At 66.7% G+C, this 107312-nt stretch carries 124 protein-coding genes, 1 tRNA gene, 1 other RNA gene and 3 pseudogenes (1 of these 129 running past the window's edge); 68 read left to right on the forward strand and 61 right to left on the reverse strand.

The window, feature by feature from the left end; genetic code table 11:
- Positions 1 to 70: 70 nt before the first annotated feature.
- From KBY65_RS00005 to KBY65_RS00025, 5 genes and pseudogenes are all read right to left on the reverse strand, one after another.
- On the reverse strand, positions 71 to 430 hold the full coding sequence (locus KBY65_RS00005; RefSeq protein WP_254999991.1) for an ArdC family protein: 360 nt from the start codon (positions 428 to 430) through the stop codon (positions 71 to 73).
- 271 nt (positions 431 to 701) lie between these two features.
- Positions 702 to 1070 carry an AbrB family transcriptional regulator gene (locus KBY65_RS00010; protein WP_254988819.1) on the reverse strand — a complete coding sequence of 123 codons (369 nt, stop codon included), beginning with the start codon at positions 1068 to 1070 and terminating at the stop codon, positions 702 to 704.
- Between the two features lie 150 nt (positions 1071 to 1220).
- Positions 1221 to 1508, reverse strand: a pseudogene (locus KBY65_RS00015) (hypothetical protein).
- A 19-nt stretch (positions 1509 to 1527) separates the two neighbouring features.
- Positions 1528 to 1746, reverse strand: a complete 219-nt coding sequence (locus KBY65_RS00020) for a DUF3721 domain-containing protein (protein ID WP_254999994.1) — start codon at positions 1744 to 1746, stop codon at positions 1528 to 1530.
- Positions 1747 to 1765: 19 nt separating this feature from the next.
- Entirely contained in the window at positions 1766 to 2512 is a 747-nt protein-coding gene (locus KBY65_RS00025; RefSeq protein ID WP_254999996.1) for a DUF305 domain-containing protein, read from the reverse strand.
- Between the two features lie 57 nt (positions 2513 to 2569).
- On the opposite strand from KBY65_RS00025, the gene KBY65_RS00030 reads away from it, so the two are divergent.
- Positions 2570 to 2956 (forward strand): MerR family transcriptional regulator, encoded by a 387-nt coding sequence (locus tag KBY65_RS00030; protein WP_254999997.1) that lies wholly within the window; start codon positions 2570 to 2572, stop codon positions 2954 to 2956.
- Between the two features lie 353 nt (positions 2957 to 3309).
- On the opposite strand, the gene KBY65_RS00035 is transcribed toward KBY65_RS00030, so the two are convergent.
- From KBY65_RS00035 to KBY65_RS00045, 3 genes are all read right to left on the reverse strand, one after another.
- A complete protein-coding gene (locus KBY65_RS00035) occupies positions 3310 to 3564 on the reverse strand; it encodes a hypothetical protein (RefSeq protein ID WP_094560361.1) in 255 nt (84 codons plus the stop codon).
- A gap of 72 nt (positions 3565 to 3636) precedes the next feature.
- Positions 3637 to 3879, reverse strand: a complete 243-nt coding sequence (locus tag KBY65_RS00040) for a hypothetical protein (RefSeq protein ID WP_094560359.1) — start codon at positions 3877 to 3879, stop codon at positions 3637 to 3639.
- Positions 3880 to 3961: 82 nt separating this feature from the next.
- The gene (locus tag KBY65_RS00045; protein ID WP_254999999.1) at positions 3962 to 4216 is read right to left on the reverse strand and encodes a hypothetical protein; all 255 of its coding nucleotides are present in this window, start codon (positions 4214 to 4216) and stop codon (positions 3962 to 3964) included.
- A gap of 698 nt (positions 4217 to 4914) precedes the next feature.
- Here KBY65_RS00045 and KBY65_RS00050 point away from each other — a divergent pair.
- The 3 genes from KBY65_RS00050 to KBY65_RS00060 all read left to right on the forward strand — a co-directional run bounded on the left by KBY65_RS00050 (position 4915) and on the right by KBY65_RS00060 (position 5809).
- Positions 4915 to 5181, forward strand: a complete 267-nt coding sequence (locus KBY65_RS00050) for an RNA-binding protein (RefSeq protein WP_315860015.1) — start codon at positions 4915 to 4917, stop codon at positions 5179 to 5181.
- 49 nt (positions 5182 to 5230) lie between these two features.
- On the forward strand, positions 5231 to 5374 hold the full coding sequence (locus KBY65_RS00055) for a high light inducible protein (RefSeq protein ID WP_094560353.1): 144 nt from the start codon (positions 5231 to 5233) through the stop codon (positions 5372 to 5374).
- A 177-nt stretch (positions 5375 to 5551) separates the two neighbouring features.
- Entirely contained in the window at positions 5552 to 5809 is a 258-nt protein-coding gene (locus KBY65_RS00060; protein ID WP_094560351.1) for a hypothetical protein, read from the forward strand.
- Positions 5810 to 5886: 77 nt separating this feature from the next.
- On the opposite strand, the gene KBY65_RS00065 is transcribed toward KBY65_RS00060, so the two are convergent.
- Both KBY65_RS00065 and KBY65_RS00070 read right to left on the reverse strand, forming a co-directional pair.
- On the reverse strand, positions 5887 to 6129 hold the full coding sequence (locus KBY65_RS00065; protein ID WP_255000001.1) for a galactose oxidase: 243 nt from the start codon (positions 6127 to 6129) through the stop codon (positions 5887 to 5889).
- Positions 6130 to 6219: 90 nt separating this feature from the next.
- Positions 6220 to 6399, reverse strand: coding sequence for a hypothetical protein (locus KBY65_RS00070; RefSeq protein ID WP_094560349.1), 180 nt, complete (start codon positions 6397 to 6399; stop codon positions 6220 to 6222).
- 166 nt (positions 6400 to 6565) lie between these two features.
- Between KBY65_RS00070 and KBY65_RS00075 the strand changes: the two genes are divergently transcribed.
- The 4 genes from KBY65_RS00075 (at position 6566) to KBY65_RS00090 (ending at position 8897) form a co-directional block, all read left to right on the forward strand.
- Positions 6566 to 6754 carry a hypothetical protein gene (locus KBY65_RS00075; protein ID WP_094560347.1) on the forward strand — a complete coding sequence of 63 codons (189 nt, stop codon included), beginning with the start codon at positions 6566 to 6568 and terminating at the stop codon, positions 6752 to 6754.
- Positions 6755 to 7211: 457 nt separating this feature from the next.
- Positions 7212 to 7454, forward strand: coding sequence for a hypothetical protein (locus KBY65_RS00080; protein ID WP_094560345.1), 243 nt, complete (start codon positions 7212 to 7214; stop codon positions 7452 to 7454).
- A gap of 109 nt (positions 7455 to 7563) precedes the next feature.
- Entirely contained in the window at positions 7564 to 8523 is a 960-nt protein-coding gene (locus KBY65_RS00085) for a transglutaminase family protein (RefSeq protein WP_255000003.1), read from the forward strand.
- Between the two features lie 89 nt (positions 8524 to 8612).
- A complete protein-coding gene (locus KBY65_RS00090) occupies positions 8613 to 8897 on the forward strand; it encodes a 2Fe-2S iron-sulfur cluster-binding protein (RefSeq protein ID WP_094560462.1) in 285 nt (94 codons plus the stop codon).
- Between the two features lie 132 nt (positions 8898 to 9029).
- Here the strand turns inward: KBY65_RS00090 and KBY65_RS00095 are convergent, their stop codons facing one another.
- Both KBY65_RS00095 and KBY65_RS00100 read right to left on the reverse strand, forming a co-directional pair.
- A complete protein-coding gene (locus KBY65_RS00095; RefSeq protein WP_233128580.1) occupies positions 9030 to 9251 on the reverse strand; it encodes a hypothetical protein in 222 nt (73 codons plus the stop codon).
- Positions 9252 to 9559: 308 nt separating this feature from the next.
- Positions 9560 to 11284: a protein adenylyltransferase SelO gene (locus tag KBY65_RS00100; RefSeq protein WP_254987180.1), complete on the reverse strand. Its 1725-nt coding sequence runs from the start codon at positions 11282 to 11284 to the stop codon at positions 9560 to 9562.
- Positions 11285 to 11362: 78 nt separating this feature from the next.
- Between KBY65_RS00100 and KBY65_RS00105 the strand changes: the two genes are divergently transcribed.
- From KBY65_RS00105 to KBY65_RS00120, 4 genes are all read left to right on the forward strand, one after another.
- A complete protein-coding gene (locus KBY65_RS00105) occupies positions 11363 to 12316 on the forward strand; it encodes a D-2-hydroxyacid dehydrogenase (protein WP_255000005.1) in 954 nt (317 codons plus the stop codon).
- 74 nt (positions 12317 to 12390) lie between these two features.
- A complete protein-coding gene (locus KBY65_RS00110; RefSeq protein ID WP_255000008.1) occupies positions 12391 to 12969 on the forward strand; it encodes a PCC domain-containing protein in 579 nt (192 codons plus the stop codon).
- A complete protein-coding gene (locus KBY65_RS00115; RefSeq protein WP_094560337.1) occupies positions 12966 to 13532 on the forward strand; it encodes a hypothetical protein in 567 nt (188 codons plus the stop codon). Before KBY65_RS00110 ends, KBY65_RS00115 begins: the two co-directional genes overlap by 4 nt.
- The gene (locus KBY65_RS00120; protein ID WP_255000010.1) at positions 13529 to 14101 is read left to right on the forward strand and encodes a rhomboid family intramembrane serine protease; all 573 of its coding nucleotides are present in this window, start codon (positions 13529 to 13531) and stop codon (positions 14099 to 14101) included. The genes KBY65_RS00115 and KBY65_RS00120 overlap by 4 nt, the downstream gene beginning before the upstream one ends.
- On the opposite strand, the gene KBY65_RS00125 is transcribed toward KBY65_RS00120, so the two are convergent.
- Entirely contained in the window at positions 14079 to 14561 is a 483-nt protein-coding gene (locus KBY65_RS00125; RefSeq protein WP_255000011.1) for a TspO/MBR family protein, read from the reverse strand. The genes KBY65_RS00120 and KBY65_RS00125 overlap by 23 nt on opposite strands.
- 61 nt (positions 14562 to 14622) lie before the next feature.
- Between KBY65_RS00125 and KBY65_RS00130 the strand changes: the two genes are divergently transcribed.
- Positions 14623 to 14967: a hypothetical protein gene (locus KBY65_RS00130; protein ID WP_094560335.1), complete on the forward strand. Its 345-nt coding sequence runs from the start codon at positions 14623 to 14625 to the stop codon at positions 14965 to 14967.
- On the opposite strand, the gene KBY65_RS00135 is transcribed toward KBY65_RS00130, so the two are convergent.
- The 4 genes from KBY65_RS00135 to KBY65_RS00150 form a co-directional block, all read right to left on the reverse strand.
- Positions 14937 to 15839, reverse strand: coding sequence for a GNAT family N-acetyltransferase (locus tag KBY65_RS00135; protein ID WP_255000012.1), 903 nt, complete (start codon positions 15837 to 15839; stop codon positions 14937 to 14939). The two genes, KBY65_RS00130 and KBY65_RS00135, sit on opposite strands and share 31 nt — an antisense overlap.
- 6 nt (positions 15840 to 15845) lie before the next feature.
- On the reverse strand, positions 15846 to 16010 hold the full coding sequence (locus tag KBY65_RS00140; protein WP_255000014.1) for a hypothetical protein: 165 nt from the start codon (positions 16008 to 16010) through the stop codon (positions 15846 to 15848).
- Between the two features lie 167 nt (positions 16011 to 16177).
- Positions 16178 to 16393, reverse strand: coding sequence for a Nif11-like leader peptide family natural product precursor (locus tag KBY65_RS00145; protein ID WP_254987175.1), 216 nt, complete (start codon positions 16391 to 16393; stop codon positions 16178 to 16180).
- Complete coding sequence (locus tag KBY65_RS00150; RefSeq protein WP_255000015.1) at positions 16375 to 16536, reverse strand: hypothetical protein; 162 nt, start codon at positions 16534 to 16536, stop codon at positions 16375 to 16377. The genes KBY65_RS00145 and KBY65_RS00150 overlap by 19 nt, the downstream gene beginning before the upstream one ends.
- A gap of 171 nt (positions 16537 to 16707) precedes the next feature.
- Here KBY65_RS00150 and KBY65_RS00155 point away from each other — a divergent pair, with 171 nt between their 5' ends.
- Positions 16708 to 17220: a TerB family tellurite resistance protein gene (locus KBY65_RS00155; RefSeq protein WP_094560325.1), complete on the forward strand. Its 513-nt coding sequence runs from the start codon at positions 16708 to 16710 to the stop codon at positions 17218 to 17220.
- Between the two features lie 37 nt (positions 17221 to 17257).
- On the opposite strand, the gene KBY65_RS14015 is transcribed toward KBY65_RS00155, so the two are convergent.
- Complete coding sequence (locus tag KBY65_RS14015) at positions 17258 to 17485, reverse strand: chlorophyll a/b-binding protein (protein WP_409996604.1); 228 nt, start codon at positions 17483 to 17485, stop codon at positions 17258 to 17260.
- Positions 17486 to 17575: 90 nt separating this feature from the next.
- On the opposite strand from KBY65_RS14015, the gene KBY65_RS00165 reads away from it, so the two are divergent.
- A complete protein-coding gene (locus tag KBY65_RS00165; protein ID WP_094560321.1) occupies positions 17576 to 17758 on the forward strand; it encodes a hypothetical protein in 183 nt (60 codons plus the stop codon).
- On the opposite strand, the gene recQ is transcribed toward KBY65_RS00165, so the two are convergent.
- Positions 17724 to 19589, reverse strand: coding sequence for a DNA helicase RecQ (gene recQ, locus KBY65_RS00170; protein WP_255000018.1), 1866 nt, complete (start codon positions 19587 to 19589; stop codon positions 17724 to 17726). The genes KBY65_RS00165 and recQ overlap by 35 nt on opposite strands.
- Before the next feature lie 14 nt (positions 19590 to 19603).
- Entirely contained in the window at positions 19604 to 21199 is a 1596-nt protein-coding gene (locus tag KBY65_RS00175) for a glucose-6-phosphate isomerase (RefSeq protein ID WP_094560456.1), read from the reverse strand.
- A 243-nt stretch (positions 21200 to 21442) separates the two neighbouring features.
- On the opposite strand from KBY65_RS00175, the gene KBY65_RS00180 reads away from it, so the two are divergent.
- On the forward strand, positions 21443 to 22192 hold the full coding sequence (locus tag KBY65_RS00180) for a helicase DnaB (protein ID WP_409996605.1): 750 nt from the start codon (positions 21443 to 21445) through the stop codon (positions 22190 to 22192).
- On the opposite strand, the gene KBY65_RS00185 is transcribed toward KBY65_RS00180, so the two are convergent.
- The 3 genes from KBY65_RS00185 to KBY65_RS00195 are packed head-to-tail and all read right to left on the reverse strand — an operon-like array spanning position 22178 to position 25197.
- The gene (locus KBY65_RS00185; protein ID WP_094560317.1) at positions 22178 to 23071 is read right to left on the reverse strand and encodes an N-acetylmuramoyl-L-alanine amidase; all 894 of its coding nucleotides are present in this window, start codon (positions 23069 to 23071) and stop codon (positions 22178 to 22180) included. The genes KBY65_RS00180 and KBY65_RS00185 overlap by 15 nt on opposite strands.
- Positions 23068 to 24816 carry a M61 family metallopeptidase gene (locus KBY65_RS00190; RefSeq protein ID WP_233128576.1) on the reverse strand — a complete coding sequence of 583 codons (1749 nt, stop codon included), beginning with the start codon at positions 24814 to 24816 and terminating at the stop codon, positions 23068 to 23070. Before KBY65_RS00190 ends, KBY65_RS00185 begins: the two co-directional genes overlap by 4 nt.
- 36 nt (positions 24817 to 24852) lie before the next feature.
- A complete protein-coding gene (locus tag KBY65_RS00195; RefSeq protein ID WP_094560313.1) occupies positions 24853 to 25197 on the reverse strand; it encodes a DUF1257 domain-containing protein in 345 nt (114 codons plus the stop codon).
- Positions 25198 to 25203: 6 nt separating this feature from the next.
- Between KBY65_RS00195 and purN the strand changes: the two genes are divergently transcribed.
- A complete protein-coding gene (purN, locus tag KBY65_RS00200; protein ID WP_409996599.1) occupies positions 25204 to 25890 on the forward strand; it encodes a phosphoribosylglycinamide formyltransferase in 687 nt (228 codons plus the stop codon).
- Between the two features lie 6 nt (positions 25891 to 25896).
- Here purN and argC read toward each other — a convergent pair whose 3' ends face one another.
- Positions 25897 to 26961, reverse strand: coding sequence for an N-acetyl-gamma-glutamyl-phosphate reductase (argC, locus tag KBY65_RS00205; RefSeq protein ID WP_255000019.1), 1065 nt, complete (start codon positions 26959 to 26961; stop codon positions 25897 to 25899).
- Between the two features lie 77 nt (positions 26962 to 27038).
- Here argC and ribBA point away from each other — a divergent pair, with 77 nt between their 5' ends.
- Positions 27039 to 28730 carry a bifunctional 3,4-dihydroxy-2-butanone-4-phosphate synthase/GTP cyclohydrolase II gene (gene ribBA / locus KBY65_RS00210; protein ID WP_261355860.1) on the forward strand — a complete coding sequence of 564 codons (1692 nt, stop codon included), beginning with the start codon at positions 27039 to 27041 and terminating at the stop codon, positions 28728 to 28730.
- Positions 28731 to 28752: 22 nt separating this feature from the next.
- Here the strand turns inward: ribBA and KBY65_RS00215 are convergent, their stop codons facing one another.
- Positions 28753 to 29193, reverse strand: coding sequence for a peptidylprolyl isomerase (locus KBY65_RS00215; RefSeq protein WP_094560308.1), 441 nt, complete (start codon positions 29191 to 29193; stop codon positions 28753 to 28755).
- 81 nt (positions 29194 to 29274) lie between these two features.
- On the opposite strand from KBY65_RS00215, the gene mtnP reads away from it, so the two are divergent.
- A complete protein-coding gene (gene mtnP / locus KBY65_RS00220) occupies positions 29275 to 30198 on the forward strand; it encodes an S-methyl-5'-thioadenosine phosphorylase (protein WP_255000020.1) in 924 nt (307 codons plus the stop codon).
- Here the strand turns inward: mtnP and murQ are convergent.
- The 4 genes from murQ to dnaK are packed head-to-tail and all read right to left on the reverse strand — an operon-like array spanning position 30177 to position 34612.
- Positions 30177 to 31136 (reverse strand): N-acetylmuramic acid 6-phosphate etherase, encoded by a 960-nt coding sequence (gene murQ / locus KBY65_RS00225; protein ID WP_255000021.1) that lies wholly within the window; start codon positions 31134 to 31136, stop codon positions 30177 to 30179. The two genes, mtnP and murQ, sit on opposite strands and share 22 nt — an antisense overlap.
- Positions 31133 to 31528: a DUF3110 domain-containing protein gene (locus tag KBY65_RS00230; protein WP_094560306.1), complete on the reverse strand. Its 396-nt coding sequence runs from the start codon at positions 31526 to 31528 to the stop codon at positions 31133 to 31135. The genes murQ and KBY65_RS00230 overlap by 4 nt, the downstream gene beginning before the upstream one ends.
- A 34-nt stretch (positions 31529 to 31562) precedes the next feature.
- Positions 31563 to 32540 (reverse strand): DnaJ domain-containing protein, encoded by a 978-nt coding sequence (locus tag KBY65_RS00235; RefSeq protein ID WP_254987165.1) that lies wholly within the window; start codon positions 32538 to 32540, stop codon positions 31563 to 31565.
- Positions 32537 to 34612, reverse strand: coding sequence for a molecular chaperone DnaK (gene dnaK, locus KBY65_RS00240; RefSeq protein WP_255000022.1), 2076 nt, complete (start codon positions 34610 to 34612; stop codon positions 32537 to 32539). The genes KBY65_RS00235 and dnaK overlap by 4 nt, the downstream gene beginning before the upstream one ends.
- 199 nt (positions 34613 to 34811) lie before the next feature.
- On the opposite strand from dnaK, the gene pstC reads away from it, so the two are divergent.
- The 3 genes from pstC to pstB are packed head-to-tail and all read left to right on the forward strand — an operon-like array spanning position 34812 to position 37567.
- A complete protein-coding gene (pstC, locus tag KBY65_RS00245; RefSeq protein ID WP_255000024.1) occupies positions 34812 to 35777 on the forward strand; it encodes a phosphate ABC transporter permease subunit PstC in 966 nt (321 codons plus the stop codon).
- Positions 35778 to 35785: 8 nt separating this feature from the next.
- Complete coding sequence (gene pstA / locus KBY65_RS00250) at positions 35786 to 36697, forward strand: phosphate ABC transporter permease PstA (protein ID WP_094560304.1); 912 nt, start codon at positions 35786 to 35788, stop codon at positions 36695 to 36697.
- 45 nt (positions 36698 to 36742) lie between these two features.
- The gene (gene pstB / locus KBY65_RS00255) at positions 36743 to 37567 is read left to right on the forward strand and encodes a phosphate ABC transporter ATP-binding protein PstB (RefSeq protein WP_255000025.1); all 825 of its coding nucleotides are present in this window, start codon (positions 36743 to 36745) and stop codon (positions 37565 to 37567) included.
- 91 nt (positions 37568 to 37658) lie between these two features.
- Here pstB and KBY65_RS00260 read toward each other — a convergent pair.
- A tRNA-Ser gene (locus tag KBY65_RS00260) sits at positions 37659 to 37745 on the reverse strand.
- A gap of 68 nt (positions 37746 to 37813) precedes the next feature.
- Between KBY65_RS00260 and KBY65_RS00265 the strand changes: the two genes are divergently transcribed.
- The 4 genes from KBY65_RS00265 to KBY65_RS00280 are packed head-to-tail and all read left to right on the forward strand — an operon-like array spanning position 37814 to position 40549.
- Positions 37814 to 38182 carry a 2Fe-2S iron-sulfur cluster-binding protein gene (locus KBY65_RS00265; RefSeq protein WP_094560302.1) on the forward strand — a complete coding sequence of 123 codons (369 nt, stop codon included), beginning with the start codon at positions 37814 to 37816 and terminating at the stop codon, positions 38180 to 38182.
- Positions 38179 to 39093 (forward strand): inositol monophosphatase family protein, encoded by a 915-nt coding sequence (locus KBY65_RS00270; protein WP_255000026.1) that lies wholly within the window; start codon positions 38179 to 38181, stop codon positions 39091 to 39093. The genes KBY65_RS00265 and KBY65_RS00270 overlap by 4 nt, the downstream gene beginning before the upstream one ends.
- 36 nt (positions 39094 to 39129) lie before the next feature.
- Entirely contained in the window at positions 39130 to 40299 is a 1170-nt protein-coding gene (locus KBY65_RS00275) for an ATP phosphoribosyltransferase regulatory subunit (protein WP_255000028.1), read from the forward strand.
- A gap of 25 nt (positions 40300 to 40324) precedes the next feature.
- Positions 40325 to 40549 (forward strand): indolepyruvate ferredoxin oxidoreductase subunit alpha, encoded by a 225-nt coding sequence (locus KBY65_RS00280; protein WP_094560299.1) that lies wholly within the window; start codon positions 40325 to 40327, stop codon positions 40547 to 40549.
- A 10-nt stretch (positions 40550 to 40559) separates the two neighbouring features.
- Here KBY65_RS00280 and KBY65_RS00285 read toward each other — a convergent pair whose 3' ends face one another.
- Positions 40560 to 41303 (reverse strand): DUF3598 family protein, encoded by a 744-nt coding sequence (locus KBY65_RS00285; RefSeq protein ID WP_255000030.1) that lies wholly within the window; start codon positions 41301 to 41303, stop codon positions 40560 to 40562.
- A 139-nt stretch (positions 41304 to 41442) separates the two neighbouring features.
- Between KBY65_RS00285 and htpG the strand changes: the two genes are divergently transcribed.
- On the forward strand, positions 41443 to 43350 hold the full coding sequence (htpG, locus tag KBY65_RS00290; protein WP_255000314.1) for a molecular chaperone HtpG: 1908 nt from the start codon (positions 41443 to 41445) through the stop codon (positions 43348 to 43350).
- 136 nt (positions 43351 to 43486) lie between these two features.
- On the opposite strand, the gene KBY65_RS00295 is transcribed toward htpG, so the two are convergent.
- On the reverse strand, positions 43487 to 44158 hold the full coding sequence (locus KBY65_RS00295) for a ParA family protein (RefSeq protein WP_094560297.1): 672 nt from the start codon (positions 44156 to 44158) through the stop codon (positions 43487 to 43489).
- A gap of 204 nt (positions 44159 to 44362) precedes the next feature.
- On the opposite strand from KBY65_RS00295, the gene rpmB reads away from it, so the two are divergent.
- On the forward strand, positions 44363 to 44599 hold the full coding sequence (gene rpmB / locus KBY65_RS00300; RefSeq protein WP_015108262.1) for a 50S ribosomal protein L28: 237 nt from the start codon (positions 44363 to 44365) through the stop codon (positions 44597 to 44599).
- Positions 44600 to 44606: 7 nt separating this feature from the next.
- Positions 44607 to 45188 carry a peroxiredoxin gene (locus KBY65_RS00305; protein WP_255000032.1) on the forward strand — a complete coding sequence of 194 codons (582 nt, stop codon included), beginning with the start codon at positions 44607 to 44609 and terminating at the stop codon, positions 45186 to 45188.
- Position 45189: 1 nt separating this feature from the next.
- Here KBY65_RS00305 and KBY65_RS00310 read toward each other — a convergent pair whose 3' ends face one another.
- Positions 45190 to 45516 (reverse strand): hypothetical protein, encoded by a 327-nt coding sequence (locus KBY65_RS00310; protein ID WP_255000034.1) that lies wholly within the window; start codon positions 45514 to 45516, stop codon positions 45190 to 45192.
- A gap of 8 nt (positions 45517 to 45524) precedes the next feature.
- Complete coding sequence (gene csaB / locus KBY65_RS00315) at positions 45525 to 46640, reverse strand: polysaccharide pyruvyl transferase CsaB (RefSeq protein WP_315860002.1); 1116 nt, start codon at positions 46638 to 46640, stop codon at positions 45525 to 45527.
- A gap of 73 nt (positions 46641 to 46713) precedes the next feature.
- On the opposite strand from csaB, the pseudogene KBY65_RS00320 reads away from it, so the two are divergent.
- The 5 genes and pseudogenes from KBY65_RS00320 to psaK all read left to right on the forward strand — a co-directional run bounded on the left by KBY65_RS00320 (position 46714) and on the right by psaK (position 49511).
- Positions 46714 to 47669, forward strand: a pseudogene (locus tag KBY65_RS00320) (sulfotransferase domain-containing protein).
- Positions 47670 to 47681: 12 nt separating this feature from the next.
- Positions 47682 to 48545, forward strand: coding sequence for a hypothetical protein (locus KBY65_RS00325; protein WP_255000035.1), 864 nt, complete (start codon positions 47682 to 47684; stop codon positions 48543 to 48545).
- Between the two features lie 4 nt (positions 48546 to 48549).
- Positions 48550 to 48855: a DUF2499 domain-containing protein gene (locus tag KBY65_RS00330; RefSeq protein ID WP_094560290.1), complete on the forward strand. Its 306-nt coding sequence runs from the start codon at positions 48550 to 48552 to the stop codon at positions 48853 to 48855.
- The gene (locus tag KBY65_RS00335) at positions 48852 to 49187 is read left to right on the forward strand and encodes a DUF3593 domain-containing protein (protein ID WP_094560289.1); all 336 of its coding nucleotides are present in this window, start codon (positions 48852 to 48854) and stop codon (positions 49185 to 49187) included. Before KBY65_RS00330 ends, KBY65_RS00335 begins: the two co-directional genes overlap by 4 nt.
- Positions 49188 to 49253: 66 nt before the next feature.
- On the forward strand, positions 49254 to 49511 hold the full coding sequence (gene psaK / locus KBY65_RS00340; protein ID WP_255000036.1) for a photosystem I reaction center subunit PsaK: 258 nt from the start codon (positions 49254 to 49256) through the stop codon (positions 49509 to 49511).
- Positions 49512 to 49539: 28 nt separating this feature from the next.
- Here psaK and KBY65_RS00345 read toward each other — a convergent pair whose 3' ends face one another.
- Positions 49540 to 50733, reverse strand: coding sequence for an NAD(P)/FAD-dependent oxidoreductase (locus KBY65_RS00345; RefSeq protein ID WP_254987153.1), 1194 nt, complete (start codon positions 50731 to 50733; stop codon positions 49540 to 49542).
- 44 nt (positions 50734 to 50777) lie between these two features.
- Positions 50778 to 52706 (reverse strand): 1-deoxy-D-xylulose-5-phosphate synthase, encoded by a 1929-nt coding sequence (gene dxs, locus KBY65_RS00350; RefSeq protein WP_255000037.1) that lies wholly within the window; start codon positions 52704 to 52706, stop codon positions 50778 to 50780.
- Positions 52707 to 52779: 73 nt separating this feature from the next.
- Between dxs and ilvA the strand changes: the two genes are divergently transcribed.
- Genes ilvA through KBY65_RS00365 form a run of 3 tightly spaced genes read left to right on the forward strand, consistent with a single transcriptional unit; the run spans position 52780 to position 55299 of the window.
- On the forward strand, positions 52780 to 54351 hold the full coding sequence (gene ilvA / locus KBY65_RS00355) for a threonine ammonia-lyase, biosynthetic (RefSeq protein ID WP_255000038.1): 1572 nt from the start codon (positions 52780 to 52782) through the stop codon (positions 54349 to 54351).
- Positions 54352 to 54379: 28 nt separating this feature from the next.
- On the forward strand, positions 54380 to 54973 hold the full coding sequence (gene scpB, locus KBY65_RS00360; protein ID WP_255000039.1) for an SMC-Scp complex subunit ScpB: 594 nt from the start codon (positions 54380 to 54382) through the stop codon (positions 54971 to 54973).
- A gap of 35 nt (positions 54974 to 55008) precedes the next feature.
- Positions 55009 to 55299, forward strand: coding sequence for a YggT family protein (locus KBY65_RS00365; RefSeq protein WP_255000041.1), 291 nt, complete (start codon positions 55009 to 55011; stop codon positions 55297 to 55299).
- Positions 55300 to 55305: 6 nt separating this feature from the next.
- On the opposite strand, the gene KBY65_RS00370 is transcribed toward KBY65_RS00365, so the two are convergent.
- Positions 55306 to 55773 (reverse strand): hypothetical protein, encoded by a 468-nt coding sequence (locus KBY65_RS00370; protein WP_409996600.1) that lies wholly within the window; start codon positions 55771 to 55773, stop codon positions 55306 to 55308.
- Complete coding sequence (locus KBY65_RS00375) at positions 55770 to 56099, reverse strand: nucleoside triphosphate pyrophosphohydrolase family protein (protein ID WP_255000043.1); 330 nt, start codon at positions 56097 to 56099, stop codon at positions 55770 to 55772. Before KBY65_RS00375 ends, KBY65_RS00370 begins: the two co-directional genes overlap by 4 nt.
- A gap of 57 nt (positions 56100 to 56156) precedes the next feature.
- Between KBY65_RS00375 and pyk the strand changes: the two genes are divergently transcribed.
- From pyk to ftsH, 4 genes are all read left to right on the forward strand, one after another.
- A complete protein-coding gene (gene pyk, locus KBY65_RS00380; protein WP_254987149.1) occupies positions 56157 to 57941 on the forward strand; it encodes a pyruvate kinase in 1785 nt (594 codons plus the stop codon).
- 17 nt (positions 57942 to 57958) lie between these two features.
- Positions 57959 to 59188 carry an ABC transporter permease gene (locus tag KBY65_RS00385; RefSeq protein WP_254987148.1) on the forward strand — a complete coding sequence of 410 codons (1230 nt, stop codon included), beginning with the start codon at positions 57959 to 57961 and terminating at the stop codon, positions 59186 to 59188.
- A gap of 143 nt (positions 59189 to 59331) precedes the next feature.
- Complete coding sequence (locus tag KBY65_RS00390; protein ID WP_198953860.1) at positions 59332 to 59625, forward strand: DUF1830 domain-containing protein; 294 nt, start codon at positions 59332 to 59334, stop codon at positions 59623 to 59625.
- A 123-nt stretch (positions 59626 to 59748) separates the two neighbouring features.
- Positions 59749 to 61704 (forward strand): ATP-dependent zinc metalloprotease FtsH, encoded by a 1956-nt coding sequence (gene ftsH, locus KBY65_RS00395; protein ID WP_255000044.1) that lies wholly within the window; start codon positions 59749 to 59751, stop codon positions 61702 to 61704.
- A gap of 87 nt (positions 61705 to 61791) precedes the next feature.
- Here the strand turns inward: ftsH and clpP are convergent, their stop codons facing one another.
- Complete coding sequence (clpP, locus tag KBY65_RS00400) at positions 61792 to 62409, reverse strand: ATP-dependent Clp endopeptidase proteolytic subunit ClpP (RefSeq protein ID WP_254987201.1); 618 nt, start codon at positions 62407 to 62409, stop codon at positions 61792 to 61794.
- A 49-nt stretch (positions 62410 to 62458) separates the two neighbouring features.
- On the opposite strand from clpP, the gene psb29 reads away from it, so the two are divergent.
- A complete protein-coding gene (psb29, locus tag KBY65_RS00405) occupies positions 62459 to 63205 on the forward strand; it encodes a photosystem II biogenesis protein Psp29 (protein ID WP_094560441.1) in 747 nt (248 codons plus the stop codon).
- Here psb29 and KBY65_RS00410 read toward each other — a convergent pair.
- From KBY65_RS00410 to petN, 4 genes are all read right to left on the reverse strand, one after another.
- Positions 63141 to 64529 (reverse strand): hypothetical protein, encoded by a 1389-nt coding sequence (locus KBY65_RS00410; protein ID WP_255000046.1) that lies wholly within the window; start codon positions 64527 to 64529, stop codon positions 63141 to 63143. The two genes, psb29 and KBY65_RS00410, sit on opposite strands and share 65 nt — an antisense overlap.
- A complete protein-coding gene (locus tag KBY65_RS00415) occupies positions 64526 to 65635 on the reverse strand; it encodes a CofH family radical SAM protein (RefSeq protein ID WP_369802037.1) in 1110 nt (369 codons plus the stop codon). Before KBY65_RS00415 ends, KBY65_RS00410 begins: the two co-directional genes overlap by 4 nt.
- A 143-nt stretch (positions 65636 to 65778) precedes the next feature.
- Entirely contained in the window at positions 65779 to 65931 is a 153-nt protein-coding gene (locus tag KBY65_RS00420; protein ID WP_158217050.1) for a hypothetical protein, read from the reverse strand.
- 20 nt (positions 65932 to 65951) lie between these two features.
- Positions 65952 to 66053, reverse strand: coding sequence for a cytochrome b6-f complex subunit PetN (gene petN, locus KBY65_RS00425; protein ID WP_094560276.1), 102 nt, complete (start codon positions 66051 to 66053; stop codon positions 65952 to 65954).
- A gap of 149 nt (positions 66054 to 66202) precedes the next feature.
- Between petN and clpS the strand changes: the two genes are divergently transcribed.
- Entirely contained in the window at positions 66203 to 66493 is a 291-nt protein-coding gene (gene clpS, locus KBY65_RS00430) for an ATP-dependent Clp protease adapter ClpS (protein ID WP_094560437.1), read from the forward strand.
- Positions 66493 to 66810, forward strand: coding sequence for a DUF2103 domain-containing protein (locus KBY65_RS00435; protein ID WP_094560275.1), 318 nt, complete (start codon positions 66493 to 66495; stop codon positions 66808 to 66810). Before clpS ends, KBY65_RS00435 begins: the two co-directional genes overlap by 1 nt.
- On the opposite strand, the gene KBY65_RS00440 is transcribed toward KBY65_RS00435, so the two are convergent.
- Complete coding sequence (locus tag KBY65_RS00440; protein ID WP_255000049.1) at positions 66765 to 67232, reverse strand: hypothetical protein; 468 nt, start codon at positions 67230 to 67232, stop codon at positions 66765 to 66767. The two genes, KBY65_RS00435 and KBY65_RS00440, sit on opposite strands and share 46 nt — an antisense overlap.
- A 42-nt stretch (positions 67233 to 67274) precedes the next feature.
- On the opposite strand from KBY65_RS00440, the gene KBY65_RS00445 reads away from it, so the two are divergent.
- Complete coding sequence (locus KBY65_RS00445) at positions 67275 to 67922, forward strand: NAD(P)H-dependent oxidoreductase (RefSeq protein WP_094560273.1); 648 nt, start codon at positions 67275 to 67277, stop codon at positions 67920 to 67922.
- Positions 67923 to 67950: 28 nt separating this feature from the next.
- Here KBY65_RS00445 and ssrS read toward each other — a convergent pair.
- The 3 genes from ssrS to KBY65_RS00460 all read right to left on the reverse strand — a co-directional run bounded on the left by ssrS (position 67951) and on the right by KBY65_RS00460 (position 70349).
- Positions 67951 to 68134: non-coding RNA, 6S RNA (ssrS, locus tag KBY65_RS00450), on the reverse strand.
- A 26-nt stretch (positions 68135 to 68160) separates the two neighbouring features.
- Positions 68161 to 69372: a 5-(carboxyamino)imidazole ribonucleotide synthase gene (locus KBY65_RS00455; protein ID WP_255000051.1), complete on the reverse strand. Its 1212-nt coding sequence runs from the start codon at positions 69370 to 69372 to the stop codon at positions 68161 to 68163.
- Between the two features lie 65 nt (positions 69373 to 69437).
- On the reverse strand, positions 69438 to 70349 hold the full coding sequence (locus KBY65_RS00460; RefSeq protein ID WP_094560272.1) for a carbohydrate ABC transporter permease: 912 nt from the start codon (positions 70347 to 70349) through the stop codon (positions 69438 to 69440).
- A 90-nt stretch (positions 70350 to 70439) separates the two neighbouring features.
- Between KBY65_RS00460 and aroB the strand changes: the two genes are divergently transcribed.
- Entirely contained in the window at positions 70440 to 71561 is a 1122-nt protein-coding gene (gene aroB, locus KBY65_RS00465) for a 3-dehydroquinate synthase (protein WP_094560271.1), read from the forward strand.
- On the opposite strand, the gene KBY65_RS00470 is transcribed toward aroB, so the two are convergent.
- Positions 71546 to 71953 carry a hypothetical protein gene (locus tag KBY65_RS00470; protein ID WP_255000055.1) on the reverse strand — a complete coding sequence of 136 codons (408 nt, stop codon included), beginning with the start codon at positions 71951 to 71953 and terminating at the stop codon, positions 71546 to 71548. The two genes, aroB and KBY65_RS00470, sit on opposite strands and share 16 nt — an antisense overlap.
- 138 nt (positions 71954 to 72091) lie before the next feature.
- Between KBY65_RS00470 and KBY65_RS00475 the strand changes: the two genes are divergently transcribed.
- A complete protein-coding gene (locus KBY65_RS00475; protein ID WP_315860005.1) occupies positions 72092 to 72319 on the forward strand; it encodes a Nif11 family protein in 228 nt (75 codons plus the stop codon).
- Here the strand turns inward: KBY65_RS00475 and KBY65_RS00480 are convergent, their stop codons facing one another.
- The 4 genes from KBY65_RS00480 to KBY65_RS00495 form a co-directional block, all read right to left on the reverse strand.
- Positions 72320 to 73699 (reverse strand): Rieske 2Fe-2S domain-containing protein, encoded by a 1380-nt coding sequence (locus tag KBY65_RS00480; protein ID WP_255000059.1) that lies wholly within the window; start codon positions 73697 to 73699, stop codon positions 72320 to 72322.
- A gap of 64 nt (positions 73700 to 73763) precedes the next feature.
- A complete protein-coding gene (locus tag KBY65_RS00485) occupies positions 73764 to 74567 on the reverse strand; it encodes an ABC transporter permease (RefSeq protein ID WP_255000061.1) in 804 nt (267 codons plus the stop codon).
- Between the two features lie 3 nt (positions 74568 to 74570).
- Positions 74571 to 75305, reverse strand: coding sequence for an ABC transporter permease (locus KBY65_RS00490; protein WP_094560431.1), 735 nt, complete (start codon positions 75303 to 75305; stop codon positions 74571 to 74573).
- A gap of 50 nt (positions 75306 to 75355) precedes the next feature.
- The gene (locus KBY65_RS00495; RefSeq protein ID WP_255000316.1) at positions 75356 to 76354 is read right to left on the reverse strand and encodes an ATP-binding cassette domain-containing protein; all 999 of its coding nucleotides are present in this window, start codon (positions 76352 to 76354) and stop codon (positions 75356 to 75358) included.
- Positions 76355 to 76449: 95 nt separating this feature from the next.
- On the opposite strand from KBY65_RS00495, the gene KBY65_RS00500 reads away from it, so the two are divergent.
- The 3 genes from KBY65_RS00500 to KBY65_RS00510 are packed head-to-tail and all read left to right on the forward strand — an operon-like array spanning position 76450 to position 79795.
- A complete protein-coding gene (locus tag KBY65_RS00500) occupies positions 76450 to 77145 on the forward strand; it encodes a DUF4079 domain-containing protein (protein ID WP_255000062.1) in 696 nt (231 codons plus the stop codon).
- The gene (locus tag KBY65_RS00505; RefSeq protein ID WP_255000063.1) at positions 77145 to 79100 is read left to right on the forward strand and encodes a glycosyltransferase; all 1956 of its coding nucleotides are present in this window, start codon (positions 77145 to 77147) and stop codon (positions 79098 to 79100) included. The genes KBY65_RS00500 and KBY65_RS00505 overlap by 1 nt, the downstream gene beginning before the upstream one ends.
- Positions 79097 to 79795, forward strand: a complete 699-nt coding sequence (locus tag KBY65_RS00510) for an SDR family oxidoreductase (RefSeq protein WP_094560265.1) — start codon at positions 79097 to 79099, stop codon at positions 79793 to 79795. Before KBY65_RS00505 ends, KBY65_RS00510 begins: the two co-directional genes overlap by 4 nt.
- Here the strand turns inward: KBY65_RS00510 and KBY65_RS00515 are convergent.
- Positions 79755 to 80933, reverse strand: coding sequence for a class I SAM-dependent methyltransferase (locus tag KBY65_RS00515; RefSeq protein ID WP_233128568.1), 1179 nt, complete (start codon positions 80931 to 80933; stop codon positions 79755 to 79757). The two genes, KBY65_RS00510 and KBY65_RS00515, sit on opposite strands and share 41 nt — an antisense overlap.
- A gap of 47 nt (positions 80934 to 80980) precedes the next feature.
- Here KBY65_RS00515 and KBY65_RS00520 point away from each other — a divergent pair, with 47 nt between their 5' ends.
- Positions 80981 to 81799 carry a TPM domain-containing protein gene (locus KBY65_RS00520; protein WP_255000065.1) on the forward strand — a complete coding sequence of 273 codons (819 nt, stop codon included), beginning with the start codon at positions 80981 to 80983 and terminating at the stop codon, positions 81797 to 81799.
- Positions 81800 to 81804: 5 nt separating this feature from the next.
- Here the strand turns inward: KBY65_RS00520 and KBY65_RS00525 are convergent, their stop codons facing one another.
- The 3 genes from KBY65_RS00525 to KBY65_RS00535 all read right to left on the reverse strand — a co-directional run bounded on the left by KBY65_RS00525 (position 81805) and on the right by KBY65_RS00535 (position 84792).
- On the reverse strand, positions 81805 to 82581 hold the full coding sequence (locus tag KBY65_RS00525) for a glycoside hydrolase family 104 protein (protein WP_255000068.1): 777 nt from the start codon (positions 82579 to 82581) through the stop codon (positions 81805 to 81807).
- 226 nt (positions 82582 to 82807) lie between these two features.
- Entirely contained in the window at positions 82808 to 83887 is a 1080-nt protein-coding gene (locus KBY65_RS00530; protein WP_255000070.1) for a hypothetical protein, read from the reverse strand.
- A 14-nt stretch (positions 83888 to 83901) separates the two neighbouring features.
- Positions 83902 to 84792: a TIGR04168 family protein gene (locus tag KBY65_RS00535; protein WP_094560261.1), complete on the reverse strand. Its 891-nt coding sequence runs from the start codon at positions 84790 to 84792 to the stop codon at positions 83902 to 83904.
- A 47-nt stretch (positions 84793 to 84839) separates the two neighbouring features.
- On the opposite strand from KBY65_RS00535, the gene nadA reads away from it, so the two are divergent.
- Positions 84840 to 85793 carry a quinolinate synthase NadA gene (nadA, locus tag KBY65_RS00540; RefSeq protein WP_094560260.1) on the forward strand — a complete coding sequence of 318 codons (954 nt, stop codon included), beginning with the start codon at positions 84840 to 84842 and terminating at the stop codon, positions 85791 to 85793.
- 16 nt (positions 85794 to 85809) lie between these two features.
- On the opposite strand, the gene KBY65_RS00545 is transcribed toward nadA, so the two are convergent.
- The gene (locus KBY65_RS00545; RefSeq protein WP_255000073.1) at positions 85810 to 86892 is read right to left on the reverse strand and encodes a class I fructose-bisphosphate aldolase; all 1083 of its coding nucleotides are present in this window, start codon (positions 86890 to 86892) and stop codon (positions 85810 to 85812) included.
- A gap of 159 nt (positions 86893 to 87051) precedes the next feature.
- Here KBY65_RS00545 and KBY65_RS00550 point away from each other — a divergent pair, with 159 nt between their 5' ends.
- From KBY65_RS00550 to KBY65_RS00605, 12 genes are all read left to right on the forward strand, one after another.
- Positions 87052 to 88008, forward strand: coding sequence for an aldo/keto reductase (locus KBY65_RS00550; RefSeq protein WP_255000074.1), 957 nt, complete (start codon positions 87052 to 87054; stop codon positions 88006 to 88008).
- Between the two features lie 34 nt (positions 88009 to 88042).
- Positions 88043 to 89068: a ligase-associated DNA damage response exonuclease gene (locus KBY65_RS00555; RefSeq protein WP_198953859.1), complete on the forward strand. Its 1026-nt coding sequence runs from the start codon at positions 88043 to 88045 to the stop codon at positions 89066 to 89068.
- Positions 89069 to 89070: 2 nt separating this feature from the next.
- The gene (locus tag KBY65_RS00560) at positions 89071 to 90705 is read left to right on the forward strand and encodes an ATP-dependent DNA ligase (protein ID WP_255000078.1); all 1635 of its coding nucleotides are present in this window, start codon (positions 89071 to 89073) and stop codon (positions 90703 to 90705) included.
- A 76-nt stretch (positions 90706 to 90781) separates the two neighbouring features.
- Entirely contained in the window at positions 90782 to 91531 is a 750-nt protein-coding gene (locus KBY65_RS00565) for a methyltransferase domain-containing protein (RefSeq protein ID WP_255000080.1), read from the forward strand.
- Positions 91524 to 92711, forward strand: a complete 1188-nt coding sequence (locus KBY65_RS00570) for an NAD(P)/FAD-dependent oxidoreductase (protein WP_255000082.1) — start codon at positions 91524 to 91526, stop codon at positions 92709 to 92711. Before KBY65_RS00565 ends, KBY65_RS00570 begins: the two co-directional genes overlap by 8 nt.
- The gene (locus KBY65_RS00575) at positions 92702 to 93808 is read left to right on the forward strand and encodes a type III polyketide synthase (protein ID WP_255000083.1); all 1107 of its coding nucleotides are present in this window, start codon (positions 92702 to 92704) and stop codon (positions 93806 to 93808) included. Before KBY65_RS00570 ends, KBY65_RS00575 begins: the two co-directional genes overlap by 10 nt.
- Positions 93805 to 96381 carry a ligase-associated DNA damage response DEXH box helicase gene (locus KBY65_RS00580; protein WP_255000085.1) on the forward strand — a complete coding sequence of 859 codons (2577 nt, stop codon included), beginning with the start codon at positions 93805 to 93807 and terminating at the stop codon, positions 96379 to 96381. Before KBY65_RS00575 ends, KBY65_RS00580 begins: the two co-directional genes overlap by 4 nt.
- Before the next feature lie 23 nt (positions 96382 to 96404).
- Positions 96405 to 98486, forward strand: a complete 2082-nt coding sequence (locus KBY65_RS00585; RefSeq protein ID WP_255000086.1) for a CHASE domain-containing protein — start codon at positions 96405 to 96407, stop codon at positions 98484 to 98486.
- A complete protein-coding gene (locus KBY65_RS00590) occupies positions 98479 to 98973 on the forward strand; it encodes a gamma-glutamylcyclotransferase (protein ID WP_255000087.1) in 495 nt (164 codons plus the stop codon). Before KBY65_RS00585 ends, KBY65_RS00590 begins: the two co-directional genes overlap by 8 nt.
- 111 nt (positions 98974 to 99084) lie before the next feature.
- Positions 99085 to 99699, forward strand: coding sequence for a glutathione S-transferase family protein (locus tag KBY65_RS00595; protein ID WP_255000088.1), 615 nt, complete (start codon positions 99085 to 99087; stop codon positions 99697 to 99699).
- 9 nt (positions 99700 to 99708) lie between these two features.
- A complete protein-coding gene (pdeM, locus tag KBY65_RS00600; RefSeq protein WP_255000090.1) occupies positions 99709 to 100377 on the forward strand; it encodes a ligase-associated DNA damage response endonuclease PdeM in 669 nt (222 codons plus the stop codon).
- On the forward strand, positions 100338 to 101825 hold the full coding sequence (locus KBY65_RS00605; RefSeq protein WP_409996601.1) for a hypothetical protein: 1488 nt from the start codon (positions 100338 to 100340) through the stop codon (positions 101823 to 101825). The genes pdeM and KBY65_RS00605 overlap by 40 nt, the downstream gene beginning before the upstream one ends.
- Here KBY65_RS00605 and KBY65_RS00610 read toward each other — a convergent pair whose 3' ends face one another.
- Positions 101826 to 102263 carry a CBS domain-containing protein gene (locus tag KBY65_RS00610; RefSeq protein WP_094559441.1) on the reverse strand — a complete coding sequence of 146 codons (438 nt, stop codon included), beginning with the start codon at positions 102261 to 102263 and terminating at the stop codon, positions 101826 to 101828.
- 78 nt (positions 102264 to 102341) lie between these two features.
- On the opposite strand from KBY65_RS00610, the gene KBY65_RS00615 reads away from it, so the two are divergent.
- Positions 102342 to 102881, forward strand: a complete 540-nt coding sequence (locus KBY65_RS00615) for a CDP-alcohol phosphatidyltransferase family protein (RefSeq protein ID WP_255000091.1) — start codon at positions 102342 to 102344, stop codon at positions 102879 to 102881.
- Here the strand turns inward: KBY65_RS00615 and ppk2 are convergent.
- Positions 102872 to 103801 (reverse strand): polyphosphate kinase 2, encoded by a 930-nt coding sequence (ppk2, locus tag KBY65_RS00620; RefSeq protein ID WP_255000318.1) that lies wholly within the window; start codon positions 103799 to 103801, stop codon positions 102872 to 102874. The genes KBY65_RS00615 and ppk2 overlap by 10 nt on opposite strands.
- Positions 103802 to 104047: 246 nt before the next feature.
- Between ppk2 and KBY65_RS00625 the strand changes: the two genes are divergently transcribed.
- Positions 104048 to 104713, forward strand: coding sequence for a carbonic anhydrase (locus KBY65_RS00625; protein ID WP_255000094.1), 666 nt, complete (start codon positions 104048 to 104050; stop codon positions 104711 to 104713).
- On the opposite strand, the gene KBY65_RS00630 is transcribed toward KBY65_RS00625, so the two are convergent.
- Both KBY65_RS00630 and KBY65_RS00635 read right to left on the reverse strand, forming a co-directional pair.
- On the reverse strand, positions 104679 to 105602 hold the full coding sequence (locus tag KBY65_RS00630) for an NAD-dependent epimerase/dehydratase family protein (protein ID WP_255000095.1): 924 nt from the start codon (positions 105600 to 105602) through the stop codon (positions 104679 to 104681). The two genes, KBY65_RS00625 and KBY65_RS00630, sit on opposite strands and share 35 nt — an antisense overlap.
- A gap of 67 nt (positions 105603 to 105669) precedes the next feature.
- Entirely contained in the window at positions 105670 to 106587 is a 918-nt protein-coding gene (locus tag KBY65_RS00635) for an AEC family transporter (RefSeq protein WP_255000096.1), read from the reverse strand.
- Between the two features lie 45 nt (positions 106588 to 106632).
- Here KBY65_RS00635 and KBY65_RS00640 point away from each other — a divergent pair.
- Positions 106633 to 106821, forward strand: a pseudogene (locus tag KBY65_RS00640) (TIGR02450 family Trp-rich protein); the annotation flags it as partial.
- A 33-nt stretch (positions 106822 to 106854) separates the two neighbouring features.
- Positions 106855 to 107312, forward strand: partial view of a 1-(5-phosphoribosyl)-5-[(5-phosphoribosylamino)methylideneamino]imidazole-4-carboxamide isomerase gene (gene hisA, locus KBY65_RS00645; RefSeq protein WP_255000319.1) — the 5' portion only. Its footprint extends 304 nt past the window's final position; 458 of the gene's 762 nt are visible here — the first part of the coding sequence; its start codon is at positions 106855 to 106857; its stop codon lies beyond the right edge, outside the window.

The following is a 107312-nucleotide window of genomic DNA, read 5'->3' on the forward strand; positions in this document are numbered from 1 at the left end:
TGCGTTGGTGACTGGTCAGTGGTGCCGGCATCCCCTGGTCCCTGCGCATCGGCACCAGGCTCTCCAGCACTCACCCCACCGGCCAACGAGCTTGTCGCCGACCGGCCAACTTCATTGTCGGCAGACACCCATCAGCAGAGCCGGGCTCCACCAGCCGGCCTTCTCCCAACTGATGCACCTGAGGCCGCAGCACGTGCACCGCCTTGCTGCCCTTGCGGGGAAAGATCCCCAACGCCTTGGCCTCGGCAAAGCCGCACCAGTAGGGCAGGGCTGATCCCCGCAGATGCAGCCCCAGGGTGAGCAGCGCTGGATTGCTCCCGCGGTAGCGGTGCCCCGAAAGCAGATTCACGTGGTGACCGCCGGCTGCGGCATCCCACTCCCGCCGCCAAGGAGTGGTGCCCGCTTCCAGCAGGGCGATCAGGGAGGCCACCAGCTTTTCTTCTGTGGTGACCTTGGCTGCGGCCGAGCCTTGGGATCGGACGGAGCGGGATGGGGAAGCAACAGCCACGGAGGGGCAAGCGCAGGACCGCAAGCGCCAGCGCGGTCAGCGTCAAGGGCCGGCCGCAGCACTCACCACAACCAGTGCCCATGGCGTCCCATCCCTGGTGGTGGGCCGGCTTGCGAAGCCCTTGCGCGGCCACGCACGCTGAGGAATCCTGCGCGTCGTGTTTCAGCTCTCAAACGCCCGAAGAAGCTGAGGATCACTCCTCTTCGTCGGAGCCACCCATGGGGATCAGCTTGATCTGCTTGCGGCCGAGCTTGATCTCGAACTCATCGCCAGGCTTCAGATCCAGCATGGCGGTGTAGGCCTTGCCCACCATCAGATTGCCGTTGAACTGCACCTTGGTGGAGTAGGCCAACTTGCGGCCACCCTTACCCGGCCCACGGCCACCATCAGTGCCAAGGCTGACACCTTTGGCAACGAGCAGGGCTTCGTAGAAGGCGGTGAAGTTGATCCGTTCGCCACCATCTTTTTTGGTGGTCACATAACCACATTCCCGCGCCAGGTCTGACTTGGAGACATCGCCGAGCTCCTTAACCTTGGCGAGCAGATCCGGACCAGTAAGCATCGCTCTACAACAGTGGTATCAATAACATAACAAGTTATAGCCCGTTGTCTACAGCTAGAGCGACACCCCGATGGATTTACAGCCGTTCTTTCAGTCGACGGCCCTCGGGATGATCCGTGTTGTGCTCAGGCACAGACCCGCACTGCCGAACTAGTTGGATGCGTGCCCCTTGGGCCTGCGTCGGGAAAGGAGCAAGCCAGCCCCGGAGATGATCACCACCAGGGTGGATAGGCCGAGCAGCACGGAGTAGTAGGGCTGCAGGTTCAGCGGGCCAAAGCGACCGGAATGGATCTTGAGCAGCCAGAAGGCATCGATGCCCTGCTCCAGCAACAAGCTGTAGAGCTAGCCGGTGGCCGCGGTGACCAACAGCGGTACCGCCGCAATCGGCACGACCCAACGATGCAGCTGGCGCCAGCGGGATTTCGTCAGCAAGACCATGGCAAGTACGGCGGATGAATCAGTGATGACGCAGGTGCTGGTGTAAGGCAGCCTCATTGCTGCAGGGCATCCACTTGCCGCTGTTGCGATGGGTGCCCTCACAACCCAGCTCCTTGGCCCGTTGCTCGGCCTGCTCCTGGCTGTCGTAGAGGCCCTTGGGGTGGGCATGACCGCCGACAGGCGCAGCCACCACGGCCAGGACCAAACCAGAGATGAGGGCCTTGATGAACTTGTTCATTGGGATTTTTGGTGCTGGATCAGAAGTTGAACAATGCGTCATATTGGCTGTACTCCGGCTTGCTCAATCCCTCAAGCCGCAGCATGCGCCGCAGCTCAATGATTTCGTTGCGCTGGGCCACGATGATCTCCCGTGACAACCTGCGCACAGTGGGATTGCTGCTCTTCTTGAGTGCATCGTGTGCCATCTCCAGGGCACCGCCATGGTGGGCGATCATCCCTTCCAGAAACCAGACCACGCGGTTGTCCTTGGTGGGGGTGGAGCCCATCATCTGCATCGCCTGGATCTGGGCGGCGCTCATGCGCTCCAGGCCGGCCATGCTGTTGGCATCCCCGCCGGGCTTGAGGGCCACGGGATACACAGGAGCCTCCGGATACCAGGGCTTGCGCCATTGCCCCATGGCCTTGATCTCGCGGGCTTGCTCGCGCCAGATGCCGTTGGCGAGGGCACCCACACCGGGAGAACCGATGTTGAACACGAACTCGCTCATCCGTAGAGCACCGGTGTGGTGCTGCACCATGGCGTCGAGCCAGCGCAGGTCGTAGGTGGCGCCGGCCGGGCCAACGTCATGACTGTGGCTGTTATGACTGTGGCTGTCATGGCTGCCCTGCCCGTGATGACCCTGACCAGCGGCCGGGGTCATTGGGACTGCGTTGTGGTGTTGATGGTGCTGGTGATGCTGATGGTGGTGGTGGGGATCGCCCTGGGCCAGAACCGGAGCAGCCCAGACCCCAGAGAGCAGCAGGGAGACGGCGAGCGAACGCATGGAAAAGGGCAAGCGATGGTTCTACGATGCAGTCTCCCCTTAGAGGAGAGTCAAGTGGTGGTTGCTGCACCCCTGAAGATCGGCGAGGTGGCTCAGCGCTCCGGCCTCACCATCAAGACGATCCGCTTCTACTGCGATCAAGACCTGATCCAGCCCAGCAGCCGCAGTGAGGGCGGCTACCGGTTGTTTGGCGACGAGGTGTTCGCGGAGCTGGCCCTGATCCGCACCCTCAAAGCCATGGACATCCCCCTCCAGAACGTGACGCAAATTCTGGAATCGCGCCGTTCGAGGATCTGCACGTGTGAATCGCTGAAAGCGACAATCCGCAGCAAAGCGGGCGAGATCGAACAGAAGATCGATGCCCTGCACAATCTGCGCCAAGAGCTCAATGGCCTGCTCAGCAGCTGGGAAGACTGCGGCGGCCGCAAACCCTCAGCGGCCTGAAGCGCCGTACCACTGGCGATACCCCGCTTGATCCGATCAGCAGTCCAGCAGCGAGGAGCGGAATCCAGCAGCAGCGCTGTCCCTGATTCTTGCCCGTGGCAATCCACGTTCTTTGGATGCACTATCAGGACGTTCTCGCGGCTTGAGCGCCAAGCGGGCTGATCCCGCAGCTGATCACCTGCCGAAAGGCTTCAATCCGCACCTGGCAGCATCACGCAGAAGCAGCTCGCGTCCCCCATGCGGATATCACCGTGATGGTGCTTCCTTGGTGCCGGGAGCGGGCTGGATCCAGTCGGGTAGTGCGATCAACGGCATCAGCACTGAACCGCTGCAGATCATCGATCAGCGGAAGATCAGAGGCCTTCACAGTGCTGCACCGCCTTGAGATAGATCAGTTTGCCGGGGCCGTCCTGGCCGGTGAGGTTGCTGGAATGTCTGAGCTTGATCTGCTCATCGATGCAGAGGTTGTAACGATGGTCTTTGACGGCCCCAGGAATCTGCAACAAGGCAAGGGTCAGCAGGCTGAGGCTGCTGATGGCAGCCAGAACCAGGTAGGCGTGCGCCCGCACCATCTCTCGGGCTGTGAGCTGTTGGCTGTGATCACTCATGGTTTGTCCTCACGTTCTCCAAGGATGCCTTGTGATCCTGGCGATGAAACAAAGCGATCCCCTGGCTGCCGATCAGGCCACCGCCGTCCGGCGTTGCTGTGTGGCGTAAAGAGCTGCCCCACCTGCCGCCAGAACCAAGCCACCGCTGATGGCGAAAAACACCAGCGTCTGCAGCAGCAACAGGAAGATTCCAATGGCCGAACCGGTGACGATCTGAACCCTGGCCTTGATCAGCAGGGTGAGCAGCAGGAGCAGGGTGGCCTTGAGGGCCAACACCTTGGCCGTGCTGAATGGCAAGAAGGGGTTCAGAAGCACGACAAGATCACGGGTGAGCCCATGCTGGCGGCAGGTCGTGCGCGGCGCGAGTCGACACCCAGGCCATGACCACCCAAGCGCCTCAGGTGGGCAGCACCAGAGCCTCGGGCTCCGGGTGATCCAGCCGGAACAACCGGTCATCTGCTGCCCGCCGGCAGGTGAGCAAGAACAGCGGCATGTCGATGCCAAAGGTTTGCTCAAACAGCGCCACAACACCGGCGGTGCCATCCAGACCGCAGGCTTGGATGGCGCGCCTCAGGCCTTGGCGCGGCTGATCGGTGAGGGCAGCAAACAACCCGTTGAGGCGCTGCTCCAGCAGGGCCTGGGCTGGTGTCATCCCCCGGACCTGCTCAAAGCTGACATCTAGGCAGTCTTGGCTGATGCCAAGAGCCTGGGGAACAGCCGTCATCTCGATCGACTCTTGCAGATGAAGACCGAAATACTGCCGTGCCTTGGCGACGGTTTGCATCGGGCAGCCGCAGGCTTCTGAAACTGCTTCAGAAGCCAGTTGAGCAACGCCTTTACTCACGAAGGACAGAACAGGCAATACCGCAATCTCATGACCGTTATGAATTCATGCTGCCAGTCAATAGCCAGGCGGGCGTTGGGTCAGCAGGCAAAGAAAACACATTGCAAGGTGCAGTGACCCTCTGAAATCTGTCGAATCAAATCAATACACAGGGTGTAATTCTGTATTGATTTAGAAGATGCCTTGCCTCACTTTCCCCTGATCGTGCAACTGAAATCAGTCGCTCCTGCCGGGCGATGAAGGGAGTTCCAAGCGTCGCCCTGGCGGCGCTTTTTTGATATGCGTTCGCCCGTCCGACGCAAGCCCCCAATCAGCAGTGGACGATTCTGCAGGCGTCCACTGTCGTGGTGTAGCGTGGAGCTGATTCAACGACCACTCTTCTGCGGGTTTCTTTTCCAGGCGGCGGGTTCCACGGGCTTTAGGCCCCTGCTGATCTCTACTCGGCCAGCGACTTTCTTCAGGGCTTTCATCGAATCTAATTCATAAGTTCGATTCCATTTATAACCATTTACGTAGGCAACCTCCCCTTCGATGCCGAAGTAGGGGACCTCGAGCACCTGTTTGCCGAATACGGCTCGGTGCGCAAGTGCAGCCTGCCGCTTGATCGCGACTCCGGCCGCAAGCGTGGCTTCGCCTTCATCGACATGGCAGACGCCAACGACGAGACCAAGGCCATCACAGCCCTCCAGGACGTGGAGTGGATGGGCCGGATGATCCGCGTCAACAAGGCAGAACCCCGCCCGACCGCATCAGCGGGCGGCGCCCGCTGGTGAGCTGACTCCAGCACATCACATCACAACTACAAAACAACCTTTAACTCTTATGGCTGATTCTTCTCCCCGCTTTGGTTTCGTCGCATTCGCCGAAACCTGGAACGGCCGCATGGCCATGCTCGGCTTCGTGATCGGTCTGGGCACTGAGCTGCTCACCGGCCAGAGCATCCTTGGCCAACTCGGCCTGGGCTGATCCATACCTGGTGGTGGTGCTCAGCCGGCCCAGCGACCTGGCCCTTCCCCCTTGGACTCAGTCCAGAGGGTTTTTTGTTGAGGCGTGAAGTTCGGGTAAGCGAACCCGAAAAACCCCTGATGGCGCCACGCCTTGCCTGCTCTCGCGACAACATATGAAGAAGTCGTTACAAAGCAAGTGACCCTTGGCGAAGTTTTCCTTGAGGCGATCACCACAGGGGTGATCACAGACAACGAGATCGCTTGGGTAGCCCGCAGCCAGGGCCGCTTTTCACGCGCCGAGGAAGCCACCGCCTTGCGCCTGGGCCGCCTCCTTGATGCTGGGGTGGTCAATCCCGGCTGCCGGATCCCATCGCGGCTGCTCCAGCACAAGCAAATCGCCAACGACTGGATCGAGCCCCTCGGCCGGCGTCGGGGCACCCTGGTCTCCGTCTAGGAGTTCAGGTGATGACGCGAGTGAGAGCAGGCGATGGTGGCGGCGTCCACTGCGGCGGACACGCCCGCCAGCCAGGGTCAGCTCCAGGCTCTGGCTCCAGCGATCGTAGCGGAGTGGCTTGAAGTCCAGCCCTGGCATCGGCTCGTGAGGTGCTCGCCATGGGCAATCAGGCCCTGGTGCAGCTGGCAGGTGAGCACCGGGATGCAGACCTTGCGGCTGCGAGCCCTGAGAAGCGTATCGGCTTCGAGGTAAGGCCACTCCTCGACTGGGGTTTCGAATCTGGCCGCCAGAGCCGCCGGCCGGGGAAGGGGAACGCCCATGAACACCTCTGATGCGTACACCTGTACTAGCACAGTTGAGCCGGGATCTGGGGTTGACGCAGGGCCTGTCAACAGCCTGTCAGCGGCCTGTCAGCCCCCGATCTTGCGATCCAACCACTGGGTCAGCACATAGACCCCGATAAACATCGGCAGATAGGCGATCCACATATTCGGCAGGTCGAGCTCTGCGTTGTTGATCAACACAAGGCCGCCATAGCTGATCGCGCCATAGACCAAGGCCCTGCGCAATGGTCCGGTGATCTTGTTCAAGCGAAACCTGGCGTGGAGCTCTGCTTCAGGCTAGGCCCGACTCTGCTGCTAGGCGCCATTCCACATGGCCCCGTAGATGGTGAGACACACAAAAACCAGTTGTCATGACATCAATAACCTGGCTTTCACGGCGAGTTGCGCCAATCTGGTTTTGCCTTACAAGCCCATGGGCCCCCGTATGGAGAAGCTCGGCCGCTTTCTGCTGCGCGGCCTGCGAATCGGTGCCAGCACAGTGTCGATCGTGGAGCTGCTACGCAACGACTGGACAGGCGGCATCACGGCAGGGGTGGCCTGGCTGGTTTTTCTACAGGTGGAGCAGCGGCTTCCCCCGACACCCAAGGCGCCCAAGGAGTGATCAGTTGCTCGCGGACAGTAGCGATGCTAATTCAACCCTAGGCATTCGGCACAAAGAATTGTTCATTTCTAAGGATTTACGAGGGGCTTCTCAAGCTTTTTCTTGACCTTCTTTATGACATCCTGATCGTTGGCACTTGTCTCAAAACGGCATCCAATCCGATGCATTCAAAACACGACTAATTCCTTGTTCTTTGCAGGTTGGCGCTGCTCTACCATTGCCAAGCAGCGGTGCATCATTAAGAGAGTCAAAGCTAGTGCCTTTGGATACAGACAGACACCAGGCACTCGTCACAAGATTGCCTGTAATTTAATTTTCAGCCTCAGGCATTCGCCAGACACTCCTCTGCTTAGCCAACGGAAAAGATACTTACTTGTTCGAGTCCATTTCCAATGGCTTTGCCTCCAAGATCTAATGAATACAGAGCATTCCCAAACAAACCTTCGCAACCCTATAAATGAATCCAGTTTATCTACCTCCCAAGATTGCAACCTTGAAACACACCTCTACGCCCTACAGGGGCGAGTGGATTATTTACCAATTCGCAAATCGTGAGTACAAGGCAATTCACGAAGTGCCTCAGCAAAACGGAGAGCGCAAGGCAGTTGAAAGCGTCTCTCTCGCCTCAATTGCCGAAGCCCAATCATTTTCAGGCTATCTCGGCTCCTACGGCTGGCAGCGGGTTTGGGATCTCAAATAAAAGTGTTCAAGCCAAGCATTCTGAGCCCTCACAACGACAATTCATAGATCCATTTAATGGACATCTGGGTCGCAGTGTGAGCTGCACAGCTAGATCGACGTAGGCTCTGATGGCCATGCTTTTTCACATTCGTCATGCTCTGCGCTACGTCTATGGGCAACCCGTATTTCTTGAGCCCACCACACTTCGCTTAGCTCCTCGCAACGACCCAGCCCAGCAGCTCCTGCATCACGAACTGAGGGTGCAGCCCCAACCAAGCGGCAGCAGCCGCGTGCTGGAGGCAGATGGTGGCGAAGCCCTTGTGCTTTGGTTTGACCCGTTGCAGCACGAGCTCAACATCGAGGTGGAGATGGTGGTGCGCACCACGCGCGCAAACCCCTTCGGTTGGATCGTGACCCATCCGCCGGCGTTGGTTCTGCCGGCTGCCTATCCGCCTGCCGAGGCGCGATCCCTCCTTGCCTGCCTGGCGGGGAGCACGCCTGTAGCCAGTCCGGTGCTGCAGTGGGCAGCGACACTGGCCACAGAGGTGGATGGCGCAACCACCGACTTCCTGATGCATCTGGCCGACACGATCCACCGTGGCTTTCAACACGTGGGACGGCCCGACGGTGAGCCGATGCCCCCTGTCGACACGCTCGCAACGCGGACCGGCGCCTGCCGTGACACCGCCATGCTGTTTGTGGCGGCCTGTCGCAGTCTCGGTCTTGCCGCTCGATTCGTCAGCGGCTACTCGATGCACCACCCCGCGGAAGTGAGCGAGCACGAACTACATGCCTGGGCGGAGGTTTACCTGCCCGGCGCAGGTTGGCGGGGCTATGACCCCAGCCTTGGCTTGGCCGTGGCAGACGGGCATGTGGCGCTCACCGCTGCCCCCGATCACCACCTGGCCGCTGCTGTCAGCGGCAGCTACCGCGGCACCGGCATTGGCTCGTTGATGCGCTACGCCGTGGAGGTGCGCACAGCCAGAAACCTGGACGAGCTGCAGGGCCTCGATCGCAACCAGCAACTCCAGCTGCCTCCGTTGGAGCAGTGGCTCAGCAGTGAGCAGCCTTCAGCTCTGTCTTGCTGAACAGATTCAAGTTCTCGCCAATAGGTAGTGCTCAGCACAGCCCATGCCGATCCAGGGAGCCCATGCTTGAGAAACCTACTTTGATCGCCATGCCCACTTTCACCATCACGCTTGAGAGCGGCAAATCCTTTCCCTGCGCAGACGACGCTTACATCCTCGATGCCGCCGAAGAGCAGGGCATTGATCTCCCCTATTCCTGCCGGGCAGGCGCCTGCAGCACCTGTGCCGGCCAGCTCATCGCGGGCAAGGTTGATCAATCCGATCAGTCCTATCTTGACGACGACCAGATCGAGAAGGGGTTTGCACTCCTCTGCGTCAGCTACCCGCTGAGCGATTGCACGATTCGCGCCAACGCAGAGGAAGACCTGGCGTAGTGCTCATTCCAGGCTGCCATGCAGCACATCCATCACCTGGAGGATCCATCACCTGGAGGATGTCGTCTGTGAGCGACTACTCCAGATTGAGAACCGCGGCAAGATTATTGAGAATATTTCGCTCATCCACCTTCAGCTCACCATCAGATGCTCGGCTCCCTGTGTGCGCAATTGCCCTAACAGGCTATCCAGCAATTGCGCCATCTCGCCATCGCTGTAGTCGCGAAAAGGCAGGCGGTAATCCAAAGCGTGGCGAAGGGAGCGAGCTCCCGCTGCGCTCATCACGCCATCCCAGCAGAGCGCTGCCAAAGCCACCGCCGCAAACCCATCCGCGGTACTGGGGGAGGTTGTCATTGTTGAGGTCTGCAGACGTTGAGAAATCACCAGTTGCGGAGAAGCAGCTCCTTGAATCTTTGGTGACAGTCATTCACTGCACAGCTTCCACTCGCCTGGCTGCTGTGGCCTGTGCAACAGGTTCTTGAAAAGTCACGCATTTAAAAAAGAAAAAATAACAAATCAGCAAGCTGTGACCTACCGCACAGCACAGGGACCAAGTCGGCATCTGCACTGGGGTGGTTTGCTGATTCCGGGTTCAGCCGCCACCACGCAGGGATCATGGCCAGCCCTGACAGCTGGCAGGGCCTGCGCCGATCCCGATCGGCCTAGGACGAACAGCTGTAATGCGACACGCCACCCGCATTGAAGAACTCCCTGGGCTTGAGCCGGTCGTAGGTCGCCGCCAGTTCGGCTGCTGGCGCGTCGTAGGGATGGCTGAACACCTCCTGAAGCTCCTGGATCAGGGTTGTATCTCCCTGTTCAGCCTGTTGATAGGCGGGCGCCACCAACCACTCGCGCCAGGTGATCGCGGGGTTGACCCCTTTCATGGCTGCGGAGGTTTCGCTGAGGTTGCCGTTGGCGTTGAGTTGATGCCGCCACCGTTGCAGCCAGCTCTCCCACTGCACCTTGAGCTCCTCGGAGCTGGGCAGATAGAAGCTCGCTTGTAGGGCTGAGAGCTGCTCGGGAATCTCGGAGAGCCGCCGAAAGAAGATCGTGTAATCCGCCTTGGACGCCACCATCAGCTCGAGCAGCTCGTTCACCAGCGCGGCATCGGGACTGCTCAAGCCCAGCTTCCTGGCCCACATCGCCTCGAGCTCCTGTTGCATCGCTGCGACGAAGCTGTCGCGGATCGCATCCAGCCGCTCCAGGGCCTCCGCATGGTCTGCGAGCAGCAGCCGGATGGCGGCCCAGAACATCTGGAAGTTGGCTTCGGCGGCCACCGGTTGATTCAAGAAGCAGAAATGCTCGCCGCCGCCGGTCCAGGGTTGGAAGCGGGGGTCGAACAGTTCGCAATAGCCGAAGGGGCCGTAGTCGAGGGTGTAGCCACCGGCAGCGCAGTTGTCGCTGTTGAAATTGCCCTGGCAGTAGCCCACGCGGATCCAATTCGCCACCAGTGCGGTGAGCCGCCCGCGAAACAAGCCCGCCAGTTCCACCACCTGATCCCTGAACTCCAGGCTCGGATCAATCTCCGCCCGGTAGTTGCGCTCGATCAGATGCGCCACGATCATCCGCAGCTCGAGTAGCGCATCCGGATGGGCCTGGCTGCGGGCGCGACGGGCAAACAGCTCCAGCTGACCCACCCGCAGAAACGAGGGCGCCACCCGGGTGGTGATTGCCACGGGATTGTCCACCAGGATGTCGGGATCGAACGAGCTGGAGTTCGGCGCATACCAGGGCCGCCGCACCGTTTCAGCGCGCGACACATAAAGCGTCAGCGAGCGGGAGGTGGGAACCCCGAGGGCATGCATGAACTCCTGGGCCAGAAACTCGCGCACGCTGGAGCGGAGCACCGCCCGTCCATCGGCGCCGCGGCAGTAGGGCGTTGGGCCGCCGCCTTTGAGTTGCAGTTCCCAGCGCTTGCCGTTGAACAAGCCTTCAAACACGGAAATGGCCCGGCCATCGCCGTAGCCGTTGCCGGTGCCAAACGGGCACTGCTGGATGTATTCGCTGCCGTAGATCGACAGGGCATAGCCGGTGGCCCAGCCATACGGGCGCATCGGCCCTGTGGCCACGCTGATGTCGCCGGAAAACAGACGGCGGAACTGGTCGTCGTGGGCCAGCCCATCGCTCAGGCCCAGTTCATCAAACAAGGCTTGGCTATGGGCCACATACTCCGGATCTGGCAGCGGCGTGGGCGTCACCGGCACAAAATGACCGGAGAACACCTGGCGGGGCCGGTGATCCTGGCCATCGCCGCTCGCCTGGGGATCGCCCTGCAGCGACTCCAGGAGCGAATAGTCGGCCCGTTGGACGAACTCCGGGAAGGTTGTGATCAGCACGGCTCTCTCAGGTTCTGGGCTTGCCGGGGCCAGCCCGGTCGCTGAGGTCATCATCTCTATGAAGCTGCTCATCGATGGCCTATCAAGAGCTGTACGGATCGCGACCGCAACCCCAGCCTCCGCCCCACCATGCAGATCGTGATCCTCGATGGCTACACGGCCAACCCCGGCGATCTGAGCTGGGCTGAACTCGAGGCCCTCGGCCCGTGCACCGTGTTTGACCACACGGAGGCGGAGGCGGTGATCTCCCGCATCGGGGCTGCGGAGATCGTGCTCACCAACAAAACTCCGCTGCCGGCGGATGTGCTCGCTGCCTTGCCCCATCTGAAGCTGATCAGCGTGCTGGGCACGGGCTTCAACGTGGTGGACGTTGCAGCGGCCAAGGATCGCGGCATCACGGTGTGCAATGTGCCGGCCTACAGCACGCCTGGAGTGGCTCAGGCGGTGTTCGCCCTGCTGCTGGAGCTCACCAACCGCACCGGCCACCACAACCGCACGGTGCACGAAGGGCGCTGGAGTGCCAGTAAGCAGTTCTGCTACTGGGATGGCACCCTGCAAGAGCTCGCCGGCCTCACCTTGGGAATCGTGGGCTACGGCGAGATCGGCGCGGCGGTGGCCCGCGTGGGCCGGGCCTTCGGCATGCACATCCTCGCCAACCGGCGCAGTGGCGCAGGCACCATCGCGGAGGGCGGCGCCTTCGTCGACCTCGATCGCCTGTTTGGCGAGAGTGATGTGGTGAGCCTGCACTGTCCGCTCACCGCCGACACCGCGCATCTGGTGAACGCCATCCGGCTTGCCCAGATGAAGCCGACGGCCTACCTGATCAACACAGCCCGGGGCGGCTTGGTGCAGGAAGCAGATCTGGCGGCTGGCTTCAACGCCGGCCACCTTGCCGGTGCCGGCCTCGATGTGCTCTCCGTGGAACCTCCCCCGGCCGACAATCCACTGCTCACGGCGAAGAATTGCGTGATCACCCCCCACATCGCCTGGGCCACCAGGGCCGCCCGCCGCCGGCTGCTCACCCTCTCGGCGGCCAACATTGCCGCGTTTCTCGCCGGCACGCCGCAACACGTGGTGACCTGATGCCATCCCTCCTCTGCAACGGCACCAGCATGCAACCGGCGTAATCTGCCCCCAACTCCCTCTCCGCTCGCACCATGCATGCCGTGCCGCTCCACCTTGAGGCCGGCAGCGACGTGCGCCGCAGCCTCGAGCAGCTGGCCCAGCAGCATCAGGCCGGTGGCTTTGTGCTGAGTGTGGTGGGCAACCTCTCCCAGGCGGCCTTCGCCTGCCCCGGCAAAACCGCCCCCACCGTGCTCCAGGGCGAACTCGAAATCATCACCTTGCAGGGCACCCTCTCGCCGGATGGTGTTCACCTGCACCTGAGCTTCTCCGATGCCGAATGCCAGGTGTGGGGCGGCCATCTCGAGCACGGCACCCTGGTGCTGCGCGGCGCCGACCTGCTGGTGGGGTTCCTCACCGAGCCGGCCCAGGAGCTGACCCACCCGCGGATGATCGCCAAACCGCGCGTTGAGATCGCCACGTTGCCGGGCTGTCCCTTCTCGCGGCGGGCCCTGCGCATGTTGCGCACCCTCGGCATTCCTTTCCTGGAAATCCAGCCCACTGCCGAAGGCAGCGTGCCCCAGATCGTCATCGATGGCGTGGCCATCGGCGGCTACGACGCCCTGGCCGAGCTGCACAGCCGCGGGGAACTGGAAGCCCTGCGCGGCCTGTGAGCGCCTGGCCGAGCAGCGGCCAGCTGCAGCTGAGCACCACAGCGGGCTGCGGCCTGGCGATCGCCGGCTATCCCCGCTTCCGCTACGACGCCCGTGGAGGCGGTGGCCTCGGACACCTCGATGCCGCCGATCACACTGGCCGCCAGGCGCTGGTGTTTGCGCCGGCGAGCCTGGTGATTCCGCCGCTCTGCTGGCGCACCACCCGGGTGCTGGGGCTGCCGCTGCCACCAGGGCTGGCCATCCACATCGAGCCCGAGGAGCTAGCGGGCCACTGGGATCCAGCCACTGCCAGCCTGACGCTGCGATTTCGCGCTCGCTTTCACCTCAACCTCGCAGGCCTCTACCAGCCCCCCGCTCTGCAGATCGACACGGAGCTCAGCAGCACCGCGGCCCAGGGCCTGCGCCACCGGGCCAGCGGACAACCCCTGGACGCGGATGGCCAAACCTTGCTGGTGGGCGTCGCCACGGTGCCACCCAGCGGAGACCCCTGGCTGGATCGCTTCCTCGGCCTTCCGGATGAAGCGCTTGCCATGCTGCGCTGCAGCGTCGTGCCTGTTCCGTGAGTGAATCGCTGCCCCAACGCCTGGATCGCTGGATCGCCCGAGCTGGTTTCAACCTGGTGATCCCCGTAGTGATCCTGCTGATCCCCTGGCTGCAGGAACTGGTGGATCAGCTGGTGTTTGGTGGGCGCTGGAATCTGCCGATGACGCCTGGTGGCTCATTTTTGGGCGTGCTGACGGCTCCCTTCAGCCACAGCGGTTTCGGCCACCTGCTGGCCAACTCCCTCACCTTTCTGCCCCTCTCCTGGCTGGTGCTGCTGCGCGGTCGCCGCGATTACCTGGCCGTTTGGCTGGGGGTGTACGCCACCGCCATCCCCGTGTGGCTGCTCTGGCCCAGCGGCAGCCATGGGCTCTCTAGTGTGGTTTATGGCCTGCTGGGTTACCTGCTGCTGATCGGCTGGATGGAGAAGCGCCCCCTGTCGCTGGCCCTGTCGGTGCTGGCCCTGGTCACCTACGCCGGGGTGCTGCCAAGCCTGCTGCCAATTTTTTCGCCACCCGGCGTCAGCTGGATCGGACACCTCAGTGGCTTCGCCGGCGGCTTGCTCGCAGCTACGGGCGTCGCCCGCGATTGAGCTGCCGCATCTGCCAGGTCACCAACGTGCCCACCGGACTCCAGAGCAAATAGGGCACCAGCAGGCCAGCGGCCAGGGAGCTCAGCGTTGACACTCCCAGGGTGAGGGCAATGCCCCACACCCAACCGGCAAAGCCGATCGCCGTGCCCGCTCCCAGGCTGCGGCTGCGGCAGATCGCCAGGGTGTAGCTCTGCACCAATACCAATTGCACCAGATACGCCACCATCCAGGATGCGCTCCAGGAGGCCTGCCAGGTGAGCCAGGCCGAAGCCGCGAAGCAGGCATAGATCAGCAGCCAGATCACCGGGATCCAGCCTTCAAACACCAACCAGCGGGGCCGGCGTAGCCGAATGAACCAGGCAAAGTCCTGACGACTGGGGTTCAGCACTCCCGCCACCCCCGTCATCACCAGCAGAATCATCAGGCCTGCCAGCACGGCGCGCGGCTCGTCAACCCCCACCCTGACGCAGCACCGGCGGCGCTGCGCTAAGCCAAGTCACAACGCACCACACGTCGCAGCCATGCAGCCAGCCAGCCAGGTCGATCGGCCCAGCCCACAAACCATCCTGGCTGCCTCTAGCCCCTGGGTAGCCGTGGTGCTCAACCTGGTGCCCGGCCTGGGCACTGGCTACATCTATCAACGTCGCTGGCGCGCCTACTGGATCACCTCCGCGGTGGCCACGGCCTGGTTTGTGGCTGGCGCCCTGCTGGGCCAGAAGGTGGATCCCGGGCTGATGCCCGACCTCGTGCAGCGCAACCAACTGATCGGTCTGGCCGGACTGTTGGCGCTCGCGGGCATCACCGCCACCGAAGCGGGCCTGGCGGCCCGCCGCGCTCAGCCCAGCTCCAGGCAGGCCAACCCATAAACGTCGTTGAGGGGCACCGCCGGCAGCACGCCTCGCACCATCCGCAGGCTCTCCCCCACCACGGCAAAGCCAAGCTGCTGCAGGAGCGGAGCAGCCTGGGGATTGGCCCCCGGGGCATCGATCAACACCACGCCGGGATGGCGCTCCATCAGGGCCTCCAGCAGGCGTACCGCCAGGGCTGGCGTGTCGGCCAGCAGGGGGCCAATCCGCCAACCCTCCCCCCGTTGCAGCAAGCAGGGGCGAATCCGCCCGAAGCCATGGCAGGCCCCGGCCGCATCGATCAACGCCAGCACCGTGCCAGCGGGATGGTGCAGCCAGTCGGCCAGGAAATGGGGGCGTGGGCTGGGCTCCCGCACGGCGTCGTAGGCCTGCACGGCCGCATCCGGAATCGCCGGCCCCTCCACCAGGCTGAGCCCCTCGGCCGCAGCACTGCGCTGGGACAGTGCACTGCCCTCAACGGGTGCTCGCTCCTCCACGATGCGCTGCCAGCGTCGGGTCGGAGAAGCCGCCACAAAGCCCCAACTGGCGTAATCGGCAATGCGATCCGTTGCCGCCTCGATGCCGATGCAGGGGATGCCCTCAAGATGCGCCAGGGCATGGCACCAGAGCTGGCGGCCATAGCCCTGGCCGCGGTACTCGGGCTGCACCAGAAACAGGCCGATGAAGCCGTATTCGGCGTTGTAGCGCACACCGGCGATGCACCCGATGGGACGGCCATCGAGACAGCCCACCCAGAACCCCTGGCGATCGGTATGGCGGTAGATGGCGAAATCCCCGCGGCCCGGCGCGAACTGTTCAGCCCGGGCCCAGGCGGTGACCAGGGGCAGGTCCGCCTTGTTGAGAGCCCTAATCTGCAGCCGTGAAGCGGTCACCCGCCCTCAGACCGAGCCGTAGGCGATCTGACAGCTGGCATTGAGCAGCTGCGCCTGGTCGGCCGTGGCAAGGCCGGTCACCCCCCAGGCCGGATTCCAGGCCGACGCCCTTGGCGCCCGAGTGAGCCCAACCCCTGGGGCACCCTCCATCACCGAGGAAGGCAGCGGCATGGGCTTGAGTCTGGCCATGGCGCCGCCATCACTTCACGCTGTCTAGCCAGCGGTTCAGAGCTTGGCGGGAAGAATCCAGAGAATGCTGTGCATCCACACAGAAGCTCGCCCCCCCACGGGCTCGGTGGGGCAGAGCTGCTGGTGCGCATTGAGGCGGCACGCTGGCTTCAGTTGTATTCGCCAGGTATGTCCTGTTTGGTCACGGTGACCCGGCCCACCTTCTGGCCTGAGATCCGCAGCAGTTCGTCCCCAGAAAACTCATAGCCCAGGCCTGCACCGATCTGGGCCACGTCGTCGGCCGTCGCAGCGGATTTGACCGCTTCTCTCAGGGCCGCGTCATCTTGAACCTTGGCTAGAAAGGCCTTCAACTCAGCGAGGGACATGGCAGGTCGTCGGCGAGGAGGCTCAGCAGATCGGTGGCATCCTGATCCACCAGCACCAAGCGCTGCAGCACGAGCTGCCGATCCAAAGCTGTCAGTTCACCATCGGCCTGCCACTTAAGGCAGGTGCGTCCCAAACAGGTCATGCCCCCTCCTTTGGTGTGTGTGTCGTTCTGCTTTCCATCGTCATCCCGGCGGAGCAGGCTGTCTGCCCCCATCAGGGGGTGATTACAGCGCACCAATGCGGCGCACGAAACCCCAGGCTGCAGACAGCGCTCGACGCAGCGCACAGTGGTGGATCTGTGTGTCTCCAGGCCATGGCCAGCGATCGCGAACGCCAGCTGGATCTGCTTCAGATCGTTTGTTGCGTGGCCTGGGTGGACGGAGATGTCTCGGCAGAAGAGAAACGCCTGCTTGAACAGTTGGTGGCGCGCTACTTCTCATCGGAAAACGGCGCCGATGCCAGCGAGGAAGCGGCTCGTCTGTTGGAAGCCTGGACCGTGGATGGAACGCTGCTGGACGAGCTGATGGCGCGGTTGACCGTGGCCGAGGACCGGCTTCTGGCCCTGAAACTCGCTTACATGATGGCCAGGGTGAGCCAACGCCCAAAGGACAGCGCCGCGATCAATCCCCAGGAAAAGGTGCTTTACCGCCAGCTGGTGGAAGGACTTCGCCTCACCGAGGCCGAGATTCAGGAAGCGGAGTGGGCTGCTGAGCAGGAGTTGTCCAGCGGCAAAGGGATCTGGGCCCTGCTGGGGGCGGCATTCTCAGGGCTTGGCGCTTGGCCCAGCCATGAGATGCTCGAAACCCCCGGGATGCAGTGGCTCTAGATGCAGTGGCTCTGAGCGAGGGGTGCGAAACCTGATCTCAGCCCAGGCCGATTTGGCGGAGGATGCCCTGGCCGGTGAGCAGCTCGGTCGCGAGGCCGATCACAAAACCCAGCATGGCCATGCGGCCATTCCAGGTTTCAGCAAAGGCGACGAAGCCAAAGCGGGAAGAGGAATCAGTCATAACCAAAAGTTTGTTACGAAACTTCGCGTCAACGTAACGGGGGGTGGGACTCCCGGATGTATCTCCGGATGCCAATCGGCGCATCTGCCGCACGTTCGCCTTGTTACGAAAGACTGAGGTCCGGTCACTCCAGGATCAACGGAGCAAACTTCTGCGAAGCCGCACCGCTCCACCATGTCTGTTGGAACCGTGTTTCTCGAAGCCCTCAGCACCGGGGTCATCGCCCCAGCCGAACTGAGCTGGCTCACCCAGCACCAGGACGACTTCAACCGCGTCGAAGAAGCCACCGCCTTGCGCCTGGGTCGCCTGCTCGACCAGGGCGTCATCCAGCTGGGCTGCCGCCTGCCTCGGCCCTGAGGCCCAGCTCCAGCGCCTCCAGCAACGCCGGCCCGTAGCGATCCAGCTTCGCCTGGCCAATGCCGCTGATCTCGGCCATCGCCTGGAGTGATCTGGGCCGGCGGGCCACCACCTCCACCAAGGTGCGGTCGTGGAACACCACATAGGGCGGCAGCCCCTGGCTACGGGCCTGCTCCCGTCGCCAGTCCTTGAGCGCCTGCAGCAACGGAGCGTCGTCGGGGCTGAGCTCCGCAGGCAGGGCTGCCGTGCCAGTAGACGGCTGGCGTCGACGCTCCCGCTTGGGGGGTGGCAGGCGCAGCAGCAGCTGTTGCTCGCCCCGCAGCAGAGGCTTCACCAGCGCCTCAGAGCCAAACCCCAGGGCGCCATAGCGCTCGGGGTCCGAATGCAGCAGGCCGCGGGCGACCAGTTGCCGAAACAAGCTGCGCCACTGGCCCCGGTCGAGCTCCTGGCCGATGCCATACACACTCAGGTTCTGGTGGCCGAGCTCACGCACCCGAGCGGTGTCCGCCCCCAGCAGCACATCCACCAGATGGGCCGCCCCGAAGCGACTGCCGCAGCGGTACACCGCTGAAAGGGCTTTGCGGGCCGGCTCGGTCACATCCACCGCCGTGTCCGGCTCCAGGCATAGATCGCAGTTGCCGCAGGGTTGAGCCAGCTCCTCAGCGAAGTGGGCCAGCAACACCTGACGGCGGCAACCACTGGCCTCAGTGAAGCTGATCAGGGCGTCGAGTTTGCCGTGCTCAATCCGCTTCTGAACGGGCTCGGCGTCGGAGTCGTCGATGAACCGGCGCAGCTGGGGCACATCCCCTGCTCCGTGCACCATCCAGGCGAGCGCCGGCAGACCATCGCGGCCCGCCCGGCCCGTCTCCTGGTAATAGGCCTCCAGGCTCTTGGGCAGATCCACGTGGGCCACAAAGCGCACATCGGGCTTGTCGATGCCCATGCCGAAGGCGATCGTGGCCACCACAATCACGCCGCTCTCCCGCCGAAAGCGCTCCAGGGCTGCGCTGCGCTGGGCCGCATCCAAACCGGCGTGGTAGGCCACAGCGTCGTAGCCGGCGGCCTGCAGGTCGCGGCAGAAACGGTCCACGCGGCTGCGGGAGCGGGCATACACAATCCCCGCCTCACCGCGGTGGTCGGCCAACAGCTCGAGCAGCTGACAGCGGGCATCATCCTTGTCGCGCAGCACATAACGGATGTTGGGCCGATCGAAGCTGGCCAGAAACACCCGGCCCTGCTCCAACTGCAGCCTGGTGCGGATCTCTTCGCGGGTGCGGGGATCGGCGGTGGCGGTGAGGGCCAGCCGCGGCACATCGCCAAAGCGCTGGGCCAACACCGCCAGCTGCAGATAGTCGGGGCGGAAATCGTGGCCCCACTGGGAGACGCAGTGGGCCTCATCAATGGCAAACAGAGCGATCGGCAGGACCGCCAAACGATCCAGGGTGCCCGGGGCCAACAGACGCTCGGGGGAGAGGTAGAGCAAGTCGAGCGCACCGGTCCGCAGGGCGCTCCAGGTGGCAGCGCTCTCCTCAGCGGAGCAACTCGAATGCAGCGCAGCTGCCCGCACCCCGGCCTGGCGCAAGCCTTCCACCTGGTCCTGCATCAGGGCAATCAGGGGCGAGATCACCACGCCGATACCGGGGCGGCAGAGGGCGGGGATCTGATAGCAGAGCGATTTGCCCCCACCCGTGGGCATCAGCACCAGCGCCGAACCGCCCGCCACCACGTGCTCGACGATCTCCTGCTGGGGGCCCCGGAAGGCGCCATAGCCGAACACCTCCTGCAGCACCTGCGCGGGAGAGGGCAGGCCCGCCATCACTCGGCTTGGCATCGCAGCGGCGCGGCTCAGGCCTTGGCGAAGCGCATCGCCGCGGGCTGTCCCCACGCACCGCTGGCCCGATAACCGCGGGGGTTGGCACAGAGATGGCGCAGGATCCAAAAGAGCGGCTCAGGGCTTTCGGCGCCGAGGGCCTGCTGCAGCTCCTGCAGGCTGCGCTCCTGGCCATCCGCCAGCAGCGCCTCAAGCCGCCCCTGCAGCGCCAGGATCTCGGCAGCCGCCTTCTTGCCGGCCTCGACACCGGGCTGGTCGTAGGCGTTGATGTTCACCAGTTCGGCATAGAGGCCTACGGCGCGCTCAAACAGGGCGATCAGGGCGCCGAGAGAGGTGGCATCAAAGCGGCGCAGGGTGATCGAGAGGCTCTGGCGGCCGCCCTCCATCAAGGCAGAGCGGGTGCCCTGCAGGAAGCCATCGAGGAAATCGCCGGGGATCTCATCGCCGATCGGGGGGATATCACTGGGTTCCTCCAGGGCCTCGATGAAGGTGACAAAGAAGTTGTCGATGCCATCGCGCAACTGCTGCACATAGGCGTGCTGGTCGGTGGAGCCCTTGTTGCCATACACCGCGATGCCCTGGTGCACCACCTGGCCATTGCGGTCGTGCTTCTTGCCCAGGCTTTCCATCACCAGCTGCTGCAGGTAGCGGCTGAACACCTCCAGGCGATCGCGGTAGGGGAGCACGACCATGTCGCGCTGGCCCCGGCCATGACCAGCCACATACCAGGAGGCCGCCATCAGGGCCGCCGGGTTGCGACGCAGGTCGGCCAGCCGGGTGAGCGCATCCATGCGGGAGGCCCCGGACAGAAAACCAGGGATGTCGGCAGCGATCAGAGCCGCGGGCAACAACCCCACCGCACTGGTGATGCTGGTGCGTCCGCCCACCCAATCGAACATGTCGAAACGGCGGAGCCACTGGCCCGCAACAGCCAGCTGATCGAGCTTGCTGCCCAGCATCGTGACGGCCACCGCCTGGCCGGCCCACTGGCCACCGCGGGCCTCCAACCGGGACTGGGCCTGCTCCATGCCGATGTGGGGCTCCGGCGTGCCGCCCGACTTGCTCACCACCACCACCAACGTGGTGGCCAGCCGACTGTCGAGGGCCGCCAGGGTGCGGCTCATGCCATTTGGATCGACGTTGTCGAAGAAATGGAAGGGGAGCCCCTGACCCGCGTCCTGCAGGGCACGCACCATCAACAGCGGCCCCAGCCCGGAACCACCGATGCCGATCCAGAGCACGTCGGTGAAGGCCTGGCCGTTGGGAGCCTTGAGGCTGCCGTTCAGCACCGCCTGGCCGAAGGCTGCGATCCGTTCCACCTCCGCGTCGATGTGGGCGGCAATGGCGGGTTCCGGAGCCAGGCTGGGCGTGCGCAACCAGTAATGACCCACCTGACGCTGTTCGTCAGGGTTGGCGATCGCCCCGGCCTCAAGGGCTGCCATGGCTGTGAAAGCCTGTTCGAAGCGAGGAGCCAGGCCGTCGAGGTCGCCCTGGCCGATCGCCATGCGGCTCACATCCAGCCAGATGCCGAGATCCTCCTCGTACCAGAGCAGCTCGCAGAAGCGCTGCCACTGGGATTCAGCACTGGAGCCATCGAAATTGGCAAGCATGGGCTTGCGGCTCAGGCCGCTCACGTCGACAGAACTTACGCCTGAACCCCGCCCTGCACCAGCGCAGGAGCAGGGGCCGGACGTCAGACCGTTCCCTGGGCCAAGAAAAACCCAGACAATTCCTTAAGATCAGTTTGGGAATTTAAGACTTGTGTGTCGAACCGTTTCAGCCACCGGAGCTGGCTTGCCTGGGGCAAGCGCCTGGTAGGGGTTCGGCGCCCCACTGGGCTGACGGCAGCCCTTCTGGCCGTGGCTACCCTGCCGTTCACCGGTGGCCCCAGCAAGCCCCTGCTGCTGCTTGACCCTGGTCTGAGCGGCAGCATCAGCAACGCCCAAGGCGCAAGCGACCAAGTCGACCCCCTGCAGTTCTCGGCAGCCGAGCTCAGCGAACTCAAGCGGCGGTTTGGCGTGCACGGGCCCCAGCCACGGCTGGCCCAGCTTTTCACCAGCGGCATCGACCAACTCGAGCCCCTGCGCTCCCACACCCTTGGGCGCATCGCCGATCTGAGGCCAGTGATCCTGGCCGAAAGCCAACGCCAACGCGTGAATCCAATGCTGGTGGCGGCGATTCTCTTCGACGAAATGCGCCACGCCAAGCCCGGCGAAGATCTGCCCCTGGCAGCCCACTCCGGGTTGTTCAGCACCCACGGCCCGGCCCAGCTCGGCCTGGGTGAAATGGTCCACCAGGGTCTGCTGAAGCCCGATGCCTCCGATGCCGAGATCAGCCAGGCCCGTGATGCCTTGCTCGACCCCGAGCAGAACGTGGTGCTGCTGGTGGGCAAATTCGCGCGCCTGAGCCGGGAGTTGAACTTGCCGAAGCGCCAGCTGCAGGCCAGCAAGAGCCAACGGGATGCCAAAGCGCTGGCCACCCTGGCCTATCTGCACAACGGCAAGCTCGACTACCCCCGCCGCATCCTGCGCGCCATGCAGGATGCCGAGCTGCACGCCCTGATGTACTCCAGGCGCAAAGCGGCGCCTTCACCCCTGATCTGATCGGCCAGAACACAGCATTCCCAGGTTCTGGAGGCGCTGTTGCAAGGCTGACCACTGAAAACTGCGGGGATCGGCCCGCTCGCCGCCCAGATCCACGGCTCGATGGGTGGTGATGTGGTCGGCCGGGATCCCGTAGCGCTGCATCCAGCCGGCCAGCAGGGCCGCCAAGGCGTCGTACTGGGCCGCGGAATAGCCGCTGTGGGTCGGATTCTGGCCCTCGCCATCAAGGGGCGTTTCCAGGCTGACGTGCAAGGCGAAGTTGTTGACAGAGCCGCTCGCCTTGGCGTTAGTCACCACCCAGCGGCCATTGAAGGCCGAATTGCCGGCGCCAAAGGCGCGCTTGGCGGGATCCAGCACCTGCACCACTGAGCCATCCCCACCAATGAGGGAGTGGTAGCTCACCTGGTCGTCATCGCGCGGATGGGGGGTGAGGAAGGTGTTGATCGCCGAGCCGATCCCGTACACCGTCTCGTGCAGCACCACCAGCTGGGGAGTGGGGTCGATGGGGTTGCCATAGGCATCCCGGATGAACCGCTCGCCGTAGTTGGTGGGGTGGATCTGGACCCGGGCCGGCGAGGTCTGCACCTCGCTCACCAGGGCCTGCAGCCGGGTGCGTTGGGCGGGATCGGTGATCGTGCAACTGCTGCGCAGAGGCGATTGCCAGCTGGCCTGTCTCGGCGGGCCCGGGGCCGCACGCCGGCCCGGCTCCGGAGCCGCGGGCGGCTGACGCACCTCCTCCAGCAGCTCCAGCAGGCTGGGGCGCTTGCGGCCGCCGCTGGCTTCTGCCGACAACTCCCGGGCCAACCAGCCCATTCCCCCCAGGGCGACCATGGCGCCTGCGGCCAGGGCCAACCACAGGGGGCGGGGGGAGGCGGTCATGGGACCTCCAGGGTCAGCCACCGCTGGCGCTGGGGTGCCGTCGCCTCGCCGGATGCGGGGTCCAGATCCAGAGTCCAGCGCTCCACGGCTGGCGCCTCGGGCAGGAGGGTGGTGGTACGCACCCGTCCGTCCCGGCAAAACAGCAACGCGTGGCCACTCAGAGGACGCTCCGGCCGAAGCAGATCCGCGATGTCGTCGACGTTGCGCACACGCATGCCATCGAGGGCGAGCCATTCATCGCCAACGGCCAGGCCCGCCCGCTCGGCTGGGCCATCGCGGACAACCCGCTGCAGCGTCAGGCCAGCGGCCCCAGGCTCCAGCCGGCAGCCCAACTCCTGGCTGGGGGCCAGCTGGGGTTCCAGCCGCAGGCCCACATCCGCCAGATAGGCCTGCAGCGGTGGATCGTCGCAACTGTTGAGCCACTGCGGCAGCAGCACGGCCAGATCGGCGGCATGGCGGGCAAACGCATCGATCAGATCCACGTCCCGGTAACCCCGGCCCCCAGCCCCATGGCTGGCCCACAACTCGCGCAGCACCTGGGGCAGGCAGGCCCCAACGCGACGCAGGTGCAGATCCAGCACCAGGGCCAGCACCGCTCCCTTGAGGTAGTAGCTGATCTGGCTGTTCGGCGAATAGGCATCGGGCCGGTAGAGCTTCACCCAGGCCTCCTCGCTGCTGGAGCGCAGGCTCTGCACCCGCCGGCCAGGGCTGAGCAGGTAACGGCTCAAGTCGGCGCCCAGATCCTCGAGCACCTCCTTCTCGGTGCTGCACCCGGCGCTGTGGGGCAACAGCTGATCGACATAGCTGGTCACGCCCTCGGCGAACCAAAGCGTGGGGACCACCACCGCCTGGTCGTAGCGATAGGGCGTGAGCTCGGCGGGGCGTAACCGCCGCACGTTCCACTGATGCAGGTATTCGTGGGCGGCGAGCTGCAGCAACTTGCGGCGCCCCTCCGGTCGGCCCAAAGACCGCCGACCGAACTGCAACACCGTGCTGAGATCGTGCTCCAGGCCGCCATAGCCGCTGTCGGTGAGGTGCAGCACAACCAGGTAGTGATCCGCCGCCGGCCGCTCCACCTCCATCAGGCGGCAACAGGCCAGGCAGACCTGCTCGAGATCCTTAAGCCAGCGCGGATCGGCGTCAACGGGATCACGTCCTTGCAGATCGGAGCCCCAGCTCACCCAGCGGTGGGGCACGCCGGCAACGCTGAAGGCGTGGGCGCGGTGGGGGCCGGCCTCGACCGGCGTGTCCAGCAGCTGATCGAAGTCGCGGGCCAGCCAGCCGCCGCCTTCAGCCCCGGTGGCATCGCCCTGCGGGGCCTCCGGCAGGGGCACGAAGGCCTGCCACCCAGTCGGGAGCGAAAGCTGCAGGCGGTGGGGCGTCCAGCGCTCCCCCTCCAGCTCCAGGGCCACCGCCGCCAAGGCCAGAAAGCCATGGTCGCCGTCGAGGTGGCAGGTGCGCACCGTGAGCTCGGTGGCCAGCACCGCGTAGTGGATCTCCAGCGGCTCGAGGCTGGGCAGCTCGAGCTGCCAACGGCTCGGGGTGAGTCGACGGGGCTCAAGGGTCCGCCCCCCCTGCCTGACTGTCAGCCCCTCAAGCTGACGGACATAGTCGCGGATCAGGTAGGAGCCCGGGGTCCAGGACGGCAGAGACAGGCGCAGACAGGAACGACTGGGGGTGTGGCTGAGGCGCACCCGCACCAGGTGCTGGTGGCAGGCCGTGAGATCCAGGTGAAACGCGGGCACGGGCTCTGGCACGGATCGCTCTGGCACAAGCAGGCGTCAGAGCACCACGCTCACCTGGGCCCCCGACAGCTGGCTGGCCGCTTCGCGCAGGGCCATCTCAGCGGCGTAGCGGCGGGTGATGGCGCCCAGCAGACGCTGCAGGGTCTGGGAGCGGCTCAGCCGCTGCAGATCGCCCACCAAGGCAAGGGATCCATCCGTGTGGCGCGTCCAGCCGAGCTGCACGCCACTTGAAAGGGTCACCTGCAAGTCGACAGGCTGGGTCTCGCCGGCGAAACCCTCCAGCTGGCCGCCCCACTCCGGGGAATGGCCCAGAGCCGCCAGGCTGGCTGCGAGTCCCTCGGCATCGCGAAGCACGGTTGGCAGGATGGAGAGGTGGGACACGGCAGAATGTCCGCTTTTTCAGACCCTAGCGATCAAGGGCCCTGCGTCCAGTGGCCGTTGCCACCGGATTGCCGAGAAGCCCATGCAACGGCCTGCGCACCGGAGCCCAGCCTCCTGCGGCTGGGGGTGATGGCCTCCGGTGCCGGCAGCAACTTCGAGGCCCTGGTGCAGGCCTGCCGGCAAGGCAACCTCCAGGCCGAAGTGGCCCTGCTGGTGGTGAACATTGGCGGCTGCGGTGCCCAGCAGCGGGCTGAGCGGCTGGGCATTCCCTGCCAGCTGCACGATCACCGGAACCATCCCAGCCGCGACCAGCTCGACCGGGCCCTGGTGGCCAGCTTTCAGGCAGCTGCCGTGGATCTGGTGGTGATGGCGGGGTGGATGCGGGTGGTCACCCCCACTCTGATCGGCGCCTTCCCAGACCGGCTGCTCAACATTCATCCCTCCCTGCTGCCCAGCTTCCGGGGCCTCGATGCGGTAGGTCAGGCCCTGGCGGCCGGGGTGACCCTGGCCGGCTGCACGGCCCACCTGGTGAGCGAGGAGGTGGATGCCGGCAGAATTTTGGTGCAGGCGGCCGTGCCCGTGCTGGCTGGCGACGACCACGCCAGCCTCACCCGCCGGATTCAGATGCAGGAGCACCGGATCCTGCCCCTGGCCGTAGCCCTCACCGCCCAGCAGCTTGGCAAGCCTGGCTGAGCGGGCTCAGGGATAGAAGGGCAATAACGGCAGACCCGTCGTGGACTCCAAGCCCGCCATCAAATTCAGGCACTGCACCCCCTGGCCCGCCTGACCCTTCACCAGGTTGTCGATCGCGCCCATCACGATCAGCTGGCCCGTGCGGGGATCAACCTGCACCGACAGCAGGGCCCGGTTGGTCTGGCGCACCCACTTGGTGGAGGGGTAGGTGCCCACCGGCAGCACCTCCACGCAGGGAGCCTGGCGGTAGGCCGAGGCCAGCAGGGTGGCGCAGTCTTCAGCGGTGAGGCCCGGATCCCGCAGGCGGCAATACACGGTGGCTAACAGACCCCGCACCATCGGCATCAGGTGGGGCGTGAACTGCAGCTGGATCTCGCGGCCGGCCACTCGACCCGCCAACTGCTCGATCTCGCTGGTGTGGCGGTGGCCCACCACGCCATAGGGCGCCACCGACTCGGAGCACTCGGCCAGCAGCAGGTGCTCCTTGGCGGCCCGTCCTCCGCCGGAGGTACCGGTCTTGGCGTCGATCACGATGCCGCCGGTGTCGATCAAGCCCTGCTTCAAAAAGGGGAGCAGCCCCAACAGGGATGCGGTGGGGAAGCATCCGGGGGCGGCCACCAGGCGGGCGCGACGGATCGCATCCGCCTCCCATTCCGGCAGCCCGTAGACAGCCTCACTGCACAGGTCGCCGTCGCTGCGGGGCACCTGGCGGGCCTCGGTGGCGTACACCTCTTGCCACTGGGCCAAAGAGCTGTAGCGGTAGTCGGCGGAGAGATCCACCACCCGCACGCCGCGCTCGAGCAGGAGAGGCACCAGCTGGGCCGCCACACCGTTGGGCAGGCTGAGCACTGCCAGATCCGCCGCCTCGGCGATGGCGTCGGGCTCCGGGGTCTGCACCACGGGGTCACCGGCCAGGGGCAGGAAGGGCACCAGTTCGCTCCAGCGCTTGCCGCTGCTGCGCTCGCCGCCCAGGAACGTGACGTCCAGGTTTGGGTGCTGGTGCAGCAGCCGCAAGGTTTGGAGCCCGCCGTAACCACTGGCCCCGATCACCGCAACGCGCTTGTTGGCCATGGCAGAGCCGCGGGGAAGGACGACCCGGGCTTTATAAAGGATGATTGCGCCAGGGCTCAGGCCCCACCCGCACTCCGTTGACCCTCCTGCGCGACCAGCCCCTCCCCTCCCACGACCCCGGCATCCGTTTCGACTCGATCGCCGATGCCCTGGCGGCGATCCGCAACGGCGAGTCGATCGTGGTGGTGGACGACGAAAACCGCGAAAACGAGGGCGACCTGATCTGCGCGGCCCAGTTCGCCACGCCCGAGCAGATCAACTTCATGGCCATCGAGGCTCGGGGCCTGATCTGTCTGGCGATGGAGGGCGAGCGGCTCGATGCCCTCGATCTGCCGCTGATGGTGGATCGCAACACCGACAGCAACCAGACCGCCTTCACCGTGAGCGTGGATGCGGGTGCTGAGAACGGGGTGAGCACCGGCATCTCCGCGGAGGATCGGGCCCGCACCATCCAGGTGGCGATCCATCCCCACACCCGTCCCAACGATCTGCGCCGGCCCGGCCACATCTTTCCGCTGCGGGCCAAGCAGGGCGGCGTGTTGAAGCGGGCTGGTCACACCGAAGCCGCCGTCGACCTGGCTCGCCTGGCCGGCCTCTACCCGGCCGGGGTGATCTGTGAAATCCAGAACAGCGACGGCTCCATGGCCCGGCTGGCCCAGCTGGCCGTGTACGCGAGGCGCCACGGATTAAGGCTGATCAGCATTGCCGACCTGATCCGCTACCGCCTCGACACCGAGCGTTTCGTACGCCGCCAGGCGGAAGCCACCTTGCCCAGCGCCTTTGGCGACTTCCGAGCCATCGGCTACCGCAACGAGCTCGATGGCAGCGAACATATCGCGATCGTGAAGGGGCAACCCGAGCGGGCTGAAGCCCCGGTGCTGGTGCGGGTGCACAGCGAATGTCTCACCGGCGATGCCTTCGGCTCCCTGCGCTGCGACTGCCGGCCCCAACTGGAAACCGCCCTGCGCATGATCGAAGCGGCCGGCGAAGGCGTGGTGGTGTATCTGCGCCAGGAGGGCCGCGGCATTGGCCTGATCAACAAACTCAAGGCCTATTCCCTCCAGGACACAGGCCTCGACACGGTGGAGGCCAACGAGCGCCTCGGCTTCCCCGCCGACCTGCGCAACTACGGCGTCGGTGCCCAGATCCTCAGCGATCTGGGGGTGAACCGCCTGCGCCTGATCACCAACAACCCGCGCAAGATCGCCGGTCTGGGCGGCTACGGCCTGAAGGTGGAAGACCGGGTGCCGCTGGTGATGGATCCCGGCAGCCACAACGCCGCCTACCTGCAAACCAAGCGCATCAAGCTGGGACACCTGATGGGTGATGGGCCGTCCTGCCCCATCGGTGGACCCACGGCGGTGCTGGCCTGGCACAGCACCGCCGAGCAGCACAGCACTGAGCTCAGCACGGAGCTCAGCACGGTGGCGATTGCCACCCAGCTGGACGCCCTCCAGCAGTGGGCGCAGGCGCAGGGGCTTCAGGTGGAGCGTGAGGAGCACCCGCGCCTGCTGGCCCTGCTCAACCAACCGGCGCTGGCGGTGGTGCTCAGCGGCCTCGACCAGACACGGGGTGGAGTGGGAGCCGTGGGGGCAGCCCTCAGCCAGATGGCGCACTGGAGCCACACCAGCGCCGTCAGCCTGCTGCTGGCTCCGGATGCCCAGCGGAGCAGTCACCCCAGCGCTGACCTGGAGCGCCAGCAGCGCTCCCTCAGCGAACTGGGCGCCGAGTTGAAGGTTCAACCCGGCGCCTTTCTGGTCTGGCGCTAACGCAGTCCTGGCTGGAGGATCTTCAATCCTGAACAGTCACCTTGGTGATGCGACTGCCGTTCTTGAGGGCGAGCACCACGTCCATGTTGCCGGTGTGGCCAAACACGGTGTGCACGCCATCGAGGTGGGGCTGGGCGCCGTGGCAGATATAAAACTGCGAACCACCGGTGTTCTTGCCGGCGTGGGCCATCGCCAGGGTGCCGGCCTGATGCTTCTGGCTGTTGATCTCACAATCGATCTGGTAGCCGGGGCCACCGGTGCCAGCCGTACCGCGGGAGCCTTCCCGGCTGTTGGGGCAGCCGCCCTGGGCCATGAAACCGGGGATCACACGATGGAAGGCCAGTCCGTCGTAGAAGCCCTCCTTGGCGAGCTTGGTGAAGTTGGCCACGGTGTTGGGCGCATCGCTCTCGAACAGGTCGAGTTCGATGGTTCCGGCCTCGGTCTCCATCACGGCTTTGGTCACGGTTGCTGTGCGTAAAAGCCGACTGTATGGGGTGGGGGAATGCGCGTGTTGAAAATGGAGAGCCATGCGGTCGCCTCGCCGATGAGCAGCCCCACGTCCGACTCGCCCAGCGGTCTCGATCTGAGCCGTGCCCGGCTTGGAATCCTGGGAGGCAGTGGCCTTTACGCGATGGAGGGCCTGGAGGATGTACAGGAGCTGACGATCGACACGCCCTACGGGCCTCCCTCCGATTCCCTGCGACTGGGCAAGATCGGCGATCTGGAGGTTGTGTTCCTGGCCCGCCACGGCCGGCACCACAGCCACACCCCCACGGAGGTGCCCTATCGCGCCAACCTCTGGGCCCTGCGCTCCCTGGGCGTGCGCTGGATCCTGTCCTTGTCGGCAGTGGGATCCCTGCAGGAGCAGTTTCGGCCGCTCGACATGGTGGTGCCGGATCAATTCATCGATCGCACCCACCAGCGCCCGCTCACCCTGTTTGGCGACGGGCTGGTGGCCCACGTGGGCTTCGCCGATCCCTTCTGTCCGGTGCTCAGCCGGCTGCTGGCCGATGTGGGCGAAAGCCTGATGCCCACCGGCCGCCAACTGCACCGCGGCGGCACCTACCTCTGCATGGAGGGTCCGGCCTTCTCCACCCGCGCCGAATCGGAGCTCTACCGCTCCTGGGGCTGTGCCGTGATCGGCATGACCAACCACACCGAAGCGCGCCTGGCCCGGGAAGCTGAGATCGCCTACGCCACCCTGGCGATGGTGACCGACTACGACTGCTGGCACCAGGAACACGCCTCGGTGACGGTGGAGATGGTGATTGCCAACCTGCACGCGAACGCCAGCCTGGCCCAACAGATCGTGCGGGTGGCGGCCGAACGGGTAGCGGCCCAGCGCCCCACCAGCAGCGCCCACCAGGCCCTGCGCCACGCCCTGATGACCCCCAAAGAGCAGGTGCCGGCCAGCACCCGCCGCCAGGTCGACCTGTTCACCGCGCCCTACTGGGGCTCGTTCAACTGAGCCAGACCGTTCAACTGAGCACCGCAGGCCTGCAGAGCCGCCCGCAGGCTGGGGCCATGCTGGGCCATATGGGCGGCGGCTGAGCCAGGATCCATGCCTGAGGCCGCCATCAGCAGCGCGAGCTTCACCGAACCACCCGCCTGCTCCAGCAGCTGAGCGCCCTGCTCGCGGCGCAGCCCGGCCAGGTCCTGCAGGATGCGCAGGGCCCGATCTTCGAGCTTGGTGTTGGTCACGGCCACATCCACCATGCGGTTGCCGTGCACCTTGCCCAGCCGCACCATCACGCCGGTGGACAACAGGTTGAGGGCCATCTTGGTGGCGGTGCCGGCCTTAAGCCGGGTGGAGCCAGCCAGCAGCTCAGGGCCCGTCAGCAGGCGGATGTCGATGTCACAGGGCATGGGGGCCTGGTTGGCGGGCACGCAGGCCATGGCAATCGCCAGGGCACCGGTTGCCTGGGCGTGGCGCAAGGCGCCGAGCACGTAGGGCGTGGTGCCGCCGGCGGCGATGCCCACCAGGCAATCGCCAGGGCCGAAGCCCCGCTCTTCCAGATCGTGCTGGCCGGCCTCGGCCAGATCCTCCAGCCCCTCCGAGCTGCGCAACAGGGCGGGCGCCCCGCCAGCTAGCACGCCCTGCACCAACTCCGGCGACGTGCAGAAGGTGGGCGGGCATTCGGCCGCATCGAGCACCCCCAGCCGGCCGGATGTGCCGGCGCCCAGATAAAACAGCCGCCCGCCGATCGCAAGCCGCGTCGCAATGGCATCCACGGCGGCCGTAAGCGCCGGAGCCGCCGCCTCTAGGGCCCGTTGGGGCTCCCGGTCGTTGGCGCAGAACAGAGCCACCAACGCGTCGGTGGGCAGCTGGTCGAGCCGCTCGCTGAGGGGATTGGCCTGTTCGGTGAGCAGGTGGCCGCGGTCTGCGCCGGCCGCGGCCCCGCTCACAACAGGCCCTCGAGCTGGCGGCGAAAGGCCTCCAGGCTGGGGTCGCCAGAACTCTCAGCAGTCTCGGCCGCCTGCTGCTCCTGCCATTTGGCGACGTCCATGTTGCGCTCGGGCGGCGCAATCAGCAGGCGATCTTCGGCGCTCTGGGGCAGAAACCCCGCCGGCACGAAACGGGCCTCGTACCCCGCCTGGCTGCAAAACAACTCCATCTCCTCCCGGTCGAGCGGCTCCACGGTGGGCACGGGAAAGTCCTGGGCCTCCAACAGTCCGGCATAGCGCTCCGCGTCATCGCGGTCCTCAAACAGCAGCACCACGGTGCGGCCATTGAGCTCCAGCGAATGGATGCCTTCCTGGTCACTTCCGGCATCGAACAGCATCACGTGCACCGGCATGGATCGCGGCAAAGGGCAGAGGACCCTCAGTGTGTCACCGGTGCAGACCGTCGGGATCGTCGGCCAGTTCCTGCAGGCGGCGATACAGGGCGGCTTCGGCGTCGCCCAACTCCTCGGGCACCACGATGCGCACCTCCACCAGCTGGTCGCCGCGCTGCTCCCCCCACTCCTGGCCACGGCCCCGCAGGCGCAGCAGCCGGCCGCTCGAGGAGCCCGGCGGCACCCGCAGCTTCACCGGCCCCCGCAAAGTTGGCACCACCACCTCGGCGCCCAGGGCGGCTTCCGCTGGGCTGAGCTCCAGCGGGTAGAGCACACGCAGGCCATCGATGCGCAGCCCCTCCTCCGTGCGCACCCGCAATTGCAGGAAGTGGTCGCCGCCGCCGGGGGTCACCCCCGCGAGCCGCAGCCGCCAGCCATCGCCCGCCAGGGGTGGGGTCCACACCTCCACCGCCGTGCCATCGGCAAGCTCCAACTCCACCCGCTCCCCCTGCAGGGCCTGCTCGGGGCTGAGCTCCACCAGGCTCTCTTGGTCGCTGGAGGCCTGCACCGGCAGCGGCGGCGGCGGCGAGGCCGTCACCGAGCCCGGAGCCTCTCGCTCGTGTCCCTCTGGCTCGGCGTCGGGCTCCGGGGCAGCCTCGTCGTCGCGTCCAGGGGGCCCAAAATCAGCGCTGGAGGGCCGACGGGAACGGCGCCGCTCACCGAACAGAGCGTCGAGGTACTCCTCGAAGTCGGGAAAGCCGGTGGCGAAGGGATCCTGCGGCTCGCGGCCAGGAGCGTCACCACCAGGATCGCCGGCCTCCCAGGCCTGGCGGCGGCGCGGGTCGGACAGCACCGCATAGGCCTCGTTGACCAGCTTGAAGCGCTCCTCTGCCAGCGGGTCATTGCCGTTGAGGTCGGGATGCCAGCGGCGGGCCTGGGCGCGAAAGGCCCGCTTGAGGCTGCTGGCGTCGGCGCCGGGCTCAAGGCCCAGCACCGACCAGTAGTCGGACGGGGCGGCGGGGCTACGCGTCACCGGTAGGACCCATCCCCCCAAGGGTCGTCATCCACCCGGGGCGGGCGTTCACGCACCAAAGCTTCGGGTTCGCGATAGGGAGGTTCCCGATAGCTGGGCTCGCGATAGCTGGGCTCGCGGTCATAACGCGACGGTGGCATGGCCCAGGGGTCGCTGCCGGGGCGGTTCCAGTCGTCCCAGTCGTCGTCGGCAAACAACTCATCCTTGAGGGAGCCCAGGGTGTTTTTGAGGCCCTGCAGGGGCCCCTGTTCGGCCTTGCGCTCACTCAACAGACGCCGGTTGAGCCCAAACAGGGCCTCCTGCAGCTGGCTCACCGCCAGTTCCAGCTCCACCAGGTCGTCGGCAGCGAGCAGGTCCTGCACGTCGCGCAGGGCCATCTCCACCGAGCGCTGCTGCCGCTCGGCGCCATAGGGCCCCAGCTCCAGGGCGGCATCCCTGAGCCGGCGCTCCGCCTGGGCCACCAGGGTCTGGGCCCGATTGCGACGATCGATCTCAGACCGCTTGCGGCGATCTTCGCTGGCCTTCTGCTCCGCCTCTTCGATCAGCTTGGTGATCTCCTCCTCGCTGAGGTTGGAGCCGCCCTGAATGCTGACGCTCTGCTGCCGGCCGGTGGTGCGGTCGGTGGCCGACACCTGCAGCAAGCCATTGGCATCAATGTCAAACGAGACCTGCACCTGGGGCACGCCCCGGGGCGCCGGCGGGATGCCAGACAGGCGGAAGCGGCCCAGACTCTTGTTGTCGTCCGCCATCTGCCGCTCCCCCTGCAGCACATGGATCTCCACCGAGCTCTGATTGGCTTCGGAGGTGCTGAACAGGTCGCTCTTGCGCACCGGAATGGACGTGTTGCGAGGGATCAGCACCTTCATCACGCCGCCGATGGTCTCCAGACCCAGCGACAGGGGGGTGACGTCGTTGAGCATCAGATCGCGCAGCTCGCCGGTGAGGATGCCGGCCTGCACCGCCGCGCCGATCGCCACCACCTCATCGGGATTCACCGACTGGCAGGGCTCCAGGGGGATGAGGGTGCGCACCATCTCCTGCACCATCGGCATGCGGGTGGAGCCGCCCACCAGCACCACGTCGTCGATGTCCTCGGCTGCGAGGCCGGAATCGCGCAGGGCCCGCTGCACCGGCCGCAACAGCCGATCGAGCAGGTCGGGGCAGAGCCCCTCAAACACCCGGCGCTCCAGGGTGGTTTCGATGTGCAGCGGCCCGTCGGGTCCGGTGGCGATGAAAGGCAGCGAGATGGGCGTGCTCTGCACGCCGCTCAGCTCGATCTTGGCCTTCTCCGACGCCTCAGTGAGGCGCTGCAGGGCCTGGCGGTCACGGCGCAGGTCGATGCCGTGCTCCGCCTGGAAGGCATCAGCCAGCCAGTCGACGATGCGGCGATCCCAGTCGTTGCCGCCGAGCTGGGTGTCGCCGCTGGTGGCCTTCACATCGAACACCCCCTGGGCGATGCGCAGCACCGACACATCGAAGGTGCCGCCGCCCAGGTCGAACACCAGCACCCGCTTCACCGTGCTGCGGTCGAAGCCGTAGGCGAGGGCCGCTGCCGTGGGCTCGTTGAGGATGCGCTCGACGCTGATGCCCGCCAGCCGGCCGGCATCCCGGGTGGCCTGGCGCTGGGCGTCGTTGAAATAAGCCGGCACGGTGATCACCGCCGCCTCAACGGGTTCCCCCAGGTAGGTGGCGGCGTCGTCGCAGAGCTTGCGCAGCACACTCGCAACCAGCTCTTCCGGGGCGTATTCCCGCTCGGTAGCCGGACAAACCACCCGCACATTGCCCTGCTCGTTGGCCCGCACCGAGTAGGGCACCGACAGGCTGCCCTCCTCCAGTTCGTCCCATTGGCGCCCCACGAAGCGCTTGAGATTGGCGAAGGTGTTGCGGGGGTTGAGCACCAGCTGGCGGCGCGCCAATTGGCCCACCAGCAGCTCCTGGTCGCGGCTGAAGCCCACCACCGACGGCGTCGTGCGGCCGCCCTCGGCGCTGGCGATCACCGCGGGGCGGCCACCCTCCAACACCGCCACCACCGAGTTGGTGGTGCCCAGGTCGATGCCGACTATCCGTGACATGCCACCCCGCGAGATGCAAACCCGTGCCAGGAAACCCGTCGACCCATGAAACCGGCTGTTGCAGCCCCGCGCGGTGGAGCCCAAAACTACCGGGCCCTCAGACGTTAATCACCACTTAAACGACCTGGTGTGGGGCTCTTCGTAGATTTGGCCCGGATCGGCCACCCCTGCGCTGACCGATGCAAAGCCTTCTTCCCCCATGCTGACGGACCCAAGCCCCGCCCTGGACGCCGACGCCTTCACCCTGCGTCGGCGTCCACCGACCGAAAAACTGGTGGACCTGGGCTTTCGCCAGCTGACCCTGGTGCTGGCTTCGATGGTGGCCATCGTGCTGCTGGGCATCTTTCTCACCGTGTTCCAGGGGGCACGGGAGGCCATCGCCACCTTCGGACTGGACTTTCTCACCACCTCTGCCTGGGACCCCGTCAACGAGCAGTACGGGGCCTTCATCGCCATCTACGGCACCTTGGTCACGTCCTTCTTGTCGCTGCTGATTGCGGTGCCCCTGGGAGTGGGTACGGCCATCTTCATCACCGAAGACCTGATTCCCACGGTGGTGCGGGATGCCATCGGTCTGATGGTGGAGCTGCTGGCAGCGATTCCCTCGGTGGTGCTGGGCCTCTGGGCGATCTTCGTGATGGAGCCAGCACTCCGCCCGGTCCTCAACCTGCTCCACAGCCTGCTCGGCTGGAGTCCGTTTTTTAACACCATGCCCCAGGGCCCTGGCATGACCCCGGCCATCCTGATCCTGGTGGTGATGGTGCTGCCGATCATCACGGCGATTTCTCGGGATGCGCTCAACCAGGTGCCGATTGAGTTGCGGCAGGGGGCCTATGGGGTTGGCACCACCCGCTGGGGCGCGATCTTCAGTGTGATCCTGCCGGCAGCGATCTCGGCCATTACTGGGGGCGTGATGTTGGCGTTGGGTCGAGCCATGGGTGAAACCATGGCGGTGACGATGATCATCGGCAACGCTCTCAATTTCAACCTGTCGCTGCTGGCACCGGGCAACACCATCGCCTCCATGCTGGCCAATCAGTTCGGTGAAGCCGATGGCATTCAGGTGTCTGCCTTGATGTATGCCGCTCTGATCCTGATGTTCCTCACGTTCGCCGTGAATGTGACAGCCAAATGGATCGTGCGTCGCCTCAGCCTGCGCTACTGAGATCCCCCATGGCGAACCAACCCATCACCTATTCCAGCAGCGCCCTCTTCGACAGAAGGCCACTGCACTTTGATCCCAACCTGCGGCGCAACCGCCTCAACCAACTGTTTACCGGAATCGCTGGCTTGTTTGCTGTGATTGCCGTTCTGCCCCTGCTGCTCGTCCTGTTTCACGTGCTGGTGCAGGGCGGCAGACTGATCTCCGTGGGCATGTTTAGCGAACTGCCACCGGCACCAGGGCTCGATGGGGGTGGTATTGGCAATGCCATTCTCGGCACCCTTTTGGTAACCCTGATTGCCTCCCTGATCGCCATCCCGGTCGGCGTAGGAGGGGGCATCTACCTCAGCGAATACTCCCAGCGCGGTTGGTTTGCTCAGTTTGTGAGCTTCGGCAACGACATCCTGGCCGGCGTTCCATCGATCATCAGTGGAGTGTTCGTCTACGGGATTGTGGTGGCGACGCGGGTGTTTTTTGATCAGAGCTACAGCGCCATGGCTGGCGGTATCGCCCTGGCGGTGCTGATGCTTCCCACGGTGATCAAAACCACCGATGAAGGCCTCAAGCTGGTGCCCCAGGAACTGCGCTGGGGAGCCTATGGCGTGGGGGCTTCGAAGTTTGTGACGGTGATGCGAATCACCCTGCCCTCAGCCTTCACCCCCATCGCCACGGGGGTGGTGTTGGCGATCGCCCGAGCCGCCGGCGAAACCGCACCACTGATCTTCACCGCGCTGTTCTCCCCCTTTTGGCCCGAAGGGGTGTTCAACCCGATCGCCACCATGTCGGTGCTGATCTTCAACTTCGCGATCATGCCTTATGAGGCCCAGAACGCACTGGCCTGGGCGGCCTCCTTCGTGTTGGTGATGATGATCCTGGGCGCCAATCTCCTGGCTCGCTGGATTAGTCGGATGGCCAAAGTCTGATCACGACCTCATCCCGTTTCCTTAACACCTCCCTGCTCTCGAGCCATGACCAGCAGCTTCCACACCAGCCCAGCCGTTGAAGCCAGCAAGGAGGACGTCTGCGTGTCGCTGCAGAACGTCACCATTTCCTACGGGAAGTTCGAGGCCGTCAAAAATGTCTTCATGGACATTCCCCGCGGACGGGTCACCGCGTTCATCGGTCCATCCGGCTGCGGCAAGTCGACCGTGCTGCGGGGGTTGAACCGGATGAACGATTTAATTCCGGGCTGCAGACTCAAAGGCCGTGTGGTGTTCGATGGCTACGACCTCTACGACCCCAAGGTGGATCCGGTGGAGGTGAGGCGTCGCATTGGCATGGTGTTTCAGAAACCCAATCCGTTTCCCAAATCCATTTACGAAAACATCGCCTTCGGTGCCCGCATCAACGGCTTCAAAGGCGACATGGATGAGCTGGTGGAGCGATCCCTGCGCAAGGCTGCCGTGTGGGATGAGTGCAAGGACAAACTGCGCGAGAGCGGCTTTGCCCTCTCGGGCGGTCAGCAGCAGCGCCTCTGCATCGCCCGAGCCATCGCCACCGAGCCGGAGGTGATCCTGATGGACGAGCCATGCTCAGCTCTCGATCCGATCTCCACCCTCAAGATCGAAGAAACGATGCACGAGCTCAAACGGAGCTACACCATCATCATCGTGACCCACAACATGCAACAGGCGGTGCGGGTGGCTGATCACACGGCCTTCTTTAATGCGGAAGCGGTGGAAGGAGGCACCGGCAAGGTGGGGTATCTGGTGGAGTTCAACGACACGGAACGCATCTTCAATGCACCCGCCCAGCAGGCCACCCAGGACTACGTCAGCGGCCGCTTCGGTTGAGGATTAAACCGCGGGATTCTGGCCATCGACGACACCCTTCGCCGACGAAGAAATTGCCATGAAAAAGCCGGCTGCAAAGCCGGCTTTTGAACGGAGAGGGAGGGATTCGAACCCTCGATAGAGTTGCCCCTATACAGCATTTCCAGTGCTGCGCCTTCGACCACTCGGCCACCTCTCCAGGGGCAAAATGGGGCAACCAGATGGCAATGTAGCAGTTCGACTCTGGCTTCCCAGTCGCTTCGCACCATGACCCGCAGCCACCCGATCACGATCCACTGGCGCCAGACCGGCCGCGTGATCCGCCACGAGGTGCCGGAGGGGGACTACATCCTGCGCAGCTTTGAACAGCAGGGCGATGCCCTGCCCTTCAGCTGCCGCAATGGCTGCTGCACAGCCTGCGCCGTGCGGGTGATCTCCGGGGAGATCGACCAGCGGGAAGCGCTGGGGCTGTCGCGCGAATTGCGCGGCCGCGGCTACGGCCTTCTCTGCGTCGCGCGTGCCACCGGTCCGCTGGAGGTGGAAACCCAGGACGAAGACGAGGTGTACGAGCTGCAGTTCGGTCGCCACTTCGGCCGCGGCAAGGTGCGCCCTGGCCTGCCCCTCGACGACGAATGACTGACTTCCCCACCCATCCGGCCAGCCTTTCAAACCAGGCCTGGGAAGCCTCGGAGCTGCCTGCCGTTGAACTCGAGCGGCTCGCCGCCGTAGCCCGCCGGGCGGCGGAGGCCGGCGCCGAGCAGCTGCGCCATCACTTCGGCCACCTGGAGCGGATCCGCGAGAAGGGCCGGGCCGGCGACCTGGTGACCGAAGCCGATGTGGCGGCGGAGCAGGCCGTGCTGGCGGTGCTCGAGCAGGATACGCCCGAACTGGGGGTGCTGGCGGAGGAGAGTGGTCGGCGCCAGGGCCAAGGTTCACCGCTGGAGTGGTGCGTGGACCCACTCGATGGCACCACCAACTACGCCCATCGGTTTCCGTTCTTCGGCACCTCGGTGGGCCTCACCTGGAATGGCCAGCCGCTGCTGGGGGCCCTGGCAGTGCCAGCGCTGGAGCAGCTCTACTGGGCGGCGCCGGGGTTGGGGGCCTGGGCCAACAACAGCCCGATCCGGGTGAGCGACTGCAGCGAACTCAGCCAGTCGCTGCTGGTCACCGGCTTCGCCTACGACCGTCACACCCGCGTCGACAACAACTACGCCGAATTCGCCTGGTTCACCCATCGCACCCGGGGGGTGCGGCGGGCCGGTGCCGCTGCGGTGGATCTGGCCTTTGTGGCCGACGGCCGGTTGGATGGCTACTGGGAGCGGGGGCTCTCGCCCTGGGATCTTGCCGCCGGCGTGGTGCTCGTGGAGCAAGCCGGCGGGGTGGTGTGCGCCTACGACGGCGGTCCGGCGGAGCTGGCCAGCGGCAAGCTGATCGCCTGCACACCGGGGCTGCGCCAGGCGCTGATCGAAGGGCTGGGCGCCTGCAAGCCCCTGGCAGGCGGCAGCTACGGCGCTCCCGAGCTCGATGCCCCCAACCTGGATCCATAGGATCAGCCCAGTCCCTTTCGCCAGCTCGACGCCGCAATGGCCCTGCAACCCGCCGCCGGCGCCCGGGATCTCAATCCCCGCGAGGTGGAAGGCAACCGCCGCATCGCCGAGCAACTGGCTGCGGTCTACCGGCTCTGGGGCTACCAGGAGGTGGCGCCGCCGAGTTTTGAACGGCTGGACACCCTCGAGGCCGGTGGTGGCATCGATGGCCGTGAGCTGGTGCGGTTGGCCACCGATGAACCTCTGGGCTTGCGCCCCGAGCTGACCGCCTCGATCGCCCGAGCCGCGAGCACCCGCCTGGCGGAGCGGCCCCGCCCCCTGCGCCTGTGGGCGATGGGCAGCACCTTCCGCAGCTCCACCGGCGATGGCGGCGGCCAGCGGATCCTTGAACAGCTCCAGAGCGGTGTCGAGCTGCTGGGAGTGCGCTCCGCCGCCGCCGACGTGGAACTGATGCGACTGCTGCTCGCGGCCGCCGGACGACTGGGCCTGGAGGAACGCCATCAACCCCGACTGCTGGTGGGGCACCACGGCGTGCTCAGCGTCCTACTGAGCCAGCTCCCCGACGGACAGCGCAGCGCTGCCCGCCGCGCCCTCACCAACTTCGATCCCCTGGCACTGGCCCAGCTGCCCCTGCCGGAGTCCGATCGCCAGCGGCTAGCCACCTTGATGCGCCTGCGGGGCGAGCCGGCCCGGGTGCTGTATCAATTCGAGCAATGGCTGGGCCCCGTGCCGCTGCTGGCCGAGCTGGGCGCCACCCTGGCCGCGGTGGCCCCGGCTGCCGAGCGGCTGGGGGTGGCGCTGCAGCTCGATCCCAGCTTCCAGCCCCACTTCGCCCTCTACGACGGCCTGGTGCTGAAGCTGGTGTGCCAGGGCCAGGAAGCGCCAGTGGAGATCGCCAGCGGTGGCCGCTACGACGCCCTGGTGGGGCGGTTCTGCCAAGACCCTGCCCAGGCCGCAGGCGTGGGCTTCGGCTTTGACATCGAGGCGGTGCGCGAGCTGGTGGCACCAACGCTGGACGCCTCTTCGCCGGTGCTGGTGGCCTACGGCCGGCCGGAGGATCTGGCCCCGGCCCTCGATCACCTCGAAGCCCTGCACCAGGCCGGCACCTGTGCGGAACTGCTCAGCGGTGCCACCGCCAGCCAGGCCGAAGCCCAGGCCATCGGCGAGGCCCGAGGCTGCAGCCGCACCCTCTGGATCGCTCCCTAGGATCCGGCCAGCACCCGCGCGAGCCATGGCCCACACAATCGTCACCAACGTCTGTGAGGGCGTCGCCGATTGCGTCGATGCCTGCCCCGTGGCCTGCATCCATCCAGGCCAGGGCGCCAACACCAAGGGCACGGCCTTCTACTGGATCGACTTCGACACCTGCATCGACTGCGGCATCTGCCTGCAGGTGTGCCCGGTGGCCGGGGCGATCCTGCCGGAGGAAAAGCCCGAGCTGCAGCAGGCCGGCTGAAGCACCGCCCCTAACGCTCCAACACCTCGTGAGTGGCTGAGACCCAGGCGCCGCTGCCGTCGTAGCAGCGGATCAGGCGCTCGAGCCGATCGGGAGCGGTGAGCCAACCGGCCTCCACGCTGAAGGCTTCCCGGTGGCTCACCTGCTGGGGCCAGCGGCAATAGCCGCCATCGGCGAGCCACTGCAACTCAGCCATCTCGGCAGCCGAGAAGCTCACCCGGGCCTCCGATCGATCGGGCTCGGGCCAGTCGGCGGCAATGGTGGCCCGGCTGCCCTGCCACGAACCCTGCAACTGCTCCGGCGTCAGCGGCGGACACTCCTGGGCGCCCGAGCCGACGCGGTATTCCCGGATCAGCACCAGCTGGTCGGCATCGCCGGCTTCGGTGTAGAGCAGCACCAACCGGTGGCGACGATCGCCATGCACAAAGCCAAACTCCCCGCCGAACACCGTGCCCGGTGCCAGCTGCAGCGACCCCTTGCAGAACGTGCCGGTGTCAAAAAACACCACCTGGCGGCCGAGGCTGCGGTACTCCTGGCTCAGGTCGCTGCTGGGCGGAGCGCCGCGGTCGCCCCCTTCAAAGCGCTGCAGGCGGAAGCGCACCATCGAGATCGCACCCTCTGCGTTCTGCTCGCCGGCTTCGAGGCTGAGCAGCGAAAGGGTGGTCTTGAGCTCCGTGCCCGTGGGGCTGATGCCGGTGAAGGAGCCCTGCCAAGCCCCCAGATTGGCCAGGAAGTTCTGCCACTGGCTGGCCATCGGCTGGGGATCAGGAGACTGCAACTGATCCTATGGAGCCCCCACCGGCAGAGGCCTTGGACGGTTTCCTGCCCATGGCGCCCCCTTGGCGGGCGGCCCCACCCCGGGGGAATGTGGGCCCAGCGTGATTTTGAAAACTGTGGTGCTGCAGGCGGAACAGGGCCAGATTCAGATCCATACCGAGAACATCTTTCCGATCATCAAAAAGGCCGTCTACAGCGGCCATGAGGTGTTCCTGCGGGAGCTGGTGAGCAATGGCGTCGATGCCATCAGCAAGCGCCGCATGGCCGCCATGGCCGGCGACTGCAGCGAAGGCCCCGAAGGCAAGATCTCCATCCGCATCGACCGCGAAGCCAAAACGCTCACCATTTCCGACAACGGCATCGGCATGGGCGCCGACGAGGTGAAGCGCTACATCAACCAGGTGGCGTTCTCCAGCGCCGAAGACTTCCTCGAGAAGTACAAGCAGGAGAACGACGCGATCATCGGCCACTTCGGCCTGGGCTTCTACTCCAGCTTCATGGTGGCCAAGCAGGTGGAGCTGGTGAGCCTCTCGGCCCGCGAGGGGGCTGAGGCGGTGCGCTGGAGCTGCGACGGCTCGCCCAACTTCTCGCTGGAGGCGGCTGAGCGCAGCGAGCCGGGCACCGATGTTGTCCTGCACCTGATGGAGGAGGAGCTCGAGTACATCGAGCCAGCCCGCATCCGCACATTAATAACCACCTACTGCGACTTCCTGCCGGTGGAGGTGCAGCTGGAGGGCGAAACCGTCAACAAGCGCGAATCCCCCTGGCGCAAGAGCCCGCGCGACTTGAGCGACAACGACTACATCGAGCTCTACCGCTACCTCTACCCCTTCCAGGGCGACCCGCTGCTGTGGGTGCACCTCAACACCGACTACCCCTACAACCTGCAGGGGATCCTCTATTTCCCCAAATCCACTGGCCGGGCCGACTGGGAGAAGGGTGAGATCAAGCTTTACTGCAACAACGTTTTTGTAAGCGACTCGATCAAGGAGGTGGTGCCCCGCTACCTGCTGCCCCTGCGCGGCGTGATCGATTCGCCCGACATCCCCCTGAACGTAAGCCGTTCAGCCCTGCAGACCGACCGGCGGGTGCGCTCGATCGGTGGCTTCGTGGCCAAGAAAGTGGGCGACCGGCTCAAGGAGCTGCATCGCGACGATCCGAAGCGCTACGCCGAGATCTGGGAGTCGCTGGCTCCGTTCATCAAGATCGGCGCCATGGAGGACGACAAATTCGCCGAACAGGTGGCCGACCTGGTGCTGTTTGGCTCGACAGCTGCTGCGGGTGAAGGCGACAGCCCCGATCCCATCCCCGGCGAGGGTGGCAAGGCTTACACCACCCTCGCTGGCTACCGCTCACGCCTGGCCGCCGACAATGACAAGCGGATCCTCTATTGCACCGATGAGGCCGGCCAGGCCGGAGCGCTGGCCCTGTGGAAGAGCCAGGGCGCCGAGGTGCTGCTGGCCGACACCTTCATTGATACCCAGTTCATCCCCTGGCTGGAATACCGCCACGAGGAGCTGAAGTTCCAGCGGGTGGACAGCGAACTCGACGACTCCCTGCAGGAGAAGGAGAGCGAGCTGAGCGATGCCGAGGGCAAGGACTCCAGTGAAAAGGTGCGGGAGCTGTTCAAAGGCGCCCTGGCCAACGACAAGATCACCATCCAGGTGCAGGCCCTCAAGGGCGACAACGCCCCCGCCGCCCTGATCCTGCTGCCGGAGCAGATGCGCCGCATCAACGACATGGGCGCCCTGATGGAGCAGCGCCTGCCGGGCCTGCCCGATCACCACGTGCTGCTGGTGAACCGCAAGCACCCCCTGGTGGAGGGCCTGCTCAAGCTCTCGGCCGGTTCGGTGATCACCGGTGCCGGCGGCAACTCCCCCAGCCAGCAGCTCGCCGACGACCTCAGCCGCCATGTCTACGAGCTGGCCCGCCTGGCGGTGGGCGGCCTGGAGCCCAACGAACTGGCCGGCTTCCAACAGCGCAGCGCCACCCTGATGGGGCAACTGATGGCGCGGGGGCTCTAAAACCGCAACCAGCCCTGGGCCAAGGCGATCTGAAAGCCAACGGTGCCGAGCAAGGAACCCAGCAGCCCACCAGCAAAGGCCAACCAGGCGATCGGTGCTCCCACCGCCTGGCTTACCGAGGTGGGCTGAACGAGGCTCAGGCGCTCAGCGGCAGTGGACTGATGGTCCTGCTGGCGACGGATGAGGGCTTCGAAATCAGGCATTCAATTTCCTGGGCAACGGACTGATAGGCCGACCAACCGGCCATGCGGCGAGGGTCAGCCCGGCCGCGGTCGTCGATGGCGGCAAACACGGGCAATCCCTGGGTTTCGGCCTTATCGAAGGCTGCCAGCAGGGGGATTTCGGCCCTGAGCACCTGCAGCCCAAAGGTTTCGAGGGCTTTGCGGGCTTCGTGGGCCGCCCGCTGCTGGCGCAGATCCACCTTTACCAACAGCACGGCATGGGGCACCTGCACGCGCTGCAACAGCTGGGCCAGCTCTACGGTGAGCTCAACGGCACGGGCCTTGGGGGCAGTGGGCAGCAGCACGAGGTCGGAACCGTCGGCCAGGTGACGCAGCTCCTCCTCATCGCTGCTCGCCTGGCCATCGGTGATCACCACATCGGCAAAGCGGCTGGCCTTGGCGGCGGCCTCCACCGGCACCACCTGGAAGGGCAATTCGCCGCGGATGCGATAGGCCAGGGCCGAGCGGTTGCGGTCGGCATCCACCACGCACACCGAGCGGCCGAGCTCCGCCCAGACACTGGCGAGGTGGATGCTGGTGCAGGTTTTGGCGACCCCACCCTTTTGGCCGGAAACGGTGATGAACACCGCAGCTCAACAACTGGTTCAAAAATAGAGGTGTTATTCGAATCGATCAATCAAATCCGCGACCTGGGGAGGCGTTGTGAGCAAAAGCCGACGCAAGCCCAGGCCCAGGCGCCATCCCTTGCCGGGGCCGACACCCCCCTGCAGACCAGTTGATACAGTGGTGGCTTGGGCATTGTGCCCTGCACGTCGTTTCGGAAATCGGTCATGTCCCGGGTCTGCCAGCTCACCGGCAAGCGCGCCAACAACGGCATGGCCGTCTCGCACTCCCACGTGCGCACCAAGAAGCTGCAACAGGTGAACCTGCAGGAGCGGCGCCTGTGGTGGGCCGAAGGCAACCGCTTTGTCAAGTTGCGCGTCTCCACCCGCGCCCTGAAAACCATTCAAAAGAAGGGCCTGGGCGCCTATGCCAAAGAGCTCGGCGTCAACCTGGCCAAGATCTGAGGGCACCATGCAACGCCGGGCAGTTCTGCGCAGCCTGGCCGCCCTGGTGCCTGCCACTCTCGGGGCAACAAGCCTGCTGGCCTTCGGTCGGCAGGCTTTTGCTTTGGGAGGCACGCTTCCGGCCCTGAATCAGCCCGCTCCGGATTTCGCCCTGCCGGGCATCGCTCCCGCGGCCGATGGTGAGGCCGTCGAAACCCAGTTGCAGCTTGCTGATTTCCGAGGACGCTGGCTGGTGCTGTATTTCTATCCGCGTGATTTCACCGGCGGTTGCACCCTGGAGGCACGCGGCTTTCAGAAGGATCTGGCTGCCTTTGAAGCCGCAAACGCCGCTGTGGTGGGGGTGAGCGCCGATGACGCCGAATCCCACGCCGACTTCTGCAGCAGTGAAGGGCTTGCTTTTCCGCTGCTCTCCGATCCAGCGGGCAGCGTCAGCCGCGCCTACGGCAGCTGGATCGTACCGTTTTCGCAACGCCACACCTTCCTGATCGATCCCGTTGGTGTGTTGCGATCCACCTGGGTGGCCGTGCGTCCAAGCGGCCACAGCGCCGAAGTGCTGGCCACCCTGCAGGAGCTTCAGATCAGCCGCTAGGTCAGGCCAGCCGATAGGTCATGAACCATCCCGAGCCGGGGCCTTCCACCTCCCAGCGCGGCAGCCAGTGCCGCCAGCTGTAACGCACGCCGTGGCCTCCCCGGCCTACCTGCACGTACCCGCCACCTGGGTTGTCGAGTTCGCCATAGGCCGTCGGCGAGATGGTGTCATCGGCATTGATCCCCAGCAATGCCCCAGGGCGCAGGTATTTGATGGCCATGGCGCAGGTGCTGGAAAAGCACATGCGATGGGCCTGGCCCGGCACGGCACTGTCGGTTTGCACGTAGTACTGACGCACCGGCAGGACGGTGCCAGCGGAAACGCTCATGCCCCCTGCTAGCAAGAGCCGCTGCAGGTGTCCAGGCTCTCCAGCAGTTGGCGATGCACCGCCGTCTGCTGGCGGAGCTCCGCTAGCCGGGCGCTGGGCGGCGGGCTGTCGAGCACGGTCGTCCAGGCGGCCACCAGCTCGGCCGGCGCTGCTGCCGCATCCAGGCTGTGGCAGGGGCAGCCCAGGGCAGAGGCGGCGGCGGCCACTTTCGGGTCGTAGCTGAGGGCGGCGCAGGGCGCTCCGGAGAGGGCCGCCAGGATCAGGCCATGCAGGCGCATCGCCACCACCAGTCCGGCACCACTGCCCATCGCCATTGCTTCGCTGGGCCGCTCCGCCAGCACCTCCCGGCTGCGGGCCGCCAGGCCTGCTGGCAGCAGCTGCTCCTGGCGCAAGTGCTCCAACAGGCCCCGGTCCTGCGTGGCGTGGAAGGGCAACCAGATCACCTCGCGGTCGTGCTCGCGGGCCAGTTGCTCCAGGGCCTCGAGATAGGGGCGCCAGGTTGCTCCCTGCAGCTGACCGGTTGGCCGAAAACAGAGCACCAAGGGGCCACCACGCCCGCGCCAGGGCTGGGCCGGCAGGGCCCACACCGGATCACTGCCCACCGGGCCCTCGCGCCCGAGGCGCTTGGCCAGAGCCGCCGATTCCGGATCCCGCCAGCTCACCGCCGTGGCCAAGCGCAACAGGCGGCCCACCAGCAACCGGCTGCGACGGCGCCGTAGCGGACCCAAACCCTGGCCCCAGAGCAGCACCGGCTTGCCTTCCAGCCGGGCCGCCGCAATCAGAGCGCCGTAGTAGAGCAGGCTGCGGAAACTGGTGGAATCCTGCAACAGGCTGCCGCCGCCGAGCACCAGGGCATCGCAGCGCCGCAGCGCCTTAAGCACCAGCGGCAGGCTGCGGCGCGGCACCGTCTCCACTCCAAAGCGCTCCTGCACCAAAGCAGCGTCATGGGCTGTCACCACCGCCTGGCATCCCGCAGGCAGTTGGCTTATCAGCACCTCCAGCAGGGCGTCATCGCCGAGGTTGTGCTCCCCGTAGTAACCGCACAGCAAAACCCTGCGAGGCGCCAGGGTCTTGCGCACCAGGCCCATCGGAGCCGGGTCAGTCTTCTGTCTGGTCTCGCGCACGAGCCGGGCCTCACCGCCCAATCAGCATGGCACCAAAACAGATTGGTGCAGATCGCTGCATCGATGCAGATTGATGGCCATCAGCCCTGGAAGCGGAGATCCGCAGCGCACCCGCCGCATTCACAACCACCACTTCGACAGCCGTCGCTGGGATCATGTCGCGCTCCGCGATGACGACATCGTCATCGCCAGCCCCTACAAGAGCGGCACCACCTGGTTGCAAGCCATCGTGGCCCACCTGGTGTTTGACGGTGAACTGGCGGCCCCTCTGGCCGACCTCTCGCCCTGGCTGGAAGCCAATTACCACGATCTCGACGCTTTGGTGCTGACGCTGGAGCAGCAACGCCACCGCCGTTTCATCAAAAGCCACCTACCCTCGACGCCCTGCCATGGGATCCCCGGCGGCGTTTTCTCTACATCGCCCGCGATGGAAGGGATGTGGCGATGTCGCTCTGGAATCACTACCTGAACTGGAGCGATCAGGCCCATGCCCTGGTCAACCAGGTGCCCAACGAACGGGGCGAGACCTTCCCCCTTCCCCCGGCAGACGTGCAGACCTTCTTTGATCGCTGGTTGCACAACGGTTGGCTGGACTGGGAGAAGGATGGCTGGCCTTTCTGGTCGTTCTTTCACAACGTGCAGTCGTGGTGGGATCACCACCATCAAGCCAACATGCTGCTGCTGCACTACAGCGACCTCAAGGCCGATCTGCCGGCCCAGATCGCCAGGATTGCCAGCTTTCTCGGCATGGAGATCGATGCTCCGCGGCTCGAAACTGTGGCGGCCGCGGTTGCCTTTGATGCCATGCGACTCCACAGCGATCGCTACGTGCCCTGCGGGGGACGTCTCTGGAAAGGCGGCGCCACCACATTCCTCTACCGCGGCAGCAACGGCCGCTGGCGGGGCGTCCTGCGTCCGGAACAGCTCGAGGCCTACGACCGGGTCAGCCGGGAAGCCCTCAGCCCGGCCTGTCACAGCTGGCTGCATGGCGTCGACAGGGAATCGTCGCTAGCACTTGAGTGGTGCTAACAGACCACAATGGTGACGCAGGAAGCCCTTGAGGCCCTCGATCTGCTGATCTGGCTTGGGAATGGCACCCATGCCAGTGAGCTCGCTCATTGCAACCAGAGAACCGTGTCGCGTCGGGTGCAGCAGACCCTGGCCACCTTCAACCTCAAACTGCGCCGCGTCTCAGAAGCCTGGCAAGCGACGGGCGACCCACTGCTGCTCCGCCTAGAGCGGCAGCTGCACCAACGCGGCCGGTTTCTGGGACGGCAAGCCCTGCGCCTGCAGGCTCCTTACTGGAGCTCCGATGCCCTGTTCAACAACCTGCCTCCCCACTGGATCAGCAACCCCTTCAGCTCCTTGGGCTCCGCCCACCACTGCCTGGACCTGCTCGAGCAACGGGTGGTTGACGCCTGCCTGGCCACCCTGCCAGAACGGCCGGCCAGCGATGACACCCGATTTGCCTGCTTTGACCTGTTCCACTCTCCGATCCATCTGGTCACGCGCCCTTCAGCACGGGTGAGCCGAATCACCCAGCCCAGCAGGGCTGAGATCGGCACCCATTGCCACATCGACACCTTCCCCTTCAACCCTCGCCCCCAGAAGCAGTTCATCCGCGGCTTCTATGACCACCATTTCCGGCCTGCTCGCACCCGCAGAGGCACGCGACACCCCGACACGGATCCTGTTTATTTCGCCAACAGCCTCATGCTCAAAGCCCTGGCCGACAAAATTGACGTCGTCCGCGTCAAGGTGGCCGTACCGTCTCACTACGTGGAAAGCCTGGTGGTGTTGCACGAACACCGGGATGAGCCGGCTGTTGCCCAACTGGTTGAGCTGCTCCGCCGGCAGATCCTCGAACTGTCACGCTCCGAATCACAGCTCATCGCCATCCACTGACCCCATGCACGCCCTGTCCCTGCCCACCTGGTGGATCCATGTCACCTCGGTGCTCGAGTGGGTGGTGGCGATGGTGGCGATCCAACGGCTGGGCGTTGCCCGCCGGGAAGAGGGGTGGCGCTGGCTGAGCCTGGGCATGCTGCCGGCCCTGGTGAGTGCCATGGCCGCCTGCACATGGCACCTGTTCGACAACAGCCCCGAGCTGCAAGGCCTGGTGGTGCTGCAGGCCGGGCTCACCACCCTCGGCAACGGCACCCTGGCCCTGGCCGCCTGGAACCTGCTGCGTCAACAGCGGCAGGCAGCGCCATGAGCGGCCCGCTCAGCTGGCTGGCCGGGATCGATCCCACGCCGCTGTTTGTGCTGTCGCTGCTGCCTTATTTGGCCTTTCTGTGGTGGGCGGGGCGGATCGAAGGCTTCCCAAAGCTGGCCCTGCGCGGCTTCCAGTTCACCCTGGTGTTTGTGGCGGTCACCATCGGTGCCGCCGTGATCGCCCAGCTGCGCTATGGCGCCCTGCTCGCCAACGTGGATCCTCTCCACGGGGGCGCCGAATCCCTGCTCACCGTTTCCAACCTGCTGGTGGTGCTCGGCTTTAGCGGTGTGGGCGCCGCGGTCACCACACGGCCCCAGAAGAGAGGGGAATGAACAAGTCTTAAGCAGGGGGATGCAAGGCCAACGGTGCCCGGAAGATGGGGCGTCGGCACTTGCTCCATGATCACTCCGCTTCTGGCCCTGGCCCCCGCCACGATCACCTGGTCGCCCAAGGTGGCGCTGGTGATGATCGTCTGCAATGTGATCGCCATTGCCATCGGCAAGGCCACGATCAAGCACCCCAACGTGGGCCTGCAGCTGCCCAGCCCCAGCCTGTTTGGCGGCTTCGGCCATGGCGCCATGCTCGGCACCCTGAGCCTGGGTCACCTCCTCGGCATGGGCGCCATCCTCGGCCTGGCCTCCCGCGGCGTGGTTTGAATCGGCAGCCCGGTTTGAAGTCTGGCGTTCAACGCCAGCCCAGCAGATAGGGCAAGGCTTTGAGCCCGTAGCGCTCAAAGCGGTAGTCGAACAGCAGGGCGGAGAGATCCTCCGCCCGTTTGGTCTGCAATCCCGCCAGCAGTCTCTCCAGGCGTTGGTCCGCTTGCTGATCGGCCAGGCCCAGCCAGGTGCGCCGGGCCAACCGTCCGCTCAGGCTCCAGCGCCAACCCAGCTCCCGCCGCAGCAGCAGCGGATAGCGATCGAGCGGCGTGGCTGTATCACCGCGCTGGCCGCCACCATCGCCCCACACCTGCAGCAGCAGCGGTGCCAATACCCGGGCACTGGCCAGGGCGTGGCGGATCCCTTCACCGCCAAGCAAGTTGGCGGTGCTCACAGCGTCGCCCAGGCCGATCAGCGGCCCCTGGCGGTGCGCTTCCCGGCGCCGCAGCGTGCTGCGGATGCGGCCGCCATGGCGGTCGAGCACCACCGCTCCCGCCAGGCCGCTGCGCTGCAGCAACTCCTGCAACTCCTGCCCAAGCGGCGGTTGGGGCCGTTGGGCATCGTGCAAGCGGCACACCCCCACCTTGAGCTGGCCGGGGCCCATCGGAAACACCCAGCCATACCCCTGCTGCACCCAGTCGCTACCCAGGAAAAAACTGAGCCGATCCGCCCAGGCGGCGTAGGCATCGGAACTCACCTGCAGCAACCACTCCACACCCAGCCCCGCCACCAGCGGATCGCCCGGGCAGCTGCTGGGCTCGCCAATCAGGGCGCGGCTCTCACCACTGGCATCCACCAGCCAACGGCTGCGGATGGCGCGGCGGCCACCACGGCCATCCCGCACCCAGGTGCAGGCCCCCTCCCCATCGGGCTGCCAGCCCAGCGCCGTGACCCCGAGCTGCAGCCGGGCGCCCCAGCCCTGGGCCTGATCCGCCAGCCATTGGCGCAGGGCGCCGAAATCCAGCACGGCCCCCAGCGGCTGATCGGAACTCCACTGACGCCCCTGCGCTCCGGGGCCCACCAATTGCCAGCCGCTCCAGCGGGCCGCCACCACCGCAGACGGCAAGCCGTAGCGCTCCACCGCCGCCAAGGGCAGGGCCGCGCTGCTGAAGGCCGCCTGGCGGAGGTCGGCCAAGCGATCCACCAGCAACACATCCACCCCCGCCAGGGCCAGCAACCGGGCCAGCTCAGCTCCCGCCGGGCCGGCACCCACCACCAGCACCTCGCAGCGGTCGGGCTCAGCCGTGGTGGAACGCTCGCTGAGGCTCAGACGGCAACGGGCTGACCGGCGGCCGCCAGATTGGTGGGGCGGGGAGAGCCGAAGCGCTCCAGGATGCGGTCGGCCATCTGGGGAGGGGTGAGGCCGAGGCTCTGCTTGCTCTGGTCGGGGCTGGCGTGGTCGACGAGCAGATCGGGAATGCCAATGCGCAGCACGGGCACAAGCACGTCGTGATCGACGAGGGTTTCCACCACCGCGGCACCGAAGCCACCCGCCAGGGCGCCCTCTTCGATGGTCACCACCTTGCCAATGCGCTGGGCCATCGGCAGGATCAGCGCCTCATCGAGGGGCCGCAGGAAGCGGGCGTTGATCACCGCAGCGCGGATGCCCTTCTCCTGCAGCAACCCAGCGGTGGCCATCGCCGGGGCCACCATGGCGCCGTAGGCCACGATCAGCAGGTCGTCGCCATCGGTGAGCAGCTCACCGCGGCCGATCTCCAGGGGTTCAAAGCCCTCTTCCGCAAGAGGCACGCCCTCGCCTTCGCCGCGGGGGATGCGCAAAGCGCAGGGGCCGCTGTGATGAATTGAGGTCACGAGCATGCGCTGCAACTCAGCCTCATCCTTGGGAGCCATCACGGTGAAGTTGGGGATGGCACGGAAGTAGCTGATGTCGTACTGGCCCTGGTGGGTGGGGCCGTCGGCACCCACGATCCCGGCCCGGTCCAGCACGAAGGTGACCGGCAGCTTCTGGATGCCCACGTCGTGGATGAGTTGGTCGAAGGCGCGTTGCAGGAAGGTGCTGTAAATCGCCACCACCGGCTTGAGGCCCTCGCAGGCCATGCCCGCAGCCATGGTGACGGCATGCTGCTCGGCGATGCCCACATCAAAATATTGATCGGGCAGGGCCTTCTCCAGCAGATCCAGACCGGTGCCCGTGGCCATGGCGGCGGTGATGCCCACCACGGTGGGGTCCTGTTCGCAGAGCTTCACCAGCGTTTGGCCGAACACCTTGCTGTAGCTCGGCGGTTTCGGCTTGCTGGAGGGATAGGCCTTGCCGGTGGCCAGATCAAAGGCGCTCTGGGCGTGGTAGCCCACCTGGTCGGCCTCGGCGTAGGCATAACCCTTGCCCTTGGTGGTGGCCACGTGCACCAGCACGGGACCCTCGGTGCGATGCGCCTGCTCGAAGGTGCGCACCATCCCGGCAATGTCGTGGCCATCGATCGGGCCGATGTAGGTGAAGCCCAGCTCCTCAAACACGGCACCCACCTTGGGCACCGCCAGGCGCTTCATGCTCTCCTTGAGCGTCTTGAGCTCGGTGGGGAGCTCGCCGTGCAGGAAGGGCAGGTGCTTGATCGCCTCCTCGGCGTTGCCCTGCAGAAACTGCAGCGGCGGGCTCAGCCGCATGCGGTTGAGGTAGGTGGAGAGGGCTCCCACCGGTGGACTGATCGACATGTCGTTGTCGTTCAGCACCACCAGCAGCTTGGTTTTGGGCAGGTGGCCGGCATGGTTGATGGCCTCGAGGGCCATGCCGCCGGTGAGGGCACCATCGCCGATCACGGCGACGCATTTGAAGTCTTCGCCGCGGCGATCCCGTGCCAGGGCCATGCCCAGGGCGGCTGAAATCGAGGTGCTGGCGTGGCCGGCACCGAAGTGGTCGAAGCGACTTTCACAGCGCTTCAGATAGCCCGCCACGCCGCCCTTTTGGCGCAGGCTGTCGAAATTCTTGTAGCGGCCCGTCAACAACTTGTGGGGGTAGGCCTGGTGGCCCACATCCCACACCACCTTGTCGTGATCGAGATCGAGGGTTTGATACAGGGCCAGGGTGAGCTCCACCACCCCCAACCCTGGCCCCAGGTGACCACCGCTGGTGCTGACCACCTCCAGGTGGCGCTCCCGGACCTGGCGGCCAATGGCTTCAAGCTCAGCCGTGCTCAGGCCGTGCAGCTGATTCGGGTGATTCAGCTCGCTGAGATGCATGCACAACCCTGGAGGTGGAGTGCAATCTAGGCCTTGGATCCCGCCCAGCGGTGCGGATTGCGACACTGGTGCCATGAGCGAGGCTCCCCACAGCTATCTCCAGCGAATCCTGCGGGCGCGGGTGTACGACGTGGCGATCGAGTCGCCGCTCGATCCCGCACCCAATCTCTCGGCGCGCCTGCACAACCGGGTGCTGCTGAAGCGCGAAGACCTGCAGCCCGTGTTCAGCTTCAAGCTGCGGGGGGCCTACAACAAGATGGCGGGCCTCTCGCCGGCGATGCTGGAGCGCGGCGTGATCGCCGCCAGCGCCGGCAACCACGCCCAGGGGGTGGCGCTGGGGGCCCAGAAGCTGGGCTGCAGGGCGGTGATTGTGATGCCGGTGACCACACCGGAGATGAAGGTCAAAGCGGTGGCCGCCCGCGGCGCCGAAGTGGTGCTGCACGGCGACAACTACGACGCAGCCTGCACCGAAGCCACCCGACTGGCCGCAGAGCGGGGGCTCACCTTCATCCACCCCTTCGACGATCCGGATGTGATCGCCGGGCAGGGCACGATCGGGCTGGAGATCCTGCGCCAGTGCTCCGCGCCACCGGATGTGATTTACGTGGCGGTGGGCGGTGGCGGCCTGATCGCCGGCATCGGCGCCTACGTCAAAACCCTGTGGCCCCAGGTGCAGATCGTGGGCGCCGAGCCAGTGGATGCCGATGCCATGACCCGCTCGCTGGCCGCCGGCGAGCGGGTGCAGCTCGACCAGGTGGGTCTGTTTGCCGATGGGGTGGCCGTGCGCCAGGTGGGAAAGCTGACCTTCGATCTGGCCCGCCAGACGGTGGATCGCATGGTGACCGTCGACACCGACGCCATCTGCGCCGCCATCAAGGACGTGTTCGAGGACACCCGCTCGATCCTGGAGCCGGCCGGCGCCCTGGCGGTGGCGGGCATGAAGCGGGATGTGCTGCAGCAGGGCCTGCATGGTCAGACGCTGGTGGCGGTGGCCTGCGGCGCCAACATGAACTTCGATCGGCTGCGCTTCGTGGCCGAACGCACCGAAATCGGCGAAGACCGCGAGGCGATGCTGGCGGTGGAGATCCCCGAGCAAACCGGCAGCCTGCGGCGCTTCTGTGGGGTGCTGGGCCAGCGCAGCCTCACCGAATTCAGCTACCGGCTGGCCGATCCCCGCGTCGCCCACATCTTCGTGGGGGTGCAGACCAGCGGCAGCGACGACGAGCAGCAACTGATCCACGACGTGCAGGCCGCCGGATTCCCCTGCCTCGACCTCTCCAACAACGAATTGGCCAAGCTGCACCTACGCCACATGGTGGGCGGACGCCTGCCCGCCAGCGCCGGCCCCGCCCTGGAGCAGGGGGAGGAGTTGCTCTACCGCTTCGAGTTTCCCGAAAAACCCGGGGCCCTGATGGCGTTCGTCAACGCCTTGCACGCCAACTGGAACATCAGCATCTTTCACTACCGCAACCACGGCGCCGACGTGGGGCGGATCGTGGTGGGGGTGCAAGTGCCCCGCGGCGAACGGTCGCAGTGGCAGGCCTTCCTCAATGGCCTGGGCTACCAGCACTGGGATGAAAGCGACAACCCCGCCTACCGGCTGTTTCTCGGCCCCAGCAGCGCTCCCCTGCCAGCCCTGGCCTGAGCCCGAACACCTGCGGTACCGTGCCGCCATGCACACAGGCGCAGCGGCCACTGAGGCGATCCAGGGTCTGTCGCTGCCGGCCCGGATGGAGGCGATTCTCTATCTCAAGGGCCGACCCCTGAGCCTCGCTGAGCTGGCCGAGATTGCCGCCGTTGGTCGGGAAGAGGCGGAGCTGGGGCTGATCACCCTGATCACCGACTACGCCCACCGCGACACCGCGCTGGAAGTGCGCCAGGAGGGCAACCGCTACAGCCTGCAGCTGCGCGACGGCCTGGGCGACCTGGTGCAGAACCTGCTGCCGGTGGACCTCTCCACCGCTGCCCTGCGCACCCTGGCCACGATCGCGCTGAAGAAACGGATCCTGCAGTCGGATCTGGTGGAGCTGCGGGGTTCGGGTGCTTACGAGCACATCAAGGAGCTCCTGGCCCAGAACTTCATCGAGCGCAAGCGCCAGAGCGAGGGTCGCTCCTACTGGCTCACCCTGAGCGAGAAATTTCACCGCACCTTCGCCGTCAAGGCCGACGACCTGCAACCCCGTCCGAGGGCGGCCAAGGCCAAGGCCAACAACGTGGAACCTGAGCCCGCAGCGGCCGGGGATGAAGCATGGCAAGAGGCTGCCTAGAGTTCTCCGAACAACAGTCTTCTGACGAGCGCCTCATGGACGACCCCCTGATTTTTTTGATAAGGGTCCTAACCAAGACACTCGGCATCTACATCGTGGTGCTATTGGTGCGGGTGCTGCTCAGCTGGTTCCCCAACCTCGACTGGGGCAATCCGCTGCTCTCCACAGTGAGTTCGATCACCGATCCCTACCTGAACGCCTTCCGCGGCCTGATCCCGCCCCTGGGTGGACTTGACCTCTCCGCGATCCTGGCCTTCCTGGCCTTGCAACTTGTGCAAAGTCTGCTTCAGAACGCCAGTGTCTCACTGGGGGGCGCGGCTTACTGAGCGCCGCTACTCATCCGCCAGGGCCTGCTCAAGCGGCAGCAATTCGTCGTCGATACCGGCGCGGGTGCGCACCGGGGCACTGAAACCACGCGCCTTGACGCTGCGGAAGCTGAGGGGCCCTGGGGTGCCCGCCGGCACCGACAGGCGCAGGGCAAAGCTGGAGCTGCCGGGGGGCACGTCGCCGATCGACCCCACGCGGGTGCGGTTCTGGAGCACCGGCTCGCCGCTGGAATCGACGATCAGAGCAAACACATCGGTGTCCACCACAGGTTTGCGGCCCGGATTCAGCACAGTGCCACGCAGGGCGTAGCAGCTGGCGCCGGAAGGGCGCCGCAACTCGGGTTGGGCGCCAACATCTTCGGCGGGACAGGGCTCGAGACTCACCTGCGAAACCTGCAGCTCGGCCGCCCAGGCAGGACCAGGCACAAGCAGCAACAACGCCACCAGAAAAGGAGCTAGCACGACTCTGATCACCGCGTATCCCCACTACCTGCAATCACGTTACGGGCGGCGCGGCTGGCCAGCTTGTCGAGATTGGCCTGGGCGATCTGATCGAGCTCCAGGCCCAGTTCGGTGGCGAGTTGCGCCACGTACCAGAGCACATCCCCCAGCTCCAGCTGCAGGGCGGCGATCACCTCGGGGGTGAACACGCCGTTCTGGTCGCGCATCACCTTCTTGACCTTGTCGGCCACCTCACCGGCCTCACCGCACAGCCCCAGGGTGGGATAGATGGGGTTGTCGCCGGCCTCGGGATAGCGGGCGGTGGCGCGGGAGCGCTGTTGGTAAGCCTGCAAGTCCAACTGCGGCAGCTCGTTGCAGGCCTGGATGGTAGTTTCCAGCTGTCTGATGGCGTGTTGATGCCCCAGCCCGATCTCATGCGTCGCACCAAGATCGTGGCCACGATCGGGCCCGCCACGGAATCTCCGGAACGCCTGCGCGAGTTGATTGCCGCCGGGGCTACCACCTTTCGCCTCAATTTCTCCCACGGGGACCACAGCGAGCACGCCGCGCGGATCGCCACGATCCGCCAGGTCTCCACCGAGCTGGGCATCGAGATCGGCATCCTCCAGGACCTGCAGGGTCCCAAGATCCGGCTGGGCCGCTTCGCCGACGGGCCCATCACCCTGGCCAAGGGTGATCCCTTCACGCTCACCTCGAGGGATGTGGCTTGCAATCAATCGATTGCCACAGTCACCTACGACAATCTCGCCGACGAGGTCGTGCCCGGCAGCCGAATCCTGCTGGATGACGGCCGGGTCGAAATGCTGGTCGAGCGCGTCGACAAGCCCGAGCAAACCCTGTTCTGCAGCGTCACCGTCGGTGGCGTGCTCTCCAACAACAAGGGCGTCAACTTTCCAGACGTGCAGCTCTCGATCCGGGCGCTTACCGAAAAAGACCGGATCGACCTGGCCTTTGGCCTGCAACACGGTGTCGATTGGGTGGCGCTCAGCTTCGTGCGCAACCCCTCGGACATGCGCGAGATCCGCGAGCTGATCCGCAGCCACGGACACAGCACGCCGGTGGTCGCCAAGATTGAAAAATTTGAGGCGATCGACCAGATCGACGACATCCTGCCCCTTTGCGACGGGGTAATGGTGGCCCGCGGTGATTTGGGCGTCGAGATGCCTGCCGAAGAGGTGCCGCTGCTGCAGAAGGAGCTGATCCGCAAAGCCAACAGCCTCGGCATCCCGGTGATCACCGCCACCCAGATGCTCGATTCGATGGTGAGCTGCCCCCGCCCCACCCGGGCCGAGGTGAGCGACGTCGCCAATGCCATCCTCGATGGCACCGACGCCGTGATGCTGTCCAACGAGAGCGCTGTGGGTGATTTCCCGGTGGAAGCGGTGGCCACCATGGCCACGATCGCCCGGCGCATCGAGCGTGATTACCCCCAGCGGGTGCTCGACAGCCACATGGCCACCACCATTCCCAACGCCATCTGCCAGGCGGTGAGCAGCATTGCCCGCCAGCTCAATGCCGCGGCAATCCTGCCCCTCACCAAGGGTGGCTCAACCGCCCGCAACGTCAGCAAGTTTCGGCCCAGCACCCCCATCCTGGCGATCACCAGCGAGGTGAAGGTGGCCCGCCAGCTGCAGCTCTGCTGGGGAGTGAATCCCCTGCTGGTGGCGGAACAAAGCTCCTCCACGAGCACCTTCAGCCTGGCCATGGGCATGGCCCGGGAGCTGGGCTTTCTGCAGGACGGCGACCTGGTGGTGCAAACCGCTGGCACCCTGTCTGGGGTGAGCGGCTCCACCGACTTCATCAAGGTCGGCATCGTGTCGGCCGTGCTGTCGAAGGGCACCGGCATCGGCAACGGCTCGGTGAGCGGGCGGGTTCGCCTCGTGGATAGCCCCGAGGCAGCAGCGGCGATCCAGTCGGGGGAGATCCTGGTGGTACGTGAAACCTCGGCTGATTACATCGAGGCGATTCGCAAAGCCAAGGCCGTGATTGCCGAAGCCGACGGCATGGAGAGCCACGCGGCCGTGATCGCCCAGCGCACCGGCATTCCGGCGATTGTGGGCGTCGACAACGCCTTTGCCAGCCTGCGTCAGGGCGAGATCGTGACCCTGGATCTGCTCCGCGGGGAAGTGCATCGCGGCGCCCGCAGCCACAACGCGGACAGCGGAACCGCCATCGTTTAGGGCCCCAGCACGTGCCCATGGCTTCGAAATTGCCCGTCGGTGAAACCGTAGGCATGGCTCTGACCACCCTGCGGGCCAACCGGCTGCGCAGCCTGCTCACGATGCTCGGCATCGTGATCGGCAATGCCTCGGTGATCACCTTGGTGGGCGTGGGACGGGGAGCCCAGAACCTGGCCGAAGGCCAGCTCAGCAACCTCGGGGCCAATGTGTTGTTTGTGGTGCCGGGCAACAACGACACCCGGCGCCAGGGCATCGACTTCCCCAAAACCCTCGTGCTCGAAGACGCCGAGGCGATCGCCGAGCAAGTGCCCAGCGTCAAACGGGTGGCGCCCCAGATCACCCTGAGCGAGGTGATTCAAGCCGGCGGCATCAGCAGCACCGCCTCGGTATCGGGAGTGACACCCGAGTTTCTGCCGGTGCGTCAGTTTGAGGTGGCCCAGGGCCGTTTCTTCTCCGCCAGCGACCTCAGCAGCGCCCGCAACGTCACTGTGGTGGGGCCCGATCTGGGCGCCAAGATGTTTCCCGGCAAGGCGCCGGTGGGGCGCCAACTGCGCATCCGCAACCAGCTGTTCGAGGTGATCGGCGTGCTGGAGCCCAAGGGGGCGGTGTTTGGCCAAAACCAGGACGAAAACGCCTACGTGCCGCTCACGACGATGGTGAGCAAGCTCTCCGGCCGCGATCCCACCTACGGCGTCAACCTCAACTTCATCAGCGTCGAGGCCCGCGACGAACAGAGCACCGGAGCCGCGAGCTTTCAGATCACCAACCTGCTGCGCCAACGGCACCGGATCCTGCGGGAGGACGACTTCGCCGTGCGCTCCCAGAAGGACGCCCTGACAATCGTGAGCACGATCACCGGTGGACTCACCTTGATGCTGGCAGCCATCGGCGCCGTGTCGCTGCTGGTGGGCGGCATCGGCATCATGAACATCATGTTGGTGTCGGTGAGCGAGCGCACCGAGGAGATCGGTCTGCGCAAGGCCCTCGGCGCCCGCAGCGGCGACGTGCTGCTGCAGTTTCTGGTGGAGTCGCTGGTGCTGGCCAGCCTCGGCGGCGTGATCGGCAGCGCCGTGGGCATCGGCACGGTGGTCATGGTGGCCGCCGTTACGCCGTTGCCCGCCACGATCGGAGCCGCCACGGTGCTGGCCACGGTGGGGCTGTCGGGCTCGATCGGCCTGTTCTTCGGCGTGGTGCCGGCCCGCCGCGCCGCCCGGTTGGATCCAATCGTGGCCCTGCGCAGCCTCTGAGCCAGCCGGGCCAGACCCTCTTTGCTCCAGCCCAACCGGCCCGCAAAACCGAAGAAACTATTAAAAACCTAAAAACGTGGCGTTCGTCACCAAATCCGCACGTGAGGCGATGGCTTCATGGTGTGCCCTCACCAGAACTGGCCTTGACTCTGCTCTCGTGCGGCTACCGCAACACCAGGGATCGCATGGTGATCCTGCGCTGCGTCGGACCCGAGCAGTTTTTCCTCGAACGGGTGGTGTTTCCGTTTGAGCTCCTCAGCTTTCAATGCCCGCCACTAAGCGTGATCAAGATCTGGACCCATGGCCTCGGCGGTCCTGAACTGGTCGAAACAATCCAGGCCCAGGAGTTGCTGGTTGAGCCACCCAGCAGTCCTGCCCAGCTCGAAGCCCTCGCCGGTGCCAGCTTCAACGAGCTGCCCTGGGCGCAAGCAGGCTGAAGAAGGGTTCGATGGTGCACAGAGCGCCAGCCTGCCTCTGTTGAATTCGGCGTGAACAAGCACATCCAGGGAAGCTACAGCGGTCCGCAGCGCCGTTACACTTGTTAAGAATGTGTCTCAGCTATGAACCAGCGCTGGCGTCTGATTGCCCTCTGGCTGCTGCCCCTGGCGGTGGTTGCCTTTCTCGGATGGCAGTTGCTGAGCAGCGGAGGCACGGCCCGCTTCAATCCCAATAATTCCGCCAGTTCCACCGTTGCGCCCCGCAATGCGGCGGTAGCCCGGATGAGCTATGGCCGCTTCCTTGACTACGTCGACGCCGGACGCGTGACGGCCGTAGACATCTTTGATGGTGGCCGTAGCGCCGTGATCGAAGCGGTGGATCCCGACCTCGACAACCGGGTGCAGCGGCTGCGGGTGGATCTTCCAGGAGTGGCGCCGGAGCTGGTGAACAAGCTCAAGGATCAGGGCATCAGCTTCGACATCCATCCACCCAAAACCGCCCCTCCGGCTCTGGGACTGCTGGGCAATCTGCTATTCCCGCTGCTGCTGATCGGTTCGCTGGTGTTCCTGGCCCGTCGCGGTAACGGCATGCCTGGCGGCCCCGGCCAAGCGATGCAGTTCGGCAAGACCAAGGCCCGCTTTGCGATGGAGGCCGAAACCGGCGTCAAATTTGACGACGTGGCCGGCGTGGAAGAAGCCAAGCAAGACCTACAAGAGGTAGTGACCTTCCTGAAAACGCCGGACCGCTTCACCTCCGTGGGCGCCAAGATTCCCAAAGGCGTGCTGCTGGTTGGGCCTCCAGGCACCGGCAAAACCCTTCTGGCCAAGGCCATTGCCGGCGAGGCCGGCGTGCCCTTTTTCTCCCTTTCCGGTTCGGAATTTGTGGAGATGTTCGTGGGCGTGGGTGCCAGCCGGGTGCGCGACCTTTTCAAGCGGGCCAAGGAAAACAGCCCCTGCTTGATCTTCATCGACGAAATCGATGCGGTAGGCCGCCAGCGTGGCGCCGGCGTGGGAGGTGGCAACGACGAACGGGAGCAGACCCTCAACCAGCTCCTGACGGAGATGGACGGCTTCGAGGGCAACAGTGGCATCATCATCATTGCCGCCACCAACCGGGCCGACGTGCTCGATTCGGCGCTGCTACGCCCCGGCCGCTTTGACCGCCAAGTGCAGGTTGACGTGCCCGACATCAAGGGGCGCCTGTCGATCCTGAATGTGCACAGCCGCAACAAAAAGCTGGCGCCGGATGTGAGCCTCGAAGCCGTCGCACGCCGCACCCCTGGCTTCTCAGGCGCCGACCTGGCCAACCTGCTCAACGAAGCGGCGATCCTCACCGCCCGCCGCCGCAAGGAAGCCACCACCTTGGCCGAGATCGACGACGCCGTGGACCGGGTGATCGCCGGCATGGAGGGCAAACCGCTCACCGACGGGCGCAGCAAGAGGTTGATCGCCTACCACGAGGTCGGCCATGCCCTGGTGGGCACCCTGGTGCAGGCCCACGACCCGGTGCAAAAGGTGACGCTGATCCCCCGGGGTCAGGCCCAGGGCCTCACCTGGTTTTCCCCCGATGAAGAGCAGATGCTGGTGAGCCGGGCCCAGCTGCGGGCAAGGATCATGGGCGCCCTGGGCGGCCGCGCTGCTGAGGATGTGGTGTTCGGCTATGCGGAGGTCACCACCGGTGCTGGCGGCGACATCCAGCAGGTGGCCTCGATCGCCCGCCAGATGGTGACGCGCTTCGGCATGAGTGACCTCGGCCAGGTGTCGTTTGAAGCGGGCAACCAAGAGGTGTTCCTCGGCCGCGACCTGATGACCCGCAGCGACGGCTCTGATCGTCTTGCCAGCAAGATCGATGACGCCGTGCGCCAGATCGTGCAGAGCTGCTACGCCGACACGGTGAAGCTGGTGGCGGAGCACCGCGCCTGCATGGATCGGGTGGTGGAGCTTCTGATCGAGAAGGAAACGCTCGATGGTGAAGAGTTCCGCGCCATCGTTGCCGAATTCACCACAGTCCCCGAGAAGGAGCGTTTCTCGCCCCTTCTTTCTGATGCGGCTGTGGCTGAACCAGCCCCTGCTGCTTAAACCAGACCCAAAAGCCCCCCCGTGGATCAACCTCGGGAGGGGCTTTTTTGAAACCTCGCTGGGCCTCAGATCAGTCGAAGCTGAGCTTCAAACGGGTCGAACGGGACGCTTCTCGATCACCTTGTCGATCAGGCCATACTCCACCGCCTCAGCCGGCGACATGAAGAAGTCGCGGTCAGTGTCCTCTTCGATGCGCGGCAGGGGCTGGCCGGTGCGATCGGCCAGCTCCGTGTTGAGCTTCTTTTTGAGATAGAGAATCTCATCGGCCTGGATGCGGATGTCGCTGGCCTGGCCGCGGGCACCGCCCAGGGGCTGGTGAATCATGATCCGCGAGTGGGTGAGGCTGCTGCGCTTGCCCTTGGTGCCGGCGCAGAGCAGGAAGGCTCCCATCGAGGCGGCCAGCCCCACACAGACGGTCTGCACATCGGGCTTGATGTGTTGCATCGTGTCGAAGATGCCGAGGCCGTCGTACACCGATCCGCCGGGGGAGTTGATGTAGAGGAAGATGTCTTTCTCCGGATCTTCCGCTTCCAGAAACAGAAGCTGGGCCACCACGCGGTTGGCCGACTCTGACGTGACCGGTTCGCCCAGGAAGATGATTCGCTCCCGCAACAGACGGGAATAGATGTCGAATGCGCGTTCACCCCGGCCCGACTCTTCAATAACGATCGGGATCATGGAGCTGTTGGAGCGACTGGACCCGATCCTACTGAGCCTGGGCGGCTAGGGTCGGCGGATCTTGGCCCGATTCAGCGTGAGCGCAGCCCTCACCGTTGCCGACAGCAAGCGTGCCTTCCACCGCACCTTTCCCCACGTGATTGCGCCGCTCTACCGGCGCCTGGTGGATGAGCTGCTGGTAGAGCTGCACCTGCTCAGCCGCCAGAGCGGCTTTCGCAGTGATCCCCTGTTTGCCTGCGGGCTGATTCAGGTGTTCGACAGCTTTGCCAAGGGCTATCGCCCCGACAGCCAGCGGGAGCCGCTGTTGGCAGCGCTCTGCTCCGCCTCAGGCTTTGATGCCGCCGCCCTGCGTCAGCAGCGCGATCAGGCCATGGCCGCCATGGGCAGCCACAGCGTCGAGCAGGTGAAGCAGTGGATCGAGCAGGAAGGGGCCGGTGCACCCGAGCCGGTTGCAGCTGCTTTGGCGAGCATCCGCCGGCCCGACTTTCACTACTCCCGGCTGATGGCAGTCGGCCTGCTGAGCCTGCTGGAGCAGGCCCAGGGAGCTGATGCCATGGATCCCACGGCCCTGCGCAGCTACGCCCACGACCTGGGCAGCGCCATGGGCCTGCTGCGCGATCGACTCGACAAGGACATCAGCCTCTATGCCAACAATCTCGAGAAGATGGCCCAGGCGGTGGAACTGATGGAGGAAACCGTTGCCGCTGAGCGCCGCAAACGCGAACGGCAGCAGCAAGCTGCTGAGGCTGCACCCAGCGCTAGCGAGCCACCGGCGGACGCTGGGAGCGAAGCTGCAACTGAAGCTGCCCCGTCAGCTGGCTGAGGGGCGAGCCGAGCACTCCGGCGCCACTGGCCGCATGCATGGCCACCAGATCCAGCTGGGCGGCCTGCTGCACCAGCTCCGGCAGCTCCGGAGGCAGCAAGCCCAAGCGGGCCAAGGCCTGGGGGCGAGCCCGCAACACCGTTGCCCCAGCTGAGCCGGGCAGCCCGAGGGACGGGGTGGGAGCGGCAAGGGTTGGATTGGCAAGGGTCGCAGCGAAGTTGGCCAAGGGGGGCTCAGGCCCCAGATACAGAAGCAGTTGGGGCTCGCCCGAGGCGGCCAGCACCCAGCGCCAGCCACCCACCACCAGGCCATCCTCGCGGCGCCAGCTGATGGCGGGCAGGGCAGCTGAGCCGGTGCGGGTCGCGGCAAGACCCTGCGCCTCCAGCGGCGCCACCAATCCATCCAGCAGCTGGGTCCAGGGGCGGCATTCGCCGCTGACATGCAACTGAACCTCAAGACCGGCCTGAAACGGCCCCTGAGCCAGCGGCCGCACCCGCAGCACAAAGGGAACCCGGCGCAGCAGGGTCAGCTGGCCATCACCGATGCCATAGCGGGCCGCCAAGGGTTCGCGGATCAACTGGCGGCTGAGCAGTCCCTGCACCAGCGCATCCAAAACTGGGCCGCGCCACTCCAGCAGCAAATCGGCGGGCAGAGGCGGCAGCGGTGGAGCCGGTTGGGGCCGGCCGGGGGCGCTCAGGAGGCCGCTGGCGGCACTCGCCTCGCCCGTCAGGCCCAAGCTGGCCCCCTCCAACCGCAGGCTCAGGCAACCCTCCTGGAAACGCTGGAGCAGGGGCGCCATCGGTCCGGCCATCACCCCGAGGCCGAGGGGCGCCCAGAACACCGCCTGCTCCTGCTGCAGCCGCAGCAGACAGCGCTGCTCCAGGCCGCGGCGCTGGCGCTGGGCCAGCCGCAGCTGGTCCTGCAGCAGCTGCTGGGAGAGAGGATCGGCCGCGACGACCACCAGGTCATCGACCCGAAGGCTGTGGGGCGGCAGGCCACTGGTGGCGCCGGCCGTGAGCGCCGGGGGCAGGGTATGGGCAGGGAACGCCAGGTAGGCGCCACCATCGCCGTCGCGCCCCCAGAACTGCCACCACACCCGGCGCTGCTGCTGCCAGACGTTGCGGGCCAGAGCTGGGCCTAGCCGCTGACTCCACAGGGCCGGCACGGGCCGCTGCGGCGAGGCGGGAAAGCTCTGCATCAGCGCCGCCTGACCCAGCAGCCGCTCCAAACCCTGGGCCCGCGGCCGGGGCCAGCGCAGCAACACAACAGCCGGCACCAGCACCAGCAGAGCGGTGAGGGCTGCGGTCCAACGCAAACGCGTCATGCCACATCCCCGTAGAGGGTGGTGCGGCGGCGCACCGGACGGCCCAGCTGACGGGCTGCTGCCTCGAGAGCCTCGGGCGACTGGCAAGTGCCGCCGCTGGCCCCCGCCATCGTGGTGATGTGCTCCTCCATCAGGGTGCCGCCCAGGTCGTTGCAGCCCCAGCGCAGGGCTTCGGTGGCGCCGGCGAGGGTGAGCTTCACCCAGCTCGGCTGGTGGAAGGGAAACCAGGGCCCCAGCAGAATCCTGGCCTGGGCCGTGAGCCGCAGCATCGCCGCGGCATCGGGCTGGTCGCGCCGCACCCGGGCCCGCAGGGCGGCCGGCGCCGAGGCGCCCACGAACGGCAGCAGCACAAACTCCGTGAAACCCTGGCGTTGATGCTGCCAGGCATAGCGCTGCACGGCCACCAGGGTGAGCAGATGGGCCGCCCGATCGGCCGGGCCCTCGATGTGGCCGGCCATCAAGGTGCTGGTGGACGGCAGCCCGTGCTGATGGACCTGCAGCATCACCGCCACCCAGTCCCGCGCCGTCAGCTTCTCGGGGCAGAGCACCCGCCGCACAGGCTCACTCAGCACCTCGGCTGCCGTACCCGGCACCGAGCCCAGCCCCGCCGCCTGCAGCCGCTCCAGCACATGATCCAGGGGCACACCGTCGTGCTGGGCGAAATACAGGAGCTCCTGGGGGGAGAAGGCATGTAGATGCAGGCCCGGGGCAGCTTGCTGCAACCGCTGCAGCAGCCGTTCGGCGTAGGCCAGCTGGCTGCCCTCCACGGTGGCCGCGGGGTTAAGGCCGCCCTGGATGCAGAGCTCGGTGGCGCCGGCATCGCAGGCCTCGGCGGCCCGCCGCTCCAGGTCCGCTTCATCAAGCCAGTAGGCACCCGGTTCACCGGCATCGCGGCGAAAGGCGCAGAAGCTGCAGTGCTTGATGCAGTGGTTGGACACGTTGAGGTTGCGGTTCACCACGTAGGTGACCGTGTTGCCCGCCAAGACGTGCCGCAGGGCATCGGCGGCGCCGCGCAGGTGCTCGTCGGCGGCGCCGCTGCTGGGCTGACTGAGCAGGGCCAGGGCTAGCGGTGTCAAGGCCCGAGGCAGAGCTGCAGGATCAGTCAATTCCTCGCCGGATCCAGCCGCAGCGTGGAGATCGGCGATGGCCTCTAGTAAGTCAGACAGGGAGCCGGGCGCCACCTGCTCGGGTGGCGGCACCAACAGTTCATCGGCCGTGTGCCAGGCCCAGTCGGCGAGCCCGGCAGCAATCACGAGCGTCGCTTGCCTTCAAGCGCCTTGCGGCGACGGCGATCTCGCCACTCAACGGTGGAGAGGTAGATCACCCCACCACTGACAAACACCAGCAGCAAGGCGGCGATGGCCGACAGCAGCTGGGGGAGGGAAATGGGCAGCTCAGGCACCGAAAGTTGCCGGGCCGCGGTCAGAACTTGATGCTGTTGTCGCCATGACGACCCCAGACCACCATCGCGATCGAGAAGCTGAAGAGGGCTGCCAGCGACGCCCAACCCAAAGTGATCAACATGGCGCTGCCATCAGTCGTTGGCGGCACTTTACCTAGGGTGGGCCCATCAGGCGTCTGCGGTAGAGGTCTTGGTGATGGATGGTTGGGCTGTTGTGGAAGGTGAAACTGTTGTGGATGTTTGGGCTAGGGATGGGGTTCAGCCGGTGCTGATGGTGAGTTCCTCCCCCACCGCCGTGCAGGAGCGGCAGCGGCTGCGCCAGCCCTACCCCCACTTCAAGGTGGTGGTGCTCGACGACGACGTGAACACCTTCCAGCACGTTGTGGAGTGTCTGGTGCGCTTGATCCCGGCGATGCAGCCAGATCAAGCCTGGGCCCTGGCGCACCGCATCGACAGTGAGGGCTCGGCAGTGGTGTGGTGCGGGCCCCAGGAGCAGGCCGAGCTCTACCACCAGCAACTCGGAGCCGAAGGGCTGACCATGGCACCCCTGGAGCCCGCCTGATGGGCCGGGTGGTGATCACCCACAGCACCTACGTCGAGGGCCTGGTGCCACTGCTCAAGCGACTGGCCCGCTGCCCCGGCATCGACACGGTGACCCCAGCGGTGATCAGCCGGGTGCGAGGCCGCAGCGCCCAGCTGCGGCTGCGGGTGTCAGCCCCAATCACCGGTGGCCACAAGCTGGTCGCCCGGCGCGGCAGCAGTGCCCAGGAGGTGTTCGTGGTCACCGGCTGGAGCCGTGAGCAACTGCAGCAGCAGTTGGATGCGCTGTTGGGTCAGGCGTCGCCCAACAGCAATTCGCCGGACGGCGATCGCTCGTAAACCGCCGGCGCCCGGAAGCGCGCATAGGCGCCCCCCTCGCGAAACCAACTGCCGGGCTCCAAGCACAGCCCATCGGGCTGGAGCTGCCAGCGCTGCTGCAGATAGGCGGTGTAGTCGTTCGCGTTGACCTGGGGGGCCTGCCAGTGCACCACCGCAAACGCCAGGGCCCGCACCCGCACGATCCCACCACTCGACTCCTGGATCTCCTCCTCGAGCAGAAAGGTGCGGAAGCGATCGCGCACCCCGCTGGAGGGAGCCGGCGCACCGTCTTCGATCAGCCTGCCCTCCAGCGGATATTTGCGCAAATAAAGCTCCCGGGCCCTGGGAAAAACCGGCCCCGGAGCAAGGCAGAGCAACGACTCAAAAGCCTGCTGAAAGGACTCCATCGAGGCAGGGGGGCAGAACCCGTCTTCAACAACCATGGCGTCCAGAATGCCGCCTGATCCCGCCCCCTGTCGCCGCCCATGCCGATCACCCCAGCCCAGCTCGATGGGGCCATGGCGTGGCGCTATGCCACCAAGGTGTTCGACCCAAGCCGCCGGATCGACGCGGCCACCTGGAGCGCCCTGGAGAACGCCCTGGTCCAGAGCCCGTCGAGCTACGGGCTGCAGCCCTGGAAATTCCTGGTGATCCGCGAGCCAGCCGTGCGCGAGCAGCTGCGGCCCGAGTCGTGGAACCAGAGCCAGATCACTGACGCCTCCCATCTGGTGGTGTTTCTGGTGCAACGCCACATCGGCCCCGCGGAAGCCGACCGACTGATCACAACCATGGCCCAGACCCGCGGCCTCGATCCCGCCGATCTGGCCTCCTACCGCCAGATGATCGACGTTGATCTAATCAACGGCCCCCGCAGCCAGCAGATCGAGCGCTGGGCCAGCAACCAGGTGTACATCGCCCTGGGCACCTTGATGACGGCCGCTGCCCTGCTGGAGGTGGACACCTGCGCAATTGAGGGCTTCGACCCAGCGGCCTATGACCGCATCCTGGGGCTGGATAACGCGCCCTACCGCAGCTGCGTGGTGTGCGCCGTGGGCTACCGCTCGGCCAGCGACAAGTACGCCAGCCTGACCAAGGTGCGCTACTCGGCTAGTGAGCTGATCGAAGTGCGCTGAAGGCGCAGGGGTGATCAGGTTGGAAATGGGGTGGACCGCCGTGCCGTTTTGCCCCAGTGTTCGACCTGGTGGAACCAGAAGGGGGGTCAAGGGCGGGGCGCCGTTTCCGGCTACGAGGCCGGCTTACGTTGCTTCCGCTGCAGACCCCCCATGTCGAAAAGGGAGTCAGATCAGAAAACTGTAAAAGGCAGTGACCAACGCGGCAGTCCTCTGGCACTGTAGGCCGATTTGCGCCGAGTCAGCCCGGTTCCTCGGGCGATGGCGCCATGGCACTTGGTGCCGCCGCCGGGGGTAGGGGCCAGATCAGGCGCACCTGCTCCAGCAGCTGCTGCGCCTGATCGTCCCGCTCCTGGGGGGTGACGCCCTCCAGCAGCAAGGTGACATGGCCCAGCTTGCGCCCCGGGCTGGACCCCTGCTTGCCGTACCAATGCACCGTGGCCTGGGGCAGGGCCGCGAGAGCGTCGCGTTGGCTCTGGTAGTCGACGTCGGAGCTCTCAAAACCGAGCAGATTCACCATCAGAGCCCCAGGCACCTGCAACTCCACGGGTCCCATCGGCAGGCCGGCAACGATGCGCACCTGCTGCGCAAACTGACTGGTGTGGGCTGCCTCGATCGTGAAGTGGCCGGAGTTGTGGGTGCGGGGGGCAATCTCATTGACCTGGAGGCCGCCCGGTCCGTAGAAAAACTCAATCGACAGCACCCCCACATAGTTGATGGCGGTGAGAAGGGAGGCGGCGATGTTGCGGGCGTAGGCCTGCACCGCATGGGGCACGGACGCCGGTGCCAGCACCCAGTCACACACCTGCTGATGCTGGTGGGTCTGCACGAGCGGGTAGCACTGCAGATTGCCGGCCCGGTCGCGGCAGGCGAGCTGGGAAAGCTCCAGATCAAAGGACACCAGCTCCTCGAGGATCCAGTCGCTGGGGGGAATGCGGGCCAGCAGCGACTGGAGATCCTCCGGCCCCTGGAGCACGGCCGTGCCCTTGCCGTCGTAGCCGCCGGTGGAGGCCTTGGCCATCAGGGGGTAGGAGAAGCCATCCGGCAACACCCCATCGGAGGGCAGATCACACCAGCGGGGAGCCGGCAAACCCAACTGCTGCAGCAACTCACGTTGGCTGCGCTTGCTCACCAATGGGGAGAGCGCTTCCAGGCTGGGCAGGAAACTGATGCCGTCAAAACTGAGCGGCGCCAGGGCTGGCAGGTCGACCCACTCATTTTCAAAAGTGATGGCGCTGCAGCGGCGGGCCAGCTCGCGGGTGGCAGCGATGTCGTCAAGTTCGGCCTCCACCACGCTGGTGGCCAGGGCTGTGGCGGGATCGTGGGCCCCCGGGGTTTGCACATGCAGAGGCACATGCAGCTGCTGGGCCGCCGCCGCGAGCATCCAGGCCAGCTGGCCGCCACCCACCACGCCGATGGATGGCATCAAGGGGGTGGCTGTTGGCTCGGCCATAGGTGTTGGCTGAGTCGGGAATCGCCCCTTCTCGATGGCAATCCATCAGGTTACGGCGCCGGGGGTCAGCTGAATCCGCGGTCGCCGGCGAACAGATACCGCACCAGGCTGAGCAGCAGCACGATCAGAAACAACGCCAGCCCGATCGTGCAGGCGTAGCTGATCTCCAGCTCGGCGAAGGCCTGGTCGTAGACGTAATAGACCAGCGTGCGCGTGGAGTCGGCCGGTCCTCCCTGGGTCATCAGGTAGACCTCCTCAAACACCTTGGTGGCGGCAATCGCCGAAATCACCGCCACCAAGGTGATGTAGGGGCGCAGCAGGGGCAGGGTGATGTCGAGGTGCTTGCGCAAACCCTCGCTGCCATCGAGCGCCGCCGCTTCGTAGAGGTCGGGGGAGATGCCCTGCAGGCCGGCCAGAAAAATCACCATGTAGTACCCCAGCCCCTTCCACAGGGTGACGAGCATCACCGAGGGAAGCGCCAGCAGCGGCGAAGTGAGGAAACCGATGGGCTGAAAAGAGCCAGGCAGAAGGGCACTCAGCCAGCCGTCGCGCAGAAGCGCGCTCAACCAGCCGTTGATCAAGCCGTTTTCGGCGTAGATCCAGCGGAAGGCGATCGCCGCCACCACGATCGACACCAGCACCGGCGTGTAAAAGGCGCCTCGAAACCAATGCATCCCCGGCAGCTGGCGGTTGACCAGCACCGCCAGGGCCAGGGCACCGATCACGATCGGGGGAACGACACCCACTAGGTAGAGAAAAGTGGTGCCGGTGACCCGGAAAAACATCGGATCGGCCAGCAGCCGCCGCACGTTGGCCAGGCCCACGAAGCGCAGGGGCTCACTCACATCCAGGCCAGCCTGGCTGACGCTCATCACCAGGGCCATCGCCGCCGGGATCAGCACCGACAGCCCGATCAGCACCAGGGCCGGCAGCAGAAAACCCCAGGCTGTGGCCGTGCGGGGGGCGGAGAGAGACATGGACAACTCCGGGTCGTTCCATTGTGGAACCCGCTGCCACAGTGCTGTCCCAGGGGCGGCTTTAGCCTCAGGCGACGCCCGCCCCTACCGATGACTGCGACCCCAGCCGCCTGCCCGCTGCGCACCATCGCGGTAGAGCTCAGCGCCAACCCCTACCCGGTGGTGATCGGCGCCGGCGCCTTGGCCGGCCTGGGCGAGCAGATTCGCGCGCGGGGCTTCAAGGCCGGCACCAAGGTGCTGATGGTGACCAACCCCGTGGTGCAGGAGCACTACGGCGCCACCGCCCTGGCCAGCCTGCAGGCCGCCGGCTTCGACGCCAGCACCCTGGTGATTGAGGCGGGCGAAGACCAGAAAACACCTGCCACCGTGGGACTGATCCACGACGCTGCCTTCGCCCGCAAGCTTGAGCGCGGCTCGCTGATCGTGGCCCTGGGCGGCGGTGTGGTGGGCGACATGGCGGGATTTGCCGCCGCCACCTGGCTGCGCGGCATCGCCGTGGTGCAGGTGCCCACCACGCTGCTGGCGATGGTGGATGCGGCCATCGGCGGCAAAACGGGCGTCAACCACCCCGGCGGCAAGAACCTGATCGGCGCCTTCCACCAGCCGCGGCTGGTGCTGATCGATCCCACCACCCTTTCCACCCTGCCGGAGCGGGAATTTCGAGCCGGCATGGCCGAGGTGATCAAGTACGGCGTGATCGGCGACGCCGAGCTGTTTGCTGCGTTGGAGGCAGCCGGCAACCTCAGCGCGATGGCAGCGGTGGGGCCCGAGCTGCTGCAGACCCTGCTGGAGCGCTCCGCCGCAGCCAAGGCCCGTGTGGTGGCCGCCGATGAACACGAGGGCGGCCTGCGGGCGATCCTCAACTACGGCCACACCCTGGGCCATGTGGTGGAAGCCCTCTGCGGCTACGGCACCTGGCTGCATGGCGAGGCGGTGGCCATCGGCATGGCCGCCGCCGGCGAGATCGCCTTGGCCATGGGCCTCTGGAGCGCTGCCGAGCAGCAACGCCAGCTGGCCCTGATTGAAGCGGCCGGCCTGCCCCACCGCTGGCCGGAGCTCAACCCCGAAGCGGTGCTCACCTGCCTACAAGGGGACAAGAAAGTGCGCGACGGCCAGGTGCGCTTCGTGCTACCCACAGCGATCGGCAGCGTGGAGATCCGCAGCGACGTGAGCGAGGCGATCATCCGCCGCGCGCTCTACGCCTCCCCGTAGGCATCTTCCAGGGCCGTTTCCAAGGTGGTGATCAGCAGCACCAAGGCCGCCCGGGAGTCGAGGTCGGGGCCGGTCACGGCTGAGATCCAGCGATGACAAAGCCCCTCGATCTGCTGAAACAGGTCGCCGCCGGCAGCCAGGGTGGCCATCACCCGCTCCACGCTTTGCTCATCGGCCTCCGGCGGCAAGCCCACCACGTAGCGGCGACCGTCATCGCCGACATAGGTGAGCTGGCCCTGCTCATCCAGCACCGGCGTGGCATGGGGTGTGATCGGTGGCGGCGGCTCCACCTCAAAACCCTCTTCAGCGCGGTCCCTGGGTTGATCCCCGGGTTGATCCCCGGGTTGGTCCCCGGGTTGGTCCCCGGGTTGATCCGTGGGTTTGTTCACCATCACCCAGGCCCGGCTTTTCTCCCTCCTAGCTAGGGCCGCCAGCCCGGATTGCCAATCGTCTGAGGGCGCCGATCAGCAGCCCTGATCCTTCCGCGCTTGGTGACGAACGGAACCTTGCACCCTGGCGCTGCGCTGGGCATGGTGAGAGGCCCGGACGGCCGCGCGATGAGCTGGAGCGAACTGGAACGGTTGGTGGAAGACGCCGAAGCCGACACCACGGTGCAAAGGGCGCTGCGGCACTGCCGCTCCCAGCAGGAGTTGGTGCTGGCCTCCCGCCAGCTGGGCTATCGCATCACCCGTGTCGACCTGCTGCGGGCCTGGCAACTCCACTGCCGCGAGCAGCCCCTGCGCCAGGGAAGGGGCTGATCAGGCGTCACGCCGATCCAGGGCATTGCGGGGCGGATGGCCGTCGCCGCGCAGCAGCAAGCGCTCCCAGCGGTTGAGCTGGCGCAGCAGCAGTGCCGTGAAGCCCAGGGCCACCAGCAGGCCAACGCGAGCAGCGGCTCCCGGCAGCCAGGCCGCCAGCACCAGCTCCAGTCCCAAGGCCACCAGCACCAGCGGCCGCCAGCGGCGCACACCCCGCAGGGCACCGGAGCAGGCCCGGCAATGGCGGGTGTGGCTGTCGTAGCGGTCCATCAAGGCCGCCCGACCCCAGCGGGGAGGGAGGGCGCTGCCGGGAGCCGGTGGTCCAGCGATGGTGTTGACCCAGTTGTGCAGCGCCTGCACGTAGACATCGGCGCTGGTGGGCAGGAAGCAGGCCTGGGCCAGGGCGCCGCTGCCGCCCCGCTCCGCCAGAACCCGCTCCTGGCCGTGCAGAAACACCTGGTCGTCTTCGAGCACCGTGTGGTTGCCGAGGTGCTGCAGCCACACCGGCCGGGCGCGCAGCAGCAGCCGCGGCAAGGCCGAGCGGAATTGGAAGGGAAAGCGGGCAAACAGGCGGCATTCCCCAGCCCGGATCGGCGTCGCGTACACGACGGTCATGAACCGGGCGAACCCCTTGGCGGTGAGGTCGTGCCACATCAGGCCCGGGGCCACGAAGGTGGTGAACTGGCTGCCGAGCTTGCCCCGCCGCGGCCCCTCCGGCCAGGCCAGGGTGAACCCCTCGGGCCCGGAGCTGGTGAGCTCGGCGGCAACGGGCGCGGCGTTCTGGCGGCGGCCCACGGTGCGGTGGTGGGTGAAGGGCACGTGGCTCACGTCGAGCACGTTCTCCAGCAGGGTGAGGGCATCCATCGGCAGGTCGCGGAAGGTGTCTTGCACCAGCCAGCCGGACTCCTCCAACACCGGCACCAGGGGCAGGGGCGCCGTTGCCGCCCGCTCCGGGTCGCCGGCGAACACAAACAGCAGCCCCTGGCCGGTGGCCGTGGCATAGGCGCGGCAGGCACTGCGGGCACTGGCGCAGGCGGTGGCAACCGCCCCGGGATCGGCCTGGGGGATGGCGGTGCAGCGGCCCTCGCCATTGAAACTCCAGCCGTGATAGGGGCACTCCAGTTCACCCCGGCCGTTGAGCCGGCCTTCGCTGAGGGGCACGAGCCGGTGGGGGCACACGTCGGCGAAGGCGCGCCACTGGCCGGCGGCAGCGTCCCACCAGAGCACCAGGTCCTGTTCCAGCAGGGTGAAAGCCGTGGGTTGGCGGGGATCCAGATCCTGGAGGTAGGCCACCGGATACCAGCGCTGCTGCCAGTGCTCTTGCCAGCGCTCCTGGCTGGCGGCATCGCTTGCGGCATCAACGGTGGGGGACACAACCATGGAGAAACCGCAGAGAAGACGAAAGGGTTGGCGCTGATGATGGCGCGCCCTCGCTGGAGGCCGCTCAACTCGATGCCGAGGTGTAGGAACGCTGGGCGAAGCGCCACAGCAGCCGGCTGCCCGCCAGGCACAGCACCGCCACCAGCAGCGAACCGATGGCCCACAGCGCCGAGCCCCGGCCCAAAAGCGCCTCGGCCGGCACGGTGGTGAGAAAGGCCACGGGCAGCACGAAGGTGAACAGCAACCTCAGTGCCGGCGGATAGGCGCTCACCGGATAGCGACCGGCGACCAGCGTGTAGCGCAGCAGCTCGGTGGCATTCCACACCTTCACAAACCAGATGCTCAGGGCCGCCAGCACAAACCAGAGGCTGTAAAGGATCGCGAGGGCGGCCAGCAGCAGCGCCAGGGGCAGCAGCACGGCCCCGGGCGAGCGCAGGCCAGCTGCAGCCTCGGGGCCGCCCTGGGCCAGGGCCCAGCCGATCAGCCCCAACCCCGCTGCAACCGCCGGCAGGCCCCAGGGTGACACCGTGCGGGCCGAGAGCCAGAACTGGCTGTCGATCGGCTTGAGCAGCACGTAATCCAGGGTGCCCGTCTGCACGTGGCTGACGATGCGGCTGAGGTTGGGCTGCAGCACGCAGGTGGTGAAGCCATCCAGAAGGGTGTAGAGCCCCAGCACCACCAGCGCCCCGCTCCAGCTCCAGCCCCCCAGGCTGGGGCCGCCGGCAAACAGCAGCTGCAGCACAAACAGGCTGCCGGCCAGGTTGCCCAGCACCGACACGAATTCAATCGCCGCATTGAGCGGATACTCGAGCTCGGCCGCCAGCGAGGTGCCCCAGAAGCAACGCAGGCTGCGCCAGTAGCGCTTCATGCTTCAGGCCCCCATCGCCGAGTAGCGCCGCAGGCCGGCCCGCCACAGCACACGACTGATCGGCCAGAGCAGCAGACACCAGGCAGCGATGGCGCCGAATCCCAGCGCCACATTCACCGGCTCACCGGCCAGCAGCCGGGCCGGGAAATCCACCATCCAGGGAAAGGGCGTGGCCAGGGCCAGCCGCCGCACCGCCGGCGGAAAGGTGTCGAGCGGGGCCACCAGACCGGAGAGAAACAGGTAGGGGATCAACAGCAGGCGATCCAGCGCCGCCGCCCGCTCGCTCCAGAAGCACAAGGTGGTGACGATCACCTGCAACACAAACCGCAGCAGGAAGGCTGCCTGAATCGCCAGCAGTCCCAGCAGCAGCTCAGCAGGCGAAGGCCACCACAGCACCCCCGGCGCTGCCAGCCCCACCACCACCAGCATCAGCAGCACAAACGGCACGCGAGTGGCCTGCTCGCTGAAATGAGCCGCCAGGTAGCGCCACAGCGGCGCCAGGGGCTGCAGCAGCAGGGGCGAGAGGCGGCCCTGCAGGGCATCCTCCTCAAACACGTGGATCAGCCACACCACCGTGAACTGGCGCACCACAAACGCCGCCAGGAAATAGTGGCTGATCTGCTGGGGCGTCAGGCCCGCCGCTACGCCGGCGCCCGAGCCGCTCCACACCCCCAGCATGATCAGGGGCAGCACGCCCGAGAGGGCCCAGAGGGCGATCTCGGCCCGGTATTCGAGCATCAGCGCGTACTGGCTGCCCAGCAGCGCCCGCGCCACGCGCCAGGCCCAGCTCAAGGCACCCCTCCCGTCACCGAAGCCTCCCCGCGCTGGCGAAACAACCCACCGATCAGCTCCTCGATCGGTGGATCACTCACCTCCAGATCCACCACCGCAAAGCGCTCCAGCAGCACCGCCACCCGCTCGGTGAGCTGCGCGCGCGGCACCAACAGCCGCACCTGGTGGCCCTGGTGCGCCTCGATCACACCAAAGCCCGCGAAGGCCTCGGTTGGTTGCAGGTCGGCTAGCTCCAGGCGCACCTGGCGGCAGGGGGCCAGCCGCTGGGTGAGGTCGGCGAGGGAGCCATCGTGGAACAGCTGACCCTGGTGGATCAGCAGCACCCGCGGGCAGAGGGCGGTGATGTCGCCCATGTAGTGGCTGGTGAGCAGCACGGTGGCGCCGGTGCGGCGGTTGTAGTCGGCCAGGAAATCGCGCACCCGCGCCTGGGCATTCACATCCAGCCCCAGGGTGGGCTCATCGAGAAACAGCACCGAGGGCCGGTGCAGCAGCGCCGCCAGCAGCTCGGCCTTCATGCGCTGACCGAGCGAGAGCTTGCGCAGGGGGCGCTGCAGCTCGGGACCCAGCTCCAACATCTCGGCCAGCTCGGCGATGCGGCGCCTCGCCTCGGCCTCCTCGATGCCATACACCGCCGCATTCACCCGCAGCGAATCGAGGGCCGGAAGGTCCCAGATCAGCTGCTGGCGGTTGCCCATTACCAGGGTGATCTGGCGCAAGAAGCGGGCCTGACGCCGAAAGGGCTCGTGGCCTGCCACCTCCAGCTCGCCACCGCTGGGGTGGATCAGGCCGGTGAGCATCTTCAAGGTGGTGGTCTTGCCGGCGCCATTGGGGCCCAGGAAGCCAACGATCTCCCCGGGCTCGATCGTGAAGCTGATTCCATCCACCGCCAACACATCGCGATGGCGCCGCCGCAGCAGATGCTGGATTGTGCCGGCCAGGCCAGGCTGCTTCTCGCTGATTCGGTAGGTCTTGCTCAGCCCACTAGCGCGAATGATTGGCCCTGCCACAACGTTCTGCTATCCAGGGCACGGTAGGCAGCCAACTGGGCTGATTAGGGTTTAGGCACCGCATAACTACAGCCTCCAAGACGATGACCAGCGTTGACTGGCTCTGGCTGCTCCATCCCGCCCTGGCGGTAGCCCTAGTTTTTCCCCTGCTGGGCGCTGTCTTGCAGCTGGCCATCCAGACCCGCCGGCGCCGCCTCAACCCAGGCAAGGCGCCAGCAAGTGCCGGCAGCGAACACACCGCCCTGGGGCGCTGGCTCACCAGCTCGGTGGTGGCCATCCAGCTGCTTGCCTATGCAGTGGTGATTCTCACCCAGAAGCCCAGCCAGCTCGACGCCATGCGCAGCTCCCTGCTGCTGCTCGTGCTGACTGGCAGCGTGCTGGCCCTGGTAGCTCTGTGGCGGGTGCGGCAAGCCAGTTACCGGGCCAGCTTTGCCCTGCTCTGCTGGATCGGGGTGATCGGCCTGGGCATGCAGCCTGAAATCTGGCGGCTCAGCGACAACCCCCTCGATCCAGCCTTCTGGCAATCCCATTTCTGGGGCGGCATGGGGCTCACCGGCTTGCTGCTCTTCTCCCTAGCGGCCCGTCCGGAGATCCAGCACCAAATGCGCTGGCGGCGCCTTCACCTCAGCGCCAACGCCCTGGCGGCCCTGATCTTTCTGGCCCAGGGGATCACGGGCCCGAGGGACCTGCTGGAAATTCCCCTGAGCTGGCAAAAAGCCACCATCTGGAGCTGTGACTTCAGCTTGCGCGTCTGCCCGCCCCTGGCTCCACCGGGCTGATGCGCCTGCCCTGGGCCGTAGCGCTGTTGGCCCTGCTGGCGGGTCGCTACGTCTTTTGGCGCTGCACAGCCACCCTGAACCTCGATAGCCCCCTGGCTGCGGCGCTGAGCCTGCTGCTGCTGGCAGCCGAGCTCTGGCTGCTGGCCCACGGCTTCCTGCAGCTGCTGTTCACCCTGGCGCCGGCCCAAAGACAAGCAGCGCCTAGCCCAGACCCCAAGCAGGCCGCCAGCTTGCCCTGGGTGGATGTGCTGGTGCCGAGCTACAGCGAGCCGATCGAGGTGGTGGAGCGCTGCCTGCGCGGCTGCCGCGCCCTCAATTACGGCCGCTACCACCTCTGGCTCCTCGACGATTCCGGCAGGCCGGAGCTGGCGGAGCTGTGCGCGCGCCTGGGCTGTCACTACCGCAGCCGCGAGCGGCGGGAGCATGCCAAGGCAGGCAACCTCAACCATGTATTGCCGGACCTGCAGGGCGAGCTGATCGCCGTATTCGATGCGGACGTTGTGCCGGTGCGGGGCTTCCTGGAGCGAACGGTTGGGCTATTTGATAGAGCCGAAGTGGGCCTGGTGCAGACACCCCAGACGTATATGAATGCCGATCCGGTGATCCGCAACCTGGCTCTGGAGCGGTGGTTGTTGCCGGATGAGGAGAGCTTTTACCGCTGGATTGAACCAGTGCGCCAACGGCTCGGGGCGGTGGTGTGTGCCGGGACGTCGTTTGTGCTGCGCCGCTCAGCCCTGCTGGCGGTGGGTGGCTTCGAGACGGGCACCCCCTCGGAAGACCTAGCCACCGGCATTCGGCTCACAGCCGCCGGCTGGCGGTTGCTGTTTGTACCGGAGAAGCTCAGCGCTGGCTTGGCGCCCCTCACCGCCGCCGCCTTTGCCCGCCAGCGCTGCCGCTGGGCCAGCGGCACCCTGCAGACCCTGCGCACCGGTGCCAACCCCCTACTGATCAAGGGCCTTAATCCGATCCAGCGGCTTGCCTTTCTCGAGGGGATCCTGCACTGGCTCAACGCCCTGCCCCAGCTGGTGCTGCTGCTGATGCCCCTGAGCCTGGGGGTGCTGGGCATCGCGCCACTGCGCGTCAGCGGTGCCGGACTGCTGCAGATGGCCCTGCCCCTCTACGGCGCCCAGCTGGTGCTGGCTCGCTGGTTTACGGCCCACAGCCGCACCGCACTCACCAGCGAGCTCTACCGCCTGGTGGTGCTGCTGCCGCTGGTGGGAGCGGTGCTGAGCACCCTGCTGGGCAGGCCCCTGCCCTTCCGGGTCACACCCAAGGCCCTGGCCAGCGGCCGCCAAACCAGCCCCAAACCGCGTCTGCTGTTGCCCCTGCTGGCCCTGCTCAGCCTGCAGCTGGTCGCCTTGCTGAATCTGCTGCCCATCGCCAGCGGTGTCCGGCTGGACCTATTGCCCGAGAGCAAGGCCACCCTGGCCCTCGGGGTGGGCTGGGCCCTGGTGAATGTGCTGCTGCTGCTGGCCGCCCTGCGCTGCTGCTGGGATCGGCCCCGCAGCGATGCGGTGCCCTGGCTGGCCTGGCGAGAGGCGGTGCAGCTAGCTGGCCAGCCCGCCCAACTGGTGGCCTTAAGCGAAGCGGGCCTCGAGCTTGAACTGGAGCGGGAAGCGCCGCAGCCGGGGCAAGAGCTGGAACTCGCCACCAGCGACGGCCGTCGCTGGCTCCTGAGGCTCGAGGCCTGCTATGGCAGGCGCCTGGGCTGCAGCTGGGCACCGATTTCAAGCGAGCCTGCGGAGGAGCGCAAGGAGTGGCTGCAGCAACGGCTATACCGCCGCGATGGCCAGTGGCCGACGCGGCGGGCGCCTGCCGAACCGCTTGCCCTGGCTGTGATCCTGAGCCGGCTGCTGCGGCCACTGGCAGCTGAAACCTGGCTGAGGCGCAGCCTGCTGCCAGCCAATCCGCCAAACGAGCAACATGGAGCTGGAATGGAGGAGATGCAGCGATGAGCCTGGTAGCAGTAACGGGAGCATCCGGAAAGACCGGCTGGCGGGTGGTGGATGAAGCCTTGAAGCGGGGCCTGGCGGTGCGGGCGATCGTGCGGCCCGGCTCCGTGCTGCCAGCAGCCCTAGCCGAAGCAGAGCAGCAAGGGCGGCTCGATGTGCGGCGACTGGATCTAAGTGCCACCGAGGCCTTGCATGCCGCCCTGAGCGGCTGTGACTCCCTGGTGATCGCCACTGGCGCCAGGCCATCCGTGGATCTGGCCGGCCCCCTCAAGGTGGATGCCTTCGGGGTGCGCGACCAGATCCGCGCCTGCCAGGCGGTGGGCCTGAAGCGGGTGGTGCTGGTGAGCTCCCTCTGCGCCGGTCGCTGGCAGCACCCCCTAAACCTGTTTGGCTTGATCCTGGTGTGGAAACGCCTGGGCGAGCGCTGGCTTGAAGAAAGCGGACTCGACTGGACCGTGGTGCGCCCCGGCGGCCTCAGTGAGGACGACAGCCGCAGCGAAAGGGAGGGGGTGGTTTATTCGGGCCCTAACCAGCAGGAGAGCAGCAGCCTGCCCCGCCGCCTGGTGGCCCGGGTGTGCCTAGAAGCCCTCGAAACCCCGGCCGCCAGCGGGCAGATCATCGAAATCACCAGCAGTCCCACCCAGCAGCCCCAGTCCCTCAACCATTGGCTGGAGACAGCGATCCCGGCTCCCGGCTGAAGCGGGGTAGCTCCGGGGTCCCACCCCGGCCGTAGGCCAGCCAGCGGAAATCCCCCAGGGCCCCGGGATCCACCAGCCGCAGCAGGGCCTCGCGCCGGGCCAGCACGGTGGCCAGCGCCGCCGGGGCCTCCTGCTGCAGCCCGTGCAGCCGCTCGGCCAAGCCCAGGGCGAGTAGGGCCTGGCCCTGGCGGCACTGGCCCAGGGGCAGCCAGCCGCTGGCGGCGGCGGCAGCATCGACGCTCTCAACACACAAATGGGCTGTGAGATCCCAAGCGCCTGGCTCCAGCAGCGGATCGCCGCTGGCCTGCTGGCCCCGATAAGCCATCAAGGTGCCGCCAGAGCGCTGGGGGGCGTAGTAGCGCCAGGCCTCTAAGGCGTAGTCGATCACCAGCAGCTGGCCCTCGGCCACGGCTGCGGCGCACTCGCTAAGCCAGGGGGCCAGGCCCGGGTGCAGCTCGCTGCACCAGCCGGGCGGGCGCTGGAGCGATGGGGGCAGGAGTCCAAGGGGCTCGAGTTGGGCGGCCGCTGCCGGCTCCAGGGGCGCGCCGGGCTCCAGCCGCAGCGAGAGCTCCGCCCCAGGACCCTCGTGCAGCGCCACCACTTGCTGGCGCCAGAGCGCCCCGTCCCACTCGATCCGCTCCACCGCCAGGGCATCGAGCACCTCATGGGCGAGCACCACACCGCGCAGCGGTGAGGCCGCCAGCTCCGCGAAGCTGGCCCAGCGACAGGGCAAGGGGCAGTCCTGCAGCAGGGCTTGCTGACGGGCCGCCATGCCCCCGTTGGGCTCCACCAGCACCAGCTCCAGGCGCTGGGCCAGCTGGGGCCAACCCGCCACCAGGGCCTCGGCCAGCTGCAGGGCCAGGCTGCCCTCGCCGGGCCCTGCCTCAACCAGGGCAAGGGGACCGGGACCGGCCGCCAGGGCAGTGAGCCACTCGGCCAGCTGGGGAGCTAGCAGGGCGGCGAAATCGGGCCCCAGGGAGGGAGCAGTGGCGAAATCCCCCGCCGGGCCGATGCGCAGCCGGCCAGCCCCATAGGCGCCATGCAACGGATCGTGCAACACCCATTCCATGTAGGTGCGAAAGGGGACCGCTGCGCCGACGGCCTCGAAGCGCTGCAGCAGCCAGGGGGGCAAACTCACGCTCAGACGCCAGCTCAGGGAGAATGCATCTTCGCTGAGGCTGGTGAATGGGTCGCGCTTGGAACGCCGTGCTGCCTGCGCTAGTGTCGCTGCTGCTGGTTCTGACCTGCTGGCTGGGTGTGGGTATCGCTCCGGCCCAGGCCTACGACAACCCCGACCTCCTACCCGACCACCCCACCCCGGTGATCGACCTGGCCAAGGCCCTCACCGATGGTCAGCGCATCAGCCTGGAAGAAAATCTCACCCGCTTCGAGGCCGATACCGGCTGGAAACTGCGGGTGCTCACCCAGTACGACCGCACCCCAGGCCAGGCGGTGAAGGACTTCTGGAACCTGGACGAACGCAGCCTGCTGCTGGTGGCCGATGAGCGCGGCGGCAACCTGCTCAACTTCAACGTGGGCGACGCCCTGTTTGCCCTAATGCCCCGCACCTACTGGGTGGAGCTGCAGACCCGCTTCGGCAACCAGTACTACGTGCGCGACAACGGCCAGGACGCCGCCATTGTCGATGCCCTTGCAGCTGTGGAAATTTGTTTGGAGCGGGGTGGTTGCCAGGTGGTGCCGGGCCTGCCACGCGAGCAGTGGCTGCTCACCCTCTCCACTTCCGTGCTCGGCGGCCTGGTGGCGGGCTTCGCTTCCTATCCGCGCAAAGAAGGTCGCAAGGTGGAGTGGGCCTGGGTGCTGCTGCTCTCACCTTTGTGGCTGATTCTGTTTGGCGCCCTAGGGCTGGGCCCAATCCTGACCCGCACCAACGACCTGCTGCCGGTTGCCCGCAACACCCTGGCCTTCCTCGGCGCAGCCCTCGGCGCCTACCTAATCGCCGGAGCCACCGTGGGTGCCAGGCTCAAGGATGCCGATCAGGGCTAGAACTTTCAGTCGGGGTTTTGGCTGCGGCTGCGCGGTCCCAGCTTTTCAAGGGCCTCGAGCTGACAGCGCAGGGAGCCCTCAGGCGCACAGGCGGGCTTGGTTTCAACTTTGGCTGTGACCTGGGGCTGCTGATCGCGCAGACGGCTGAGGTTGGCGTCGTAGAAACGCTTGAGGTCGTGGAAGCGCTTCACCGGCTGGCCGTAGAAGCTGCGGCCGGCGAGGGTGGGGAAGCTGGCCCACTCGGGGGCCAATTTGGCCGCCAGCAGCGGCGAGAACACGCCTTGATCAGCTAGGGCCAGGGCACCACGACGCTGGATTAGGTAGATGGCGCCCTGGTCTTGAACCTGGGGGCCAAAGGCCGCGATTCCCAAGGAACGCGAAACCATGTTCCAGGTGAAGGGCATGAACTGGTAGGCCCCAGCGGCCGCACTGGCGTAACGGGCCGTGCGCACCACCCGATCGGGGTGGCGCTCGAGCGACGGCATCAGGCCGCCGCCAAACATGATGCGATAGCCAACGTCGTCGCCATTGGCCCAGGTGCCCTCGGCGAAGCGAATGGTGTTGAGCAACGCCCGGCGCTCAGGCGTGATCGCGAAGATGCGCGGCGGCGGCGGCGGCAGGGGCAGCGCCATCGCCGTGTGGGGATGGGCCTGGATCAGCATTGGAGCAGCCGGATCCTCAGCGGCCCGAGCCCCGGGAGCGATCAGGACCAGGAGGGCCAGCCCGGCCAAACCGACTTGAACAGAGCGAGCTGAACGGGAGCTGGAGCAAGGCAAGGTCATACCGGAGCGAATCAGACGGCAAAACCGCATCCAGGCGGCAAAAACTCGAAAAACGAAACAATTATTGTTCGCGTCAATTTGCCTACCAATTCGCGCAAATCGAGAACATTAGTGCCAATCACACAAGTGTCCATTGGTGTCAACAATCACCGTGAACGGTTCAGATCACTTCCTGCGCCAAGCCTTTGTCGTCAAAACACAACTGATCTTTGGCGCCAGTGAGCCGCTAGGCCGAGGCGAATTGCTGGGTCACAAAGGTCTCGATGGCCTTGGCCGCCTGGACGTTGCCATCGGCAGCCAGGGGGGCTCCCTGGGGCGGCAACAACGGCTGATCCAGTTGCCAGTCGCCGCTGCGGGCCTGCTCCTGGCTGAGCAGGCGGTGCCAGCCATGGCGCACCAGGGCCGCCTCGAGCACCGGGGCCTCGGCAAAGCCGACGCGATGCACCAGGTGCACCCCCACACCGGCACTCAGGGCTTCACAAAAGGAGCTGTAGCCCGGTTTGGTGAGCAGCCGCCCGCACAGCCCCATCACCTCCAGGGGCCGCACGCCTGGGGGCAACAGCCGGGCATTGGGGGCCTCAGCCAGCGAGGGATCGGAGGAGATGAACACATGGTCGGGCCAGCGACCGAGCAGCTCCGCAGCCAGGTTCAGGCCCAGCCCACCGAAGCTGATCAACACGCAACGCTCTCTTTCAGACGGCAGGCCCAGCTGCTGGGCCAGGGCAGCAGGGTCGAGCCTGGGCTGGCCGGCCGTTAACCCGACCTCCACCTCAGGGATGTCCCAGTCCATCGGCATGGCCAGGGGGCAGCGCAGCAGCAGATCGCCCTGGCGGTAGGCCTCCAGGCTGCGGCGGGCCCAGGTTTGAAATGCCGGCCCCATCGGGCTGTAGATGGCCTCCCAGCCGAAGCTGGCCAACCAGATCAGCGGGGCACCCACCCGCCGGGCCAGCTCGGCGGCAGCCGGCGGCACATCCCCCAACACCAGCAGCGGCTGCCCCTGGGCCAGCAGCCAGGTCGCTTCAGCGGCCCACTGCTGGGGCAGCTGGGCATCGAGGGCCGTCAGGGCCGCCAGGGTGGCCTCCGGATCCGCGCCCAGGGCATCGGCCTGCACCACGCCCACATCCCAGCGGCAGGGGCGACGTTCAAACGGCACCGGCCCCAGGGCCGTGCGCAGAAAGGTTTCGGGCAACGCCGTGGACAGCACCAGCCGCCAGCTGGGTTGCCGCTGATGCAGGGCCGTGAGCACGGCGGCGGTGCGGGAGCCATGGCCGAAGCCATGGGCGCTGATGCAGGCAACGATCAGCATGGGTCAGCGCAGGATTAGCACGGTGCCAGCTGGGCGGCTTGGCTGGGGGCCTGCCAGAGCCGCTCCTCGTACAGCAGCTCACCGCCCAGGCCATACCAGCGGTGACTGGCGCTGCGCAGCTCCTGCCCCACCAGCTCCACCCAGCTGAAGTGGCGCAGGGCCTGGCCGGCGCCGTCGGTGCCGTGACGGGGCACGCAGGCGGTGTTGAGGTAGGCGGTGCCGGCCCGGTCGCGGCAGAAGCTCTGGCGCGCCCCCTGCCCCCGCCTGAGCGCATGGTGCATGTGGCCGAACACCACCAGGGGCACGGAGCGGCGGCGGCGGATCTGCTGGATCGCCAGGGAGAGGTCGAGGTCGCCCCAGTCGCAGGCGGGGGGCTTCCAGTCGCGGCCGCAGGGGGAGGCGGCGTCGCTACCGAGGCCGGAAGGGCCGCTGTGGCCCAGGAGCACCAGGGGCCAGTCGGCGGGAGCGGCGGCGGCGGCGGCCGTGATCCGGTCCGCCGACTCCTGCAGGCTCACCGGCCCGCAAGCCGCCTGCACTGCCCGGGAGAGGTTGTAGCCGCCACCGGCCGTGCCAGGCCGGCCCCCCACCACGGCCAGACCCGGCGGGCTGAGGGCCCGCAGCCGCCAGCCGCAGTGCACGTCGCCCAGCAGGTCCATCTGGCGCTGCAGGGTGCGGCCGGAGGCGTCCTTGCCGGCGTCGTGGTTGCCAAGGATGCAGGCCACCGGCAGCGGAAGCTGGCGCAGCAGTGCCGGGATCCGCTGCTGGCCATCGCTGAGGTCGCCCACCACCAGCAGGGCATCCGGAGCAAGCGTCGCCAGCAGAGCGTGATCGGTGTGGTCCCAGGCCCCGTGCAGATCACCGGCAATGGCGATGCGGAGCGTTTTCCCCCCGCCGGGTGCCGCCATCTCCGCTGCCTAGGCTGAGGCCATCCTGCATCAGTTGGGGGCCCGGGTTGGTTTTCGCCGCCATCCAGCACACACCAGCCGTCGACCTGCCCGCGGCGATCGCCGAGCTCAAGCGCCAGCGCAACGCCGTGATCCTGGCGCACTACTACCAGGACGAGGCCATCCAGGACATCGCCGACTTCATCGGCGATTCCCTGGAGCTCTCCCGCAAGGCAGCTGCCACAGAGGCCGATGTGATCGTGTTCTGCGGCGTGCACTTCATGGCCGAAACGGCCAAGATCCTCAATCCTTCAAAAACGGTGCTGCTGCCGGATCTGGAGGCCGGCTGTTCCCTGGCCGACACCTGCCCGGCCGACGCCTTCGCCCGCTTCCGAGCGCAACATCCCGACCACATCGCCGTGAGCTACATCAACTGCTCGGCAGCGGTGAAAGCCCACAGCGACCTGATCTGCACCAGCAGCAATGCGGTGGATCTGGTGCAGCAACTGCCCGCCGATCGGCCGATCCTGTTCGCCCCCGACGAGAACCTCGGCCGCTGGGTGCAGGCCCAGAGCGGCCGGGAGCTCACCCTCTGGCCCGGCAGCTGCCAGGTGCACGTGGCCTTCAGCGAGCAGGCCCTGCTGCAGCTCAAGCTCGAGCATCCGCAAGCCGAGGTGCTGGCCCACCCCGAATGCCAGCAGCACCTGCTGGATCTGGCGGATTTCATCGGCTCCACCAGCGGCCTGCTGCGCCGCGCCGAGGCCAGCCCCGCCACCAGTTTCATCGTGCTCACCGAGCCCGGCATCCTGCATCAGATGCGGCTGAAGCTGCCCCACAAGCACTTTTTTGAGGTGCCCGGCGCCGACGGCTGCAGCTGCAACGCCTGCCCCTACATGCGCCTCAACACCCTGGAGAAGGTGTGGCAGTGCCTGCACGACATGGCACCGGAAATCGTGCTGGACGAGGAGCTACGGCTCAAGGCCCTGGCGCCGATCGAGCGGATGCTGGCGATGAGCCGCTGAACCCACCGCCCCTGAGTCAGTAGCTGTAGTTGGCCACAAACAAGCTGGTGTCGTCGGAGGGCTCGCTGCCGGGCTCGTAGGCGCCGCGGCTGGCGGCTCCGTTGGCGCGGGCCCGGGCCAACAGGGCCGCCTGGCCGGCCGCCCGATCCGTGCCGCCCCAGTGCTTGAGGCAGGAATGCTGCAGGGCGCGACCGTAGGAGAAGCCCAAGTGCCAGGGGGCGCCCTCCTGGGCCGCCACCTGATTGATGGCGTTGAGGCAGAGGCTGGCGTCCTCCTCTCTGAGGCCGCCACTGAGGAACAGGATCGCCGGCACCGCCGCAGGCACGGTGCGGCTGAGGGTGCGCATGGTGAATTCCCCCACCTCCTCGGCACTCGCCTGCCGGGGGCAGTCGGCGCCTGGGCAGGTCATCGAAGGTTTGAGCAGGCTCCCCTCGAGAAACACACCATTCAGCGCCAGGGCTTCGTAGGTGGTGCGCAGAACCCACTCCTGCACTGAGGCGGTGGTGGTGATGTCATGGTCGCCATCCATCAAGATCTCAGGCTCCACGATCGGCACCAGGCCGTGCTCCTGCACCGTGCGGGCGTAGCGGGCCAGCCCCCAGGCGTTCTCACGCACCGCCAGCTCCGATGGCGCGCCGCTGGCGCTGATCTGCAACACAGCGCGCCACTTGGCGAAGCGCGCGCCACGGGCGTAGTAACGGGCCGCGCGCTCCCCCAGGCCCTTGAGCCCGGTGCACCAGCTCTCGCCGGGCACCCCACCAGCCAGGGGTTCCACCCCCTGATCCACCTTGATGCCGGGCACGATTCCCTGGCGCTGAAATAGCTCCACGAGCGGCACGCCGCCAGCCGCAGCGGTGCTGTCTTGAAAGAGGGTTTCCTCGTAGAGAATCACGCCGGAGATGTGGTCGCTGAGGCCTGCGGTAGTGGCCAGCAGGCTGCGGTAGGCACGCCGATGCTCCTCGGTGTTCTCCAGGCCGATGGCCGCGAAGCGCTTGCCGATCGTGCCGGTGGATTCATCCGCCGCCAGCAGCCCCGTGCCCGGGGCCGCCAGGGCCGCAGCGGTGGCGGCGAGCTCATCGCGGAAATCATCCAGGGCCATGGCGGCAGCCTGCGGGAGATCCCTGGCTAGTCGGGCCGCCGCTCATCGTCAACAGTGGACTGGGGGGGAAAGGCAGGGGGGGTGGTCGGAGCAGGGAAGCCACGTGTCGCCACGCTGCCTAGGGTGCCCGAGCCAGGTCATTCACTCCCCCGGCTACCCATGCGCACCATTTCCTTCGCCAATGGCGACCGCATGCCCCTGCTGGGACTGGGCACCTGGAAATCGGCTCCTGGTGATGTGGGTGCTGCGGTGCAGGAAGCCATCCGGCTGGGCTACCGCCACATCGACTGTGCCAGCGTCTATGGCAACGAGCCGGAGGTGGGCGAGGCGATCCGCAGCGCCATCGATGCCGGCGAGGTGAGGCGCGAGGAGCTGTGGATCACCTCCAAGCTCTGGTGCAATGCCCATGGCCGCGACAACGTCGAACCGGCGCTGCGCCGCACCCTTGGGGATCTGGGCCTGGCGTGGCTGGATCTCTACCTGATCCACTGGCCGGTGCCGATCAAGTCCGGCGTGGCCTTTCCCTCCAGCGGGGAAGATTTTCTACCACCGGCGCAGGGGTCGCTCAGATCCACCTGGGAGGGGATGGAAGGCGCCCTGGAGGCTGGGCTCACCCGCCATATCGGTGTGAGCAATGTCTCCAGCCACAAGCTCCACGATCTCCTGAGCCACTGCCGGATCCGGCCGGAGGTGAATCAGGTGGAACGGCACCCCCTGCTGCAACAGCCGGCTTTGCTGGCCGACTGCGCAGCCGAGGGTGTTCACATCACCGCCTACTCACCGCTGGGCTCTGGCGACCGGCCAGCCGCCCTCAAGGGCGCGAATGAATCCGAGCTGCTGACGCACCCGCTGATCAGCGCGATCGCCGCGGAGCATGGCTGCAGCCCCGCCCAGGTGCTGATCGCCTGGCAGCTCCAGAGCGGCATCTCCACCATTCCCAAGTCGGTGAGCCCAGCGCGGCTGCGCGAGAACCTCGCGGCAGCAGAGATCGAACTCACGCCGGCCGATCTCGAGCGGATCAGCGAGCTTGATCAGCACCTCCGCCTGGTGGATGGATCGTTCTGGCTGATGGCGGGCAGCCCCTGGTCGCTGCAGAGCCTCTGGGACGAACCTTGATCCCCGGAGCCCTCCGCATCAACCGACAGTTCCCATGCCTCTCCCCCCCGCCAGCCTGCTGGAGCTCACCCCCCAGGGGCTCTACTGCCGGGCGGCCGGGGCCTGGATCGACCCCTGGCGGCCGGTACCCCGAGCCCTGATCACCCATGCCCATGCCGACCACGCCCGGCCCGGCTGCCGCGAATACTGGGCCATCGGCGCCAGCGAGGCGATCCTGCGGCAGCGGCTCGGAGCCAGCATCAACCTGATCCCGGTGGACTACGGCCAAGCGCACCGCATCGGCGACGCCAGGGTGTCGTTTCACAGCGCCGGCCACGTGCTCGGCAGCGCCCAGATCCGTCTGGAGGCTGGCGGCGAGAGCTGGCTGGTGAGCGGCGACTACAAACGCTGCGCCGACCCCAGCTGCACGCCGTTTGAACCCGTACAGGCTGATGTGTTCATCAGCGAGGCTACCTTCGGACTGCCGATCTACCGCTGGCAGAGCGGGGCCGCGGTGGCCCGGGAGATCCTGGCGTGGTGGCGGGCGGCGCCGGAGCGCCCCTCGCTCCTGTTTGCCTATGCCTTCGGCAAGGCCCAACGGCTGCTGGCCGAGCTGGCCGGAATCGGTGTGACGGAAGAGGTGCTGCTGCACGGCGCCGTGGAGGCGCTGATGCCCGCCTACCGCGAAGCCGGTGTGGTGCTGCCGCCCACGCAGGCCGTGAGCGCCATCGCCAGGGGCGAATCCCTGGCCGGCCGGCTGGTGATCGCCCCGCCCTCAGCCCACCGCTCGCCGTGGATGAAGCGCTTCAAGCTGCCGCAAACGGCGTTTGTGAGCGGCTGGATGGCCGTGCGCGGCGCCCGCCGCCGCCGGGGCTATGAGCGCGGCTTCGTGATGAGCGACCATGCCGACTGGCCCGGCCTGATCGCCAGCGTGAACGACAGCGGCGCCCGCCAGGTGTACGTCACCCATGGCAACAGCGATGGCCTGGCCCGCTACCTGCGCGAGGTGGAGGGGATCAGCGCCGAGGCGCTGGAGGGGGGCCATGGCCCCAGCCGCGAAAGCCCAGACCCCGCCGCCTGACCATGCGCCGTTTCGCCGCGCTCTACAGCGAGCTCGATGGGAGCAGCGGCACGGGTGCCCGGGTCGCAGCCCTGGCCGCCTACTTCGCCAGCGCCGATCCGGCCGATGCCGCCTGGGCCCTGCACGTGTTGCTGGGCAAGCAGGGCAAGCGCCTGATCACCGGACGGCGGCTGCGCCAGATCTGCCTGGAGGGCTCCCCCATCCCGGAATGGCTGTTTGACGACTGCTACGCCCACGTTGGCGACTCGGCCGAAACCATCGCGCTGCTTTGGCAGCCCTCCGACCAGGAGGCACGGGCGGACCGACCCCTCCACCACTGGATGGCGGAGCTGTTACCTGCCGCCGCAGCCCTGGACGGGGCCGCGCAGGCCGAAGCCGTGCGGCAGCTGTGGCAGGGCCTGAGCCCCGGCGAGCTGCTGGTGGCCAACAAGCTGCTCACCGGCGGCCTGCGGGTGGGTGTGGCCCAGGGCCTGGTGCTGCGGGCCCTGGCACGCCTGAGCGGCCTGGAGGAAGCTCTGTTGCAGCACCGGTTGATGGGGGGCTTTGAGGCCAGCGCCGAGGTCTTTCTCGCCCTGCTGGCCCCAACCGACCAAGGCGCAGCGTTGCCCAGCCGGCCCTATCCGTTTTTTCTGGCCGCACCGCTGGAACTCCCCGACGGCGCCGCGCCCCTACCCGGCCCCAGCAGCGCCTGGCTGGCGGAGTGGAAATTCGACGGCATCCGCGGCCAACTGATCCGCCGCAGCGGCGAGAGCTTTCTGTGGAGCCGCGGCGAGGAGCTGATCAACGCCGCCTTTCCGGAATTGATCGCGGCGGCCGGCTGCCTGGACGAGGGCACCGTGCTCGACGGCGAGGTGCTCGTGTGGCCCCAGGGCATCGAGCGCCCGGCCCCCTTTGCCCAGCTGCAGCGTCGCCTCGGCCGCAAGGCACCGGGCCGCAAGCTGCTGGCGGAGTGCCCGGCCTGCTTTGTGGCCTACGACCTGCTGGAGCGAGGGGGCGAAGACTGGCGCCCCAGGCCCCTGAACCAACGCCGGGCCGCCCTGGAGGAGCTCCACCAGCAGCTCCAGCAGACGACACCAACCCCGGAAGCCAGGCTCCTGCGCCTGTCCCCCCGACTCCCCCTGGACAGCTGGACACAGCTCGAGCCGCTGCGCCAGCAGGCCAGCACCGCCGCCGCCGAGGGCCTGATGCTCAAGGCGCTGGCGTCGCCCTACCTGGCCGGCCGCAAACGCGGCCATTGGTGGAAGCACAAGCGCGATCCCTACACCCTTGATGCGGTGCTGCTCTACGCCCAGGCCGGCAGCGGTCGCCGCGCCAACCTGTTCACCGACTACACCTTCGGGTTGTGGAACGGGGAGGGCGAACTCGTGAGCTTCGCCAAGGCCTACTCCGGCCTCGACGATGGCGAGATCACAGCCCTGGACCGCTGGATCCGTCAGCACACCAGCGAGCGCTTCGGCCCGGTGCGGGCCGTGGAGCCGCAGCAGGTGTTCGAGCTGGCCTTCGAAGGGCTGCAGCGCTCACCGCGCCACAAGAGCGGCCTGGCCGTGCGCTTTCCCCGCATCCGCCGCTGGCGCCACGACAAACCGGCCTGTGAGGCCGACACCCTCGCCAGTGCCCTGGCGCTGCTGCAGCCCTGAGGCACCGCAACATCGATCGCAACCTGCCCATCATGGGCTGACTCCCTCGGCTGAGCCCATGCCCACGGCTGCGCCCATGCCCTCCGCCACGCCACCGGGCCAGGGCCTGCAGCGGCGCGATCGCCAACCGGAGGTGATGGATCAGCCGGGGTTGGATCCGGCCGAACACGCCCGTGCCCTGGCCGGGCTGCGGCGCATCAATCGCATCAGCGGCCTGGCGGCGAGCCTCCTGGCGCCAATCGCGGCCCTGGCCGAGCGTCGCGGTGGCGCACCCCTGCAGGTGCTGGAGCTGGCCTGCGGTGGCGGCGACACCGCCATCGATCTGGCCCTGATGGCCCAGCGCCGAGGCCTGGCCCTGGAGCTGCGCGCCTGCGACCTCAACCCAGAGGCGGTGCGAATCGCCGAGGCCAATGCCCAACGGCGCGGCGCGCCGGTGGAGTTCTTCTGCGCCGATGCCCTCGCCGCTCCCCCAGCGCCGGGCGAAGCCGACGTGGTGTTCTGTTCGCTGTTTCTGCACCACCTCCCCGACGCCGATGCCGAGCGGCTGCTGGCGCTGATGGCCCAGCGGGCCCGCCACCTGGTGCTGGTGAACGACCTGATCCGCAGCCGCGTGGGTTATGCCCTGGCCTGGGCCGGCACCCACCTGCTCAGCCGCTCCTGGGTGGTGCACACCGATGGGCTCCTCTCGGTGCGCGCCGCCTTTCAACCGGCGGAGGTGCTGGCGATGGCCGAGCGGGCCGGACTCGCTGGAGCCTCCCTGCAGCGCTGCTGGCCCGAGCGTTATCTGTTGCGCTGGGAGCGTGGCCTGGAGCAAGGCCATGGCTGAGTTGCAGCATGCCAACGGCTGGGATGTGGTGGTGGTGGGGGCAGGCCCGGCCGGTGGCCTGGCGGCCCTGGATCTGGCCCAGCGGGGGCTGCGGGTGTTGCTGGTCGAGAAGCGGGCCTTTCCCCGCTGGAAGGTGTGTGGCTGCTGCCTCAATGCCCAGGCCCAGGCGGTGCTGGCGGCGGTGGGGCAGGGCCAGCTGATCGAGAGCCAGGGTGGTGTGCCGCTGCGGCGGCTGCAACTGGGCCACCGGGGCCGGCAGGCGTCACTGGCCCTGCCCGATGGCCGCGCCCTGTCGCGGGAGCGGTTCGACCAGGCCCTGGTGCAGGCGTCGATCACCGCAGGTGCCAGCTTCCGGGCCAGCACCACGGCCCAGCTGGGCCCGGCAGACGCCACCGGACGGACCGTGACGCTGCACGAGCGCGGCAGTCGCCAGTCCCAATCGGTGCGGGCCAAGGTGGTGCTGGTGGCCGCCGGCCTGGCCCAGCGCTGCATCCCCGCCGGCGAGGCCGGTGCCCCGATCATCCAGCGTCACTCCCGGATCGGGGCGGGCTGCGTGCTGCCGGACGCGGCGGCCGCCTATCCGTCCGGCCGCATCCACATGGCCATCGGCCGCGAGGGCTACGTGGGCCTGGTGCGGCGCGAGGATGGCCAGCTCAACCTGGCGGCGGCCTTCGATCGCCAGGCAATCCAGTGTCCTGGCCCAAGCAGCAGCAGCGGTGCAGCCGCTGCAGCCCGAACGGTGCTGGCGAGCGCCGGCTTCCCGATCCCGATGGGGCTGGAGCAGGCGCGCTGGCAGCTCACCCCCGCCCTCAGCCGTCGCGCCGCGGTGGTGGCTGGCGAGCGCTTTCTGGTGCTGGGCGACGCGGCGGGCTATGTGGAGCCCTTCACCGGCGAAGGCATGGCCTGGGCCCTCACCGCCGGCGCTGCCGCGGCGCCCCTCGTACTGGCGGGGCTGGAGTGCTGGAGCCCAGCCCTGGAGCGCCGCTGGCAGCGGGAGCTGCGCCAGCAGATTGGCCGCCGCCAACGGCTCTGCCGCGGCCTGGCCCTGCTGTTGCGCCAGCCGGGGGCCACAGCCCTGGCCTTTGGCGTCAGCCAACACCTGCCGGCCGTCGCCGAGCAGCTGGTGGCCCAGCTCAACCATGTGACTGTCCCCTCCCTGCAGGTGTCGCCATGCCCCTGAGCATCCGCGGCATCGGCACCGCCACTCCGCCCCACCAGCTGAACCAGGCCGAAGCCATGGCCCTGGCGGAACGGGTGAGTGCCGACAACGGCAGCCGGGCCGCCCTGGTGCGGCGGATCCAGGGCCGCACCCAGGTGCGCCAGCGCGGCAGCGTGCTGGCCACGGGCAACGCCAACCAGCAGCCCAGCGACGAGCGGCTGCCCTTCTACGGCAACCAGAGCCCCACCACGGCCGCCCGCATGGCCGCATTCGCCGACCATGCCGCTCCTCTGGCCCTGGACGCGGTGCGCGGCGCCCTGGCTGATGCGGCGATCGAAGCCCCCCGGATCACCCATCTGATCACCGTGTGCTGCACGGGCTTCCAGGCGCCGGGATTGGATCTGGCCCTGATCCACCAGCTCGGCCTGGATCCGGGGGTGCAGCGCACCCACGTGGGTTTCATGGGCTGCCACGGTGCCCTCAACGGTCTGCGGGTGGCCCAGGCCTTCGTGGAGGCGGATGCCGAGGCGGTGGTGCTGCTCTGTGCGGTGGAGCTATGCAGCCTGCACCTGTATTACGGCTGGGATCCGGAGAAGGTGGTGGCCAATGCCCTGTTTGCCGATGGGGCGGCCGCCCTGGTGGCCACCGCCAAGCCCGCCAACCCCAGCCCCTGCCCTGGCTCCCTCCTCAACCTGCTGGCCACTGGCTCCACCGTGATCCCCCACACCGCCGACTTGATGCACTGGCAGATCGGCGACCACGGCTTCGAGATGGGCCTCTCCTCGCAGGTGCCGGAGGCGGTGGCCGCCCAGCTGGGTCCCTGGCTCGAGCACTGGCTGCACCCCAGACACCTCCGCCTGGCGGAGATCGCCAGCTGGGCAGTGCACCCCGGCGGCCCGCGCATCCTGCAGGCCTGCGCCGCCGCCCTCCAGCTGGAGCCCCACCAGATCGCCACATCCCAGGCCGTGCTGCAGGAGCACGGCAACATGTCGTCGGCCACGATCCTGTTCATCCTCGATCGCCTGCGCCGGGCGGCGGTTCCCGGCCCGTGCCTGGCCCTGGCCTTTGGGCCGGGGCTCTGCGCCGAGGTGGCCCTGCTGGAGCTGGCCGCTGCATGACGCTGTCCATGGCGCCGATCGAGGCCTGGTTCAGCCAGCAGGGCTGGACGCCGCTGCCCTTCCAACGCCAGAGCTGGCAGGCCTACCTGGAGGGCAGGAGCGGCCTGATCCAGGTGCCCACCGGCTCCGGCAAGACCTATGCCGCCGTGATGGGTCCGATCGCCGAGATGCTCGCCGTGCAGGGGGCAGACACAACGCAGCGCCGTCTCCAGGATTACGTACAGACCGTACAGAAACAGGGAGAGTCTGAAAACAACAAGCGCCCCCGACGCACCACCACACCCCAAACCAACATCCAGGGCCTGCGGCTGCTCTACATCACCCCCCTGCGCGCCCTCAGCCGCGATCTCGCCCTCGCCATCCAGCAACCGATCGAAGCCATGGGCTGGCCGCTGCAGGTGGGCATCCGCAATGGCGACACCGCCAGCAGCGCACGCACCCGGCAGCTGCGCAGCCCGCCCCAGATCCTGATCACCACCCCGGAATCACTGGCGCTGCTACTGGCCAATCCCAAGGCGACGGAGCTGTTCAGCGGGCTCCAGGCGGTGGTGCTGGATGAGTGGCACGAGCTGATGGGCAGCAAGCGCGGCAGCCAAACCGAGCTCTGCCTGAGCTGGCTGCGGCGGCTGCGGCCCGGCCTGCGCACCTGGGCGATCAGCGCCACGATCGGCAACCTTGAGGAAGCGGCTCAAACCGCCCTTGGCACTGGCCCCGAGCCCTGCCTGATTACGGCACCGATCGCCCGGGCCACGGCGATCCGCAGCCTGCTGCCCGAGAGCATCGACGGCTTCCCGTGGGCCGGCCACCTGGGCCTGCGCATGTACGAGGAACTGGTGGCGGCGCTGGAGCCCGGGGTGTCCACCCTGCTGTTCACCAACACCCGCAACCAGGCCGAGCGCTGGCACCAGTGCCTGCGCTATGCCTGCCCGGAGATGGAGGGCGCCCTGGCCCTGCACCACAGCGCCATCGACCGGGCCGAGCGCGAAGCGATCGAGGCAGGCGTCAAAAATGGGGCCCTGCGCTGGGTGGTGGCCACCAGCTCCCTGGATCTGGGCGTCGACTTTCAGCCGGTGGAGCGGGTGGTGCAGATCGGCTCGGCCAAAAACGTGGCGCGGCTGTTGCAGCGGGCCGGCCGCAGCGCCCACAGCCCCGGCGGCACCTCCCAGGTGCTGTTCATGCCCACCCATGCTCTCGAGCTGCTGGAGCTGAGCGCCCTGCGGCGGGGCCTGGCCGCGGGTTTGGTGGAGGAGCGCCGGCCGCCAACGGCCCCGATCGACGTGCTGCTCCAGCACCTCACCAGCCTGGCCTGCGGGCCGGGCTTCGAACCGGCCCAGGAGCTGGCGGCGGTGCGCACGGCCTGGAGCTATCGGCAGCTCAGCGATGCCGACTGGCAGTGGTGCCTGCGCTTTCTCGAACACGGTGGCGACTGCCTCGGCGCCTATCCCCGCTACCGCAAGCTCGAGCGCGATGGCGATCTCTATTTCGTAAAGGAAAAGGCGATCGCCCGGATGCACCGCCTGCACATCGGCACGATCACCGCCGACCGCGCCGTGACGGTGCGCTTTGTGCGCGGCGCCGTGCTCGGCCACGTGGAGGAGGCCTTCATCGGCCGGCTCAAAGCCGGCGATGTGTTTTTCTTTGCCGGGCGCCAGCTGGAATTCGTGCGCCTGCGCGAGATGACGGCCCTGGTGAAAGCCACCACCAAAAAGAGCTCCACGGTGCCCGCTTGGGCCGGCGGCCAGATGGCCCTCTCCGATCTGCTCAGCCAACACCTGCGGGCCGAGGTCGACCGCTGTGCCCGCGCTCTGGCGGGAGACACCCACCTCGACAGCCCGGAACTGCAGGCGCTGGAACCCCTACTGCAACGCCAGGTCCAGCTGTCGCGGCTACCCCGCAGCGAGGAGTTTCTGGTGGAGGTGTGCCGCAGCCGGGAGGGCAGCCATCTCTATGCCTATCCCTTTGAGGGCCGCTTCGTGCATGAGGGCCTGGGCTTTCTCTGGGCCTGGCGCCTGGCCCGCGAGCAACCCAGCACCATCACCGTGTCGGTGAACGACTACGGCTTCGAGCTGCTGGCCCCGAAGGGCTACCCGTTTGAGGAGCTGTTCGACCTCCACGGCGATGTCCTGCTGAATAGCACCAACCTGGAGGCTGATCTGCAGCAGGCCGTCAACCTCTCGGAGCTCTGCCGCCGCCGCTTCCGGGCCATTGCCCAGATCAGTGGCTTGGTCCGAAACGGCTATCCGGGCCAGTCCAAATCGGGCGGCCAGCTGCAGATCAGCGCCGCCCTGCTGTTTGATGTGTTCAACCGTCACGAGCCCGACAATCGGTTGGTAGCGCAGGCCCGGGCTGAGGTTCTGAGCGAACAACTGGACCTGCCCAGAATCACTGGTGCCCTGAAGCGGCTGCAACGCTGCACATTGCAGCTGGAGCGCACCCCCAGACCCGGCCCCCTGGCCTTTCCTCTGCTGGCGGAGCGCCTCAACAACCGCATGAGCAATGAATCCCTGCTGAGCCGCCTGGAACGGCTCCGTCAGGATGCCGAACGGGTGGAGACAGGGATGTCTAAGGTCTAAAAAAGCTCGTCAGGATTGGCCTTGTGCGGGTACGGCCCCGAATCCTGATCCGGCAGCTCTTCGACCTGGGGCGGCGGCAGCGTCCTGTGGCCCTGCTGCCGGTGCTGGTGCTAGCGGGGGGGCTAATTCTCACCATGGCCGTCTGCGAGCAGACCCGGCGATTCGGCGTCCAAAAGCACCTGCGCGCCGAGACCACCCTGCTCAACAACGTGGTGGATGCCGTACGCAGCAAGCTGGAGGCCAACATCGCCTTGCTCGCCGCTGTGGTGGGGCTGTTCAACGCGTCCAAGGCGGTGGATCGCCAGGAATTCACCACCTTCTACGAAACCGTCGCCTTCAACACCGCCCAACTCAAGGGCGTGCAAGGCGTGGGCTTCGCCCGCTGGATCCCGGGCGCCCAGCTACCGGCCTATGAGGCACGGATCCGCCGCGAAGGGTTTTCCAATTTCCGTGTGCAGCCGCCGGGCCGCCGGGCCGACTACAGCGCCATTGAATTTCTTGAACTTTTCGACTGGCGCAACCAACGGGCGTTCGGTTTCGACATGTATACCGAGCCCGTGCGGCGGCAGGCCATGCAGCGGGCCTGGCGCACCGGCAATGCCAGCCTCACAGGCAAGGTGCAACTCGTGCAGGAAACCCAGGAGGACCTGCAACGGGGCGTGCTGATTTATCTGCCGATCTATGCCGATCGAGGGCAAGTGCCGGGGTCCAACCAGCGGGAGTTGCTGGGTTGGGCCTATTCCCCCCTGCGCATGAACGACGTGGTGAACAGTGCCATTGCCGGCATCAATAGCCCCGACATGGCCGGCACTGGCGTGGTGGTGATCGACGGCGACCAACTCGATGCCAACCGCGTCCTATTCGACAACCTCAAGCTGTTGCGCCGCAACCAGCTGCGTCATCCCAGCTACGAGACTATCGAGGTTGCTGGGCGCACCTGGCTGGTGGGAGTTCAGCTCGCGCCCCGACTGGTGGGGCAGAACGGCATCGACAATGCCTATTGGATGAATCTGCTGGCGGGGCTGGGCAGCAGCCTGGTGGCAGCCCTGCTCACCCGAATCCTGGTCAGCAACCATCTCGCCACCCGTGAAGCCCTAGCGATCAGCGAAGCCGCCGCCCAGGAGCGGGCACTGGCCAGCACGGTGTTTGAGGAGAGCGGTCAGGGGATTGTCGTCAGCAATCCCGAAGGCCGGATCCTGATGGCCAACAACGCCTTCACCCAACTCACCGGCTACCGCATTTCAGAAATCAAGGGGCAGCGCACCAGCCTGCTCAAGTCGGGGCGCCACGACAAGGCTTTTTATCAGCAGCTATGGGATCAACTGATCCACAAGGGCTTCTGGGAAGGCGACATCTGGAACCGGGTGCGCAGCGGTGAAATCCGCTGCCATCACCTCAGCATTTCCACCGTCCGCGACGACGACCTGGAGCCCCAGTACTACGTGGGGATGCTCCAGGACGTGACCGAGCGCCAGCAGGCCGAACAGGCCGTGCGCTTCTTGGCCCAGCACGACACCCTGACCGGATTGGCCAACCGCTCGATGATGATGGAACAACTGGAGCGCCATCTCGCCCTGGCCAAGCGCCATGGCCATGGAGTAGCTCTGCTCTATCTCGACCTCGACGGCTTCAAGCCCGTCAACGACCGCTTCGGCCACAACGTGGGCGACCGGGTGCTGCAGCTCGTGGCCGAACGCTTTCGCAAGGTGATCCGCGAAGGCGACCTGCTCTGCCGGCAGGGAGGCGATGAGTTTGTCGTGGTGGTGCCGGAAGCGGGCAGCCCGGACGAGCTCATGGGCATGGCCTGGAAACTGGTGGAAGCCAGCAGGGCCCCCTACAACGAGCTCGATCCCAGCATCAACATCTCCGCCAGCGTCGGCATCGCGCGGTATACCGAGCACGGCAACAGCTGCGAACAGCTGTTGGCCGCCGCCGACAACGCCATGTATGCAGCCAAGCGCGCCAAAATCAGCCCTGTCCAGCTCTGCGACGGGCCCCAGCCCCTGCCTGAGCAGGCTTCAGGCCTGCTCAAGCCGCTTGACGATCACGGCCATCAGCACCAGGGATCCGGCCAAGGCGATCAACAGGGCAATGGTCATGACTGAGGTGGCTGCATGTAGGGCGATTATCCCCGGCCAAGGCCAGGGCATGGCGGGGCAGGAGTCGTCCATGGTGCTGGAGTCGTCCATGGTGTTCGTCTACGGCAGCCTCAAACGCGACCAGAGCAACCACCACTGGCTGGCTGGGGCCACCTGGCTGGGTGAGGCCAGTCTGGACGGCGTGCAGCTGTTCGACCTGGGGCCCTTCCCAATGGCCGTGGAGATGGAGGCGGGAATGGCGCCATCCCCAGAGCTCTCCAATCCGCTTCGCGGTGAGCTTTACCAAGTGAATGGATCCACCTTGACGCAACTCGACCAGCTGGAAGGGGCCCCGCGGCTGTTCCAGCGCCACTGGCGCTCGCTCCGCGATGGACGCTGTGCCTGGGTGTATCTGGGCCGTGCTGCCCAGGTGCGCCATGTGCCGCAGATCCCCAGCGGTCATTGGAGCGGGCCGCGCCTGGCTCGCTGGCGGCGGGCTGAGCCAATGGCATGAGCCTCACCACCGCACGTGTGATCCTCGGACTCGGCGAGGAGCCAACCGGCCGGAGAAGGCCGCAACCAGCCTGCAACCGAGAATCAGGGGCAGCAAGCACAACAACACTCCATGGGCTTGACGCTCTACGGCGGCGCCCGCAGCCGTGCCTCGATGCCCCGCTGGTATCTGGAGGAGAAGGGCATCCCCTACCAGTGGATCCAGCTCGACCTGGAGGCCGGTGAGCACCGGCAGCCGCCCTTCACCGCCATCAACCCCTTCGCCAAGGTGCCAGCGCTGGTGGATGACAGCCTGCGGGCGCCGGGCGGGGAGCCGCTGCAGTTGTTTGAAAGCGGAGCGATCCTGCTGCACCTCGCCGACCATCACGGCCAGGATTTCAACGGCACGGCTACGGAGGTAGCGGCCCAGCGCGCCCTGGCGACCCAGTGGATCCTGTTTGCCAACGCCACCCTGGCGGTGGCCCTGTTTGTGCCGTCCAACCGGGAGCGGGAGTTTCCCCGGCTGATGACCGTGCTCGACGGTCTGCTCGCAGAGGAACGCTCCCTGCTGGCCGGTCCCTGGGGCAACCCCACCTGGACCGTCGCCGACTGCGCCGTGAATGCCTACCTGGCCTACCTGCCGATCTTTTTCCCACAGGTCGATCTATCGGCCTACCCCAACGTGCAGGCCACCATCGCCGCCACCCAGGCGCGTCCGGCCTACCGGCGGGTGATGGGGCTGGCGTGAGGGGGATTGATGGCCACTGACAGCCCCCTCTTCACCTGGCAGGGTCAGGTGTTGCAGCTGGTGGGAGCCCCGGCGGTGTGGGAGCCGCAGCACCGCACCCTGCTGGTGGCCGACCTGCACCTGGGCAAGGCGGAAACCTTCCAGGCCCACGGCATCCCCCTGCCCAGCGATGGCGACGGCAGCACTCTCAACGCCCTGCTGGATCTGGCTCACCGCTGGCAACCCCAGCAGGTGGTGGTGCTTGGGGATCTGATCCACAGCCGCCTAGGGCTCACCGCCGAGCTGCGAGCCAAGCTGGATGCCCTCCCCGAGCTGCTCGGCTGTCCGCTCCGGCTGATCGGAGGCAACCACGACCATGGCAGCTGGATCGCCGGGCTATCGCAGGAGCCCTCCCAGGCGCTTGGACCCTGGTGGCTGAGCCACCAGCCGGAACCGCGGGCTGGATTCCTCAACCTCTGCGGCCATCTCCATCCGGTGGCGGTGGTGGGGCGGGGCGCTGATCGGCTGCGGCTGCCCTGTTTCAGCTACTGCATGCGCCAGGAGCGCCTGGCCCTGCCCGCCTTCGGTCGCTTGACGGGAGGCCATCCCTGCTCCCAACGTGATCAGATCTGGCTGGTGGCGGATGGCGCCGTTGTGGAGTGGACGCAAGCAGCCCCCAGCAACACCCCAACCGCCTGACCCCTCTGCCTGAACGCACCGCGGCGAGACGACCGCTGTGGCAACGCAAGCGGTCGCTGGTGGTGGCCGTGCCAGTGGGATTTCTCAGCTTTCTGGTGGCGATCGCACCACCCCTGACGGGCCCCAGGGCCGGAGCACCGCTGCTCACCAGCGCCGACGGGGTGCCCTTCCGCTATCAGCCCGACGACAGCGTCTATGCCCTCGATTTCGATCCCCGAGAGGTGAAACTCCAACTGTTTGAAGGCTGGGACCGGGAACAGGAGGCCTTCGCCGACCGCCAGGCCCTGGCCTTCATCTCCGGGCCGATGTACGAGCGCCATGTCGATGAGAGGGGGCGGGAGATCACGGTGCCCCTGGGCGACATCAAGCTGGGCGATCGGATCTGGCGCGGCCGCAACCGCACCGCCGCCCGCCAACGGGCCTTTGTGGGGATCCGCCGCGATGGCGGCGTGGAGTTCGGCTACGGCGAACTCACGAGCGAGCGCGCCCAACGCTTCGACAGCTTCATCGGCGGGTTGCACAGCGTTTACAACGACCTGGAGCAGCCCCCAGCGGCCTACAAAGGCGCGTACAGCATCTCGATGGGGCAGCAGATCCGCTACTTCCTGCCCCGGATCCGCATGGTGATCGGCCTGCGCCCCGACGGCCGGTTGGAGGCGCTGATGAGCCGAGATGGCCTCACCCTGGAGCAAACCCGCTCCTTGGCACGTCAGCGCGGGCTGCGGGCGGCCTACCTGCCCGACCACGCCTCCAAAAGCCGCTTCATCATTCCGGGCCAGAAGGGCTTCAGCGCGGCCGATGCCAACTGGATCAGCGGTGGCGCCACCAGCTTTGTGCACGTGCCCTACCTGCTGCGGCTGAGCCGGCGTGCCATACCCCTCCAGGGATCGCTGCTGGCCGGCCTGGCGGGGCGCACGGCGGCCGAGGGCTGCGGCAATCCGTTTCAATGCGGCCAAACCCTGGGCGGCCAGCTGGTGGACCGGGCCCTGGCCGGCTTCAACCGGCTGATGGAGCAGGGCGTGGAGCCCATTGCCCAGCTGATCTGGGCGCCCCTGGGGCCCAAGGATCCCCTGCGGGCGCGTGCCAAGGCGCCCCTGCGGGAGCCACCGATCAGCGCCGACCCCCTGGCCCTACGGCAACGCCAGGAGCAGGCGGGCGCCAGCCCGGTGATCACCGAGGTGGAGCTGGAAACCCTTGGCCTGCCCGCCGACCTGCCCCAGCCGCTGGTGCTGCCGGAAGGCGCAGCGCTCACGGATGGCGACGATCTCCTGAATGGGAGGGGGACCGCAAACCTGGATGTCCCTCAGCGCCAGCCCCAGCAGCAGTCCCAGCAGCAGGAGGCCCCAAGCGGTTCAGCCGCTGGTGCAACAAGCCTTGCAACAGACCCTGTTGTGGTGGGGGGACAGCTGCCCGGGGCGCCACCACCACCGCCTCTACCGCAACCCTGATCAGCCCGCCGCCGCCAGCGCCCGCACCACATCGCCACGGGTGAGCACACCCACGGGGTGCCGCTCGCCATCGAGCACAAACAGGCGTTGGGTGCTGCGCTCATGCAGCAGGCTCGCGGCAGCCGGCAGGGGCAGGTCGGCGCTGCAGGTGTGCACCTTGGCATTCATCACCTCGCCCACGGTGCTGCCAAGCACCTGATGCACCTCCTTGTCCCAGTTGAGCGGGTTGCGCAGGTAGATCACCGCATCGAGCAGCATCACGTAGGGCCCGGGCTGGAAACCGCTCTCGCGCACCATCAGGTCCTGCTCCGTGAGTTCACCCACGAGCACCCCCGCCCCATCCACCACCGGCAGGCCACCGATGTGGTGCTCGCTCATCAGCTGAACGGCCTCCTGGAGGGGGCTACCGGCGGTGACGCTCAGCACCGGGGCCGACATCACGGCGGAAACCAGCTGTTGCACCACGGGCCAGCACTCAAGACTGGAGCCATTCTGGGGCCGAGCCTGGCGAGCACCATGACGACACAAGGGATCGAGCCATGGAAACTGCGCCGCCTGGCCGATGGCCTCACCGTGGGCCGCGCCCTGCTGGGCCTGCCGCTGATCCTGGCTCTGGCGAGCAACCAGCTGGCCCTGGGCTGGTGGCTGCTGCTGCTGGGGGGGCTGAGCGACTGGGCCGACGGCGTGCTGGCCCGCCGCGCCGGTGGCGGCTCGACCTGGGGCGCCCGACTCGATCCCCTCACCGACAAAATCCTGATCGCCGCCCCCCTGCTCTGGATCGGGGCCGTGGGCCTGCTGCCCCTTTGGGCGATCTGGCTGCTGTTGGCCCGGGAGCTGCTGATTTCCGGCTGGCGCAGCGGAGCCACAGGCGGCGGCCCCGCCTCCCGGGGCGGCAAAGCCAAAACGATCCTGCAGTTTGGGAGTTTGCTGCTGCTGCTCTGGCCCTGGAGCGGCGCCGGCTGGGCCCAGCTGATGGGTTGGTGGCTGTTCTGGCCGTCGCTGCTGCTGGCGCTCAGCTCGGCCTGGGGCTACCTGCGCAAGGCCGATCAGCCATAAACATTGGGCACGAAAAACTGTTCATTCAGTGGTGGGCGTTGGTAATCGCCCACGCTCTTGCGCGGTGGCAGGTCGATCGCCTCGGGGGTCATGTCGACATAGGGAACCTTGCTGAGAATGTGGCGGATGCAATTGAGCCGGGCCCGTCGCTTGTCATCGGCCTCCACCGTGAACCAGGGAGCCTCAGGAATGTTGGAGCGGGCAAACATGTCGTCCTTGGCACGGGAAAACTCCACCCAGCGATCCCGAGATTCCAGATCCATCGGACTGAGCTTCCAGCGGCGCGCCGGATCCTTGAGCCTTGAGCGAAAGCGCACTTCCTGCTCCTCATCGCTCACCGAAAACCAATACTTCAGCAAGGTGATGCCACTGCGCACGAGCATGCGTTCGAATTCCGGACAGGACTGCATGAATTCCTCCACCTGCTCCGGGCTGCAGAAGCCCATCACCTTCTCCACCCCGGCGCGGTTGTACCAGGAGCGATCAAACAGCACCATCTCGCCGGCAGCGGGGAAATGTTCCACATAGCGCTGGAAATACCACTGGCTCTTCTGCTGGTCTGAAGGGGTGCCCAGGGCCACCACCTTGCATCCACGGGGATTCAGCGGCTCCGTCACGCGTTTGATCGTGCCGCCCTTGCCGGCGGCATCACGCCCCTCAAACAAGATGATCAGGCGGTATCCGGTGTGCTTGATCCAGTACTGCATCTTCACCAGCTCCACCTGCAATCGGGCCAGCTCGTTTTCGTAAATTTTGCGGTCCAGTTTCGGAGGTCGGCCCTCGGAGTGGCTCGAAAAGTCGTCCAAGATCGGCGACGGGTGGTAGCGATCGCTGCCGTTTCCAGCGGCATCTGCTGACAAAGTTTTCTTGTTGGTCGATTCAGCCCGTTTAACCTGTTTCTTGCCTTTCTTCTTTTTCATTTTCTTAGACAGCAGCTTCAACTTCGGCGACGGCATATCCAGAGCGTTGGAAGCGGCCTCCGAACCCATCTCAGAACTGGTGTCCGATGCCCTCTCGGTCTCGTTTTCACTGGCCATGGATCAACACACACACTGCAAATCACCTATCGCCAAACTGAAGCTGCCAAAGCAGCGATCGCTACCTTCAGGAAAAACGCATACCTTTCTTCACAGGCCATGACCTGTTGTCCATGTCACGCCTGAGCCTTGGCTAAACCTCAAACCTGGATCAATCCCGAATCGGTGCTGGCGTGGTTGCAGCAGGGTCACCGCCGGTTTCTTGAGGGGCATTCCCTCCACCCCCACAGCACGCGGCAACGCATGCAGGCGGTGGTGGAGGGACAACATCCGCGGGCAGCGGTTCTGGGCTGTGCAGATTCGCGAGTCCCGGTGGAGCTGCTGTTCGACACCGGGTTCGGTGATCTCTTTGTTGTGCGCAATGCCGGCACGATGAGCACCACGGCGGCGATTGCCTCGCTGGAATACGCGGTGGGGCATCTGGGCGTGCCCTTAATTGTCGTGCTGGGTCACGAAGCCTGCGGCGCCGTATCGGCGGCTCTTCACCCTGAACTGCTCCTGACCCCGAGCCTGGCCCAGGTGGTGGGGCAACTGCGCATGGAGCTGTTGCAATACGGCGATCAGCTCTCACTGGAGGAATCCTGCCGGCGCCACACCTTGAGCGCCGCTGGAAATCTGGTGCACTCCAGCGTGCTGCTGACCGATCGCCTGCGGGCCGGTCAGCTCGCCGTGGTGGCCGGCTATTACGACCTCCACAGCTTCTCGATCGACTGGATGGGCAGGGTGGAGCCGATTCGTTATCCGGAACCGTGCCCCGACCTCAGCCTTCGCCCAGCAACGCCGCATCAGCGCTGAAATCGGGGCTGGTGGGGATCTGCTGGGCGTAGTCGTGGGTGTAGCTGTCAGCCAGGGTGGTCTCCAGATCGAAGTCCGGCTCCCAGGCCAGTTCGCGCCGCACCCGGGTGATGTCGGTGAGGAAGTGGGCCAACCGCAGGGGGAAGGCCTTACGGGCTTTCTTATCCAGGCCTGCGGGATCGAAGCTGCGGATCTCCACCGTCGCCGGATCCTGGCCAGCCGCCCGCGCCGCCGCCTCCACCAAGCCGCGGAAGGTGACGCCCTGGCGACCCGTGCAGTTGTAGATGCGGTTGGCAGCGGCCTCCACCTCAATGCAGCGGGCCATGGCGCAGGCCAGATCGCTCACGTGGCCCAGCTGGGTGATGGTGCTGCCATCACCCGGCAGGGGCACCGGCCGGCCGTGCACGATCCGGTCAAAGAACCAGCTCTCCACCGGGTTGTAGTTGCCAGGCCCCACGATGTAGGTGGGCCGGAAGCTGGTGAAGGGAATCCCCTCGCTGCGCAGCCAGGCCTCGGTGTCGGCCTTGCCGGCGTGGCGGCTGGCCGGATCGGTGAGGCTGTCCTCATCCAGGGGCCACAGCTCGCTGTCGGCATACACACCGGCTGAGCTCACATACACAAACCGGTGGCTGGGGGCGCCGGTGCGCCCGATCACGTCGCGGGAGTCGTCGAGGGTGCGACCGGAGCTGTCGACAATCACGTCGAAACGGCGACCATCGAGCTGCTGCAGACCCTCCGGGGTGCTGCGGTCGCCGATCAGGTGCTCCACCCCTGCCGGCGCTGGCTTGTTGCCTCGAGTGAACAGGGTGAGGGCATGCCCCGCAGCCTGCAGGCGCTCCACCAGCGGTTTACCCACGAAGCGTGTGCCGCCCATCACCAGGATGTCCATGCCGATGCCTGCCAGCGGGCCGTGAAACGCGGCGACATTCTGGGCTGCGTTCCGCTTTGGGGATCCTTCAGGCACCGGTACCCGTGCTTAGGCCACTACTCAGGCCCAGATGCTGCAGCAGCCAGGCCCAGAGCGGCACCGTCAGGAGCGCAGCCAAGGTGCTCCACAGCACCAGGGCCGCCGGCCGGCGGGTATCAGCGCCGCGATCGGCACCGGAATCTGTCCCCACCGATTCCGCCAGCAACAGCACCGCCACGGCGGTGGGTGCCGCCGCCTGCAGCACCAGAGGAGCGAGCAGCAGTGGCGGCAGCCGCAGCAGCACAGCCATCACCAGCACAGCGAGGGGAAACAGCACCAGCTTGATCGCCATGCTGACCAGCACACCAAAGGGCAGGGGGCGGCCCAACACCGGAGCGATGCGCAACCCCAGCACCACCAGCGACAGCCACACCACCGCCCGAGCAGGCCACCACAACCAGGCCGCCAGCACCCCATCCCAGGGAGACAGCTGCAGCAGGGCCGCCCCCAGCAACCCCTGGCTGGCAGGACTCCGCACCAGAGCGGTGAGGAGCGGTTGCAGAGCCAGACGGCGCTGGGCCATCAGCGAGGGACCGATGGTCCAGGTGAACAGGGTGCCGGCCAGGTCGTAGCTGATCGCGTAGCTCAGGGCCTGCGGGGGCAACAGGGCCAGCGCCGCAGGGATGCCGAAATAGGCCGTGTTGCCCACCACCGCCCCCAAACGCTCGGCTGGGCTGGAACACCAGCGCTGCACCGCCAGCAGGCCGCTGCCAACGGCGGCCAGCGTCAGCACGCCCATCTCCAGCACATCCCAGTGCAGGCCGCTGCGCAGCAGCAGCCCCATCAGGCTGAAGGGCACCCCCCAGCGCACCAGGGGCGGTGCCAGCACGCCGGCCAAATCGGGCCAACGCTGCGCCAGCAGCATCCCGAGCAGCAGTGCAGGCACCAGCTCGAGCAGAAACGCCAAGGCCAACCGCAACACCCGACGCAGCGCAGGCTCCAGGATGGCGCCATGCGTCTCAGTGCCGCCTACACCGCCCAAGTCGCCGTGCTGCCGCAAACCCGCGGCTACCGCCACTTCGCCCTGCTAGGGGAGCGGGGCAAGGGCAGCGAGCGGGCCGTGGAACTCGAGGCGGTGCTGGAGCGCCAATTTCGGCTGGTGGTACCCCTGAGAGAGCTGGGCGATCGACAGCTCTGGCAGCCTGGCTGGCAGCAGTTGCCGCCACCGCTCGCCATGCAGATCATTCCCGCCATCGACCTGCTCGACGGGCACTGCGTGCGGCTGCACCAGGGTGACTACGACCAGGTGACGCGCTTCAGCGACGATCCCGTCGCCCAGGCCCTGAGCTGGCAGAGCCAGGGGGCCCAGCGGCTGCACCTGGTCGATCTCGACGGTGCCAAAACCGGCCAACCCATCAACGATGTGGCGGTGAAAGCGATCACCGCCACCCTGGACATCCCGGTGCAGCTCGGGGGCGGGGTGCGCAGCGCCGAACGGGCCGAGGAGCTGCTGGCCTGCGGCCTCGATCGGGTGATTCTTGGCACCGTGGCGCTGGAGCAACCCGAGTTGGTGGAGGCCCTGGCGGCCCGCCACCCCGGCCGCATCGTGGTGGGCATCGACGCCAAGAATGGCAAGGTGGCCACCCGCGGCTGGATTGAGGAGAGCAGCACCAGCGCCAGCGAGCTGGCACG

It is taken from the genome of Cyanobium sp. Alchichica 3B3-8F6, assembly GCF_024346435.1.
Lineage (GTDB): Bacteria > Cyanobacteriota > Cyanobacteriia > PCC-6307 > Cyanobiaceae > Cyanobium_A.

Bases quoted from the DNA above. Each gene is read 5' to 3' on its own strand.
- KBY65_RS00275 (WP_255000028.1), top strand. From the start codon at position 39,130: ATGGCCCTGCAACCCGCCGCCGGCGCCCGGGATCTCAATCCCCGCGAG.
- KBY65_RS00080 (WP_094560345.1), top strand. From the start codon at position 7,212: ATGAATCCAGTTTATCTACCTCCCAAGATTGCAACCTTGAAACACACC.
- KBY65_RS00085 (WP_255000003.1), top strand. From the start codon at position 7,564: ATGGCCATGCTTTTTCACATTCGTCATGCTCTGCGCTACGTCTATGGG.
- KBY65_RS00565 (WP_255000080.1), top strand. From the start codon at position 90,782: ATGCCCTCCGCCACGCCACCGGGCCAGGGCCTGCAGCGGCGCGATCGC.
- KBY65_RS00580 (WP_255000085.1), top strand. From the start codon at position 93,805: ATGACGCTGTCCATGGCGCCGATCGAGGCCTGGTTCAGCCAGCAGGGC.
- KBY65_RS00045 (WP_254999999.1), bottom strand. From the start codon at position 4,216: ATGACACCAGCCCAGGCCCTGCTGGAGCAGCGCCTCAACGGGTTGTTT.
- KBY65_RS00055 (WP_094560353.1), top strand. From the start codon at position 5,231: ATGGCTGATTCTTCTCCCCGCTTTGGTTTCGTCGCATTCGCCGAAACC.
- KBY65_RS00130 (WP_094560335.1), top strand. From the start codon at position 14,623: ATGCAGCCAGCCAGCCAGGTCGATCGGCCCAGCCCACAAACCATCCTG.
- clpS (WP_094560437.1), top strand. From the start codon at position 66,203: ATGGTGAGTTCCTCCCCCACCGCCGTGCAGGAGCGGCAGCGGCTGCGC.
- KBY65_RS00505 (WP_255000063.1), top strand. From the start codon at position 77,145: ATGCGCCTGCCCTGGGCCGTAGCGCTGTTGGCCCTGCTGGCGGGTCGC.
- KBY65_RS00445 (WP_094560273.1), top strand. From the start codon at position 67,275: ATGCCGATCACCCCAGCCCAGCTCGATGGGGCCATGGCGTGGCGCTAT.
- KBY65_RS00470 (WP_255000055.1), bottom strand. From the start codon at position 71,953: ATGGTGAACAAACCCACGGATCAACCCGGGGACCAACCCGGGGACCAA.
- KBY65_RS00265 (WP_094560302.1), top strand. From the start codon at position 37,814: ATGACCCGCAGCCACCCGATCACGATCCACTGGCGCCAGACCGGCCGC.
- KBY65_RS00020 (WP_254999994.1), bottom strand. From the start codon at position 1,746: ATGAACAAGTTCATCAAGGCCCTCATCTCTGGTTTGGTCCTGGCCGTG.
- KBY65_RS00285 (WP_255000030.1), bottom strand. From the start codon at position 41,303: ATGGCCAGCCAGTGGCAGAACTTCCTGGCCAATCTGGGGGCTTGGCAG.
- KBY65_RS00090 (WP_094560462.1), top strand. From the start codon at position 8,613: ATGCCCACTTTCACCATCACGCTTGAGAGCGGCAAATCCTTTCCCTGC.
- KBY65_RS00410 (WP_255000046.1), bottom strand. From the start codon at position 64,529: ATGACGCGTTTGCGTTGGACCGCAGCCCTCACCGCTCTGCTGGTGCTG.
- KBY65_RS00575 (WP_255000083.1), top strand. From the start codon at position 92,702: ATGCCCCTGAGCATCCGCGGCATCGGCACCGCCACTCCGCCCCACCAG.
- KBY65_RS00110 (WP_255000008.1), top strand. From the start codon at position 12,391: ATGCATGCCGTGCCGCTCCACCTTGAGGCCGGCAGCGACGTGCGCCGC.
- KBY65_RS00010 (WP_254988819.1), bottom strand. From the start codon at position 1,070: ATGCTTACTGGTCCGGATCTGCTCGCCAAGGTTAAGGAGCTCGGCGAT.
- ppk2 (WP_255000318.1), bottom strand. From the start codon at position 103,801: ATGAAAAAGAAGAAAGGCAAGAAACAGGTTAAACGGGCTGAATCGACC.
- pstC (WP_255000024.1), top strand. From the start codon at position 34,812: ATGCTGACGGACCCAAGCCCCGCCCTGGACGCCGACGCCTTCACCCTG.
- KBY65_RS00500 (WP_255000062.1), top strand. From the start codon at position 76,450: ATGACCAGCGTTGACTGGCTCTGGCTGCTCCATCCCGCCCTGGCGGTA.
- pdeM (WP_255000090.1), top strand. From the start codon at position 99,709: ATGGCCACTGACAGCCCCCTCTTCACCTGGCAGGGTCAGGTGTTGCAG.
- rpmB (WP_015108262.1), top strand. From the start codon at position 44,363: ATGTCCCGGGTCTGCCAGCTCACCGGCAAGCGCGCCAACAACGGCATG.
- KBY65_RS00535 (WP_094560261.1), bottom strand. From the start codon at position 84,792: ATGGCGGCACCCGGCGGGGGGAAAACGCTCCGCATCGCCATTGCCGGT.
- KBY65_RS00435 (WP_094560275.1), top strand. From the start codon at position 66,493: ATGGGCCGGGTGGTGATCACCCACAGCACCTACGTCGAGGGCCTGGTG.
- KBY65_RS00595 (WP_255000088.1), top strand. From the start codon at position 99,085: ATGGGCTTGACGCTCTACGGCGGCGCCCGCAGCCGTGCCTCGATGCCC.
- recQ (WP_255000018.1), bottom strand. From the start codon at position 19,589: ATGCCAAGCCGAGTGATGGCGGGCCTGCCCTCTCCCGCGCAGGTGCTG.
- KBY65_RS00155 (WP_094560325.1), top strand. From the start codon at position 16,708: ATGGCCAGCGATCGCGAACGCCAGCTGGATCTGCTTCAGATCGTTTGT.
- KBY65_RS00365 (WP_255000041.1), top strand. From the start codon at position 55,009: ATGGACGACCCCCTGATTTTTTTGATAAGGGTCCTAACCAAGACACTC.
- KBY65_RS00280 (WP_094560299.1), top strand. From the start codon at position 40,325: ATGGCCCACACAATCGTCACCAACGTCTGTGAGGGCGTCGCCGATTGC.
- KBY65_RS00175 (WP_094560456.1), bottom strand. From the start codon at position 21,199: ATGCTTGCCAATTTCGATGGCTCCAGTGCTGAATCCCAGTGGCAGCGC.
- KBY65_RS00490 (WP_094560431.1), bottom strand. From the start codon at position 75,305: ATGCTCGAATACCGGGCCGAGATCGCCCTCTGGGCCCTCTCGGGCGTG.
- KBY65_RS00560 (WP_255000078.1), top strand. From the start codon at position 89,071: ATGCGCCGTTTCGCCGCGCTCTACAGCGAGCTCGATGGGAGCAGCGGC.
- KBY65_RS00455 (WP_255000051.1), bottom strand. From the start codon at position 69,372: ATGGCCGAGCCAACAGCCACCCCCTTGATGCCATCCATCGGCGTGGTG.
- petN (WP_094560276.1), bottom strand. From the start codon at position 66,053: ATGTTGATCACTTTGGGTTGGGCGTCGCTGGCAGCCCTCTTCAGCTTC.
- KBY65_RS00065 (WP_255000001.1), bottom strand. From the start codon at position 6,129: ATGGGCGTTCCCCTTCCCCGGCCGGCGGCTCTGGCGGCCAGATTCGAA.
- ilvA (WP_255000038.1), top strand. From the start codon at position 52,780: ATGAGCGAGGCTCCCCACAGCTATCTCCAGCGAATCCTGCGGGCGCGG.
- KBY65_RS00475 (WP_315860005.1), top strand. From the start codon at position 72,092: ATGGTGAGAGGCCCGGACGGCCGCGCGATGAGCTGGAGCGAACTGGAA.
- KBY65_RS00095 (WP_233128580.1), bottom strand. From the start codon at position 9,251: ATGACAACCTCCCCCAGTACCGCGGATGGGTTTGCGGCGGTGGCTTTG.
- KBY65_RS00520 (WP_255000065.1), top strand. From the start codon at position 80,981: ATGGGTCGCGCTTGGAACGCCGTGCTGCCTGCGCTAGTGTCGCTGCTG.
- KBY65_RS00545 (WP_255000073.1), bottom strand. From the start codon at position 86,892: ATGGCCCTGGATGATTTCCGCGATGAGCTCGCCGCCACCGCTGCGGCC.
- KBY65_RS00165 (WP_094560321.1), top strand. From the start codon at position 17,576: ATGTCTGTTGGAACCGTGTTTCTCGAAGCCCTCAGCACCGGGGTCATC.
- KBY65_RS00630 (WP_255000095.1), bottom strand. From the start codon at position 105,602: ATGGACATCCTGGTGATGGGCGGCACACGCTTCGTGGGTAAACCGCTG.
- KBY65_RS00185 (WP_094560317.1), bottom strand. From the start codon at position 23,071: ATGACCGCCTCCCCCCGCCCCCTGTGGTTGGCCCTGGCCGCAGGCGCC.
- pstB (WP_255000025.1), top strand. From the start codon at position 36,743: ATGACCAGCAGCTTCCACACCAGCCCAGCCGTTGAAGCCAGCAAGGAG.
- KBY65_RS00150 (WP_255000015.1), bottom strand. From the start codon at position 16,536: ATGACCTGTTTGGGACGCACCTGCCTTAAGTGGCAGGCCGATGGTGAA.
- KBY65_RS00530 (WP_255000070.1), bottom strand. From the start codon at position 83,887: ATGCTGATCGTTGCCTGCATCAGCGCCCATGGCTTCGGCCATGGCTCC.
- KBY65_RS00305 (WP_255000032.1), top strand. From the start codon at position 44,607: ATGCAACGCCGGGCAGTTCTGCGCAGCCTGGCCGCCCTGGTGCCTGCC.
- KBY65_RS00310 (WP_255000034.1), bottom strand. From the start codon at position 45,516: ATGAGCGTTTCCGCTGGCACCGTCCTGCCGGTGCGTCAGTACTACGTG.
- KBY65_RS00555 (WP_198953859.1), top strand. From the start codon at position 88,043: ATGCCTCTCCCCCCCGCCAGCCTGCTGGAGCTCACCCCCCAGGGGCTC.
- KBY65_RS00140 (WP_255000014.1), bottom strand. From the start codon at position 16,010: ATGCCGCTGCCTTCCTCGGTGATGGAGGGTGCCCCAGGGGTTGGGCTC.
- KBY65_RS14015 (WP_409996604.1), bottom strand. From the start codon at position 17,485: ATGCGCCGATTGGCATCCGGAGATACATCCGGGAGTCCCACCCCCCGT.
- ftsH (WP_255000044.1), top strand. From the start codon at position 59,749: ATGAACCAGCGCTGGCGTCTGATTGCCCTCTGGCTGCTGCCCCTGGCG.
- KBY65_RS00610 (WP_094559441.1), bottom strand. From the start codon at position 102,263: ATGTCGGCCCCGGTGCTGAGCGTCACCGCCGGTAGCCCCCTCCAGGAG.
- KBY65_RS00525 (WP_255000068.1), bottom strand. From the start codon at position 82,581: ATGACCTTGCCTTGCTCCAGCTCCCGTTCAGCTCGCTCTGTTCAAGTC.
- argC (WP_255000019.1), bottom strand. From the start codon at position 26,961: ATGGCCAACAAGCGCGTTGCGGTGATCGGGGCCAGTGGTTACGGCGGG.
- KBY65_RS00485 (WP_255000061.1), bottom strand. From the start codon at position 74,567: ATGAAGCGCTACTGGCGCAGCCTGCGTTGCTTCTGGGGCACCTCGCTG.
- scpB (WP_255000039.1), top strand. From the start codon at position 54,380: ATGCACACAGGCGCAGCGGCCACTGAGGCGATCCAGGGTCTGTCGCTG.
- KBY65_RS00035 (WP_094560361.1), bottom strand. From the start codon at position 3,564: ATGAGTGATCACAGCCAACAGCTCACAGCCCGAGAGATGGTGCGGGCG.
- aroB (WP_094560271.1), top strand. From the start codon at position 70,440: ATGACTGCGACCCCAGCCGCCTGCCCGCTGCGCACCATCGCGGTAGAG.
- KBY65_RS00590 (WP_255000087.1), top strand. From the start codon at position 98,479: ATGACTGAGGTGGCTGCATGTAGGGCGATTATCCCCGGCCAAGGCCAG.
- KBY65_RS00025 (WP_254999996.1), bottom strand. From the start codon at position 2,512: ATGCGTTCGCTCGCCGTCTCCCTGCTGCTCTCTGGGGTCTGGGCTGCT.
- KBY65_RS00440 (WP_255000049.1), bottom strand. From the start codon at position 67,232: ATGGTTGTTGAAGACGGGTTCTGCCCCCCTGCCTCGATGGAGTCCTTT.
- KBY65_RS00335 (WP_094560289.1), top strand. From the start codon at position 48,852: ATGAGCGGCCCGCTCAGCTGGCTGGCCGGGATCGATCCCACGCCGCTG.
- KBY65_RS00145 (WP_254987175.1), bottom strand. From the start codon at position 16,393: ATGTCCCTCGCTGAGTTGAAGGCCTTTCTAGCCAAGGTTCAAGATGAC.
- mtnP (WP_255000020.1), top strand. From the start codon at position 29,275: ATGAGCAGCCCCACGTCCGACTCGCCCAGCGGTCTCGATCTGAGCCGT.
- dnaK (WP_255000022.1), bottom strand. From the start codon at position 34,612: ATGTCACGGATAGTCGGCATCGACCTGGGCACCACCAACTCGGTGGTG.
- pstA (WP_094560304.1), top strand. From the start codon at position 35,786: ATGGCGAACCAACCCATCACCTATTCCAGCAGCGCCCTCTTCGACAGA.
- purN (WP_409996599.1), top strand. From the start codon at position 25,204: ATGTCCGCTTTTTCAGACCCTAGCGATCAAGGGCCCTGCGTCCAGTGG.
- KBY65_RS00100 (WP_254987180.1), bottom strand. From the start codon at position 11,284: ATGACCTCAGCGACCGGGCTGGCCCCGGCAAGCCCAGAACCTGAGAGA.
- KBY65_RS00385 (WP_254987148.1), top strand. From the start codon at position 57,959: ATGGCTTCGAAATTGCCCGTCGGTGAAACCGTAGGCATGGCTCTGACC.
- KBY65_RS00230 (WP_094560306.1), bottom strand. From the start codon at position 31,528: ATGCCGGTGCACGTGATGCTGTTCGATGCCGGAAGTGACCAGGAAGGC.
- KBY65_RS00615 (WP_255000091.1), top strand. From the start codon at position 102,342: ATGACGACACAAGGGATCGAGCCATGGAAACTGCGCCGCCTGGCCGAT.
- KBY65_RS00270 (WP_255000026.1), top strand. From the start codon at position 38,179: ATGACTGACTTCCCCACCCATCCGGCCAGCCTTTCAAACCAGGCCTGG.
- pyk (WP_254987149.1), top strand. From the start codon at position 56,157: ATGCCCCAGCCCGATCTCATGCGTCGCACCAAGATCGTGGCCACGATC.
- psaK (WP_255000036.1), top strand. From the start codon at position 49,254: ATGATCACTCCGCTTCTGGCCCTGGCCCCCGCCACGATCACCTGGTCG.
- KBY65_RS00105 (WP_255000005.1), top strand. From the start codon at position 11,363: ATGCAGATCGTGATCCTCGATGGCTACACGGCCAACCCCGGCGATCTG.
- KBY65_RS00510 (WP_094560265.1), top strand. From the start codon at position 79,097: ATGAGCCTGGTAGCAGTAACGGGAGCATCCGGAAAGACCGGCTGGCGG.
- KBY65_RS00550 (WP_255000074.1), top strand. From the start codon at position 87,052: ATGCGCACCATTTCCTTCGCCAATGGCGACCGCATGCCCCTGCTGGGA.
- dxs (WP_255000037.1), bottom strand. From the start codon at position 52,706: ATGCATCTCAGCGAGCTGAATCACCCGAATCAGCTGCACGGCCTGAGC.
- KBY65_RS00075 (WP_094560347.1), top strand. From the start codon at position 6,566: ATGGGCCCCCGTATGGAGAAGCTCGGCCGCTTTCTGCTGCGCGGCCTG.
- KBY65_RS00480 (WP_255000059.1), bottom strand. From the start codon at position 73,699: ATGGTTGTGTCCCCCACCGTTGATGCCGCAAGCGATGCCGCCAGCCAG.
- KBY65_RS00460 (WP_094560272.1), bottom strand. From the start codon at position 70,349: ATGTCTCTCTCCGCCCCCCGCACGGCCACAGCCTGGGGTTTTCTGCTG.
- KBY65_RS00330 (WP_094560290.1), top strand. From the start codon at position 48,550: ATGCACGCCCTGTCCCTGCCCACCTGGTGGATCCATGTCACCTCGGTG.
- KBY65_RS00570 (WP_255000082.1), top strand. From the start codon at position 91,524: ATGGCTGAGTTGCAGCATGCCAACGGCTGGGATGTGGTGGTGGTGGGG.